Source organism: Bartonella sp. SD1336NMGDW, assembly GCF_042193565.1.
In the GTDB taxonomy this organism is placed as follows: Bacteria; Pseudomonadota; Alphaproteobacteria; order Rhizobiales; family Rhizobiaceae; genus Bartonella; species Bartonella grahamii.
On the sequence record NZ_JBHILW010000004.1, the window covers coordinates 1 to 115,343 of the forward strand.

The window sequence follows — 115,343 nt, forward strand, 5'->3', positions numbered from 1 at the left end:
AGAGAATATGAATTCATTTATGACGCAGAAGTCACAAGATGCGGGTTTATCCCACACCCAAAAATGAAAATGGCGGGTGCAAGTCCTGATGGGTTCATTGGAGAGGACGGTTTAATCGAAGTCAAATGTCCACAATCAACAACTCATCTTCGTTTTTTTATGTATGACGAAATCAAACCAGAATATCACGCACAAATGCAATTCCAAATGGCATGCACAGGACGCAAATGGTGTGATTTCATTAGCTATAATCCAAACTTTGTAGGCAAATCTACTGGTTTGAGAATGAAAATCAAACGCGTCCTCCGTGATGAGAAACACATTGAAGAGATTAATAAAGCGGTCGAAATCTTTTTAGGGGAAATAGAACAAGAGATGCAAAAGATTTTGGCAAAAGCTGCTTAAACCTATGGGGGTGCTCTCTCCTTCTCCTCTTGCTTAAGCACCCCCACCCATTTAATTAACATAAAAAAGAGAAAGGTAATGAGATGATATTTGATGATGGAGATAGATATGTAACGACACGTGAGTGTGCACAGCTTTTTAGTGTATCCACAACAACGATTCGCAATTGGGTGCTTCAGGGGTTGTTTCCGGAGCCATATAAGCTAGGGAGAGCAGTGAGATGGAGAAAAAAGGAGATCTTAGCCTTCACTCCAAAGAAAAATAAGGAGCAAATAAGAACAAATTAGGTAAAATTATATAAACTGTAGAAGGTGGTCTAAAAGGTGGTCTGAAAATGGCTATTTAAAGAAAAAAGCTATATATTTCAATATGTTAAACACAAAAAGTGGTGCCCAGACGCGGATTCGAACCACGGACACGCGGATTTTCAGTCCGCTGCTCTACCAACTGAGCTATCTGGGCATGCTTCATAAAAAATATAAAGCGTTTGCGGTTATAACATTAAAATTTTCTCTGTCCAGTCATCAAAAGAAAAATAATTGATTTTTTAATAAGTTTATCTCCCTATTCTAGAGAGTTATCAATGAATCTTTATCATAAAATAAATTTGATAGGCATATTGGACGCGTTAGTGTATTGTTAGTAGAATGCTGTCTTATCGTGGTGATGATACAAAAAAATAAAAGAATCAATCGAGAAGCATGATTAAGAAAGATTTTTTTATAAAGTTTCCGTGAATTTTAAGCATACGAAATAATAGAAAATATTTTTGACTTTTTTCTAAAAAGATTATTGATTAGTCTTTATAATAATTTGTTTTTCTTTATAAAGAAAGAAAAACATCTAAAAGGGGAGAAATAATGATAATGTTACAAAAACCAAGCAGTCGTCCCAATAATACTAATTTTTCTTCAGGTCCTTGTAGCAAACGGCCTGGTTGGACTCTTGATGTTCTTAAAAATGCATTAGTTGGGCGTTCGCATAGATCTAGAGAAGCAGAATTAAAACTTGCTGAAGTTATTAATTTAACCCGTGAGATTCTTGAGGTTCCTTCTGATCATCGTATAGGAATTATGCCTGGTTCAGATACCGGTGCTGTTGAGGCTGCTCTATGGTCTCTATTAGGTGAGCGTGGCATTGATATGGCGGCGTGGGAAAGTTTTGGATTTGGGTGGAATAAAGATGTTGTCGAGCAATTAAAGCTTTCTGATGTACGTCGTTTTGAAGCTCCTTATGGTGAAATACCAGATTTAACACAACTTGACTTTGATCGTGATGTTGTTTTTACATGGAATGGGACAACTTCTGGTGTGCGTATTCCTAATGCAGATTTCATTCCCCATAAGCGGGCTGGATTGACCATTTGTGATGCAACATCTGCAGCTTTTGCGCAATATCTTGATTTTTCAAAATTAGATGTTGTTACTTTTTCATGGCAGAAAGTTTTGGGAGGTGAGGCTGCGCATGGTATGGTGATTTTAAGTCCTCGTGCTGTTGAGAGGCTTGAGAATCATGTTCCAGCTTGGCCTATCCCTCAACTTTTCTATATGACAAAAAATGGAAAATTGAACGAAGATATTTTTAAAGGAAAGATAATCAATACACCTTCTATGCTTTGTGTTGAGGATTTTCTTGATGGGTTGAAGTGGGCAAAATCTCTAGGAGGTTCAGCGGCATTAAGAGCACGGGTGGAGAAAAACTTTTCTGTACTTGATGCTTTTGTTCGCAAAACACCATGGCTAGAATATTTGGCAAAAGATCCTGAAGTGCGTTCTAACACCGCTATTTGTTTAGATATTGTGGATCCAGTGATTACTGCTTTGGATACGGAAAAGCGAGTATCTTTCATAAAAGCGGTTGTGAAACGTCTTGATGAGGAAGGAGTTGCTTATGATATTGGTTCGTATCGCGATGCTCCTCCGGGGCTTCGAATTTGGGCGGGTATAACAATTGAGGCTTCCGATCTTGAAATTTTAACACAATGGCTTGAGTGGGCGTTCCAAGTTGAAAAAGCACAGCTTTAAATAATTACTGGTGATTTTCACAACGTGTTTTTAAACAGAAAAAGAATACGAGAGATCATGATAATCTTTCGTATTCTTGTATCAGACAAACAGCCTCTAAATATTACATGAATTGTAAAAGATTAAGAGGAGGAATGAATGCTCTGTCAGGTGTTGGATACGCACAAATTAAAATCTCTAATTTTTTACTTTTTGTAGCAAAAATGACAGATTTAAAATATTTTGGTATTTCCTTATCTTTATTATCATAAATTTGAAAATTTAATCACTTGAAGATTGAGAAAAATCTGAAATGAGGAGTCGCACTTGCTCTAAGGTTTCGTTATAAAGAAGTATTTGTTTTTGAATGCTGGTTTTTTGACCAAACACGACGGAGAAAGTTATGGCCAATGTAGTTGTTGTCGGTACACAATGGGGTGATGAAGGCAAAGGTAAAATTGTAGATTGGTTGTCTGAGAGAGCAGATATCGTGGTGAGATATCAGGGGGGGCATAATGCTGGCCACACATTGGTTATTGATGGAGTTAGTTATAAATTATCACTTTTACCGTCTGGTTTAGTGCGTGGCAAATTATCAATTATTGGGAATGGTGTTGTAGTTGATCCCCATCATTTTGTAGCAGAGTTGAAAAAGCTACGTGATCAGGGCGTGGAAATTACACCGGAAATTTTACGTATTGCTGAAAATGCTCCTTTGATTCTTTCTTTGCATCGTGATCTTGATGCAATTCGAGAAAGCGGTTTATCTGGTTTAAAGATTGGTACAACAAAGCGTGGTATTGGACCGGCTTATGAAGATAAGGTGGGACGTCGTGCTATCCGAGTGATGGATTTAGCAGAAAAAGATACACTTATGGCTAAGATTGAGCGGCTTTTGAGGCATCATAATGCTTTGCGTCGTGGGATGGGGGGGGAAGAGATTGATTCTCAAGCGCTTTATGATGAATTGATGCAAGTTGCGGATAAAGTTTTGCCCTTTATGGATTGTACGTGGCGTCTTTTAGATGAAGGTTATAGAGGAGGGAAACACATTCTTTTTGAAGGTGCGCAAGGTGCTTTACTCGATAATGATTTTGGAACTTATCCTTACGTAACATCATCGAATACAGTTTCTGGGCAGGCATGTACAGGTTCAGGGATGGGACCTAGTGCAATTCATTATGTTTTGGGTATTGCAAAAGCGTATACCACACGTGTTGGAGAAGGGCCTTTTCCTACAGAGCAGATAAATGATATTGGTGAATTTCTGGGAGTGCGTGGGCATGAATTTGGTGTTGTAACGGGTCGAAAGCGTCGATGTGGTTGGTTTGATGCTGTCTTAGTCCGTCAGATGGTAGTAGTTTGCGGTGTTCAAGGTATAGCATTGACAAAACTTGATGTTTTGGATGGTTTGGATGAAATAAAAGTTTGTATTGGTTACGAGCTTGATGGTAGAAGGATTGATTATTTACCTTCTTCCATGGGAGCCCAAGCCCGTGTGAAGCCTGTTTATGAAACATTAGAAGGTTGGAAGGAAAAAACAGCCCATGCATTGAGGTGGGAAGATTTACCAATGCAGGCTGTTAAATATATACGCTATATTGAAGAACTGATTAACACAAAAGTGGCTTTATTATCTACGAGTCCAGAACGTGAAGATACTATTCTTATTACAGATCCTTTTGCAAATTGATTATTATTTTTAGGTTTCCATATAGATCTTTTGTTCACTTCTATATCTTTTAACAAAAAGAGTTTTTAAGAGTGCGTGAAAGAAAGGTGTAAAATGACATTGTTTATTTTTCATATTCATTTTACACTATGACAATAGTTGTACCAATATAAATGACAATAAACTTATGAGCCTAAAATAAAGCTGTTTTAGCCTGAGTGCTAGGGTTTCTTTGCTTAGTTTAAGAGAGATTATAGAGGAAATGGTAGATTTCGTTGGAATCTTAAAAAAGGCAATTAATGCACAAAATAATGTTACACCACAAGTGCGTAAGCGGATTTATAAACGGGCTATCGAAACACTAGAATATCAATTTGTAACAGCAAAAATACCACAAGCAATAGCAGATGAACAAAGAAAGATTCTTCATAGTGCTATTGCAACTGTTGAAGAAGAATATTTAGCAGTTGAAAAGAAGTTGCTTTCTTCAGTTATTGGGTGGAATCCCACAAATATAAATGAAGATAAGAAATATACAAAAACAACTATATTACCAAAGAATAATGAATTTTCAGTGGTAGACATAAAAAGAAAGCAGGATTTTGTTACACATCCAAAGGATAGAAAGTTATTTGATGAGCCTTTGGTATCAGATATACCAGATGCAGAGCCTGTTAATATGGAGGCTGACGTGCCTTCTCAGCATGTTAATAACTGTGCGTTAAAGATTTCTTCGTCGCAAGAAGATAATCCTCATATTGTTTCGCATATTTTTTCTCAGGCTTTACGTCGTGCCAATAAATCATTGGTGCAAAGGCGTATTGTGATAAGTGCTGTTTCTGTTGTTAGTTTTGCTGTTTTAACTATTGGTATTTTTTTTATTGGTGGGCGTGTATTTGTATCAAATGATTATCAGGTATTAGGAGAAAATCTTCAAGTTTCTCACGAAGTACCAAAGGCACTTTCGGTTAAGAGAAAGTTAACACAACGTTTATTAGAGGATGGGAGTGAAATTGATGTCGGTTTAAAACAAGCGACAGATTCTTCGGATGAAGAAGGAATCTCAACCGTTGTTTCCAGCAATTTGCAATCGCTTGATAAATTAGGTGAAGCTGTTTTTTATCAAGCACGTACAAATTATGATGCAGAAAAGATAGCAACCGGAAGTGTTCGCTGGACGCTTATAAAGGAGTCTTATGTGAAAGGGGCTCCAGAAGAAACAGCCATACAAGGTGATATAACAATTCCTGATGAAGGGCTATCATTACGGTTAATTTTACGTCGCAATACCGATCGGTCATTTCCTGCTGCATATATTATGGATCTTATTTTTATTCTTTCTGATAAATTCTCAGGTAAAGCTATAAGCAGTGTTCAAGCATTAACCTTTAAAGCAAGCGAACAATCTATTGGGCAGCCTTTAGTAAGAACTATTTCTACAAAAATTAACGATGATTTTTTTCTTGTTGCATTGAGTGGTAATCATCCATTTCTTGATCGAAATTTGCAATTGATGCGAGAATTAGATTGGGTGCGTTTAGTGTTAACGGATAAAAAGGGACGTATAAATGAATTAACTTTTGCAAAAGGACCAACAGGTGAGTCTATTTTCAATAAAGTTATTGGACAATGGCTTGCACAACAAGATAAGCTAACAGTTCTTGATCAGAAAAATAGAACATAGATGCAAATAAAATAAAAGGTTATTTCTCGATATTGATTTTTATTAGTTATATCAAACACGCTCAATAAAATTGTATACTATAACTCAAAGGATTCTACAGACTAATTTACAAGTACAAAGCCAATGTACGCTTTTCTCATTTCTACTTTAAAAATGCGCAAACAATTGGCTTCATACCTAATTCTAGAGTCTTATACTTGACTTTGAGACAAAGCAGAATCTCTGATAGAATTTTGCACTTTTTCAAATGCACGCATTTCAATTTGTCTTACTCGTTCTCGACTAATGTTAAATTCACCAGAGAGTTCTTCTAGAGTTAATGGTATATCGTTTAAACGACGTGCTTTGAATATACGTCTTTCGCGTTCATTGAGATTGTCCATGGCATTTATAAGCATGGAACGACGATTTTCCAATTCACTTTTTTGAATTAAAATTTGTTCTTGATCGTTAGATTCATCCACCAACCAATCTTGCAACTCGCTGTTTTCCCCTTCTTTTGTACGAAGGGGTGCGTTGAGTGAAGTGTCACCACCAAGTCGGCGGTTCATTGATATAACTTCATCTTCTGAGACATGCAACTGAGTTGCAATTTCTTTTACTTGTTCTGCATTGAGATCACCGTTATCAAGTGCTTGAAGTTTACTTTTTAATTTACGAAGGTTAAAAAACAAGCGCTTTTGATTAGCTGTTGTCCCCATCTTCACCAAACTCCAAGATCGCAATACATATTCTTGAATTGATGCTTTAATCCACCATATTGCATAGGTTGCAAGACGAAAACCACGTTCTGGCTCAAAACGCTTAACAGCTTGCATGAGTCCAACATTGCCTTCTGAAATGACTTCCCCAATGGGAAGTCCATAGCCGCGATACCCCATCGCGATTTTAGCTACAAGACGCAAATGACTGGTTACCAGCCTATGCGCTGCTTTTAAATCATTATGCTCACGATAACGTTGAGCTAACATATATTCTTCTTTTGGATCAAGCATTGGAAAACGACGCACCTCTTCCAAATAACGGTTTAATCCACCATCGCCTGTGGTTACTGATAACAAATTCATATGGGCCATAATAGCACCCTCCTTTTGTCTGAATTCCCTGATAAGGCAAATTCGATGTTTCAGATAGTAATACCTGCGTGCATTCACTTTAGCATATTTTTCAATTTTGTTCAAAAAAAGATATTTTATTGTGAAATCTTGAGAAGGAGAAAAGTTTCAATTCATTTTTTTAAAATGCTTAATAAGTTTAGCCATATCTTGAGGTAGTGGTGTGGAAAACGACATAACTTTACCGGTAGAAGGGTGTTCAAAAGTGAGACTTGCGGCATGAAGTGCCTGTCTGTTGAATTGATCGATTGCATTTCTAATAGTGGGGTTGAATGCGTTTGATTTTGTTTTAAAAGCGTTGCCATAAACTGTATCGCCTATGAGTGGATGCCCAATATGAGCCATATGAACGCGGATTTGATGGGTGCGTCCAGTTTCCAAGCGACATTCCAGAAGGCTAGCAAAAGATGTTGAGTCTGCATGAGAGCCATATTTTTCTAGCAAAGAAAAATGTGTAACAGCATGACGAGCATAAGGGTTTTGGTTATGGATAACAGCTTGCTTTGTTCGGTTATGGGGCGAACGGCCAAGTGATGCATCAATTGTCCAAACATTGCGGTGAGGTGTCCCCCAAATCAAGGCATGATAGCGTCGGTCTAATGCACAGGTACGTCCATGATCAGAAAATTGAGCACTGAGACTTTTATGAGCCAGATCATTTTTTGCAACCACCATAACACCACTTGTGTTTTTATCGAGACGATGGACAATGCCAGGGCGTTTAACACCACCTATACCAGATAAACTATTACCGCAGTGATAGATAAGGGCATTAACCAACGTACCGGTCCAATTTCCATTGCCAGGATGAACAACAAGACCTGCTGGTTTGTTAATAACAATGATATGATCATCTTCAAAAAGGATGTCCAATGCAATAGCTTCAGCACTAGGTTCTGCATCACGAAGGTCAGGCATTGCCAATTCAATTATTTGCTTAGGTCTTAATTTTGTTTTTGGTTCCTTTATGAATTGACCATCAATTTTAAGATAGCCTTCACGGATGAGGGTTTGCAAACGCGAACGTGAGAACACATTATGATATTGTTTTGCGAGCCACTGATCAAGACGTTGCCCAAGAGCACCTTCATCCGTTATTTTTTGTATTACCATACGATTCCTATTAAGTTTTTAATAAGATTTTACCAGTACGAAATTGCTTTACTATCGAGAAATTCTTTAATTCCCCAATGTCCCCCTTCACGGGCGCGTCCAGAAAATTTTACACCTCCAAAATAGCTTCCACTAGGTAATCCATGTCCGTTAACTTCTACCATACCAGAGCGTACTTGTGCCGCAATACGACGACATTTGTTGCGATCTTGTGATTGAATATAGTTTGTAAGACCATACTCAGTGTCATTCGTTAAAGCGACAGCTTCTTCTTCTGTATTAAAAGCAAGAATCGAGAGAACTGGACCAAAGATTTCTTCTTTGAAAATACGCATATGAGGTTTTACATCAGCAAAGACTGTTGGACGGACATAATAACCGCGTTCAATTCCTCTTGGTAAACCAGTTCCGCCTGCAACAAGAGTTGCACCATCATCAATTCCCGATTGGATAAGATCTTGAATTTTGTCATATTGTTTTTTTGAAACGACGGGACCAATATGATTTCCTTCTTGGAAATTTGGTCCTACTTTTGTTGTTTCTGCAATATCTTTAGCTATTTTTATGGCTTTGTCATAGATGCTTTGTTCCACAAGCATACGAGTCGGTGCATTACAGCTTTGTCCACTATTATAAAAGCAATGTCGCGCACCACGTTGAATAGCATCTGAGTCGGCATCAGCAAAGATAATATTCGCTCCTTTTCCCCCAAGTTCCAGACAGACTCTTTTTAAAGTAGCGCTAGCATTTTTAGAAATATCTTTTCCTGCTCTAGTTGAACCAGTAAAGCTAATCATTTCTAGATCTGGATGTGCTGAGAGGTAAGAGCCGACAGTTGCACCATCACCATTGATTAAATTAAAAACACCTGCAGGGAGCGCGGCTTCATCTAAAAATTCAGCAAAAAGCATAGCAGAAAGAGGCGCAATTTCAGAGGGCTTTAATACCATGGTACAGCCAGCCAAGAGAGCAGGGATAACTTTAAGAGTTACTTGATTCATGGGCCAATTCCATGGTGTAATTAATCCTACGACGCCGATAGGGTCGTAGTGAAGAATTGCTTGCTCATTTCCCTTTATTAAAGTTTCTTGGAACGAAAACTCTTTATAAGCTTCGATAAAATTGCGAATGTGGGAACTGCCAGTTGCAGTTTGCGCATTAAGAGCCATATCAATCGGTGCTCCCATTTCCATTGAAATGGTTTTTGCCATGTCTTTAGAACGTTTTTCATAGATATTTAGAATTTTTTCAACGAACCTAAGACGCTCACTTGGTGACGTTGTTTTCCATTTTTGAAACGCTTCTTTGGCTGCGTTAATTGCTTTATCGGCATCCTCTGTACTTCCAAGGCTAATGACAGCACAAGCCTCTTCTGTTGATGGATTAATGACGTCAAAATCGTGAGGAGTTCTTGGGTCATCCCATAGACCATTGATATAAAATTTCCGTTTATTAAACATAATTCACTCCCTTTTTTCTATTTGTGTTTATTTAATTATGATTATCTTAGTCTAAGCCGTTTTAAACGAGGATAACAAGGGTAATCTCATAAAAACGCGAGAAATTAGATTGTATCATGATAATTGAGCATGGAGAATTCAATAGAGCAATGCTTATATACCCATTTGTATTATTGGGACTAATTGCTTTTATGAAATAGGAGAGAAAGAGGGCTATAGACAATTTTCCTGAAGTTTTCTTCAAAACAAATGAAATACGAGCTCTATGACATCATAAACGAGACAATTTATATCGTAAATATTTATATCGTAAATATGCAGAAGGGGGATTATGAATATGCATTATGGCATTATTTTTTTCATTAAAAAGTGACCATCAGCAAAAGGTTATTAACCTTCGTATGATAGTTTCTACGAATTCTTTTTGAAAAGGTTATTTTTCTCATTGCTATAAATTTGTTGGGTGCCATGCATAATTCGAAAACAAAATCTATTTCTACGCCTTCTTTTTCTGATGATGGTACGAAAGGTGCATCAAGAGAAGATTTATCTGTTAAGATTACGGAGATATTTCCTTATCCGGAAGTATGGAAAAAGGCATTTACCCTCGGAAAAAATGTCCGTTTCACGCGAACCCCAGAAGTTGAGATTTTGCGTCGTCGTATAGAAACAGATCCAGTTTTTGCAAAGCAGTTTAAAATTTTTACGAAGCAAGATCAAAAAAAAATTACAGATACAGATATTGCACGTTGTAACAAGAAAACAACAAGCGTTTCATCGACAAAAAAAGTCATTAATCCTCAATCAATAGAAAATAAAACGTCGGTTTGTCATTCAACAGTTTTGAAGCAGTTGTCACGACAAGTTACTCGTATACCATCAGAAAATATCCCACTTGAGGAGGGTAAACAAGAGCATAAATTACCAGTAGAAAATATGCTACAAAAAATGAATCCTGCTTGGCATCTTTCCGATGATGCATTTTTTGAATGCGTATCTTTGATATTTGAACATATGGATACTCAAACTTCAAAAGAGGATCAAACATCGATTGACACGACAAATGAAATTACATCCGATATTCCTTCTATCTTTGATGAGTCAATAACTGCTCTTTACCGTGTTCTCGAATACCGCTTTCCGCAACTCTATGATTCAATTACATCAGAATCTCCAGCGGAAAGGATGCGAGGCGTTGAGCAAATTTCTGATTTAATGCATACGAATAATGATATTACTAAAGAATGTCATTCTAAGCTTTCTGTTGAAGATTCCGCTCATACGTTAAGTAATGCAAGGGCGTTAAACGATACTGTGGCACTAAGCGACGCTGAGTCTAATATAGAGACGAAAAAAACCAATAATAATATTGTCGACTGCATAACAAAGAATGTCACACCAAATTTAAAAGATTTGTCTGTGATGCAAACAAACGGTAAAACGAAAATATTGCAATCTGCCCGCGTGCCATTAAGCAATTATGATTCTGCTTTTATGCAAAATATTCAATCTATTGACAGTGATGCTTATGAGTTTCCTCCGATCAATTTATTACAGGAACCTGTTTTTCATGAAGGTACGATGATTCCTCAGGAAACATTGGAACGCGGTGCTGGGTTTTTGGAAAGTGTTTTGGAAGATTTTGGCATTAAGGGTGAAGTTATCCATGTACATCCAGGGCCAGTGGTTACAATGTATGAATTTGAGCCTGCTGCGGGTGTAAAGTCATCGCGCGTTATTAATCTTTCTGATGATATTGCGCGTTCTATGTCTGCTATTTCTACACGCGTTGCTGTCATTCCTGGACGGAATGTTATTGGGATTGAGTTACCCAATGCGGTTCGTGAAACCGTTTATCTACGGGAATTAATTCAAACACGTTCTTTTCGTGAAAGTGAATTTAAACTTGCTCTTGCTTTGGGGAAAGGGATTAGTGGTGAGCCGGTCATTGTAGAATTAGCAAAAATGCCTCATTTATTGGTTGCAGGAACAACAGGATCAGGCAAGTCTGTAGCAATTAATACAATGATTTTGTCGATTCTTTATCGTATGACACCAAAACAGTGTCGTTTGATCATGGTTGATCCTAAAATGCTAGAGCTCTCTGTTTATGATGGCATTCCACATCTTTTAACACCTGTTGTAACAGATCCTAAAAAAGCGGTAACAGCTTTAAAATGGGCGGTTCGTGAAATGGAAGAGCGTTATCGCAAAATGGCTAAGTTAGGTGTACGTAATATTGATGGTTTTAATGCACGTGTTGCACTTGCGGCTCAAAAAGGTGAAACGATCATGTGTACTGTACAGTCGGGTTTTGATAAGGAAACAGGGGAAATGCTTTATCATGAAGAAGCCATGGATCTTACGCAGCTTCCTTATATTGTTGTGATTGTTGATGAGATGGCTGATCTCATGATGGTGGCAGGGAAAGAAATAGAGAATGCCATTCAGCGCCTAGCACAAATGGCGCGTGCGGCTGGTATTCATCTTATTATGGCAACGCAGCGCCCTTCTGTTGATGTTATCACAGGGACAATTAAAGCGAACTTTCCTACCCGCATTTCTTTTCAAGTGACATCAAAAATTGACAGTCGTACGATCCTAGGTGAACAAGGTGCTGAAACGCTTTTAGGTCAAGGAGATATGCTTCATATGGCGGGTGGGGGGCGTATTGTACGCGTTCATGGACCTTTTGTCTCTGATGAAGAAGTTGAATCCATTGTTGCACATCTTAAACTGCAAGGAAAACCTGATTATTTAGCAACCGTCACAGATAACGAAGATGATAACAAAGAGGATGCTTCTGCCGATTCAACGGTTGAAGTTTCTGAGGAAGAAAATTTTGATGAAGAGGGAGAGGAGCTTTATAATCAAGCTGTAAAGATTGTTATGCGTGATAAAAAATGTTCAACATCTTATATTCAGCGCCGACTTTCAATCGGCTATAATAAAGCAGCTTCTCTTGTTGAGAGGATGGAAGAAAACGGCATTGTTGGAGCCGCTAATCATGTGGGAAAACGTGAAATTTTACTCAATACAGGGAAATAAAAAAGCACATTAAAATGTGGGATTTTTAAAATGTTTGACAGACATTATTTAAATAGCGAATGCTTGTTTTATTTTTTAAAGCAGATGTGACCATGTATTTATAATAATATTAAAAAATTGAATGAAGAGTAATAAAACAAAAGTGATCTTTTGACTGCTGATACCAAAAGGGGAGGTATTTTTAACATTTCTAGATGATCTGGGATGTAAAGAAATTAAACAAATCTTTATATGAGAACAGATGATTTTTGTTCTCTTTTCTGATTGCAGAAAAATTCTTTGGTTAAATAATGCAGTGGTATATTTTTTTGTTTTCTCTTCTATAGCGGTTCTGATGAAAGAAAGGTCTTTTGGGGATTATGGAGAGCATCATAAGAAGAGTATCTAATATGCAAGTTTTGTTGCATTGGGTGTTTTAAAGCACTATGCTAAATTTGTTATTATTTGATATTATTGGTACAAGAAAGGTGTTCTTACGAGAAACTTTATTTGAAAAAGAAATTTTAATTTCTATTTTTATAATGCAATTTATTGATTTATAATAATAATTTATCATTATAAATATTGAATGAAAGTTTCAAATATCGTAAGATTTTTTTATTTCAAATCTGTTTCTGTTGAAACAAATAAAACGATTTTCTTGCGTATCGTAATGAATGTAGGGGTAAAAAGTTAAAAAAAAGAAATAAAAATGCCGCTTATGAACGCCTTCAAATGCCAAGAACTATTGGTGACATTAGGGGTTAAAATTAGTATAATGATGGTCCTAACCAGCTCTTTTATAAGCATAAAAATGTAATGTACAATGCCTTGCTATCTGTTATGCGGGCCTTTACATTCTACCATTTACGGATGCCGTCGTAAAATAAGCTTGGGGAGCTTGGGGGATATCTTTTTAAAACAGGCACATGAATGCGTAAAATAAGTGTATTCTTTTTGAGTACTATTTATGCGAGGGAGATGTTACCATTATTGTAACAAGTTTGTTACAATAATGGGTGAATAAGCAACAGGAGTTGGAGGATTCTTTTATTCTTGTTTTGTTGATGAAACAGTCAAAATTTTGCTACAGACAATTGATATGAGATATCAAGTTATTTTAACCAGAACAGGTAATTGTAAACAAATTAGCATTATTTATTTGAGAGTAAATCCAACACTTTTTAGTTTTAGTTATGCCATTAAAAGCAGATGAATTGAAGTTAAATACAAATGAATTAAAATGTCAGCAAGGAGCTTTTCGTTTTACACCAGAGCTTTTGCCTCGGCCTTTTACGTGGGAAATCGATCATAATGGTTTATTTTGTGAAGTCTCAAAAGAGCTAGCTGAAGTTGTTGGTCCTCTCTCTTCCTCTATTTTAGGATGTAGCTTTCATGAGCTTGCTCATCAATTTAATGATGATCGATATCTGGTTCTCAGTCATTTTATTGAAGCTGCTATGCCTTGGAGTAAAGAGATTGTTCAATGGCCTGTTGATGGTTGCTTACAATGGCTTGATGTTGAGTTGTCGGCTTTGCCAATTTTTGATGTTAAAAAGCAGCTTAAGGGGTTTCGTGGCTTTGGTGTTTTAAAAATACGAAAAGAAGTCCAAGAAAAAATAGATGAAAAGCTGGAAACAGAAATGCCATGTCTTACGGAGATAGAACGTTCAGCTTTTCATGAAATTGCAGAGAAATTACGTGATGAATTGAATTCATCGGTAAAAGAAAAAAAATTAGTTGAAGAAACAGCTATTCAGTTACCATATACACAAACATTGCCGGTAAATGCTATAGAACAAGCTCTCGTAAAAGAGCCCGCAGCAGTTTTATCATTGTTGGATACAGCAACAGATGGTGTTTTATGGTTGGATGAAGAGGGCTTTATTCAATCAGCAAGTAGGGCAGCCTTAGCATTAATGGGTTATGAAATAAATGAACTACGAGGACAGCCACTCTCTTCATTATTTACTTTGCAAAGCCGATTTTTTGTTGAAAAATATTTTAAATCAATCCGTGTGGAGGGGAAAAATCAGGTTTTAAATCGCAGAGAAACAGCTGATTTAATGACGAAAAATCATAAAAATATAACCGTTTTGATAACGATTGTATTTTTGGCACAGCAAGGCAATTATGCTGTTATGTTGCGTGATAGGGCACAAATAGTTCCATCAGGAGGAAAAAAAGCAGAAGAGGATAAAATTGTTGGGGTTGTTCATGAAATACGAACACCTTTGAATGCTCTTATTGGTTTTGCAGAAATTATGAGAGAAGGCCGTTTTGGTTCGATAGAAAATGAGCGCTATCGTGGATATTTACGCGATATTATTTCCTCTGGAAAACATATATTATTGCTGATTAATCAATTACTAGAGTGCTCGAAGATAAATTATTCTGTTTCCAATAACCAGATTGATTCTTCCATTATTTCTGAAACATTTGATGTGATATCTTGTTTACGTGCGACGATAGCTTTTCTTGAAACTCAAGCCAATCAGAACGGCATTATCATGCGTATTGTTGCTCCACCTCATGTTCCATTTATTCCTGTATCACAACAAGTGTTTCGCCAGATTATATGGAATCTTCTTTCCAATGCTATTCGTTTTACACCTTTGGGTGGACAGATCATTGTTCACGTTTCTTATAGAAAAGAACGTGTAAAAATTTCAGTGAGTGATAATGGTATAGGGATGAACGAAGAAGAGATTATAAAGGCACTGCAGCCTTATGGTCAAGTAGAGCGCAAAGATGGCCGATCTGGTGATAGCGCTTTTATAGGAACAGGTTTAGGCCTCCCAATGTGTAAAGCAATGGTGGAAGAAAGAGGGGGACAATTTTTATTGTTCTCAAAACCCAATCATGGAACAACTGTGGAAATGTTTTTTCCTCGTGTTCCATGATGTAAATCTTGCATAAAATTATTTTTTCTTAGCCAAAAGATCTCTAATTTCTATTAAAAGTTGTTCTTCTGAAGACGTTTTTTTTGGGCTTTCTTCTTCTTTTCTACGGATTTTATTCATAGCTTTAACGAATAAAAAAAGAACCCAAGCGATAATGAGAAAATTGATAAGTAAAGTAATAAAGTGTCCATAGCTAATGGTTGCTCCAGTTGCTTTGGCGGCACTCAATGTTGCTTGTTTTTCGCCAGCAAGTTGAATAAACATATTAGAAAAATCAATTCCACCTGTAATCAGCCCAATGATTGGCATAAAAATATCATTGACAATTGAGTTAACCAAGTTACCAAAAGCACCTCCTATAATCACACCGATAGCAAGATCAATCATATTACCTTTTAGGGCAAATTCTTTGAATTCTTTAAGCATTGCGTTTTCCCCTTTATGTAAGCGATATACGGTAATTTACTTACCGCTTTTGATGAAAAAGGAAAGGGCAGATTTTATTTTTAGGATTATATTACAATATTAATGTTATTTTCAAAGAACTTTATAAGGTTTAATAACGAGCATTAGGGCTCTATTTGAATGTACATAGAACCTTTCTGAGAGAAAAGCTTTTTTGATAAAAACTATATCTGCTTTTTTCAACAGAAAGTAGAAAACCGTAACTTAATTTATATAATTGCCTCAAGATTTTTATGATAACATTAAAAAAAAGATTTTCACAGAATACCACAAAATGAGCAGCGTTGAAAGTTGAGCTATCAGGACACTTCTCAGATGAAGTGCATATATTGGTATAACATATTGTTATAAAAAGATAATTTTTAAATAAAAAATATATTTCAGTATTGATGGAAGAAATGGATAGATGAGGCAGGAGAAAACTTATAATTTAGTTCCTCTTAATTTAGTAAGCGATAATGGCAATTAGGAGGGCATTATGGCTTATCTAAAAGCTATTTTTACTGGGGTGCATGAGCTAAAATGGCGATAATTCTGATGGAAGAAACACATTTCATCTACTGGAAGATTGTATTAGTTTATAAATAGCAGAGCTCTAGGGTTTGCAAGATCATTTTGGTTTGGAAATCGTTGGTATGATAGGTGGGAGTTCAATGATCAACTGTCATTACTTAAAATATATGTTAGACAGAGCACTTATAGATGCAGAATTATATTTAGCGCATCAGAAATGGCAAAGCAAACAATGCAGTTTCTTTAAAATTTTATCAATAGAGTACAAATGATTGAATACCCTGTTGCTAATAAATAGCGCAACAATAGTATGAATTTAGATAATTTTATGAACTATGTATTCTATAAATGCTAGGAAAAATAGCTTTATAGAGCAAGCTCTGTTTCTATTGGCAACAATATCACACAAAGGAACTGTGGGAATAGGGATAATTTGCGTGCATTTTTAAGAGAATTATGAGCTTTACTGCATGAGATGTCACAAAACCATGGCTATGGTGAAGAGCCATTGATGTTTCAATCCATGCTGCATTCTATAAGATTAGGATTCACATTTTAATCTTTAAAAAATGTCGAAAAAGAGAAACGTTTTTTAAGAATAAAAATTTTTTATACAGTATACATCAAATAAACATGTATGGCTATTGTGTAATGAATTTTCTTCTAGAAGGGAAATGTTATTTGGATAATATGCTCTCTTTGATTGGTGATCTTTTGTGTTAAAAGATATAGGTGAGGTGCGATAGATCATTTTTATGTTGTGGAGAAGGATTGATGAGTTTTTTTCGTTGTATTGGCCGTTCTGCCTTATTTATGTTGGATCCAGAGCAAGCACACAGTTTAGCGATTCTCGGGCTGAAAAGTGGATTAAATGGCTGTCAAAAGGTTATCGATAAACGTTTGTGTGTAACTGTTTCTGGTCTTGAGTTTGAAAATTTTATTGGTTTAGCAGCGGGATTTGATAAAAATGCAGAGGTTGTGGATGGTATTTTTCGTTTAGGATTTGGTTTTACTGAAATTGGGACAGTGACACCAAAGCCTCAGATTGGAAATCCTAAACCACGGCTTTTTCGTTTAAAAGAAGATGAAGCGATTATTAATAGAATGGGCTTTAATAATGATGGACATCAAGTTGTTTACAACAGATTGCGTGCGCGTAAAAAAACTGGTGTTGTAGGAGTCAACATTGGAGCCAATAAGGATACGGTCGATAAGATTGATGATTATACTGTTGGTATTGCTCATTTTTATGATGTTGCTGATTATTTTACGGTTAATATTTCTTCTCCCAATACACCAGGTTTACGTGATTTACAGGCCCGTGACAGTTTGCATCTTTTGTTGAGTGCAGTTTCGCAAGCGCGAAATGAGCAAGAGAACAAGCATGGATTCTCCATTCCTATTTTTTTAAAAATTGCACCCGATTTATCAGAGAAAGAATTAGATGATGTTGCTGAAGAAATAAAACTTTCTGATTTTAATGGACTGATTGTTTCTAATACAACTCTTGCACGCCAAGGTCTTAGCAATAGTCACCTCAGTAATGAAGAGGGGGGGCTTTCTGGACGTCCACTTTTTGAGCGTTCTACTATTGTGCTTGCAAAAATGCGTAAAAAATTAGGGAAGGACATTGCAATTATTGGTGTTGGCGGTGTAAAGGATGCACAAACCGCTTTGGAAAAAGTAAAAGCTGGTGCAGATTTAATTCAATTATATAGTGGGATGGTTTATGAAGGTCCAAATCTTGCTATAACTATTCTGCAAGAGATTTTGCAGATGATGCAACAAGACGGTGTTGATAACATAAAAGACTATCGTGATCATAGTCTTGAGCATTGGGCAAAATGTTCTTTGTAAAAAAACGCTTTTTTCTTCACAAAAAATTGCGAGATTTTTTTAAAGGGGCTTGCAAACTTTGTTGATCTTCCTTATGTCACATAAGCGAAGAATAAATGTTTACGAAATCGTGAACAGTTATGATACATTTGCTTTTTATGCGGTTGTAGCTCAGTTGGTTAGAGCGCTGGTTTGTGGCACCAGAGGTCGTAGGTTCAAATCCCACCAACCGTACCATTTGTCTTGTTACAACTTTTCTAATTCTTATTTTTGGCGTTTTGTGAGGCGGTTAAAAGCCGTGCTTGGCGGGCTTTTTTGCGTGTGAGCTGTCACGGAGCAGAGACCTTGCGCGGATGATTTTTCTCAAATTTTGTCCAAAACGGAATGATACGATCAATAATCGCTTGAAATATAAACGGGTTAACTAAATCTATAATTCTGATTGCAATTGCAACAATAAATATCTCTATCAGTATATTTACATACTTTTAGTATATTTTGTAAACCAAGAGAATCTTATTTAACTTTCATTATTATTGCTCATAATATAAACTATTAAGTTTAAACACATAAAATAAGTAAGCATAAATTTACTAAAATACGCCATATTTTTGACACAATATCCTTGATTTTGTCAACTATATATTATAAATGCGAACTTGCATGAAAGTGCATTCATATCTCTAGGGGGTGTTTCGGTGGTTGATTATGGTAAGCCATTCTGGCGCGGGGACATAAGTAACCTTGGGGGATTTATTTATGCACTAAATTGGAGAAAATAAATAGGAAGTTCAAATCGTTCGCACGATTATTGCAGTGCCGATAATTTTAGTAGCAAATATAACTCTGGTACTGCGTTTGGTAGCAAGTATGGTGGTAAGGTTGGCCTTGCGGGTGGTTTTTTCGCAGGATGGGCAGGGGGGCGTAATCCTATGGCTACCATGACCTCAGCAGGCTTTGGGCAAATTGTAGGCAATGAATTCGGAGACACCATAGGCGGTTATGCTGGTTATGGTGTGGCTGCTGCCCAGTGTGGCACACAGTTTTTGGGTCAATCTTTTGCTAATTCAGGTGGTGGGATGTTGATGCACTTTTGATGTAGTTCTTTGGGTTATCCTAAAGCCTAGAATGGTGGTACTGTAAAAGGTGCCACCTTTATGTTTGAAATATTGTACAGGAGGAGCTATGGGCGCGTTTGGTTTAGTGCTCGCTTATTTTTGTTTGTGTTTTGGCATGTATCTATTCTTAAAAACTATTGCTATTAATGGAAAAAGCATGTTAGGCAGGGAGAACATAGTTGCATTCATAGTGGTGGCATTGGTTGCTCCTCCCCTCATGTATGCCTTTGAGTATATAGTTGGTGTGCCCATAACATCTCCTCCTGTTATTATAATTATGTTCTTTCTTTCTTTTTGCATTGAATTTATACCCAATATAGTAAACAATATAAAATGCTTTAGTTTGGCCATTATCGCAAGTTGCCCCATTTTTTTCATCGCAGCTGGTTTTATTGTTATGAGTGATGACCTTCTGTTAGATTTTTTTGATCTGCAGCTTTCGGGCTATATTTATCTGCTTTTCATTATTCCGTTGATGATAGGGGGGGCTCGCTATGTCCTAATTGCTAAAGCTTTGAAGGAAAAATCTATGTCAGTGCTAGATTTAAGCATTTGCATTGGCTGTGGGTTTGCCATAGGTGTCTTTTTTGTGTCATCACTGCTTTTATCAGACCTTCGAGAAATCTATCAACAGATAGGTTTTGCAAACAGGGAGGCAGTGAAAAAAATGTTTGATTATGCAGTGTTTGGTTTTGCTATTCTAACGGGCCAAGTTTTTTTGACATTTTTGATGGTTCTCTTTGTTACTACAAAGAAATATTATTGGTTGGTCCTTGATGTTCTTGCAGAGCTGTTTTTTAGCCTCTTTGTTTCTTATTATGTAGCGTTTGTTCATACAGATGATGACTATGGAATGGTTAGAAGTTGGATTTGTTTGCTGTTTGTTGTTTATGTGTGCGCGCGTTACATTAAATCAAAGAATGTGAAGCTTAGCGTGATTAACCCGTTTAAAAAGAAAACTGAGTGAGAAGATAGGAGACTATAGTTCTTTGGGTTATCCTAAAGCCTAGAGCAGCCAACCCAGGAGAGGCAGTTTCTGGAGCAATAGTAGGCGGGGTCCCGTGGCGCAGCCGCGGGTATTGCTAAAGCTAGTTAGGATTGTGTTCGCTCTAAGTGGTGAAATTGTTGTTTGACCTGGCTTTTTTAACAAGGTAAAGGACCCTGCTAAGGGGTACGCTATCAGCCTCTTAGCAGGGAGTTTTTCTCCCGCAATAATATCTTGGTATGCTTGGGAGGGCAAGGCGCTTTAAGGAAATTATATGTCTGACTTAATTTTTGGAATGCTGCTTAGTTTTGGGATAAGTTCCAGCCCTCGTCTCCTTAAAAACAATGGCTTGTTGGGCGAGCACGTCATTTTGGGGGGGCTAGCTGGCCTTTCCTGCGCTATCATCTTCGCTTATCCACATAGTGAAAGTGGGCTTCCAGACTTATCTTTGCTTTTGGTATGTTATCTTGGCATTCTTTTAATTCTGCACGAGCACTACTTATATAAATATTTAGTTCTTGGGTTCTGTGGTGCAGTTGCTACCTTGTGTATTGGGGCAGGTTTTATATATTTGAGTTCTTTGTTGCCATTGCCTGCTTTGTCTGCTGCTAATAATAGCCAGCAGCAGGTGGTGCATTACATGAGTTTGGTTGCTGCAAACTATCCCTTTTTTATCCTTTTGATATCAGTTTTAACTGCAGAGCTTTTGCGTTTGTGGTTGCTTCGCGTATATAAGCCAGAATTAGCTGCGCGTGAGGTCCTTTATTTCGGGCTAGGCTGTGGGGGTGTTCTAGACTTATGCTATAAGACCCTCCCAGCTCTTTTTCTTTACTTGAATTACCGTGTTGATAGGGCGCCACAAATGGTGGGCTATGTCGCATTTGAATCTTGTCCACAAGCGATCAGCTATCTTATTGCCGCGGGCATGATTGTATTGATGCATGTTGTAAATACGCGTTTTATGTATCTTGGTTTCCAAGATAAGCGCAAGGTCTATTTCTATCTGCCTTTTGTAATTCATTTTGCGGTTGGTCTTTTGTTTATGTTTGACATTTCTTCAGGCTATGCAATATTAATAAATTCTATTTTTGAGGTTTGCAATAATGCTTGACAAATTGACATTATCTGTTATCGGCGCCGTTTTTTGTCTGGTGCTGATTATTTTTCCTTTGATGAAGAAAAAAACATTGGTTGAACATTTGGTTTTCTTGCTCGTTGTTTTGTGTCTTGTTTTTCTTTATGTTTATGGCGCTACGAGTTATTTTCCTTATTATGTTTTGGCGCTTTCGCTTATATTGGGGTACCGCTGGTTACTCTCTTTGGTTAAAACGTTTAAAGGCACGAAGGCGATTATTGGGTCAAGCGCTGGTTGTTATGTGCTTTTGATTTTTTTTCTATACGGCTTTATGCTTATGATAGGCAGTTTGATTTTAGATTTTTCTGCTTATAGTACGCCTAATATTGTTTTTGCTGTTGGTCTATTCCCTATAGGCATGGCGATTATGCAGTTTTTTTTGCTCTCTCATTGGGTGGCAGAAGATAATGGCAATGGTGTAGAGGCAGGACTGGGCGTGGGAATGGGGATTTGGGGGGCTGCTATAGGGCTTGTACTGCTTACATCTCTACCAGAAGCTGTGAAAATCCTAAAAGGGGCCTTTAGTCTTGATAGGGACGCCTTACTTTCTTTACTTGAGACGGTAATATATTATGCGTTTATTATAGGTCTGAATCTTTTATCAACTTTCTTAATGCTTGTGGTTTGCCTTGACAAGAAATGGCGTTTTTTTGTTCTTATCCTGCTTTTACAATGCTTGGCGGCTTGGGCGCGCTTTTCATGGCAGGCCGCTGAGCCAGAACTTCTTGCAATTGGGCATTATACAATCGCTACTATTCTTATGTTTGCTCTTATGCGGCAAATTTATGATTTTGTGCAAGACAGATTATCCATGAAGAAAAATAGCAGTTACGTTGTAGTAAATGAGGGGGCATAATAATGTTGGTTTTATTTATTACTTCGCTTCTCGCAGGCCTTATTTATGGCGCTGTCATTTATAATTTTTTTCGCTCTACGTTTAGTTGGATAAATGTGCTGTTGAGCGGCATAGTTTTTGGGGTGATTGTTCTGTTAGTATGGCGTTACTCGGAAACAGAACATAAACTTGATGCCTTACGTTTACTGCAAGTGCTTGGCGTTGTTTTTCTTCTATGTGTGTTTCATCATTTTCTGAAGTTCAAATTGGTTGTCGCTGGTGCTGTGGGATGGTTTGTTGCTAGCTGCATTGCTGGCGGGCTTATTGCTTTTTGGGAGCAATCTGTAATAAAAACGCTTTATATGATGAGTATTGTTGAAACCAAGAGTCGTGCAGAGCAGGGGCTGGCGCTTGTTTTTTTATTTTTAACATTTACGGTTTTTTTTGTTGTAGCAGAAGAAGCTATGCGTCGTTGGTTAGTTACTAAGTTTTATCGGTGCTCGCCTAGTTTTTTGTGGCGTTTGCCGCTGAATATTGGCATAGGCTGGGGGTTATGCGAATTAGTTTATAAGGCGCTAGGGCCTTTCCTTGTTTATAATGGCTGGCCTATTCGATCTAGGTTATTAGCCGGTGAATATGTAATTTTTTATTCCTGGACGCAAGCGAGTATTTTTTTGTGTGCTTTAATGAGCGTCATACTTATGCATATTTTCAATACATGCTTGGCGTATCGTGGTGTTGTTACGCGCTCTAAATTTTATGCGTGTGCGCCTTTTTTTGTCCACGCTATTGTTAACTGTTTCGGTGCAACAGTGATGGTTACAGAGAAGGTTTGGTTTAATGTTGGGGGCAGCTTGTTTATTCTACTTTGTGTGATATTGTTCGTATATTTTGAAAGCAAAAATCCTTTAATACAAAACATAAAATTGCGCGCTTAAAGTGTTGTAGAGTGATGAATAACTTTGCGTACTCTAAGTATGGCTAGAGAGCCTGATACGCGCTTTCTGTTCTGCAAAAAATAGAGAAGGTTAGCACCGACGTAACGCGTCCAGTACCAAGAGCGACGTCATTTCTGCACTAATTGGGGGGAGGGTGTGCTACTGGCCACGCGCATATGGGAGCCTAAAAATATGCTATCATGCGACTTTCTAGTGTCCTCCATGAGATTGAAGCTGGGAATCTTGAGGCGGTGGTAACGCATTATTGCAAAAACAAACCCTGGCTAGGGTTTGGTCATTCGATTATGCAACGGGATGTCCGGGTTGATTTCTTTTTTTTCACGCTTTCAGGCGCCTATGCGCCCCTTCAGTTCGCTTGCGCGATCTATTTTGGACAATACAGGACTGCAACCCAATGTCGATTTTCTAATTGCAAGCATCATGAGCAAACATGGGGCTGCTTCTGAGCTGGGATTGTTGGCTTTTTTCGTTTGTCGTATGCCGATACTTCTCGCGCACTATCAAGCGCGGTTTAGTGCTCATTCCTTCGGTTTATCATCAAAGGATTTAAGAAAAAAATATAAAAAGGTCCCCAAATTATGGCTATAAAGCATCGCACCGAGCCAAATTTCTTGGGGATATGTCAGAGTATCACCTTAACCGCACCGATGCGTGCTTGCGGGCAAATCGATATTTCTCACTGGAATTTAGCCCATAACTATTTGAAACAGGGCTTGTTACTCGAAGCCTTGCATCAGTTTTCAGTTCGATTCGCCACCGTGGTGACTAAAAACTCGGATCTTACTTATCGCTATCTCCCTGTTATGGTTGAACAGTTTTTCTCTACCACCCATTTTGATAGCGATCGGTTATGCGTTGAAGGACATATTGAACGCATTAATGAGGCCTATCGTATTCACTGTAAGGCTAGCACATATGACAATGGAAAGGCCGTTATTGCGCAGGCAATCATCATGGTCAGTAAGGTCTACTTCCTTGGCTCGTGTTCTGAGAAAGCCGCTCTTCCATTACTAGGCGATTTATGTAAGATTTCCTCCGTAACCGGAGATTCTTGTACTTTTTCATTTAATGCGCATCACCCGCTTTTTGAGGAACATTTCCCCTCCCGCGCCGTATGTCCTGGTTCACTATTGATTGAGATGGTTCTGGCTTTGGCCACGCAGGGTAGGGCGACAAATATCGCATCTGTTGCGCTGAAAAAAGTAAAGTTCATTGAAGCAGTTTATCCGGGAGATACCTATCAGTTGACCATTAAACAGGATACAGAGGGTGAACCGGGTGGCGTTTTTTATATTCATACGGAAACTAAAAAACGAAGCACTTGCGGTAAGTTTTCTATCAAATATAAAAAGGAGGATGCGCCATGTTTAACATAATAATCTCTTTTATTCCGTGGAGTATTTACTCCTGGGTTATCAATGGAAACTTTTTAACTCTGGTCGAATGCTCTCTCATCTTGACTGTGCTTTTATTATTAATTATTGCTCTGAATATTAAATTTATCCGACAGGGAGAATCCGTGATGATTACGAACATTCTGGCATTTATTGTCCTGTTTGTTAATTATTTCGCTGGATGGTCTACACTTTTACTGAACTACCCCACAGTTTTTTGCTATCTGTCACTTGCTCTGGTTTCATTGATGAGCTTGCTGGTAAAGAAACCCTTTACCATTTTTTATGCTCCTGCTGGTGTTTCTGAAGAAAAACGCAAACATATCCTCTTTTATCTCATCAATAAATATATTACATGGATTTGGGTAATCATCTTTTTTGCCAATGGTCTTCTAGGGGCTTTTTTTACATGCTCCCCCCAGATTTGGTTAATCACTATGGGTTTAATTTGGGTTGGTATTCTTTTTTCTAAATATCTTCCTAACATCATATAATATTTTTGTCGCATCAAACATCATGGAGCATAATATGTCATTGTTTAACATTCTGACTGGAACCCCTTTATGGGCCTGGATTTTGCTTATTTTTCTCATTGCGAGGGGAATAATCGCATTGAAAGATAGGGAAACGAAGGTTTACCGCCTTTTTCTCTTGCCGTTAGTCTTTCTTTTTTTGGGCGCAAGCGATGTGATTAACCAGCTGGCGTTCCCGCGCTGGGGAGCAATCTCAATGTTGGCAGGGCTGATGATCGGCGTTGGCGTTGGCTGGTTGCTCTGGCGTGCCACTCCGCGTTTAAAAATCAAAGAGGGAACGGATTTAATTATTCGGCATGGTACGCCGTTGACGCTGATATTTATTCTTATCGCTTTTGTCATCAAATTCACATTGATTGTTTTTCTCAAGGTTGTACCTGATTTGAAATATGCATTTGATTTTAACCTTCTTTTTGGTCTTTTAAGTGGGTTCACTGATGGTGTGTTTTGGGGCGGCACATTAAATTTATATATAGCATTTCGAAAGAATCCAAATTAATCCCTATACCATTAGCTGTGGGTGCTTCCCATTAGAACTATCTCAATAGAAGCTTATTCCTAACAACAACGCTGCATACAAATGCAGCGTTGCCTCGTAGTTTCAGATTTTTTTATCCCAGCGCGTGAAGAGGTGAGGGAAGTGATATATCTGACTATGCCCCCTTGGGGGAAGAGCGAGCCTAAAGGTTTAGAATGCTATGAGTTTGAGCTAGCTGGACTTTGAGCAGATGGTTTATCGCTCATGGGAAATCATTTTGTTTTACGATTCAAAAAGAGGATAGTGATGGTCTCATTGGCGTAGGTGGGCAAGAAAACTGTTAGCTTGGCAATGCGTCAACAATTTGTAGAACTATGTTGTGGAACCCATATGCAAAGCGGTTGCTATGATGGCACGATGCTTTTATCAAGCATTATGATATGGTAGGAACTGGTGTTTAAGGGTGCAACTGCGGTCACTGTACGATCCAATAGCATTACGTCTGAGTATTTAGGAGCGGTAGACTCTGTACAGGCTATGCGTACAATATGTGAAGCACGCTTGCGGGAATCAGTGTGTCATTATTGTGTTGTGCACGCAACCCTCTAGCGAGTACTTCATTGGTAAGGCTGTTTTTTGAAGCTAGTTGTAATTATCTGTGTGTTTTTAAAGAGAACGTTAGCACCGATGTATCGCGTTCAGTACCATTTTCCTTTATAAAACTATTCTCATTTCTTTTGTTTCTTTAAGAAATCTGCACTTCTCAGCCTTTTTTGCATATGATCGATAACGTAGCTCAAGTTCCTTGAGACAGTGAATTTTTCTCTCTTTTTGCTAAAAATGCCCAAACCATCTTATTTAGTCGAGACTTAGTTTAAGAAGGGATCTTCTAAATTTATTATTTTTTTCAATAGGATATAAATTTCTCGTTTTGGGTGCGCGGTAGACTTATAGCAGTAACAAGCTTAGGCGTATAGTTAGCAGATACCGTCATTATTGAGGAGTTTATTTAAATTGTGTTTGATCGATTGAGGTATACAGAAAAACGTGATCAATAAGCTTAGGTTTATTGGTTCTAAGCGTGGAGGGGGGTGAGCTATCCAATGCAAAAGAATAAATTGTTTTTTTGCGCTGAGCGTTGGTTATTTTTCGACATAATTGCATTTTGGTCTAACTTTGTGAACACACACTATTTCTGACTAATCGAGGAAATAGAACATTCATGTGTTGAGAGGATTAGACAATGAGTTGTAAACAATTAGAGCAAGAAATAGCCACTGTAAAGTATACGTCAATGTAGGAGTCCAAAGCCTTATGACACACTTATTTCAGTGACGATTATTTAGGACAAACGCATCATGTGCTTGTGGTGCCAAAAGGCTATCAATATGAGGGAAAGATTTACAAAAGCTTGAAAGCTATTGCCAAGCATATTACCGACATCAATTGGAATGGCCATTTATTTTTTGTCCTTTTAAGGCGTGGATGAGAGGGTGACAGGGGACAAGAAAGGTGCTTAAACAAGCGATAAAACCAATACGCGGCGCTATATATAGACGTAAATTCACCGAAGAAGGCTTAGGAGTTTAACTCACTGGATGACAAAAAGAAGCAGGCGAAAGCTTTGTTAAAGCTTATTGTCATGAAGGTTGGCAATGAATACCAACGTTGTTGATAATGTAAAAATCATGCCGCAATATATTTAAGGAGTGAGTGCAAGAGATTAATACATTCCTATGGCAGATTGTAGAAGCATGGTTTGCGATCCTAATTATATGATTGGTAAGGCCAAATCATTCAGGGACAAAATGATAAGAGCTATATTTTATTATGAATCTGACGCACAGTATAAAACCTATAAAGGTAAAGCGTTTTATAGCATGGGGAAGATTTTCAACATGTTGTCGGACGTTTGAGGGTGTTTTTACCCTCCGTAAAAGGTATTTTAGCAAATCTTGCTTGCACGGACAAGGGAGAACTAGAAGTGGATGCCGACATAATCCCTTGAGAAATTGGTTTTTATTGCATCGAAATAAATGATGAAGAAATTTATGTTTTAGTTGACAGTGATAGTACTTGTATGTGCTTGACTAAGCCACATGTGACGCAATTTTAAAATTACCTATGGTGGCATGTCGTCAAATTGACGATACAGCTCTTCGATTTGTCAGAAATAGGACAAGGCTAAAAGATAGACATATTTTGGATGTGCTTGTGCCAATTGATAAGCTTACTGATAATGTTTGTAAGTGCCATAATAGCACACAAGAAAAAATATAAAATCGCCGCATGTGGTAATGCGAATTGATCTAGCTGACTTGCGTAAGTAAAAAGAAATAAAACAAGCACAAGAAACTTTAAAAAATAAAGAGAACAGCTTATACGACACTTTTCATGAAAGTAAATTTGCAGAGGATACAGAAATAAATAGGATAAAAGGAATTGCGACGTACAAAAGAAATATTCATAGACATATTTTATACTAAGCGTAACGGAGAAGCGCAAAGATGAGTATAATAGCAGGTGAAGATAAAATAGAGGGCATGAGTCAAAGTCCAGTTAATCCAGACATAGAAAAGTTAAAAGCAGCCTTTCCGCAATGTTTTGCTGAGGGAAAGCTCAATATAGATCAGCTTCTTAATCTATGCGGCGAATATATTGATAATGATTTTGAGAAGTTCAAATTTGAATGGAAGGGCAAAGGAGCAAGTTTAAAGCTTGCTCAAAAGCCTTCATTTGCGACATTGCGCCCGAAGCGCGAGGAGAGCGTAAACTTTGATAATACACATAATCTTTATATTAAGGGCGATAATCTTGAAGTGTTAAAACTTATCCAGCGGGCTTATTTTGGCCAAGTGAAGATGATCTATATAGACCCGCCCTATAATACGGGTAATGATTTTATCTATGGTGATGATTTTAAAGACCCGCTTGCGCGCTATAAAGAAGTGACGAGCCAAACGACAAAATCGAACCCTGAGACAATGGGGCGGTTTCACACGGCTTGGCTCAATATGATCTATCCGCGCTTGCGTTTGGCACAGACCTTATTGCGTGACGATGGGGTAATATTTATCTCAATAGATGATCACGAGGTGCATAATTTGCGCAAAGTGTGCGACGAGGTTTTTGGCGAAGAGAATTTTGTTGCTCAATTGGTGTGGAATTTGTCTAGCGGAACGCAAGCAGGGCATTTCACGCGGTCGCATGAATATATTCTTGTTTACGCAAGATATAAGACAGCCTTAAATTATTTTAAAGATTTAGACGGTGGAGTTATCAGTGATAGGGCAGTAAAAAAAATCTCGGCTGCAAATCCAGCGAGTGAAGTATTGTTTCCTAAAGGAAGCATTCAATTTGAAGGAACAGATGCAGAGTTTCCTGATGAGTTGGGGGGCTCAGAGAAGCAATATGTTGTTGCAGGTAAATTGCGCTTTGAGAATGGCTTATTAGCGGAAGATGTAACGATTAAAGCAGGGTGGGCTATGAAGAACCAGCTTATGTCATGGCTGGGCGGAAAAGAAACTTTTGATAGTAAGGGACAAAGAGTCACTCGATTTTATTTTAATGCGCAAGGTCGTGTTTGCTATGAAAAAGAAAGAGATACGGTTCATCCGAAAACAGTGCTGCCTCTGGAGATTGGGAGTACCAAAAAAGGCTCTTCGGAATTGATTCAATTGCTGGGTGCGAAATTATTGGAGTATCCAAAGCCTACTGCGCTGCTTGAGTATTTAATAAAGCACATTTGCACCAGTGACAACGACATCATTCTCGATTTTTTCGCTGGCTCTAGTACAACAGCGCATGCAGTGATGGCTTTGAATGCCGAAGATGGTGGTAATCGCAAATTCATCATGGTGCAATTGCCTGAATTATGTGATGAAAAGAGCGAAGCCTATAAAGCTGGTTATAAAACTATCTGCGATATAGGTAGCGAACGTATTCGCCGCGCTGGTACACAAATCAAGCAAAAGCATGAAGCAGAACTCACAAGCGAGCAGCCTCTAGACACCGGATTTCGCGTTCTAGAGCTCGATAGTTCCAACTTTTCCATATGGGACGATAGCCCGATTGATCCGAATGCACTTGATGTTAAAGAAAAATTGCAAATGCGCTTGGATCATATTTTGCAGGGGGTGAATCCCGAGCGCTCTCATCAAGATATTATCTTCGAAATCATACTTAAATATGGTTGGCCACTGGATTTAAAAATTTATCCTTTACCAATCAATGGCAAAAAATTCTATTATATAGGCGAGAGCGAAGGCGATGTCTTGGTAATTATAGCTATAGACCCGCCCTTTGAACCCGAAGATGCGGAAGAGATGATAAAGTATTTGCCCGTAAAAATCGTAGCGCTTGATGCGGCCTTTAAAAGTGATGAGGCGCTTATTAATTGCGATTTTATCTTTAAAGACAATGAAGTAAGTTTTGATAAAATTTAAACTATAGAGAGACGATTGGGGCGGCGATATGAAACTTAAATTTAAACAACAAGAATTTCAAAATGATGCGGTTAAAAGCGTCATTGATTTATTTAAAGGCCAACCACGACGGAATTCTTCTATTTTCTTGCATTTAGAACAAGGACAATTAGCGTTAAATGAATTTGGTTGTGGTAATCAATTATTAATTAGTGATGAAAGCATATTAGCAAATCTACAAGAGGTGCAACAGAACAATAAACTCTTGGCGAGTGAGACGCTAGAGCAAAAGCAGTTTTCTATTGAGATGGAAACGGGAACAGGCAAAACTTATGTTTATAGCAAGACGATTTTTGAGTTAAATCAACGCTATGGCTTTACCAAATTTATTATTGTCGTACCAAGTGTTGCTATTCGCGAAGGGGTATATAAATCACTTCAGGTAACAAGAGAGCATTTTCAAGCAGAGTTTGATAATCTGCCCTATCGTTATTTTATTTATAATTCAAAAGATCTTTCGCAAATTCGTCAATTTGCAAGCTCTACCAATATTGAAATTATGATTATCAATATTGATGCATTTAAAAAAGCAGAAAATATTATCAACCTTCCGCAAGATAGACTGAATGGCGAAAGTGCTATGCGTTATATCCAAGATACAAAACCGATTGTGATCATAGATGAACCGCAATCGGTGGATAATACAGCAAAAGCGAAGGAGGCTATTGCGAGCCTTAACCCGCTTTGTGTTTTCCGCTATAGTGCCACGCATAAAGATGAGATTAATCTTTTATATCGTTTAACACCTGTTGATGCTTATCAAAAAGGACTGGTAAAGCAAATTTGTGTTTCTTCTAATCAGATAGAGCAAGATTTTAACCGTCCCTATATTGCCTTGAAATCCGTATCACACAAACATGGCTTTAAGGCGCGCTTAGAGTTGGATATTGCGGGAAAGAATGGCACTGTGAGCCGCAAAACAGTTACAGTGAGACAAGGCGATGATCTGTATCGCGTTACGGGCGGGCGTGAGCTTTATAGGGGGTATATTGTTTCGGGTATCAATTGCATGGCGGGGGATGAAGCCGTTGAGTTTTCTGATACTGAAATTGTCAAGTTTGGCCACGCGCTTGGTGATGTGAATATAGTAGAGCTTAAACGCGCGCAAATTTATCGCACTATAGAAACACATTTAGATAAAGAATTGCGGCTTGCGCCTTTAGGTATTAAAGTTTTATCACTTTTTTTTATTGATGAGGTGGCTAAATATCGTAGCAATGATGAAGAGCCAGCACTTTATGAGCGTATGTTTGAAGAATGTTATGAAGAGCTGTGGGCGAAAAAGAAATATGCCTCCTTGCGAACTAAGTTTGCGCAAAATGTTCGAAACGTACACGGCGGTTATTTCTCGCAAGACAAGAAAGGCGTGTATAAGGATACAAAGGGCGACAGCCAAGCTGATGATGACACTTATAACACGATTATGCGCGATAAGGAGTGGTTATTATCTTTTGCATGCCCCTTGCGTTTTATCTTTTCGCATTCGGCATTAAGAGAAGGCTGGGATAATCCGAATGTGTTTCAAGTGTGTATGTTGATTGAGCAAAAATCGAATTTTACCGCGCGGCAAAAGATTGGTCGCGGTTTGCGTTTGTGTGTAAACCAACAAGGTGAGCGGGTGGAAGATAAAGATATAAATGTGCTGCATGTCATGGTGAATGAAAGCTTTGCTGAGTTTGTGAGTACATTGCAAAAAGAATTAGAGGCGGATATTGGTTATAAATTTGGTACATTGCAGATGGAGGAGTTGGTTGGCTGTGTTTATGAAGATGTAAAATATATAGCCGCTAAAGTGGAAGTGTCACAAGCACAAAAAATTATTAAAACGCTTGTTGCAAAAGATTTGATTGACGAGGCGGGTATGGTTAAAGCAAATCAAGATTTGGTAGCGAATGAATTTGAAGTTATAGGGGCGGAGGAAATGCCACGCGAATTGCGTCAAGAAATTGTGAAAAAAATTGATGCGGGCGCACTTATTAATGTTGAGACGCTGCAAGATCTGACGTATGTGACAGCTGTGACGGAAACAAAGTTTATGTCTTCGCAAGAGGCTGCTGATGTATTGGCTGAGTTGCGTGAAAAAGCCTTGCTTACATCAGAAGGAAAAATTACAGATACATTAAAAGCGCAATGGGCAGCGGGGACATTGGATTTAAGTGAACGTTTTAGTAAAGGGCAAAAGCGGGCTGTGATGCAGGCGCTAGAGGCGATCCAAGCCATGCCGATTATTCGTAATGCTACGCGCGAGGTGCGGGTTAAGCTTAAAAAGCAAACAGTGGCTTCGCCCGAGTTTTTGTCCTTGTGGGAGAAGATCAATAAAAAGACCACTTATCGTGCAAAGCTTGATCGCACAGAGTTTATTGCCAAAGCAGTGGATGCAGTGGAAAAAATGGCGCCAGTTGCGCCCGCGCATTTGGTTTATCAGACAGCAGAAATAGAACTGGATAGTGCTGGTGTGACCTATGAAGAGAAGTTATTAAAGCAGAGTGCGCTTAATTATATCTCGTGTGCACTGCCGGATATTGTACATTATTTGACCTTAAAGCTGAAATTAACCGCAAAGACAATTATTGGTATTTTGACAAAGAGTGGGCGTGAGCATGAGTTTGTGAAAAATCCACAAGCTTTTTTAGAGCGCATAGAAGAGATACTCAATAAAACCCATGTTAATCTTACAATTGATGGCATTAAATATTTAAAGTTGGTAGGGCAAGAATATAGTGTGCAAGAGCTTTTTACCAGTGAAGAACTTGTGGCAAATTTAGAGCGTACAGCTGTTGTGAGTGAGAAGAGTGTGTATGATCATGTGGTTTATGAAAGCAGTGTGGAGAAAGAGTTTGCACAAAGTCTTGAAAATGATCCTGAAGTCAGGTTGTTTTTTAAATTGCCAAGAAGTTTTAAAATAGCCACACCCATTGGTTCTTATACACCTGATTGGGCGGTCTTTTTAGAGCGTGATGGCGAACAAAAGCTTTACTTTGTGCTGGAAACAAAAGGGGCAAACAGCGAGTTTGATTTGCGTCTTAAAGAAATGCTGAAAATTAAATGCGGCAAAGCGCATTTTGCTGCACTGCAAACGAGCGTTGCATTTAATGACCAGCCGGTGACAAATTGGCGTGAATATAAGCGTGGGGTGTCGGCGACGGACGGGGGTGGCAGGGGCGCCAAAAGTACTGAACTCGTTGCCGCGGAATGAAGTGGGGAGAATAAGTGGCCTGTGGCTAATGCGTTATATTTTTTTGAAATAAATTTTACGAATTTAAAAGTGTGAAGGTCTTGATAGGATCTATTTTTAAAGCAACAATAAGATAGATTAATATTCGTGGAGAGTGTTTATGGAAGTTGCAATTACCTAAGCTTTGTTGTTTGACGCGTCGGAAATCAGCCCTCTTCTGGTTGAGACTTGGCATGATATTTATGATGCTGTGCTTGGGGGCATAATGTTGTACAAAACATGCATGGCATGAAGTCCAAAAAACGAACAAAGGTGCATTGGCTTCTCCTTTAAGAACTGGGCATCTCCTCTTAGCTTAATGAGTTCTCATTATGCATCCTTTACACAAGATTTGCGGTGGAAAGACTTGACGGAAAAAATCAATCAGTTTTGTTTAAAAGATCTAGGCTTAATACCCCCTTCAATATGGAAGGGTATTTCACAATGTTTGTTGTGATGAAGCAATTGCTCTCTCTTGGCATGCCACTGGCTGTTGGGTTTATCTCTCAAATGATGATTTCCTTCACAGATGCAGCGCTTGTAGCACATTTAGGCGTTCAAGCCTTGAGTGGTACAATGTTGGCTCTGAGTATGTTTAGTTTTGTTATGTTGTTGGGACTAGGGATTATTACTGCGGTTACACCAAAACTTGCGGAAAGCTTTCGCAAACAAGATAAATATGCATTGAAGGCATGGTTTGATCAAGGAATATGGCTTTCCCTTTTGATTGGAATGGTGAGTGCTATTATTTTACTCAATACGAGGAATATTTTGTGTCTTCTTGGTCAAGATGAGGCAATTGCTCATATAGCGCAGGAATATAACAGGGGCGCTGCGATAGGAGTGGTGTTTTTTTATCTTTATGTGAATAGCCGCGGATTACTGTCCGCAATTGGTAATCCCAAGCCCTTAACTTGGATTATGCTTACCGCTATCCTCGTGAATTTTCTTATCTCTTGGCTGCTTATTTTTGGTATAGGTCCTGCAAGCGGCTTCGGTGTCTTTGGTGCTGGAATTGCGAGTAGTTTGATCCGTATTTTGATTGTTATTGCAGTGGCAATAATTCTATCTCGCAATTCTACTTTTCATTCCTTCCACTTTAATTATTTGAGACCAAAGTTAGAGATTTCACGAATAATACAATTGCTGCGCGTAGGGCTCCCCATTGGTGTACGTATTTTTATTGCGGAAGGCTTTCCTTCGGTCATTGCCTTCATGATTACGGCTTATGGGGTTCAAGCTTTGGCTGCTCATACGATAGGAATGCGTCTCGATATGCTTATTTCTGTGGTAGCTTTGGGAATTTCCAGCGCAGCCGCAACAATAGCAGCGTGGTATAGAGCAGATGGGAATCATATGGCTCTAAAACAGTTGCGTATGAGTGTTACAGTTTTTGCTGTCGCTTATGTTTTGTTTTTATCAGGGGTTGTTTATTTCTCTTATGAATTTATTCTTACAACCATCTTTGATATTTCTTCAGTCCGCGTTATTGTTTTTTCTTGGGAGTTGCTTCCGTTTGTTTTATTGTCTTTTGCTTTTGGCACTTTAGGAGCTATGCTCAATGGCATACTTGTGGGCTTGCTTGATACGTTTTGGTCAACCATTGTTGTAACAATAAGTTATTGGGGGATAGGCTTATTTGGGGGCGCGCTCATGGCACATTTTTTTAAAATATGGCTTTATTGGCTATTGGTTTGGCATGATTAGTGCCAGCTTAATTGTTTCTATCTTTAATTATATGCGTGTGGGTTATTTAATAAAACGCAACCCTATGTTTGAGGCGGAGTGAGTGTTATAAAAGCACCGCAATGTCAAGTTGCTTCGGCTAAAGATGATTTTGAGGATGAAGTCCATACATGGAGACTTAACAGCAAAGATGTACAGGCTCGTTGTTAATGTCTTGCTGATGGAATGTATAGATTTTTAAATAATAAGGGTGTAGAATATGATCAAAGATGATAGGAAATACCGTTTCGTGTAGGTTGAGTGAGCGGCTGGATTTATTACCGAAACTGCCGCGTATTGTTCGTGTTTTTGACTCTAATGCAGAGGATAAAATAATCGCTGAATGTGCGCATCGTAATAAGATTGATCCCACATCTGTAAAATTAGATCGTAAAAGGCAATCAATGGCTGGCGGTGGTCAACGAGAAAAGTGTTTATGATCATGTGATTTGTGAGAGCCGTATTGAGAAAGAGTTTGCGCAAAATCTCGATAATGATCCTGATGTAAGATTATTTTTTAATTGCCAAGGAGTTTTAAAATTGCAACGCTAATTGGCTCCTATACACCAGATTGGTCGGTATTAGAGCATGAGGGCGCACAAAAGCTTTATTTTGCGCATTTTGCAGCGCTTGAGATGGGTTTCAAGTGTGGTGCACAGCCGGTGACAAATTGGCGTGAATATAAGCGTACTTTGCCCGAAGCGGCGCATGAGTTTCCAAGTGCTGCGGTGGTTGTTGCAGAATGATTGGTGAATGAAATACTTAAACCTTGGCGCGGGGAGTACAGCAAAACTTTTGATATCAAAATAATAAATTGACAAAAGGTAGCTATAATCCACACTTCTAATACAGGAGGTAAAGTTATGAAAACTAAAAATATGTATAAACCACTGAAAAAAATCAAATTAAGCGGGGTGATGTTACTGCGCTCAAAGCCCGAGCAAATGAGCAGAAAATAGCTGCTCGAAGCTCCCTTCTGAATTGAGGTTTTAAAATATATAAAGCTGCCAGCTTTAGAGCTTTTGGATATATTAATGACAATAGATTATGAAGTTAAAAAATTGCTCTATGGCTGTGCGGCAATGAGCGGGGTTCGGCTGATTACAGGTTCCTTCCATGCTTTTTTTTTCTTGTCTATGGGCGTTAGTATAACACAGTTAGCTTTATTGCAAATTGTATTTAGCGTCGCTATTTGTATTTTTGAAGTGCCTTGTGGGATTTTAGGAGATAAAATCGGCGTTAAACAAAATGTTATCCTATCATGTTTCTTTTTTTCGCTCTTCTTCTTTTTATGTATCTACGCGCCTAATCTTTCTGTCTTAATTCCGGCAGAAATTATTTATGCTTTAGGCTTTGCTTTATGTTCTGGCGCTGATAGCACATGGATTAAAGGCTTAATCGACGGCGGTGGTTACAAGGGTAGTTTGATCTACCACCAAGTAAATGCCTATAAGCGGGAACTAACGGCATTCATGAATACGGTTGCTGGTGCGCTAGGTGTTCTTATTGTTTTGTGTATGGATAATTATCAGTCAGCATATTATTTTTGTTCTTTCGGGTTTCTCGTACTTGTATTCTTGTTTAGTCGGGTGACGGGGATAGCTATTGCATCCGTTTCGAGTAGTCAGTCAATAGACTCAGGTTCTTTGTTGCATGCAACAGAAGCTTTTGCTTATTTAGTTACCTCAAAAATCGGGTTATATTATATATTGATATGTGGTTTTATTGTTGCTGCATTGCAGCCAATATTTCATTTTTGGCAACCTTTTATTTTGGGACAAACAGGAGTATTAGACAATGCAACAGGAAAGACTAAAATTCTTATTCTTGGCCTGTGCTTTGTGTCTTATACTCTCGTAAAATACTTATTTAATCGCTTTGTAATTAAATATCTTATGCAAAAATATGCTCCTATGGCGATAACTTTGTGCTCACTCGTCCTGAGTGCTGTTGTGATGCTTGCTCTGCTTCTCATTGCAAACAGCTGGGCCCCCATTATTTTATTCACCATATTTCACAGTTTTTTTTCTGTCCCCGTAACGCAGTTTGAAGCAGAATTTTTTAAACATATTCAACAAAAGAATGCAAATACGGTTTTATCCATTGTTAGTTTTCTTGCACGTATTTTTGGTATTTTAGCGCTTGTGCTGATTGGTTGGTTGGCAAACAATGTTTGTATAGAAGCAGCTTTTTGTTTCACCTTGCTTTGTATATGTTTAATTATTCCGCTTAATTTGGCCTGGCTTTATACTGATAAAAAGTTAATAAAAGACGAGGAGGTTTGAAAGTGAAAATACAGTTGAATAGGGACTTGCCTATGACTTACATAAAGACACAAGAAAAAATAGTGTGTGGGTCATCTTATATGGATTGAGTTGAAATTAATAGCTGTCCATCGTTTTTAGTAGAGATGCTTATGATATTGATGTTTTGCTAAATAGTAGGCGCGTATTAGATTTTGCAAAAAAAACGCAAGCTTTTTTAGAGTGCGCGGAGGAAATCCTCGATAAAGCGTATGTCAATCTTACTATTGCTGGTATTAAATATTTAAAACTAGCTGGCCAAGACTATAGTGTGCAAGAATGTTTTGCAAGTAGCTAAATTTCGGCGAATTTAGAGCGTACAGTTCTGGTGAGTGAGAAGAGTGTATATGATCATGTGGTTTATAAGAGTAATATTGAGAAAGAATTTGCGCAAAATTAATGATAATGCCTCCGAAATAAAATTATTTTTTAAATTGCCAAGGAGCTTTAAAATCGTGGTGCTCATAGGCTCTTACACGCCGGATTTTTGGGTGTTTTAGAGTGAGATGGCGTGCAAAAGCTTTATTTTGTACTGGAATCAAAAGGAACGAATAGCGAGTTTGATTTGCGCCTTAAAGAAATGCTGAAGATTAAATGCGGCAAGGCGCATTTTACCGCCCTTGAGACTGGTGTGGTGTTTAACGAGGCACCGGTGATGAGTTGGCGCGATTCTAAGCGGGGGATGGTGGTAGAGAGAGTGGGGGGGCTGTGGTAGGAATGGGCGGCACGAATGACGCTGTCTTTAGTTGCGTACCGCCAAGCTAATTTTGTGCTTTGCGAAATTCACCAAGGCTTTTGGACGTACCGCGTTTACCGCGTAATAAAATCTTATGAATATCATGCAGAAGGCACGCAGAAATGGGTGATTGCGTGTCTAGCTTCCCAATGCCGTAATTAAGTACAGCCACATAATGAGATAGCTCTTCAATATCATCAGTCGCACTGATACTTTTTCTTTATTTTCAAACAATAATAGGCCAGATGGTAACGGTTATGTCCTTTCTATTTGAGAAAAGAGTAGCACCGCTTGCGTATATGCACGAGTAAAAGTCAATCAACATTGGTCTGAGGGAAAAACCGCCAATTATTTCTAATACACCTAAGGATTTCATAGCTTGCTCTAACGGTTTATATAAAGTCGCCCTTTTAAAAGGTGGATTGGGTGGAAAATTTATTGGGATATAGGCTTTATGAATCTCTCGAACTAAGCTTTCTACTATGCAGATCCTAAGGCGTGATTGCATATATGGTCGCATCTGTTGCTGCGTTGTGTAGGCAGAGATTCTAAATTAGGAAAAGAGGGCTGCTCTTTTAATTCCAAAGGAAGAATACGGCGCGTAAGTGCAGCAAAATGTATTTTGAGGAGCAGTAAAGGGGTGAGGCATTTGATATTCAGCGGGTGACGGATTAACTGGAGTATAAGTGGGCATTGCTAGGGCGGAGTTTTTAGTTAAGAATTGCGCTCCGTACGCTATAAGCTCTCTACATCCTTCATATAGGCGTTGAGATCATCGCCCAATGCAACGTAAAGGGGCTATTTTGCCTTTAACGCTTGTTTGGCTGCTTCCATTAGTGTCGCTGGCTCTATCAGCCATTACGGTTATAATTTCCTCGTCCAAAGAACAGGTCAATCGATTGCGTAATAGGGTATGTGTGCCTTTTTTGACCGTGTCTTTTTTAAAAGGCAGCTGTTACCTCGTGGCAGGGTTGGGTGTGTCTATATGATCAGCCTGCCAAAGAAATGGAAGCGTTATCGCGATAGCCACCAATAGTAGTCCAGCGATAAAGGCGGCAGCAAACTGCAATGATATAAAAGAACCAAGGACGCCGACCAAAAAGCTTCCGACCGGCATTCCAGCATAGCCGATCACCCGAAAAGCAGAATTAGCTCGCCCGAGAAGTTGCTTTGGTGTGAGGCGCTGCCTGAAGGCGGTAACACCAATAAACCATAAGCTTGCTCCAACGCCAGCGATAAAGGTGACGCCCCATACGACGACAGCACTTTTTGAAAAGGCTGGAACCAGCAGCAAGATAACCGTTCCTAACCCGTCAGTGAGAACAGCTAGGCGCACCGGTGCATAGCGTATATGTGGTGCAAATAGGGCACCTGCCATTGTACCAAGCGCGTAGGCTGCAAACATCACGCCATATTGGCTGCTATGTAGACCCAGATACCGACCGTCGGTAACGAAGAAGATGAACGAGGTTAGGAATGCTCCAAATACCACCGATAGAAAGAATGTGAGTAATGTAAGGGAGGTAAGATGCCGATTTGAAAAAATGAAACGAAAGCCGGCAATGATATAACGAAAAGTGATGTTTTCTTTATCAGGTGTTGGCGATGTCGGAACAGCACGGCGAGCGGTAAAAATCAATGTGATAAAAAGCACGATTAACAGGCCAAGAAATAGCAGTGTGCTATGCGCTAAAATGCTGCTTGTTATGACAGGGGCAAGAAAATAGGAGACCCCGAAATCTAAAAACAAGACAATTGAGTAGAAGGTCATCAATCGCTCTCCCTCCATGATAAGTGGTGGAATCGTCATTATATAAGCTTCGGCAGAAACGACGATGAATCCAGCAATGGTTGCATAGAAGAAAATTTGTTCGGCTGGAGCAATCTGTATCATGAGCAGTACGAACAGTACAATATGCAGTAGCATGAAGATGAGGAGAGCCGAGGTGGCAAGTTTTATTTTGTCGCAGCGATCAAGTAAAGCGCCTGCAAGGATGCCGAAAATTGGCCACGCTAATGAGAAGAGACCTTGCGCCCAACTTACTCCGACTACGCCATATCCAGATTGTCTTGCTAATAGCGGGATGGCAGTGCGCAAAGCACCGCTGAGTAAGGCGAGCAGACTAACGGTTAGGCAAAAATAGCGTATGTTCTTATTGGCAAAAAGCGTGAACATTCTTTTCTCCTTAAGATGCCACACAGGTTTCCGCTGGTCCATCAAGTACGGCGGTTGTATTAAGCATGTTTGCGACATAGCCGTCCAAGATATTCCTATTTTCCTGAGGTAGAAGAAAATATATAAGGTTGGAATACCATTGCCAACCACGCTGAGTCAGCTGGAGATCGTTATCACTTTCTGCGACGAGACCTGCGCCTATAAGCTGTTGTAGGTTATTGTATACAAAAGAGGGAAGTGCGGTCCAGTCAATTCTTTCTTTTTTGGCATAGCCGTTATAAGGTAGCCGCATACACAAAGCCTTGGAGGCTTGTTGCTCCGCTGATACCCAATTGTAGTATACTTTGGATTTGCCTTTAAGTTGTATGTCGGTAATGTATCCGCTTCGACTGGGATTGGCTCGTGTGACGAGTGAGCCGAGAATCGACATTGCTGACGCCCCGAAGCCAACCACATAATCGTCATGATAACCATGCAAATATTTGTGATAGCGGAAATAATTAGCTGAACTCGTTTTAGCGAGCGTTAGAGGAGTGTTATTGGCAATTTTGATATAGGAATGCCCATTACACGGCGCATAGCCGCAGCTGCGCATAACGATGTCGCTAAATAAGCGAAGCATCTGTCGATGCTGTAGGCTGGATGGCTTTAGCCCTTTTTGTGCGTAAGACTTATGCAGTTGCGACGTGATAGCCAGATTGTTGATTGCATAGAGGTTGATGGTTTCAGGATGAAGCTCGCTGGCTTGCTTCAAATCGTATAATAGTTCTTCAGTTTGCTGGCTGTGCATGCCATATAGTAGGTCGAAACCGACATGTCCAATGATCTCTTGTGACCAAGCCACGGTATTGTTGATTTGTTCACGTGTTGAGGTGAGGTTAAACAATGATCGGAAACGCTCAATGAAACTCTGTATACCGAAGCTGATCCGGTTAACGCCGATCTCACGGGCAGCATAAAGTTTATCACGTGTGACGCTCTTCGGTTCGCTTTCCAGTGTAAACTCGGTTAAGGAAGAGAGCTCAAATTCGGCATGCAATACTTTTCCGATGTGTCGGATATTATCTGTGGACAAAAGCGACGGTGTGCCGCCCCCTATATAGATGCTGCGGATGGTCCCTCTAAGCGAGCGAATGAAATTTCCTTTGGTTCTGTTCTCTGTGGTAAGCGCTGACATATAAGATTCGATTTGCTTAACGTGCTTGTAGGCCCCTTTCTGAAAGGGACAGAAGGAACAGATGGTTTCGCAAAAGGGAATATGCAAATAAAGAGAAATGGTACGCGCTTGTGGAATCTGCTTACTTTGCGCTAGTTTATTAAAGTCTAGGTAATCGTAAAATTCATTTGAAATAGTGCGAAATAACGGATATGTGAAGTTGTAAATCGGCTTGAGTTGATCGAATTTTACAAAAGGATGATCCACGAGTTGCACAGATTACCTCCCCCAATTTCTTAACTTGCACTGTACTATTGACGGGCGACTGGTGACCCAATCACCCGAGTGTATTACCAAAGATTTTCACGGAACATAATGAATCCTCCTTTTTTAATAAGTTATATGTATTATACATATAACTTATTATATGAACAGGCGAGCTTGTTTAAGAGGCAATATAAAGATAAAAATATAAAAGAACTTTCTCTTGCAGCCTTATGGTCTGATATTGTAATTGGTATCCTGTTTTACGTGGTCGGGCTATGAATGCCTAGAGCGAGAAAAAGCAAGGTGTTTTAATGGACGTGCGGGGCATCATTGTTATGTTGCTGGGACTTGGAATTTGCGTCTGGTTATGAAATATCATTAGCGCAAAAAGATGGTTTTAAAGGTAGAGATATATTTTTTAATATCCCTGTAAAACTTCGAGAAGAGATAGAATTATCTATTAGAAAACATATAAATGTCCAGTGTGATAATATTATCGAATTACATGACATCATCGCTCTTGCCCGCCATTTTGACATATTGCCTAAAATCTCATTGAGATTGTGCCATGTACTGGCAAACGGGGATAGATCGCGTTTTGATATGACTGCGGCGGAGTTACGTGCCGCATTATCTTTGCTAGAATCCAATAGGATTAGGCTTAATGTGGTGCCTTTGCATATGGGCTCTAATTTGAATTCGACTGAGTTAATAGTATCCACCTTAACTAAGGTTGGAAAGGATATTTACGCATTGAAGGATCAAAAAAGTTTTATCAGTCTAGGCGGGGGATATCCGACTTCCACAGCGTTCTGCTATGCCGTGACGATCAATGACGAATACCCTCGTAAAATTTATGAGGCATTATCACAATTGGGTTATGATTTACATAAGCTTACGGTAATTATTGAATCTAGGCGTATTATATCTGAAGATTATGGTTATTTATTTTATAAAAGAGCAGAGTGGTACGAACTTAATTACAATCTAGGCTTTGGGGATGTGTACTCAATCTGCACAGTATCACTAGGTCATAAGTCAAAGTATGTGAAAGCAACTGATACAAAAAAGATTTTATGACGGTGGAAGATCGACGATGAAGGACGTTAGTTCAAAGGAAATTGATATTATTGTGTTCTCATATCCTGATTTTTGGGGCTTTTTAGATATAAATAACACATCTCCTAGTGGGCTGGAGACTATCAAATATTGGATCACGCATGGCGCAATTAGCAAAAAATCCTATCTATTGGATTTGGTATGCTCTACTGTATTTTCAGCTCTAAATATTGTGTGCGAAGTGCAATGTCAAGCGGTGGGAATTTATATAAGTGCAGAGTCTATAGGTATCCGCTCAGAACAAGGTTGATAGCTCTATTATGCAGGGGATGGTTAAGTTTCATGTCGGAAATGCTGAGCGTATGTCTTATCCTGAAAATACATTTACGCATATTACGGCGTGGTGAGTGTTTGTAAGCATTAGTTGTAAAGGCATAGCTACTCACTATCCTAGGCTGTTTTCTTCTATGTGAATAACAATAGAGTTACAAAACTTGCTTCATATTAAAAGAAAAGTTTCTTTTCTTTTAATTAAGCATTGCTACGGCCAAAAGAAAATTAAATATCTCGCCTTTATTATTCTCGCCAATGTTTTCTTATATATGATTATTTGAATCGGAATTAGGTTACGTCCACCATGGTATTTCTCGCTGTTTTATATTAAGGAGAAGGTTCGCACCGATGTATCGCGTGCAATATCAACTTTTTCACTATGGTGATAGGATAGCTTGTTGAGCGTAAAGTTCTTTTACCTTGATAGATCTTATAGTATTCTTCAAAAATATCAGTTGATAATTTTTTTTCGTGTCGTTTATGCAGAGGCTGATACTATAAGAATAGAACTTGATTGTTTGTAAAGTTGGTATGTTATGGCTGTAAAAAATGGTAAACAAACGAAAAGTAAAAATTTTAAACCTGTCTCTCGTTTTCTCAAAAGTTTACGTGGTGTGCACAATTGGGAACAAGTTTCACAATGGCTTGCTTTCCGTAAGGTAGAGGATATTGAATGTATTACGCCTGATCAAGCAGGGGTACCACGGGGCAAGATGATGCTTTCTAAAAAATTTACATCGGAAACATCATTGGCATTGCCTTCAGCCGTTTTTATGGCAACAATTTCAGGGGATTATCCTGAAGATGGTCATGGTTTTGAATATCCTAAAGCAGATGGTGATTTACGCCTTGAACCTGATCTTTCTACGTTAAGCATTGTTCCATGGGAAGATGCTCCCACAGCACAGGTGATTTGTGATCTTGTGTATCAAAATGGTCAGATTGTGGATTACACACCACGCAATGTTTTACGAACGGTGGTTCATTTTTATACAAAAATGGGTTTAAGCCCTGTTGTTTCACCAGAAATTGAGTTTTATTTAGTACAGAAAAATCCCGATCCTGATTATCCGTTAGTTCCACCGGTTGGTCGTTCTGGGCGTTCAATTGGTGGTGGACAGGGGTATTCCATTGCTGGTGTTAATGAGTTTGATGATTTGATTGATGATATTTATCAATTTTCAGAGGCACAAGGATTGGAAATTGATACTCTCATTCATGAAGAAGGAGCAGGTCAGTTTGAAATTAACTTACGTCATGGTGATCCTATTGAATTAGCGGATCAAGTTTTTATGTTCAAACGAACAATTCGTGAAGCAGCTCTAAAACATAATATGTATGCAACTTTTATGGCAAAACCCATTCAAGGGCAGCCGAGTTCTGCTATGCATATTCACCAATCGGTTGTTGATAAGAAAACCGGTATGAATATTTTTACACAGGAAAATGGTGAAGAAAGTATCTGTTTTCGCCATTTTATTGGTGGATTGCAAAAACATATGCCAGGGGTACTTGTGATGCTTGCGCCTTATGTGAATTCTTATCGACGTCTTGTCCCTGATAATTCGGCTCCTGTTAATTTGCGATGGGGATATGATAATCGTACTACAGCTTTTCGAGTTCCCCGTTCTGCTCCTCAAGCGCGGCGTGTTGAGAATAGACTTCCTTCATCAGATGCGAATCCTTATTTAGCCCTTGCAGCTTCTTTAGCGTGTGGTCTTATTGGTTTGCAACAAAAAATTGAGCCGGATGAGCCAGCGACAAATAATGTAAACGCTGATAATATTGAGTTACCGCGTGGACTCATTGAGGCAGTCAATTTGTTTGAACAAGATACAGCAATACGTGCTATTTTAGGGGATGTGTTTGTCAGTACTTATGCTGCAATCAAACGACAAGAGTTTGAAACTTTTATGGAAGTAATTAGTCCGTGGGAGCGTGAATATCTTCTGCTGAATGTTTAAATTTTATGACGATGATTGATTATAATTCAATTTCTCCAGGAATTTCTTGGTATGAAGATACTTTAAAAGAACGTCCCTCTTATCCTTCTTTTTGTGAAAACAGACAGTGTGATGTGGTCATTATTGGAGGCGGATTTACGGGTCTGTCGGCTGCTTATCATTTAGTCAAGGCTGGAGTAGATGTTGTTTTATTTGAAGCATCACGTTTTGGTGATGGTGCTTCAGGGCGCAATGGTGGACAGCTGGGAACAGGGCAACGGCAATGGGTAGAAACATTAGAAAAAAAGTATGGTTTTGAGCGAAGTAAGGCTCTGTTTGATTTAGCAGAAGAAGCTAAAAGAGATATTTTATCTTTATGCGCGATGCCTAATTGTTCGTGTGATTTGATAGGAGGACAGCTTTCTGTGACACATAAAAGGCGTGAGCTTCTTTCTTATCAACGGCATATTGAGGTGATGCAGCGTTATGGCTATCATGCGCTTACTTTTATGGATAGGGCAGAAACATCTAGGCGACTTGGATCGTCTTTTTATTGTGGTGGTATTTATGATGCGGATACCGGCCATATAAATCCCTTAAAATTGATTGTTGGATTGGCAAAAAAAGCTAAAGATGCTGGTGCTAAGCTTTATGAGAAGTCACAAGTAACGACAGTAAAGCGCAAGGGAGCCCATTGGAAAGTGATAACAGAAAAAGGCAGTGTAACAGCAGAGCATGTTTTACTTGCAACAAATGGGTATAAACTTGGTCTGGAGCGTTTTATTGAAAAAAATATTGTTTCTATTCGTTCTTATATTGGAGCAACGGACCCATTACCAAAGCACAGTTCAATTCTCGCAGGCGGGGAATCGGTTGATGATTCCCGTTTTATGGTTCGCTATTTTCGCAAAAGCATTGATAATCGTCTCTTATTTGGTGGCGTAGAAAGTTATGATAATAAACATCCTTTGAATTTAGATGAACGTATAAAACGGCAAATTGCTGAAATTTATCCTCAATTACATTCTATCAATTTAAGCCATTGTTGGGGAGCAACGGTTGCCATCACAGTTGAGCGCATGCCCTATGTTCGACAACTTTTCTCAAGGATGACTTATTGTGGTGGTTATTCAGGGCATGGCGTTATGCTGGCTCCTTTCATAGGAAAATTATACGCAGAATGGTTGACTGGAAAATATGAACGTTTTTCCTATTTCCAAGACTTAAAGATTTCATCTTTTCCGGGGGGAGGAGTTTTGCGTTATCCACTTATATTTTTAGCAATGCGTTGGTTTTCTTTAATGGATCGCCTTTAATGGAAACATTGCTTGAAATGAAGAAAATTAATGGCTTATTTAGTATCTGTCTGCTTTAATAATGGAAGCTTTTATAAGTGATATGGGATTTCATAATCGAATAGAAAAATAAACAAGTTCATGGTGCGTAAAATTATTCCAGTTTCTTCCTTTGATTGTATTGTTTTTGGTGGCAATGGTGATTTGGCGTCGCGCAAGCTTTTGCCGGCCTTGTATCATTGTCAGTGTGTTGGTCAATTCAGTGAGCCAACACGTATTATTGGGGCTTCCCGCACTTCCTTAAGTCATGAAGAATATCAAAATTTTGTCCGCACTTCTTTAGAAAAACATATCCATCCAAAAGATCTCAATTCAACAGAACTCAATCGTTTTCTTGCACGTTTAACTTACGTTTCTGTTGATGTTTCCTCAAATCGAGGGTGGGAGGATTTAGCTCTCCTTCTGTCACAAGGTTCAGCGAATATTCGAGCTTTTTATTTGGCTGTTAGTTCGTCACTTTTTGCTGATATTGCGATGAAGTTGGGAAAAAATGATTTGGTGACACCACAAACACGGATTATCATTGAAAAACCAATTGGTCGCGATGTAAAAACAGCTGTTTCACTTAATGATGCATTTGCAAGCGCCTTTAATGAAGAGCAGATCTTTCGTATTGATCATTATCTTGGGAAGGAAACTGTTCAAAATTTAATGGCATTGCGGTTTGTTAATACACTTTATGAACCGCTATGGAACTCCAACTATATTGATCATGTTCAAATAACCGTTGCTGAATCTTTAGGGTTAGAGGGGCGTACAGAATATTATGAAAGCACTGGTGCTCTACGCGATATGGTGCAAAACCATATGCTACAATTACTTTGTTTAGTTGCTATGGAAATACCATTTACCAACAGTGCTAATGCTGTACGTGATGAAAAACTTAAAATTTTACATTCTTTAACACCGCTTGATGTACATAATGTAGGGCAGCATACTGTACGTGGGCAGTATCTTTCTGGTCTATCAAATGGTATATCTGCAGAGTCTTATTTCGATGATCTGGGAAGAGTGAGTAAGACTGAAACATTTGTAGCGCTTAAGGTTAAGATTGATAACTGGCGTTGGGCTAATACGCCTTTTTATTTACGAACAGGTAAGCGCATGTTCACGCGAATGTCTGAAGTTGTTGTGGTTTTTAAACCTATTCCTTATAATATTTTTAATGTGGATTTAGATGAAATTTTTTCTAATCGGCTTGTGATTCGTCTCCAACCTGATGAGGGTGTAAAACAATGGTTGATGATTAAGGATCCAAGTTACGGCGGTATGCGGTTTCGTCACATTCCATTAGATATGAGTTTTGCTTCCGCATTTTCTGAACGTAATCCTGATGCTTATGAACGTTTATTAATGGATGTTATTCGTGGAGATCAAACGCTGTTTATGCGCCGTGATGAAGTTGAGGCTGCTTGGCGTTGGATTGATCCAATCATTGAGGGGTGGGAAGAAATAAAACAGCCTTTTCACAGTTATAACGCTGGTTCGTGGGGGCCATCTGCTTCGGCGATTCTCATGGAACGTGATGGGCGTATATGGAACAATTTAGTTTAGAGCAATAAGTATGTATAGAATGAATATTGACCGTTTAGATTTTGAAACCCCTCAGACTTTAGCCTTGGCATTAGCAGATCGAGTAGCCGCAGAGCTTAGTGTATCTGTTCTTGAGCGTAAGAGAGCAGTTTTAGCGGTGTCTGGTGGTAAAACACCAGAATTGTTTTTTCATTATTTGTCAAAAGCGGATATTGATTGGAAAAATATCATTATTACTTTGGTCGATGAACGTTTCGTTCCTACACACGATGAACGTTCAAATGAGCATATGGTACGGTGTCATTTGTTACAAAATTTTGCCGAAAAAGCGCGTTTTGTAGGGCTTTATCATAAAGCGATTACTGCTGAACTTTCAGCTTTTTCAGCGGCGAGTCGTATTAATACTTTGCCTAAACCCTTTGATGTTGTTGTTTTAGGAATGGGGGGTGATGGACATACGGCTTCTTTTTTTCCTGATGCTGATCGTTTAAAGCAAGCGCTTGATCTGCGAACACAAGCACTTGTTTTGCCCCTTCATGCTAAGAGTGCTGTTGAGCCAAGACTCTCACTAACTTTGCCAGTTATTATGCAGTCTCGTTGTATTATTCTCCATATCGAAGGTTTTCAGAAACGCGATTGTTTTGAAAAAGCTTGTCAAGATGGATCTGAAATAGAAATGCCTGTTCGGGCAGTTTTGCGTAATTCCCCTCATCTTGTGCAGGTTTATTGGTCGCCTGCAGATAATGAAATAAGTGAATTAGAATATGAGAGACAAGGTGAATAAAAACGTACTCTCTCTCAATGAATGAGGGGAAGCAACAATGAAAGAGGGAGGGGAATATGGCACTTTCCAAGACAATTGCCACAGTTACACGAAGGATTTATGAACGTTCTCGATCAACACGAGAAACTTACTTAGATCGTATTGCGAAAGCACAAGTTCATCGCCCCAAACGAAGTTTTTTAGGATGTGCCAATCAGGCTCATGGTTTTGCTGCTTGTGGTGCAATAGATAAAGAGCGTTTGAAGGGAAATATCGTTGGGAATATTGGCATTATCACGGCATATAACGATTTACTTTCAGCTCATCAACCTTTTGAAAAATTTCCTCACTTAATTAAAGAGTCGGCCCGTATGGTTGGTGGTGTTGCACAGGTTGCAGGTGGTGTTCCCGCGATGTGCGATGGTGTTACGCAGGGAAATGCGGGGATGGAGCTTTCCCTTTTTTCGCGTGAAGTAATTGCAATGGCGACAGCTATAAGCTTATCACACGATGTCTTTGATGCAGCATTATATCTTGGGGTGTGTGATAAAATTGTACCAGGTTTATTGATTGGTGCACTAACATTTGGTCATTTACCAGGAATTTTTATACCAGCTGGTCCTATGACAAGTGGTCAAGGTAATGATGAAAAAGCGAAGATACGTCAACTTTACGCGGAAAATAAAATAGATCGCCAAACACTTCTAGCATCAGAAGCTCGTTCTTATCATGGACCAGGAACATGTACATTTTATGGAACCGCTAACTCTAATCAGGTGATACTGGAGATGATGGGGCTTCATATGCCGGGAGCTTCTTTTGTTAATGCGAATACACCGTTGCGTGATGCTTTAACAAAAGAAGCTACGAAACGTGTACTTGAAATGACAGATCTTGGTGATCATTATAGTCCACTTGGTATGATCATTGATGAGCGTTCTTTCGTGAATGCCATTGTAGGATTAAATGCAACAGGAGGTTCTACCAATCATACGATTCATTTGATTGCTATGGCTGCTGTTTGCGGTATTAAATTGACATGGCATGATATTGCAGAAATTTCTTGCCATGTGCCTCTTTTAGCGCGCATTTATCCTAATGGTTTAGCGGATATCAATCATTTTTATGCTGCTGGGGGGATGGGATTTATTATTCGCGAGCTTATCGATGCAGGTTTAGTACATGAAGATGTTTCAACGGTTTTTGGTAAAGATCTCAATGCTTATGCAATTGAAGCAAAGCTTTCTGCTGATGGTCATGTGGTGCGTGAAGCGGCTCTCAAGGAAAGTGGTGATCATAAGGTGTTAGCAGGGTGGAGAAAGCCATTTCAGCCTGACGGTGGTCTTCGTGTTTTATCGGGAGATTTGGGAACAGCTATTATAAAAGTTTCCTCTGTTAAACCAGAGTATTGGCAGATTAAAGCACCAGTCTTTGTTTTTAATGATCAAGAAGAACTACAAAAATCTTTTAAATCTGGAGTGTTGTATGATAAAGATTTTATCGCTGTCATTCGCTATCAAGGACCAAAAGCCAATGGTATGCCAGAGCTTCATAAATTAACGACCATTTTAGGCGTTTTACAAGATCGCGGTCAAAAGGTAGCATTGATAACCGATGGGCGTATGTCAGGGGCGTCAGGAAAAATTCCTGCTGCCATTCATGTGACACCGGAAGCAGTGGATAATGGTCCCATTGCACGTTTGCAAGATGGTGATATTGTTTTTCTTGATGCTCATGAGGGTAAATTAACTCTTTTGGAGGATTTAGCAAAATTTAACGTACGAAAAATCATACCTCCTGATCTTTCAAAAAACGAACACGGTTTTGGACGCGAACTTTTTCATGTTTTTCGTCAATCCGTTAATCGTGCAGATCAAGGAGCATCTGTTTTTATGACATGAAAAATGCAAAAATAAACAAGCTTAATCATGTACAATAAAACCATATACAAGGAATTGTTATAATTCTTAGAATTTTGGCATAGGCAGATTGTGTGATCGCGCGGCGGCTTTGAGTGTATTAACCATAAGCATGGCAATTGTCATTGGTCCAACGCCTCCTGGAACAGGGGTGATCGCGGCAGCTTTTTCTTTTACGTTTTCAAAATCGACATCACCAACAAGACGTGTTTTCCCTACACCTTTTTCTGGTGCAGCAACGCGGTTAATACCGACATCAATAACAATTGCACCATTTTTGATCCAGTCTTTTTTAATCATTTGTGGGCGGCCTACAGCTGCGACTAAAATATCAGCGCTTCGACAAACATCATCAAGGTCACGGGTACGACTATGGGCAATTGTCACAGTGGCATTGGCTGCTGTTAAAAGGGCAGCCATAGGTTTTCCAACAATATTAGAGCGTCCAACAACGACAGCATCAAGTCCAGATAAATCTTGCCCACAGTGTTGTTCGATCATCATCATGGCACCAGCTGGTGTGCAGGGAATAATCGCATCTTCAAGTGCATTTGCCGCGAGTTTTCCTACATTAATATAATGAAAACCATCAACATCTTTTTGGAAAGCAACGGCTTGTGTTATGCGATTTGTATTCATATGAGCAGGGAGAGGCAGCTGTACCAAAATACCATGAATTTTTGGATCAGAATTTAATGTTGCAATAAGTTGAAGGAGTTCTTGTTCTTGTGTTTCTTTGGAAATGACATGTTTGATTGAAAGAAACCCACATTCTTCGGCTTTTTTATTTTTTGAGGTGACATATACTTGACTTGCGGGATCATCTCCAACAATAATAACAGCGATACTAGGTTGTATATTATAGTGATGGCGGAGCTTTGTTGTTTCGGCCTTAACTTTCGCAATAATCTCTTCAGCAAGTTTTTTTCCATCGATAATATTATTCATTCAGAGATCCTTTCGGTAAGGCTGTTTGTTTTTTTGTAAAGCATTTTCTAATAATACGATAGAGTTTTATAGCAATATTCATATGAGAACAGTAAGAATGGTTTTATAATGTTGTGGATTTATAGTTTTGAAGATTTTTAAATAATTGCTTTATAAAGAAGCAGCAACATTGCTGTTTGAATAAATTTTGGATAAAGAACAAAAATAATTAAGATACAAAGTGGATATAGTGAATTATAGGGTTATAAAAACTTTTTTTGATCATTTAAGTTTGTTTTTAATCTGTTATAGGGGGATAAATATAGAGGGATATTGTGCGCATCAGAATAATAAAATTTTTGAGCGGAATTTTTATTACAATTATCTTTTTATTTGGAGTGGGGATTCTCGTTTTACCTTATCTTATCTCTACAGATGCGATTCGCATTCGTTTAGCGCAGGATTTGAGTGCATGGACCGGTTACAATGTGCAATTGCGTGATCCACCGCGGTTACATCTTTTTCCTTATCCTAAAGCATTTCTTTCTGGTGTTACTTTAACATCTAAAATGGATGATGTTGGGCCATTAATGGAAGCTGAATCAATAGAAGTTGATCTTTCTGTCGTCGATCTTCTTTGGGGACATGTTTCTTTTTCAGAGACGCGGATTATGCGTCCTCAATTTGTTATGGAAAAGCCTGTTAAAACAATAGCAGATTTTTTTGATCGGTTTTCTCGCTCACAAGGTGCATTAGGGTTGGCAATACGCAATACGCGTGAAATATTAAAACATAATCCTGAACATCCAGAAATAGAGCACCTTTTAAAACAACCTTTTGGGCGGATTGTCATTAAAAATGGTGTTCTTGTGTATCACGATAGTTTTTCAGGATTAGCAGAAAAAATAACAGGATTAAATGCGACTTTAGATTGGCCGGAATCGACTCGGGAAGTACGGTTACGTGCAGATGCGCGTTGGCGCGGAGAATTTACAAAGTTATCAATTGATGCTTCTCAAGCATTGCTGCTTCTTGCAGGAGGAAAAAGTCATATTAGGGCAAGTCTCAATTCTGTACGTGGGGGAATAACTTTTACAGGAAAGGCTCGGTTATCTGAATATTATATTTTTGACGGAAAAGTATCGATGCGTTCTCCGGGATGGAATCAGACATTATCTTGGGTTGGTGGAAATCAGTTTTGGGGACATAAATTTAAAATACCCATTGTATGGGAATCTCATTTTTTAGCGCAGCCAATGCATATTCAAATGAACAATGTTACATTTACGATGGGGAAAGCAAATGCGCGAGGAGCTTTAAAACTCGATTTTCAAGATTATGTACCAAATGTTATGGGTTCGTTAGCCTTTGATAACCTAGATCTTAGCCTCTTGGGTTCAATGTTTTTTTCAGGTAAAAAGAAAAATTCCTTCTTTGATATGACAATTTTTCATCGTATTGGCGTGGATATACGACTTTCTGCGCCACAAGCTAAAATAGGAAATATTTCACTCACAAATTTAGCTGCTGCAATACAAATAAGAAATGGGCATGGTATTTTTGATCTTGGACATGCGAATATTTTTGGTGGATCCGTGCAAAGTAATATTGAAGTTACGCCAGCTGGACAGAAAGTGCGTATTGGAGGAAATATTTCAGGTGCTTCTATTGATATGCAGGAGACTTTAGAAACCTTGGGATTTATTCCATTTATACAAAGCAAAACGAATTTTACTGCAACGGTACGAACACTTGCTGATTCTTGGCGAGAAATTTTTACAAAAATGCAGGGTGAATTAACACTGAAAATGTCTTCTGGTCGGCTCTTAGGGTATGATTTGAATGAATTACAAACAAGACTTTTAAATAAACAACAATTTCTTTTAATGACTAATGATACTTTTTCAACAACATTTGATCACTGGGATATTCAGACAAGCTTTTCAGAAGGTATGATGAAGGTGACAGAGTCATTAATGCGTACAGCAGACTTGAGCTTATCCATTCAAGGAAGCGTTGCAACTGCTATCGCGCAAGGGAAGCAGAATGAATTGATATTACAGGCACAACTACGCAAAAATTATAGATCAGAAACTTTATGTAAAGATGTCCAATGTCTCGCTAATAGCCTTGCATGGCCTTTTACATTTTCTCTAAGCTCTAAAGGGCAAAACCATGGTAATTTTTTGGTTACAAAAGACATTGACGCAGATTAAGAATTGTTTTTTATCTATATAGCATCCTATCTTATAATAGTAATTCGTCTTTTTGCAACTTAAAATTGTCTTTTAATTTAAATCAGAGGTCCCACTATCGGAAGATTTTCTCATTTTAAATCCGTTCGTGGTGAAGCAGTAAAAATCGTTCTCTCCGTCATAAGTGTGGTTGATATAGATAAATGATTAAAGAGAGGAATAAAAATCCTTCTTATGGAATCTTTCAAATACAAGAAATTCATAATATTGATGTAAATCTTATAAAAGTTTTTAAAAAACATTAAATTTTTAAGGGGGATGTCGGCCAGTGCTTACTGAATCCCAGAAGAAATACCATAACCATCTTTGGTAATTGTATGCTTCCCATCTGCTCCAACAGAACCAATTCCCACTGTAATCAAAATAAAGGCTAAGAGGGTTGTAATCGTAATAATTGTAGCTTTTTTAGCAGACATATTTTTCCTCCACGGATGCATCAATGACTGAATGCAAAGATGAATGGTGCATTATTTAAACTTTTATGAAAGTAGAATCACTTAAGGATCTATAAGTTCCTATTATTATCTCATAAAGCTAAAAAAACTCTATAATTCTTTAATATATTATAGTTCTATAGATATAATTTTTTCTTTTTGCTATATATTTTTCTTTATTTTCTCGATGACGATAGTGAGCATTGGCAAAATTTTTATGCGCATAAATTATAAACTTAAAAGATTATTTATACGGCAGACATTGGCTTTGAATGAAGAAATAAAGATAGAGGGGGCACAAGCTTCTTATCTTGTGCATGTTTTGCGTATGAAAGAAGGAGCAGAAATTTTACTTTTTAATGGACAGGATGGTGAGTGGCTTGCTAAACTTATCATTGTTAAGAAAAAATTTGTTGTGGTTCAGCTTATCCATCAAGAAAGATTACAAACGACGCATTCCAGTCTTATCTATTGTTTTGCTCCACTCAAAAACGCGCGGTTGGATTATATGGTGCAGAAAGCTGTTGAAATGGGGGTATCGGTTTTGCAGCCTGTTATAACGCATCATACGCAGGTTACGCGTATCAATATGGCGCGTATGGAAGCCAATGTTATTGAAGCTTCTGAACAGTGTGGTATTTTATCTCTCCCTGAATGCGTATCTGCTCTATCATTAGCAGAACTTTTAGCACGATGGGATGAGACACAGCCTTTATTCTTTTGTGATGAAGAGCATAAATCGCATAATCCATTACCTTCTTTTAAAAAGCGTGACGTTACAACACCCGGTATTCTTATTGGACCGGAAGGTGGCTTTAGTGAAGAAGAGCGGAGCTTTTTAAAAAAACATCCTTTTGTGGTTCCAATATCATTAGGTCCGCGTATTTTACGCGCTGACACTGCCGCTGTTGCTGCTTTGGCTCTTCTTAATGCTACCGTGGGGGATTGGGCAATGGATTGAGAAATCTGTAAAATCATTCTAAACAATTCATTTAAGATGATGATACCAATGATAGGATACGATAAGTTATGGCGCTTGATATAACTGATGAAAGTGAAATTTATAACTTAGATTCCTTGGTTAGTTATTTCCAAGGGGGGTATAAAGCAGAAGATGATTGGCGTATTGGTACAGAACATGAAAAATTTCCGTTTTATAAAGATGGTTTTCACCCTGTTCCATATGAAGGAGAGAGGGGAATCCGAGCGCTTTTAGAGAGGATGCAAAGTGCCTTAGGATGGAAACCTATTTTAGATGACGAGAATATTATTGGGCTCGTAGGATCAGTTAATCAGGGAGCCATTTCTTTGGAACCTGGAGGACAATTTGAATTATCTGGTGCACCATTAAAATCAGTAGGACATACATATCACGAGTTGATGGAGCATTTAACTCTTCTCAAAAAAATTGCAGAACCATTGGGTATAGGTTTTCTAGGTCTTGGAGCTAGTCCAAAGTGGACTTTAGCTGAAACGCCACGAATGCCTAAATCACGTTACCAGATTATGACTGATTATATGCCTAAAGTGGGATATAATGGTCTTAATATGATGTATCGCACATCAACAGTTCAGGTTAATCTTGATTTTTCATCTGAAAGTGATATGCGGCGAAAAATGCAAGTATCCATGAAGTTACAGTCCATTGCAACAGCATTATTTGCAAGTTCACCTTTTACAGAAGGACGCCCAAATGGCTTTTTGTCGTGGCGTTCTGAAATTTGGCGTAATACGGATAATCAGAGGACAGGCGTTCTTCCCTTTATATTTTCTGAGCGTTTTGGTTTTGCTGATTATGTTGAATGGGCTCTTGATGTTCCAATGTATTTTGTTGTGCGTGATGGTCGTTATTATGATTGTACACATATAACGTTTCGTCAGTTTATGAATGGAGCATTAAAAGGACACGTTGCAAATTCAATTCCAAACATGGGAGATTGGATTAATCACTTATCGACGTTATTTCCTGAAGTCCGCTTAAAAAGATTTTTAGAAATGAGAGGAGCTGATTGCGGTTCTTGGAAGCGCATTTGTGCGTTGTCGGCTTTTTGGGTCGGGCTTCTTTATGATAGGGAAGCACTTAATGAGGCAGAAGCTTTGACAAAAGATTGGTGTTTTGAAGAAGTTTTAGATGTGCGCCAACGCGTTCCTAAAGAAGGGTTAAGAACTCCTTTTCGTCAAACTATTCTTTTAGAGTTAGCACGACAAGCTCTTGCTATTGCCCGCAAAGGCTTAAAAAATCGCAAACAGTATGATACCAATGGTTTTGATGAAACAAGTTTTCTTAATCCTTTAGAAGAGGTTGTTGCAATGGGACAAACAGATGCTGAAAAATTTTTGTCTCATTACTATTCTATTTGGAATGAATCTGTAGAACCGTTATTTTTAGAATGTGCCTATTAAATTTGAAGAAAAGAGACTTCCTACTTTTTAAAAAATGCATATCATCGTGGTGGCTCATTCACTCATTTGCTCTGGAGAGCATATCCTGCCTTGCTTTTAACATTTCTCATAAAGGGTACAATACAAAAATCTCTTAGGCAGTGTGATTTTTATACCCAATTATATCACGATATTTCCGTAATCTTAATGCTGTACCTTTGTGCTAAAGATAGCTCATAAAAGATATACTTAAGCTTATTATAAAACATTTTTATTCACGTGGCTCATCCCACTTATGAATAGGTTTGAAAATAATATTTTTCACTTTTAAAAGGGATAAAAAAATATAATTTGCGTTTAAAGGAGGAAATATACCAAAAATCATTTTTAATGGATAATTTCTTGAAATTATGTTGCTAATATGAATATTTCTTTATGTCTTATTATTCTCACTCCATGTATTTGATTATATTATAGCAATATGTGTTATTCTTTTGTTACAAGAGTAAAGTATGGAATAAAAATAAAAAATTTCAGTTTTTGCAGAGACGGGCAACGAAAACTTTTTTGTTAGCTAAACATATCTAGTGCGTTTAAATTTTTCTTCTTCCGTTTTTTAGTAGCCAGATCTCCTGAGGCTTCTTATACCTTTTGTACCATTATACGATATAGTTATACAGTCATCATGAAGGCAATAGATGTATTTTTAAAACAGATAGGAAAATTACAGGGGATCATTCACTTTAGTATATCCAAGTGATATTAATACAGCGAACAAAACGATCAATAGAGAAGATAAAACAATAAATGTTACGGTACGTTTCATGAGTGATTTAACTCCTTATCTTCGATAAATAGGTCGGTATTGAATACGGGGCTATTACGACGGTTGATATCATTTAATTTGGTTATATCAATGGTATATGTGATATTTTTGTTGGTATTGTGTTTCAAATTATATTGAATGATATGTAGATTACGAGTGGCGTTGCATTTCCCATAAAAGGGTATTGTATGGCATAGCTACATCCGACAAAGTACTCATATACTAACAAAAACATAAAAGACAGTCAGTATTTTAAAGGTATGGAAAATGCTTTTTCGTAACATATAAACTAATATATCTAGAATTTATGTAACACGATACGTATTTATTGTAAATAAATATTTTACAATTTTATATTTTTTAAATATATTATGTGTAAATATTGTTTATGTGCTTATTACTTGATTATTTTTTATTATGTCTTTTAAAGATATATTGTGTAATTTATTAAACAATTGCGTTATTTATTATCTATAACATTAATAATATTTATAAACGCTCTCATCATGCGTATTTTTAGCTTTATAACGTATCAGTTTTTTACTAAATGATTTTAATGATTTTTGTAGATTTTGTTTATAAGGGGCTCTAATTTGAACAACTTTAATAGGCACCGCGTTCTTTATAACCAACGCGTTCATTTGCATTGTGATTATGAAAACCTGTTTTTTCACGCATGCTCTATAGCTATTATATTTTTTATAGTCGTGGCATCATTTTTCATTTTCATAATATAAATAATAAAGATGATAATGCGCTTTATTGCCTGTTATAAAGACATCTAAAGAGAGACTGATAATTATAGAGGTCAGAAAACTCCCTTTTAATAGACTTTTGTCATTTTTCTGTCAGTAAATTGAACCGACAAAATAGATCATTTTAGTGAGTGATTAAATATATCTTATGATAAGCATGTGATCCTTTAAAGCCATTTCAAAAGATAGGTTCTAGTCATAAAAAATGCTATTAAGACCATTATGGTTATTAGTTTTGAGGTTCTTGAAGATTTTGAGGATTTTAGACACCTTCAAAATCTATAAGTAAAATGAATACATATAGCTCTTTTTCAACAGAGCTTTTGAAAACAATAAAGCTATCATTTTAGATTATGATATAATCTTTTAAAAGCAATCCAAATAACAGTGTCTAAAAGTGCAAAGCCTTGTCTTTAGAATAACACATATAAACTATCCTTTTAAGATTGTAGGTAATAAACTTAATAAGATGGTTAAAGTTATAGACTGCCGTTTTAAAGCAATACACAAGAGATCTTTATGAGGTGTGTTAACCTCATAAGTCTATTCGGTTTCTCACACTTCTAATTTTGGTAGTTTTTTAACAATTTTCATTGTTTCTAAACTTATAGTATGATCCTTTGAAACAACTCTAATGGATAAGCAGGGTTACCAATGGTTCCAATAGCATAGCGATTGGCATCATTAACGATGCCACTCTTTTTATCTATCTTTACACATTGACGCTCCATAACCCATTCAAGAGTGGGGTTGCCATTAACGATATACTCATAAGCTTCAAGAGGGATGTTTTTCATGATGATATTGCTGTTGTAAATAACAGTAGATTTATCCTTTTTAAAGGTCACAAGATAAGGCTCCACACTTTCATAATTTATGTGCAAGTGATCAAACTCACACTCTGTTGTCCACAATATCCTGAAATCTTCAGCGCTTTTTACACAGGGGATACGAGGCAATTCTTTGCATAAATTATGAGCATAGCGAGTACGGTAATCTTTTGAATGCAATAATCCGTAAGCTTAATAGAATAGATCATCTTTAGTTATGGTCTCACTAGGATAAGCAGCTTAAAATGCGTTAATCCTTTATCAGTGATGGCATCACGCCTCTGTAAACCAGATGTTTTTCTTTCCTTTATTGAATTTGTAAACAAATGGGATTGTTTCTCATCATGATCAGTTATAGAAGATTCAACATTTTTATAAAGATACTGTGGAAAGCATTGGCCTGTATCTATTGCATCTAGATTAGGTAAATTCTTAGCTATCAACACAGAAAAACAGCTTCGTGCTCCTATGCTTGTAATTTCTATGACTCTATTTTCTACTGCTTGCCCCATAGGGAATACATGTGGTATCTGATCAACTCCGTCATTGAAGATACGATTATAATAAAGCCATAGTCGTGTAAAAGGACGATACGAACTTTGCGTGAGACATGTCTCTTCAAATTCAAAAACCCTTCCTCTGATTAGTTCTTGCTTAACATTATAACTACAACTTATCTTTTTTACATCTAAAGTGATAAAATTATCTACGGTACGTGCACGTGTTGTTCGATCAGCATATAGATAGGTATCATTAAAACATTTTACTGCACTATTATAAAAAGCAATCATATTATTTATATTTTCTGCCCAAGCTCCGCCCTCCAATGTTGTGATAGCTCTTGAATTAAGACGTTTCATAAGAAGTATTTCTACTCCTTTCTTATACATTTTTTATTTACACGCCAGCCCTGCTTGTGACGTGCAAGCAAGTGATTTTGATTGATTCAAGATAAACAGGTTTGAAATAAGAGAATCTTACGTTATTCGGGACTCTCATTTAATATGCAAAACAGTAAATTATTTTTATAAATCAATATTTTGTCATTCAATAGGTATTGTGGCGTTCAAAGTCTTTTTTATGACTATAAAAAGAATTTCGAAAAATAAAAAAGCTTTCATTGAGAGCAAAGAAAGAATGTATGAAAGGTCTTTTCAATAAAATAATTATATTTGAAATGCTGGTCAAAGCTGTTGAGAGTACAGTCCATAAAATTAGCAAAAGTAGCTTGTTGGTGTATTTTCTAGAAAAGTCATGAATGTTCGATTGTTAATTCATCCTTTCTTGGAAAGCTCGCTTCAGTTCAAATAGAAAAAGAGAGAGGTAAGGATATTGATAGGATAAGATATGCTGGAATTATTCAGTATTAAGACGCAATGAATGTTGTTTATATTTCTCTTTTTTAACTATTTTATGAGAGCGTAAATTTAAAGAATAGGAAAATAATTTTATTTATTTTATTTAAACAGTTATTAGTAGATAAAAAGTTCTCTTTTAATCGATAAATTAAAAAAATAATGATTTTGTAAAATCCTGGTAAGCTTTATGTTAATTTTAAATATCATGCATTGATTTTGAATTATGCAGATTATTGACGTCAATCATAACAATAGTAAGTGAGCATAGACAATGACATTTAATTTTTTCGTCAATTTATTTCTATTTGTTATTTTTTTATTGTTGGTTTCTCAAAGTAAGAGAATGCAATGGAGTCTTTCACTACGTGTTATGCTAGGGCTTATCCTTGGCTTGATTTTTGGAAGTGTTTTGCAGTTTGTTTATGGAGAGGGTGAAAGCACTTTATTGAAATCCGTTGAATGGTTTAACATTGTTGGTGAGGGCTATATCTTATTGTTGCAAATGATTGTTATGCCACTGGTTTTTATCTCTATTGTTTCAGCAGTTGCTCATTTACATTCTGTTTATGCTGTTGGAAAGATGAGTATAATAACAATTTCAATATTGCTTTTTACAACGGCTCTTTCAGCATTGGTTGGTGTGCTTGTGGTTAATTTTTTTGGATTAACAACTGATGGTTTGGTGCATGAAGGGCAAAATGTTTCTGCTCTTCTTGAAGGTCATATTTCTAAACTTGGAGATATGAATATACCAAAGATGATTTTGTCTATGATTCCTAAAAATCCATTTGCTGAGTTGAGTGGAGCCAAACGTACGTCAATTATCAGTGTTGTTATTTTTGCGTCATTTTTAGGTGCAGCGGTTCTTCTTTTAAAGAAAGATGAGCCAGAAAAAGGAGAAAAAGCGCTTTTATTTATTCAAGTGGGACAAGCTTGGATTATGCGGTTAGTCCGTATTGTGATTGCTTTGACGCCTTATGGTATTTTTGCACTTATGACGAAAGTAGGAGGAACATCGCGTATTGCAGATATTTTAAATTTACTGGTTTTTATCATTGCATCTTATGTCGGTATTATTTTAATTTTTGGAATTCATGGTGTATTGCTTGGTATTTCTGGGGTTAATCCCTTTCGTTTTTTCAAAAAGGTTTTACCGGTTTTAACATTTGCTTTTAGCAGTCGTTCAAGTGCTGCAAGTATTCCTTTAAATATTGAAGCGCAAACACAGTGGATAGGTGTACCACAATCCATTGCGAGTTTTGCAGCTTCTTTTGGGGCAACAATTGGACAAAATGGTTGTGCTGGTCTTTATCCAGCGATGCTTGCGACCATGATTGCACCGTCTATGGGTATTAATCCTCTTGATCCTACTTGGATTGCTACGCTTATTGGGGTCGTGACGTTGAGTTCTATTGGTGTTGCTGGTGTGGGGGGAGGCGCTATTTTCGCTGCATTGATTGTGTTACCAATTATGGGGCTTCCTGTTACTTTGGTTGCTGTACTTATCTCTATCGAACCGCTAATTGATATGGGACGTACTGCTCTAAACGTGAGCGATTCAATGATAGCTGGAACGGTTACCAGTCAAATATTACGGACAACAGATAAAAGTATTTTTAAAAAATAATTTTAGATTATATTTTTTTGGGCTGTAAAACATCTGTAAGAGATATTTGCGCTGAACCAGGTTGTAGGGGTTTTTGTTGATGGGGATGAGGAGCCCAACCAGAGAGCCAGATGAAAGAAAAATGTGCACGAATACGTCCATCAGGATCACTAAATCGTTGTGCATAGATTTCAGCTGCGCGGAGAAAAAAACGTTTAGATACAGGGCGTCGTGAACGATTGATGAGTGCATTTTGCATTCCCATAGCTTTAAGATCGTGCATAAGGTCAAACATTGTATTATAACGTATTGTGATATCTTCAACGTCTGCTACAGGCAGAGCAAAGCCAACACGCTGTAAAAGAGCGCCTGCATCACGAATGTCGGCAAAAGGATAGATCCTAGGGCTTGCTCCACCATAAATTTCACTTTCAGCTTGCAGCAGGCTTTCGCGCAATTCTCTTAATGTACCAGCTCCTGCCATAACAGCAAGAAATAAGCCATCTGGTTTAAGGGTGTTTTTTATCTGGCTTAGAACACCAGGGGTATCATTGGTCAATTGTAATGAAAGAAGTGAAACAATAAGGTCACAGTAACTTTGAGGTAAATCAAGAAATTCTCGATGACGTAAATGAAATTTTTTATCATGGCTTTGGTAAAGCGTATCGGTCTCAATACGTTCTATAGAACAAACTTTTCCAGATTTCATTAAAGCTTGCGCAGCAAGGTCTGTATGGCTGTGTAAATCGAGAGCTAATGTAAAGAGGCGATCAACAGTGCTAAGACGTTTATAGAGATCTTCTGCCATGTGAGAGAGTAAAAAGTCGTATCCTTTTTTTGCTTTTTGAAAGGCACGTTTTCGGAATTGTTCAATGCGGTTATGATCAAAAATTAAAGGATGCGACATATTGTGGAACACTTTCGCTCTATGGAAGAATATATTTTGAAAAGGTTCATTATTTGTGCAAGCTCTGTCAAGTTTATAATATAAAAGAAAAATAAATTTATAGAAGGTAAGAGTTTTTAAAGGAATTAAAATTATAAATTGAGGAAATACAAAGGAACTTTTGTTCTGAGGGAAACTTGTAAAAGCCTAAATTTATAATGTTGTATTTTCGAGAAGCGGCGTTAAGTAGTGGGGATATACTAAGTAAGTTCATTGAACGCTTGAAAACTGTGCTTTATCCACCAATTTGTCCTGGATGTAAGCAAAATGTTTCTACTTATGGCACGATTTGCTCCGAATGTTGGAAAGACCTTCAATTTATCACAAAACCTTATTGTCCTGTTATGGGGACTCCCTTTGTTTGTGATATGGGGGATGGTTTTCTTAGTGGTGAAGCACTCCGTAATACTCATCCTTTTTCACGTGTTCGCTCAGTCATTGTTCATAAAGGGCTTGCACGAACTTTAGTAACGCGCTTAAAATATGGTGATCATATAGAATTGGCATCATTTATGGCCAATTGGATGATGTTTGCTGGACGCGAGGTTATTGATGATTGTGATGTTATTATTCCCATTCCATTGCATTTTCGTCGTTTTTGGGAGAGGCGTTATAATCAATCTGCTGAGCTTGCACGTTATATTGCGGCATCACAAAAAAAGCTTTTAAAACCGAGTTGGCTTGTTCGTTGCCGGCATACCCGTCCGCAGGTTAGTCTTTCTTCAAGAGAGAGAAAACTTAACGTAAAAAATGCTTTTAAGGTTTCGCATAAGGTTAAAAAATATCTCAAAGGATGTTCTGTTTTGCTGATTGATGATGTATTTACAACGGGTGCAACAGTTACAGCAGCAGCTGCTGCATTAAAATATGCAGGTGCACGGCAGGTTGATGTGCTAACATTTTCGCGTGTTCTCAAAGAAGATTCTATTTTTCCCTCCTCGTAAGAGGAATTTAAAGTGAATATTATTAAAAAATATTGGAGGATAATACTATGAAAGAGATAATAATTTATACACGCCCTAACTGCCCTTATTGCACAAAAGCACGTGATTTGCTTAATAAAAAAGGCGTAAAGTATACAGATATTGATGCTTCCACATCCCTTCGCCAAGAAATGGTACAGCGTGCAAATGGACGTAATACATTTCCACAAATTTTTATAGGTGATTATCACGTTGGCGGTTGTGATGATCTTTATGCTTTAGAGGCTGAGGGAAAGCTCAATTCTTTATTACAAGGCGTATAATATTTGTAAATTACATATCCTTAAGACCGTTTTGCGAGAAGGAGATAGTTAACGCTCATGTCTTTTGAGCGATTCCAGCTGTCATTTAATGGGTTATAAGTAATACCTATCTCATCAATGACAGTCAGAGCGTTTTTTGATAAGAAATTTTTAAGTTCTAGAGGTTTTAGGAATTTTTTATAATCATGTGTTCCTTTAGGAAGCCAACGTAGAATATATTCAGCACCTACAATAGCAAGCCCCCATGATTTCCACGTGCGGTTGAGTGTTGAGACAAACATTAACCCTTGTGGTTTCAACATTTTTGCTGTAGCTGCTATGAAGAGATTAACATCAGCGACATGTTCAACAACTTCCATATTAAGGATAATATCAAACTTTTCTCCTTCATTGGCAAGAGCTTCTGCTGTCATCGTGCGGTAATCAATGGAAAGATCATTTTGAGCTGCATGGGTTTTTGCGACTTCAATATTTGTTTGTGCAGCATCAACGCCTACAACCATAGCACCAAGACGTGCCATTGGTTCAGATAACAAGCCTCCTCCACAGCCAATATCAAGAATTTTCAAATTGTCAAAGGGCGTAAATGAACAAGGGTCACGATTAAACTCTAAACAAATTTTTTCTCTGATGTAAGCAAGGCGCGTTGGGTTAAATTGGTGAAGAGGTCGAAATTTTCCTTGTGGATTCCACCATTCTGTAGCAATACGTGAAAAATGATCAATTTCACTTTGATCAATAGTTGTTTGTGTTTCATCTATCATGTTGCCTGCCTTTTATTTTTAATGATCAAGTCCAGTAGATTTTATACAAAGTCAAGAGAAATTAATATAATCATAATGAAACTTGCACAAATGATAGATATTCGCTATGTCGAGAAAATGGTTAGTTGATACAGCATCTAATTCTCATTACCGTTTGAGATAAGAGATGTAAAGGTAAGAGTGTTATTAATGGCGCGCATTGTCATGAAATTCGGTGGAACATCTGTAGCAAATATTGAATGTATTCATAATGTTGCACGGCATGTCAAAAGAGAGATTGATGCAGGCAATGAGGTTGCAGTTGTCGTATCTGCGATGGCTGGTAAAACCAATGAGCTTGTTCAGTGGACGTGTGATGCTTCCTCCAAGCATAGAGATGCTCGTGAATATGATGTTGTGGTTGCTTCTGGTGAACAGGTTACTTCAGGTTTGTTGGCTTTGACACTTCAAGAAATGGGTGTGAATGCACGTTCATGGCTTGGTTGGCAAATTCCCATTCATACAGACAATGCGCATGGACGTGCACGTATTACTGATATTGATGGATCTTTTTTAATCGAGTGTTTTCAGGAAGGTCAGGTTGCTGTTATTGCTGGTTTTCAAGGGTTAGCTCCAGATAACCGGATTTCTACCTTAGGGCGTGGGGGATCAGATACAAGTGCTGTTGCTATAGCCGCGGCTGTACAAGCTGATCGCTGTGATATTTATACGGATGTAGATGGTGTTTATACAACGGATCCACGTATAGAACCGAAAGCGCGTCGTTTACCAAAAGTAGCTTTTGAAGAAATGCTGGAAATGGCTTCTCTTGGTGCAAAGGTTTTACAGGTTCGTTCTGTTGAATTGGCAATGGTTCATAAGGTTCGTACCTTTGTGCGTTCAAGTTTTGAGGATCCTGATGCGTTAGGCATGGAGGATCCAAAGAGTTCTTCTGGAACACTTATTTGCGATGAGGATGAAATCGTGGAACAACAAAATGTTACTGGTATTGCTTTTGCTAAGGATGAAGCGCAAATTTCCCTTCGTCGGCTTGCCGATCGTCCAGGGATTTCGGCAGCAATTTTTGGTCCCTTGGCTGAAGAGCGCATTAATGTTGATATGATTGTGCAAAATATTTCTGAAGATGGCTCAAAAACGGATATGACTTTTACTGTACCATCATCAGATGTAGAAAAAGCTGTTGCACTTCTTGAGAAGAATCGCAAAGAAATTGGATTTGATGTTCTCCAATTTGAAAGTGATCTTGCCAAGGTATCTGTGATTGGTATTGGAATGCGTAGCCATGCAGGTGTTGCCGCTACAGCATTTAAGGCTTTGGCTGAAAAGGGTATTAACATTCAAGCAATTACGACCTCAGAAATTAAAATTTCTATTTTGATTGATAGTGCTTACACTGAACTTGCGGTTAGAACATTACATGCTGTTTATGCACTTGATAAGGGATAAGCATTTTTTAGTTTCAATAACATAAAGCTTTAATATATATTAATAATTTTTGTTAAGGATAATTTATATTTTTAACTTAAATAGAATATTTAATACAGCAAAACTCTCTTATTTTAAACTTGTTCATGATGAATTTAAAAATGGTTGCTTATACATTACAAGAGAAAGATGTTTGGATAAAACTGTTTAAGAATGGATATAAAATATGCCGTTTATAAACGTTTTAGAGCCTATAGATAGGGATGGAGAAGTCTTTACAATAAGCTTTAATAGAAGAAGGAATAATGCACTGCGTTTATTCAAAGGATGCATGTTGCATGAGGGACAGCCTCGTGAATACAGATTTAATGTTATAAATCTTAGAGAAATTTGAGCTTATTGGATTAGTGACGGCATTACTAAAAATAGAATTGAAGATGTATTTTCTAGAGATATTTAGCTTGTCTCAAATGGTTGTTTATGGCTTTATATATATCTTGTAAATTTAATTTTTTCTGTATTATGAGGCAATAAAAAATATATCTCTATAGACAATATTTATGTTGCGCTATAAGTTATAAAATTACTATATCTTATGCGTTTGTGGCTTATAGAGCTCTTCAGAAGCACTTTTCATAAAATCATGTAACGATAGATCAAAATTAAATGATAATGTTATAGCGTGTTGCTTTCATTACTTAAATTTTTTCTTATGTCTATTTGTCTTTTTTTGAATTATGATTAAGATTTTTAGAGTTTTCGATACCTCCGTATATTCTTTAGGTTAACTTTCTTCTCTTAACTACTCTATTACAAGTATTTTCTTTGTCATACTGCCAATTACGCATGAAATACATTCTTTCATTTATGCCGTATATCGTGCTAGTTTCTTATCATGTTTACATATTTTTCAAATGGTTGTTTTTGTAAGTGAAACTCTTCTTGTAAGAAATATAGCCATTTTTATTATTCTTATTTTGTTAAATATTTTTCCCACAATTTGTTTTTATTCAGTATATGAATGCGAAACGTATTCTCTTGTTTTGTAATTACTTTTTAATAGCATAATGCATTCGAATGGGGATATCCATTTGAAGTGAATATAAGATATGTTATCAAAGTGCAGTAATTAATACGTTTATTCCCAATAAAGATATTTTTATAAATATTATTTTACTCTTATTATATTTAATGTAGCGTTGTATAATTCGAAAGTCTCGGAAATATTGTTTTTTAAATTATCTGTAAAGAGTATTTTATGGTATCAAGAAATATAGAGCTAACTCCGTAAACAAAAAGAAAATAAATATCAACTAAGAGCGGGAAAAGGGGAGAGCAGCGGTATATACGCTCTATTTTTCTCCTGATCGTATGTTTTAGAATAGTCTAAATGACTAATTTTTTCCCGCGAGTTAATTACGTAAACGAGAGTGCTCCCTATGGAAGCATGCTTCAAGTTTAATTTTTTCATGGAGTGAGACAAGCGATGTGTTTATGATAAAAAACGAGGATATTTTTCCACTCCATTGTCAATCGAGTAGTGATTTTATAACGTTGTTATTCCAAATAAATCTTTTGTTTTTTGTTACCTGTATCAATATCTAATGTCAGCGTAGATGCATGTTGGACGATATATATTGAGACGAATAAGGGGACTACGAGCAACTCCTGTTTTTGTATGCCAGATAGGAACAAGGATGTTGCGTATACTTGTTGGGGGAATCTCTGAAATGGAGATAAAAGCTAATTGGGGGAGAATATAAAGCCATAAAAGTGAAAACCAGTTTCCATTTTACAATTTCCTTTTAATTCTGCTTTACAACTTTCAAAGGTATTGACAGAAATATCTTTTAAATAATGGATATTACATATTGGTTCACGTTTTTGTTTATTACGTTAAATAAATCGTATATGCCTTTCACGTAAAACAAAAACGCTATTATATTGCCAATTTACGCGCTTGTTTTAAAGAAATATTTTTACCAAAAATAATGTGCCTTTTAAGAAGATAAAAATTAAAGTTGTTTAAAATACCAGCAATAAAATCAGTAACGAGAAGGGTGGTTTATTGGGAAAAATAAGCCATGGAATTACTTAACTGATTACGGAATTTTGTTTATTCTTATCTGTTTCTTATAATTTAACATAAGATATTGATTTATAACAATTAAATTTTTATTTATAGTGAATAATTTTTCCGACGAAAGGCAGCTTCTCTGAAACCACGAAGCCTTTTATATTGAAACAATTAAAATCATTCCTGTGTATATCACGAGTGGAGTTGGTGTATGAATAAAAGATTATTGAAGAAAGGAATAAAAATATTTCTTATGAATCTTCTTAAGTGTCAAAGGTATTGCGACATTAGAGGTTAGTAAATAGTATGATGATGTTAAATTTCTCCTTCATAAGTGTAAAGATGAGGTGAGACAACGGATTTCACATTAAATATTGTCCGAATCCAACAAATGAGCAAAATTACTTTTTAAAAGTTTTGCATAAAAATGTATTTTCAATTAGCTCGTCAGGAGCTACGGGAAATTCCTTTATTGCGCTTAATATAAATAAATCCATATCCCAGACCGATAAGAGCAGATAAACCAGAGCCACAAAGGACCCCAATTTTTGCAGCATCAAGCAGAACAATATCTTTAAAAGCGAGCATTGAAACAAAGATAGACATTGTAAAGCCAATTCCTGCTAAAAAACCAATGAGTAAAACGCCTGTCCATGTCATATGAGGGGGTAGGCGGCATAGCCCTGATTTTACGGCTATATAACTGGCTGTGATAATACCAAGAGGCTTACCAACGAAAAGACCAATGACAACACCCAAAACAATCAAGAATGATTTGTCAGAAGAAAGATCAAAGTTTGCAAAACTTACTCCTGCATTTGCGAAGGCAAAGATTGGCATGATACCGTATGCAACCCATGGATGCAACGCTTTTTGAACGCGTGTTACTGGAGCAATCATGGCCCGTTGTCCTTTGCGCATTTTTTTCAATGCGGTTGAAATATGATGCAGATCTGTTTTTGTATTTTTTTCTTGAAGAATTTGCATAGCGTTACTGAGCATGGTGAGTGGCGCTACAAGAGTACGGGTAGGAAGAACGGGAGTCATCATCCCTAAGATTACACCAGCAAGTGATGGGTGAACACCTGTTACCATTAAACCCCACCAAATGATTGCACCAGGTAAAATGTAAAGCCATGCTGATGCAAGCCCGATCCACTGAAAAAATAGCACTAAAGTAATACCTGCTCCTGCAATCATTAAACCGCTAGGATCAATGTTTGTTGAGTAGAAAAAAGCAATAATAAGAACAGCGATAATATCATCAATAATCGCTAATGATAGAAGAATAATATGAAGATTAGAAGGAATTTTTTTTCCAAGAAGAGCAAGAATACCTAGAGCAAAGGCAATATCTGTTGCTGTTGGCACAGCCCAACCGCGTATATGCCCCTCGTTAAAGTTGAAGATAAAGTAAATAATTGCGGGAACACAAACGCCTCCTATTGCGGCAACAATTGGTAAGATTGCCTGTTTAAAATCGGCAAGAGCACCTTCATGAATTTCGCGTCGAATTTCCATTCCTGCGACGAGAAAGAAAATAGTCATAAGAGCATCATTAACCCAGAAATGTAAATCCCATGAAAGAGTGAAATGACCCAAATTAAAGCCAAGAGGTGTATGCCAAAAAGATTCATAGAAAGCAGCATATTTAGAATTGGCAAAAATAAGTGCAGCAGCAGCAGCTAATAAAAGAACAATACCACTAAGAGCTTCAATATGGAGAAAACGCTCGATCGCAGAAAGCGCTTGATTGGTGACACGAGAAGCGCGATTAGGCAGGCGATTTGAAGATAAATCAGACATGAACAACTCCAAGCATCGACAATTTTAGGATTCTATATTCTCTGTGTAAATGACTTTATATGATACCTTCTGTATCATATAAAAGCAAAAAGAGGAATAAAGTTCTTAATTTATAGACAAGATCATCATATTTAAAGCACAAAATGTTTAAGGTGATGCTTCATTTTTAATAGTGAGATGTACTTTGTTTAAAGCCTTGGATAGATCATTTTGTAGAGCTGATTCGAGATCAACCATTGTGAGCCCTTTATTATCTTTTGCTTTAATTTTAACAATCAATGTTTGTGGATTTTTAGCAAATTCCCCTAAGGATTTTGAAATTTTTTCTGCTTCGTCATGATTTTTTAGCAGCATTTTTGGGGTCTGCGTCATCATTAGATAGAAATCGTCATAGAGTTCCTTTTTAAGATCATGTTGGCTGTCATTAAGATTTTGCGCAAGATAAGAAAAAAGCTTATCAATGAAACCTGCATCCCTATATTGCACATCAATTTCATTGATGCCAAAGTCTTGAGAAGCAGCAATCATTACATTTTGCTGACCAGAAAAAAGCTTTTCATCAACATCAATAACCTTAGCCGATATGTTACCAGATCCAACGTCTTTCATATTGAAAGACATTGCATCAAGAAGGAGCATACGTTTTTTTTCATCGTAAGAAATATCAATTTTTCCTGAAATGTCAAAGCGCTCAAAGTTCAGATTTTTGAAGAACTCTAAGTCTTTTTCATTCATTTTTTTAGGTAGAACGGAAAGGTTATTGAGAGAAAGAAAAAGCTTTTTTGGGATAGGTTGTTTCCACAAGGTTGGTTTAAATTGGAGTGATTCGAGTGTTGCTTTCAACTGCGGTATATCAACGGTGACATTATCAACTTTGGCATCCGCTGAGGTAATGGCGAGCAGTATGTTTAGAAGAAGACCTTTTTGTGCTATTTTTTCAGCGATTTTATTATTCTCTTTTCTTGCATTAAGATAAGCTTTGATTAATTTTTCAGGAGTTTGTTCAAGCGGCTTCATTTTTAAACCAGATGTTTTAAACTGTCCGAGGAAGAAAGAACTACTTTTTCCCGCTTCTTCAAACACATCGATACTCACATTATTCAGAGAAATGGGGCCAGTAACGGCTTTATCTTGGTTAAGAGCGTTGTTTTTTCCAAAAATGATAGAATAGGCATAGTTGATGTCGATATCATGAGCTTTTATTGTATCACTTTTAGCCATAAGCTGCATCTGTTTGGCACCATTTACTGCAACTGTTTTAAGATCCATATTTTTAATACTAACTGAACGGATATGGCCATTTTTAAAATCAGAAAGCTGGAAATTCTTGACTTCAACCGTTTCTATTCGGTTATTTTTATTTTCTATAGAAAGTTGTATATTGGGAGCAATAATTGAGGAAAGCTCAATACGCATCATTGATTGTAAAAGCCGTGATGTTATCGTTCTATCTTTTTCTTTTAAGGATACACTCCGAAGAGAAATTTGGGGAATTTGCACATGAATATTATTATGCTTTAAATCAACATTATAAAATGTAAAAGTTCCGGGAATAAAGGAAAGGGGAGGACGGGCAGAAATGGCACCAATTCTAAGTGATGTACCAGCTGGGACGGGTAATGTCACATTCTTCAAATTGACTCTACCTAGAATGCTTACTTCAGATGTTAGGGCTTTTATACCACGACGGGCTATTTCTTGTTTTACAAAACTGTCAAGATAGGGTTTTGCGATATAAAATCCACCAACAATTATAATTGCCAAGATAGCAACAAATCCAATAATACAAGTGAGCCAATATCTGAGGTTACTTTGATACCCACTATTAAGATTGACCATTCTTTCTTCTTTCATTTTTATCACTCTTTGAATTGAGAGTGAAGATAAATTCTTTTAAGCAACGACAAAGGTTTAAATATAGCGTGTACCAGTTTCAACAATTATCTACTCTCTATATTAGAGTTATTCTCATCTTTTTTGCAATATAGCTTGATCAACTTTTATCAATTTTCTTTGAGTTTAGCACTTTATAGAAAAGAACGCATAATAAGGAGAGGTAAGTTTATGCGCATCATAATTTTTTATCACTTTAAGATTATCCTAAAATATTCCGATGTCTGCTTTTATCTTGCTGCTGTTTATAGGAATATTTAAAACATAAAAGATATGTTTTTGTACATTATAATTTAATGGGGAGAGGTGAGTGTTATGACAGAAAATCAAATAATGGCTTTTTCGATCATTGGTCTCATGATGGTTGTTTTTATTTGGGATCGATTTCGTTATGATCTTGTTGCTATTTGTACGTTATTAATAGCTTGTGCTCTTGGTCTTGTCAGTCCGAAGGAAGCTTTTGGCGGTTTTAGTAATGATATTGTTATTATCGTGGGGAGTGTGTTTGTTGTCAGTACGGCCGTATCGCGCTCTGGTATAATGGAATTTATTATTCAACGGATATGGCCAGACGTGAAATCTGTGCGTCTTCAATTAGCTTTTTTAGTTCTTTCTGTTGTCGTATTATCAATGTTTGTTAAAAACATTGGTGCTTTGGCGATTATGCTTCCGATAGCTTTTCAGTTTGCACGTCGTTCTCAGGTTTCTCCTTCTGTCTTTTTGATGCCCATGGCCTTTGGTTCTTTGTTGGGGGGGCTTATGACACAGATAGGAACATCTCCCAATGTTGTTATTTCAGCGATGCAAGAACGTTTAGCAGGAACACCTTTTACTATGTTTGATTTTACACCAGTTGGTGCGGTTATTGCGACGGCTGGTGTTGTATATTTGGTCTGTTTTTATTGGCTTTTGCCTGTGCGTGTGCGTTCAGGTGCATCATTTGATGATGCCATTGATATTCGTAATTATGTTGCAGAAGTGCATATTCCAATAAATTCACCGATTATAGGGAAAAATATTGTTGATTTGGTTAAGCCATCAAGTGGTGACGTTATGGTGATTCAAATCATCCGAAACAAAGTATCTATTTCGCCATTACCAGATTTTGTTTTGTCTGAAAATGATATTATTTTGCTGGAAGGGTCGCATACAGGGTTAGATAGCGTGATGAACTCTGCTCGTTTAGAGTTTTCTAAAGGGCGAACTATCGCTGCAGGTGATAAGGACAGTGACATTGATATTATTGAAGCAGTCATTACCCATAATTCACCTCTTATTGGTATTAGTGCGAAAGAGTTTTCTCTATTTGATCGCTATAATGTAAATTTGCTTGCGTTAAGTCGTCAACATGAAAGGGTGCGGGGAAGACTCGATGATATTATTTTTCATCTTGGCGATGTGATTGTTTTGCAAGGACAGGATGCAGTTATTCCAAATTTATTAAGAGAATTGAAATGCTTGCCCCTAGCAAAACGAAATATTGTGTTTGGAAATTTACGACATGGTTTCATCTCTTTAGCTGTTTTATTTATAGCCATTATTTTTACAGCTTTTCATATTGTTCCAGTTGCTTTTTCTTTCTTTTCTGCTGCTGCTGCAATGGTTATCTTTCGCGTTTTGCCTGCGCGTGATCTGTATCAGGCATTAGATGGCCCAATATTGGTACTATTAGCGGCTCTTATTCCAGTGAGTGAAGCGTTAGAGAAAACAGGATGTACAGATCTCATTGGTCAATGGCTGAGCCAATTGGCAATATTTTTTCCGCCATCTGGTGCCTTAGCACTTATGTTGGTGACAGCTATGTTGGTCACGCCATTTTTGAATAATGCAGCAACAGTGATGATGGTAGCACCAATTGCGTCAAGTTTTGCTCATTCCCTTCATTATAAGCCTGAAGCTTTTTTGATGGCTGTTGCAATTGGTGCAGGCTGTGAGTTTCTTACACCTATTGGACATCAAAGTAATATGCTCGTGATGGCACCAGGAGGATATCGTTTTAGTGATTATCCACGTTTGGGTGCTCCATTGGCGGTGTTGATCGTTATTATTGCTGTTCCAATGCTTATGTGGGTTTGGCCCTTACAATAGGATATTTTTAGAAACTTTAAGGATCAATTACAAAAGGTTGTTAATCGTATGAAGATAAGTTGAAGGGATACATTTTGTATAAAGAGCTTTAACTGAAGATTTGAAATTATACCACACTTTATTATGGCACTTCGGTATTTTTGATACAGATAAGATTTATCTATTTGGTTTTAGTAGGTATTCGTGGAAATTTATTTTTTGTTCAAGTTTTTAAAAGAATTGTCTTTTCTATTATAATTCTATAATCCAATACTATCAACGATTGCGTTGAAGACTTTAAAAGATTATCTCTCTATATAATGTGGAGAAAATCCGCTTGAGATGATAGGCAATCATGATAAATATTAAAACAGTGAATTTTTTATAAGACTCAAGACAATATATGTAAAAGCTGTAATGTGAACAAACAGGGCGTTTACATCATTTTCGATTAAGACTGTTGCAAAAATCCGATTTATTTGGCTACATGTTGATTTAAAATAAATAAACGAGCAATTTAAATATTTTTAGTTAATTAGGACTACCATCTTGGTCCATTTATGCGTAAAAGCACAGATAAAGTAACTTTTTTCAAGGTATGATATATGTCGTATGATAGTTTTATTGCTGAAGTGAATGCAGAATTTCGTCAGGAAAAGGCGCTTGCTTTTTGGAGACGGTATGGTTTTTCAATTATTGGAGCAGCTATTCTTTTTATACTCATGATAGTTGCTTATCAAATTTACCATTATCAGCAAATAAAGAAAGCCGGTTATATTGGTGATGCATTTGTAAAAAGTCTTGATTTTGCGGATACACGTCATTTTGATAAAGCGATAAAGCAATTAGAAACTGTTAAAACCTCTCATTTTGGAGGGTATCCTTTTCTTGCTCGTTTACGTGAGGCTTCTTTACTCATGGAGAAGGGTGACATTATTAAGTCAGTGGAGATCTTTGATTCTGTTGCAGCGGATGAGAAAGCACCAGAGATTTTGCAGAAAGTTGCAAAAATTCGGGCGGCTTATATCCTAGTTGATACAGGGACGTTAGCTGATGTTGAAAAGCGTATCAAAGATATGACAAGTGATACCGATCCTATGCATATGTCTGCAAGAGAGGCTTTAGGTTTAGCTGCTTATAAGGCGGATAAAATGGATGAGGCGGTTTATTATTTTAAGAAAATTTCTGAAAAAGGTGCTTCGGGTTCAAAAATAACAGATCGGGCTCGAATAATGCTTGAGCTGATACAAGCTGAGGGCAAGGCAAATAAGGAATAAATCGATGAGCCTTACCATTGCTATCGTTGGTCGTCCTAATGTTGGGAAGTCAACACTATTTAATCGTTTGGTTGGGCAAAAATTGGCTTTGGTTGATGATAAGCCTGGTGTAACACGTGATCGACGTATTCATGCGGCAAAACTTCAAGATCTACGTTTTGATGTGATTGATACAGCTGGGCTGGAAGAAGCAGGTGATCATACACTTGAGGGGCGAATGCGTTCTCATACAAAAGCTGCGATTGATGAAGCGGATCTTATTTTATTTGTATTTGATGCAAAGAGCGGGATAACACCAAGTGATTTAAATTTTGCTTCATTGGTTCGCAAATCAGGAAAGCCAATTGTGCTTGTTGCTAATAAGTCTGAGTCAAGAGCGGCAACAGGAGGAGAGTATGAGGCGTGGTCATTAGGTTTGGGGGAGCCGTGCCCAATATCGGCTGAACATGGTTTGGGACTTAGTGATCTGCGTGATGCAATTATAGATGCTGTGGGGTCAGAGCATGCTTTTGGCAACAACAAAGAAGAAGATATTACGATACAGCCTGCATCTGTTGGTGATGATGTAAACGATTTGGAAGAAGAGGAGCTTATTTACGATGAAAGTAAGCCCATTAGGATTGCAATTGCGGGGCGTCCAAATACAGGAAAATCGACTCTTATCAATAGTATGTTGAAACAAGAGCGCTTGTTAACAGGACCAGAAGCAGGACTTACGCGTGATTCTATTTCTGTAGATTGGGAATGGCGTGGTCGTCATATTAAACTTTTTGATACTGCAGGTTTACGTCGAAAATCGAAAATTCAGGAAAAATTAGAAAAATTATCTGTTGCAGATACTTTGCGTGCTATTCGTTTTGCAGAAGTGGTGGTCATTGTTTTTGATGCAACGATACCTTTTGAAAAGCAGGATTTACAAATTGCTGATCTTGTGATTCGTGAAGGGCGTGTTCCAGTTATTGCTTTCAATAAGTGGGACCTTATTGAAAATAGTCAGACCACATTGATTGATTTGCATGAAAAATGTGCGCGATTTCTTCCTCAAGTTCGTGGTTTGAGAGCTGTTCCTTTATCAGGACAATATGGTCAAGGGATCGATAAACTGATGGAAAATGTCATGATGATGCACCGTGTATGGAATCGTCGCATTTCGACGGCTAAATTGAACCAATGGCTTGGAACTGTTGTGGCTCATCATCCACCTCCTGCGGTTTCTGGACGTCGACTTAAGGTTAAATACATCACACAGGTTAAGACACGTCCTCCTGGATTTATGATTTCTTGCTCGCGCCCCCAAAGTATGCCCCAGTCCTATTTGCGCTATCTTGTCAATGGGTTACGTGAAACATTTGATATGTCTGGTATACCCGTTCGCATATCATTACGAGCCTCTGATAATCCTTTTGCGACACGTTCCAAAAAGAAATGATAACTCTTTAATTTTTTAAGTGAATGAAATCTATACTTAAGAATCTTAAAAATAAGTTTTTTCAATGATCTTTCTTTTCATAAAAGAAAAAATTTTTATTTGCTAAAGTTTTAATTTTATTGATAATCATTTACCATGAGCGCTATTGAATAGAGTTCTCTCATCTTGATAAAGATCATTTATTTGTATGTTATGAGAAGAGTGTGATAGGGAGTATTTAAGAAAGAGTACATCATCCTCTTAATGGGTTATTTAAATGCAAGAATAGATGCAATATGAGGGTAGGGGAATATAGTTATGATGCTCGTTTGAAAAGAAGCATTAAATTATCGCTTCATAAAAATAAAGGCTATGAATAAGCGCTTTTGCTCACAATAGTTTGTTTAAATAAAAAGAAAAAATATTTGCTGAATCTACCGATATTCAATCATAAAGGGCAAAATTCAAAAAAGTGGATTAAAATTGTATAAAGTGGTATGGTGATCTTATTTAAATTTTATTGTGTTCTATTGGCTTGATCTATTTAAAATTTTAGATTTATTAATATCTCGTATTTAAAGAAACCTCTCTTAATACCCTCAAGCTCATTGAGTGATGGGTTCTGTGATGGCATATGTAAAATACTTTGCGAATAGGATCATATAAAAACCATTGATTATTATCATTTTCATAAAATAAAAAGTGCAAGTTTATTTGAATAAAAGGAGCAAAACAACGCTCTCATAATGTTTTTTAGTTTTTTATGTTCTCTTTCAAAACTAGGATTGATATAAAATTTGGAGCCAGAAAATAAGATGGTGTCAGTTTACGCCTTTTGTTAAGTGTAAAAAAGGCTATTCTATGAGTTTTATATTATTCATGGGAGCTGTCGTGAAGTCGGTTTAGGTGCTCAGAATATCTTTTTAAGAAAGCATGTAAATTGAAAAATACGTTATTTATACAATAAAATTTATACGATAATTTGTGATAGATTTTTTTTAGTATCTTGACGAATAAATTCGGGAACAATATGATGCACACGGTTTTATGAAATGCATTCTTACTTTGCTTTTAATTAAGGAGCCAATGATGGCGGTGGGCGAGAGACCCGTTATAAGCCGTAAGGAGGCTGAAGAGGAAAAGCAAGGAGAATGTCTTCATTCAGAGGATTTGGAATGTCGTAGTAGGAACTTAAGCGTAGCTTTAGTGCGCAAGCAGGCATTAAAGAAGCGGGAGCATAAGAATAAGCGGGAAAAATCACAAGGAGGGATGGCAGATGCAATTAAGCTTTCCAGTGAGTTTCTGGCGAGTGTTATAGTTGGTGTTGTTTTGGGGTTGGGGTTTGACAAGTTAGCAGGTTCGTATCCTTGGGGATTGGTATTTTTCCTCTTCTTTGGATTTGCTGCTGGTATAGTGAGTATTCTTCGGTCTGTGGGGTATGTTTCCTCCAGTCAATTGGGAAAAAAAGGCGTATCGCGCCAAGATAAACAAGATAAAGGGGCCAATGAGAGGTCCGATAAATGAGGTTGAAGTGACAGCGCACGCTCCAGATCCTATTCATCAGTTTGAGATTTCAAGGCTGATTAAGATTTCCATAGGAAATATGGATTTATCGTTTACAAATGTATCATTGTTTACAGTCCTCACGGTTGTTATAACTTCTATTTTTCTCTTTATTTCATCATCGAGTCGTGGATTGGTTCCAACGCGGATGCAGTCTCTTTCGGAAATGGCATATGAATTTGTAGCATCGACTCTGCGGGAATCATCTGGTGTGCAGGGAATGCAGTTTTTTCCTTTAGTTTTTTCTCTGTTTACTTTTATTTTGGTTGCTAACTTTATTGGTCTCTTTCCTTATTTTTATACGGTTACGTCTCAAATCATGATCACGTTTTCGTTAGCAATGGTGGTAATTTTGACGGTGATTGGTTATGGCTTTTATAAGCATGGGGTCAGTTTTTTGAAACTGTTCGTTCCCAGTGGAGTTCCTGTTGTGGTTTTGCCTTTGGTGACAATGATTGAGGTTATTTCTTTTCTCTCCCGTCCAATTAGTCTTTCTCTTCGTCTTTTTGCGAATATGCTTGCTGGTCATATTACGCTTAAAGTGTTTTCTGGGTTTGTTGTTTCAATGATTGGGGTAGGACTCGTAGGTGTGGGTGGTTCGATTTTACCGCTTATTATGACTGTAGCAATTACTGCTCTTGAGTTTTTGGTCGCATTTCTTCAGGCTTACGTCTTTACGGTTTTAACTTGTATGTATCTTAATGATGCAATTCATCCAGGACATTAATAGAATTGGCGGTTTTCCGTCGAATAATGCAATTTCGCTTTAAAGGAGAATAACATGGAAATGGTGCTTGCAGCAAAATATATTGGCGCTGGTCTTGCTTGCTTTGGTATGGCTGGAACAGCTTTAGGACTTGGTAATATTTTTGGTAGCTATCTTTCTGGTGCATTACGAAATCCATCAGCGGCAGATAGTCAGTTTGGACGTCTCGTCTTTGGTTTTGCTGTAACAGAAGCTTTGGGAATTTTTTCACTGCTCATTGCTTTACTACTTCTTTTTGGGGTTTAATCATCATCAAAAGGGTATATCTGTTCTTGCACGAGGAAAGGTTTACCCTTTTAGCTCTTAACCAGAGAGAGATGCCAGTCAGTTATCATCGGTTATAGAGGGCTTTAATAAGCTATTTAAAGGGTGAAAGAAGATGTTTGTTTCAAGCGCTTATGCACAGAACACTGAAACGTCGATAGAACATGTTAAAAAGGTGGCAGAGCATGCAAATCGTGTGTTTCCACCTTTTGATTTTGTACATTTTGGTTCGCATTTTTTCTGGTTGGCAATTTCTTTCGGACTTTTTTATCTTTTTATCTCTCGTGTAATTGTACCACGTATTGGTGGTGTTATTGAAACACGGCGAGATCGAATCGCATCTGATTTAGATCAGGCAATGCGCATGAAGCAGGAAGCAGACATTGTTGTTGAAACTTATGAGCGGAAATTAGCAGAAGCGCGTTTGAAAGCGCATGCTATAGCGCAGGTGGCTAGTGAAGAATTAAAAGAAAAAGCAGAGCTTGAACGAAAAGAAATTGAAGAGAGTTTAGAAAAAAAACTCGCAGATGCTGAAAAACAGATAGCAAAAATTCGGGATAAAGCGATGCAAAATGTTGGTTCTATTGCTGAAGAAGTAGCTCTTGAAATTGTGAAAAAATTGATTGACGTTGATATTAGCAAAGAGGCTGTTCGTTCAGTTGTTAAAGCTGCGGATTATTGAGGAAGAGAAAAATGACTGATACTTTTTGGGCATTTGTTGGGTTAGTTCTTTTTTTAGCTCTTTTAGTCTATTTCCAAATTCCACAGAAGCTTATACACCATCTTGATGCACGCGCGAAGCGTATCAAAGATGAGCTGGATGAGGCTCTGCGTCTTCGTGAAGAAGCACAGGAAATATTGGCTGAATATCAACGCAAACATGCAGAAGCAGAAAAAGACGCGCAAGAAATTATTGCAGCAGCAAAACATGAAGTTGAATCTGTTATTGCTGAGGCTCGTACAAAAGCAGAAGAATATGTAAAAAACCGCAATAAATTGGCAGAGCAAAAAATCGCTCAAGCAGAAGCGGATGCGATACGCATGGTTTCTTCATCGGCTATTGATTTGGCAATTTCTACAGCACGTATCCTTATTGCAAAGGAATTAGATTCTAACAAGGCAGATGAACTTATTAAAGAGTCTCTTGAGAAAGAATCATTTATCAAAATGAAAACATATCTTAATTAATGATATTTGAGAGATAAAAATGGCCTCTTTGGTTGCATAATTTTCTCAAGATTAATTAATAAAAGTCATAAAAAAGAAAAATTTATCTTCATTATTTTTACCAGTTAATAGGACATTTTGATTCTAAATGACAAGTTTTGAAAAATCCGCAACCGATTGTGTAACAATGTGAGTACGTTTGAGAAGAGCAAGACGGTTAGCACGAACATCAGGTTTTTTATCATTCACCAATACCTTTTCAAAAAATATATCAATCAATTTCCCAAGTGGCGCTAGCACACTGAGTGCAAATGATAAATTTGTCGCATTGATGGGAGCAAGAGCTTGTTTTTCTACTTCACAGATTGCATGATAGAGCTGCTTTTCTTCTTTCTCGACAAAGAGCTCAGGATTAATTTCATTCGCTATTGCCGTGCTTTTTTGAAATTCATTTTCAAGAATATTGGCAGTACGTTTTACAGAGGCTACAAAGTTCATTCCATCATGGGTATTGATAAAAGCGATAAGCGATTCGACACGACGTGCAACCAATAAAAAATCATCAGAATCTTTATTTAAAATCGCTTCAAGAGCGTCATAACGAGCACCTTCCTCTTTTAGATAGATTTTTAAACGGTCATGAAAAAAGAATAACAGGTCTGATAAAATATATTTTGTTTTTTCTGGAAGTAGATTCTGTAATTGTGAATTTTCTCTTTGAGAAATCTCATATTTATTTTTTTGTTGTAAGAAAAGATTCATTGCGAACTGAAACAGTGGCATAAGATTGATTTTCCAATCTCGCGAAAGTACAAGCCTAATAACTCCCAATGCTGCTCGTCTTAACGCATAGGGATCTTTTGAGCCCGTTGGTTTTTCATTAATGAGCCAAAAGCCAACGAGCATGTCAATTTTGTCGGCGAGCATAACGGTTATAGCAAGCGGTTCTTGTGGAAGACGATCTGTTGGTCCTTGAGGTTTATAATGGTCCTCGATTGCTACAGCTACGCGAGGATCTTCCCCTTGAAGAAGGGCATATTTTTGCCCCATAACCCCTTGTAGTTCAGGAAACTCTCCGACAATTTCTGTTTGCAAATCAGCTTTTGCAAGGATTGCTGCACGTTTTGCTAAAAGAGGATCTGTCTGTATTAAAGGTGCAATTTCTTGTGCGAGTGTAGCAATGCGTTCTACTCTTGCACCTTGCGTACCTAATTTAGCATGAAAAGTTACATTCAAATGATCAAGTCGCGCCATTCTTTGATCGAGAGGTTTTTTTATATCAAGATCAAATTTTTTTATAGAAGATTCTAATTGTTGAATATCAGGCAAATCACGCTGATCGGTTTGCCAAAAATAAAGTGCATCAGAAAGACGGGCACGGACAACCTTACTATTTCCTTTTGAAATTTCTTTGCCTTCATCATTTGAAAGAATATTAGAAACGAGAATAAAATGATGAGAAAGTTTTACTTTTTCTCCTTGTTTACGGGTAACAAAACATTTTTGATTAGCTCGAATGGTCAAGCGAATAATTTCTGGAGGAATATCAAGGAATGATTGGTCAAAATCACCCATCAGGATAACAGGCCATTCAACAAGACCAGCAACTTCTTCTAGGAGGGGATTGTCTTGAACTAGTTCTAAACCGTTGGCAAAGCAGAGATTTTGGGCATCAGCTAAAATAATATTCTTTCGTCTCTCGGCATCCAGAATGACTTTATGGGTTTCAAGTTGAGTAACATAATCATCAAAGCGGCGCACTTGAAATGGCTTTCCATCACTTAAGAAACGATGACCATAAGTTAAATTATTGCTTTTAAGAGAACCAATTGTAAACGGAATAACATGTGTTTCACCAATTTCTGGTCCGAAGACGCAAAGAATGTTTTGTAAAGGTCGAATCCACTTCAGAGCACCATTTTGTGCTGAATCTTTTCCCCAACGCATAGATTTCGGCCACGGAAAGTTGCGGATAATATTCGGTAAAATATCGGCAATAATTTCTTCTGCAGCTCGACCTTTTTTAACAATTTTAGCAATATAAAAATGACCTTTTTTATCATCATGTCCAATATGTGCTTCAGAAATATCGTTTAATCCTGTTGCACGTAGAAAACCATCAATTACATGCTGTGGTGATTTTATACTAGGACCTCTTCGTTCTTCATGGATATCTTTTGAGCGTATTGAAAGTCCGCGTATGTCCAATGTTAGCCGACGAGGTGTCCAATATTCACGAGCAGCTTCATAGATCAATCCAGCATTCACAAGTTGATCTGTAACAGATTTTTTGAGATCAGCAGCAGCTTTTCGTTGCATACGTGCGGGTATTTCTTCACTGAAAAGTTCAAGAAGAAGATCAGACATTAGGCTTCTCCAGTATATATTTGTCCAGCTTCTGTGAGTAAGAAGGCTTCCCCACAACGGCGCGCGAGATCACGAACGCGAAGAATGTAGTTTTGTCGTTCGGTTACAGAAATAACGCCACGTGCTTGCAAAAGATTAAAGATATGGCTCGCTTTAATACATTGATCATAGGCAGGAAAAACACAGCGATGTAATATATTTTCTTTATTTGGTTTTCCAGCATCAAGAAGTGCGCTGCATTCGCGTTCTGCATCGATAAAGTGCTGATGTAGCAGTTTTGTATCAGCAAATTCGAAGTTGTAATATGAGTATTCCTGTTCTGCCTGTAAAAAAATATCTCTATAACTTATTTTGTTTTCTCCCTCCAAACCATTAAAGTTAAGGTCATAGACGTTATCAACCCCTTGGATATACATCGCTAGACGCTCAAGACCGTATGTGAGTTCCCCTGAAACTGGAGCGCATTCAATGCCACAAACTTGTTGAAAATAAGTAAATTGAGAGACTTCCATTCCATCGCACCAGCATTCCCATCCAAGTCCCCAAGCACCAAGGGTGGGACTTTCCCAATCATCTTCAACAAAGCGAATATCATGCAGTTTTGTATCAAGCCCGATAGCTTGTAGCGACTTTATATAAAGTTCTTGTAGATTGAGCGGAGAGGGTTTGAGAAGCACTTGGAATTGATAATAGTGTTGTAAACGATTTGGATTCTTACCATATCGGCCATCTGTTGGACGTCGAGAGGGTTGGACATAAGCAACTTGCCAAGGACGTGGACCTAGAGAGCGTAATGTTGTTGCGGGATGAAAAGTCCCAGCTCCGACTTCCATATCGTAAGGTTGCAAAATTGCACATCCATAGTGTGCCCAATAATTTTGCAAAGTTAAGATTAGTCCCTGAAAAGAACGTTTGGGGTTAAGATGTTCAGGCAGTTTCACGCTTTATACTCTTTATATTGGACTAAACAAAAAACCAAAATAATTTTAGTTTCTCTGTTTATTATTTCATGTGGTTTATGGTTAAGCGTCGTTTATTGCAAACCAAATTTCAACTTTTCTTGAATTTGTTCAGAATTTTCTGGTTTTCCATCAATTGCGTGGTTCCATTGAAAGATTGCTTCACGTTTACGCCCAACTTTCCAATAGGCATCCCCTAAATGATCATTCAGTGTTGGGTCCTCTGGTTGTAATCTGACAGCATTTTCTAATATTTGCACTGCTTTATTATATTCTTTTAGTTTATAATAAGCCCATCCTAAAGAATCGAGAATATGACTGTTGTGAGCTTGCAAAGCAGAAGCTTTTTGCAGCATACGGAGCGATTCTTCAAGCTTTTCACCACGTTCTACAAGGGAATAGGCTAAATAATTAAGAACCTGCGGTTGGTTTGGAAAAAAATCAAGTGATTTTCTCAAGTCAATTTCTGCTTTTGGCCATTGCTTTAAACGTTCAAAAGCAATACCACGCTGATAAAAGAGTTTCCAATCGTCCTGCTGAAAGTTTTTTATCTGGGCAATAGCGGTGTCTAGAGTTTTAATGGCCTCAAGAAATTTATTGTCCTGCATATAAAAAGCAACGAGCGTTATCAAAATATTACGATCATTGGGAAATTTTTCATTTAACAATGTGAGTAATTTTATTGCTTCTTTGTAATTGTTGTTATTGGCAAGAAGGAATGCAAGATGAAGTTGTCCATCTTTATAATAAGCAGATTTAGGGGATAATGCGCGATAAAGTTTAATTGCTTGATGAGGATCACTCAATTTAGCAGAGATGTGTGCGAGCTGAAACAGTGTTGCGTCATTTTGAGGGTATAAGGCGAAAGATAATTGCTTAAAAATACGCGCGATTCGTCCTGAGTTTTTGTGGTTGAGGGCAGTTCCAAAATTATATAATACCTCGGCTGCTCCTTGTTGAGGTGTTTTAATAACTCTCTCTAAGAAAGAATTTTTTTCAATTTTTTCTCGAAAGTTTTTAAGGACTTCTCGACCTGACAACATTTGTTCGCCATGTTGGATTGTTTGAAGAGCTTGGTTACGCATATTATGGCGCAATTGGAATGAGGCATAGGCTATGATAATACGTTCATAGGTATTGGGAGCGATAAGAGTCCCCTGTTTGTTACTAAGTGCTTTAATGAAATATTTTTTTGCATCCTTTGGCTGTTCTGCGAGATCGCTCATAAGTGCTAGATGATAAGATATAAAAAGGTCATACCAGACGGGACCTTTGAGTTTCTTAAGATCAGCGATTGCCTGAGATTTTTGTCCAGATCCAAATTTAATCCAAGCACCGATGAGTTCAGGTATTGGATTATTGGATTTCGGAGGTTCTTTTGATTGCAGAAGAAAATTGGCATTCTTATAGTCTTTTTTGATGAGACTTTCTACTGACAAAGTTAAGGAAACAAAGGGAGTTATAACATCTTGCTCTTTGAGTTTTTGGGCTTGTTGGACAGCTTCTTTAAAGTTTCCGACCGAGAGCATAGCTTCAAGGAGCTCTTTTTGTGTTTCAATGTTATCAGGTTGATAAACGAGTGCTTGTTTAAAGTAATTGATAGCAAGTTCTGTTTTATTTTCATGATTTGCAACCCTTCCAGCTAAATAAGCACCTGTAAATGAGCTTGTATGAATTGCGGTGCTTATTTTACTGTAGGTGGGGAATGGCATCAGCATGATACCCACGATAAAGAGGGTAAAAAGTCGGGATACCGTTGCAGAGCACATGGAGCTAATCCTTTTCAAGATAATTAATCGATGGTGTTGTTTATAGGTCATATCTCATTACTTTATTGAGAAATACTGTGATTCTTGCAAAGAATTCAGTTTACGCGCGCAATACAAAATTCAACAGTTTCAACGAGAGCATTGTAAGCAAGATTTTCGTTCATGGGAACAAGAGCATCAATTGCATGTTTTCCGTAGATGCGTGCTTGTTCTATTGTATCTGTGATACTATCATACTTTTCTATTAAGTGTTGCGCGTGTGCGAAGGCTTCATTATTGTTATTGCCATCTTCAAGTGCTTGTTTCCAGAAATTTTTTTCTACTATATTTCCACGTTCATATGCGATAATAACAGGCATTGTTATTTTTCCTTCTCTAAAATCATCCCCTATATTTTTTCCTAAGTTTTGAGCACTACCGCTATAGTCAAGTGCATCATCAATCAATTGGAAAGCTAAACCTAAAGATGTTCCATATTCACGTAATGAAGAACGCTCTTTATGTCCATAGCCAGCAACAATCGGTCCTACTTCAGCGGCTGCTGAAAAAAGGGCGGCTGTTTTGGCATTGATGATTTTGAGATAGTCTGAAGGGCTGGTTTTGATATTTTTTGCAGCAGAAAGTTGCATAACTTCTCCTTCAGCAATAATTGCAGCAGCATTCGCTAGGACAGAGAGCGCTTCTATGGAACCGACATCGACCATCATTTTAAAAGCCTGACCCAACAGGAAATCACCAACAAGTACACTTGCTTGATTTCCCCAAATCATCCGTGCCGTGGATTTTCCACGTCGCAAATTACTTTCATCAATCACATCATCGTGTAGTAATGTGGCTGTATGCATAAATTCAACAGCTGTTGCGAGTTTTATATGCCCGTCACTTTGATAACCGAACATATGAGCAGAAGCGAGCGTAATCATTGGACGTAATCGCTTTCCACCTGATAAAATAAGATGGTTAGAAATTTCAGGGATCATCTCAACCTCTGATTTTGCCATAGAGAGAATAAATTGATTTACGCGCTCCATATCTTTTTGAGTAAGGTTGACAAGAGATTGAAGAGAAATTTGATTATTTCTTATTTGTTCTGGTTTGATAGCTGCGCTCAATGTGTTTACTCCTAGAGTATTGCAATGGACATATATAAAATTTACTTTATTTACTAGCATAAAGGGGGTTTGGTTTTGACTCAAGCTTTTGATGTCATTTAAAAGTGTTAGCTTGGAATGTTGTTGGCAAGAAATGTTCTTTAGCGAGTGTAATCTTATTGTTATGAAATAATAAAAAATTTAAAATAGCAGCTGAATGGCAAAAATGCAGTTTATAAAGGTGAGCATTAGGCTTTTAAATGGATAAAACAACGAATCAGAGTGGTGAAACAATTGACAGTTTTCACCGCGGGAAATTTTATTTGGTTCAACCCCATAAATATGGTCATCGTTCTGGAATGGATGCGATGTTGTTAGCTGGTTTGGTTCCAAGTAATTTAAAGGGCAAGGTTGTTGATTTAGGTGCAGGCGCTGGAGCTGCAGGGTTGGCTGTTGCTTCGCGTTGTCTGAAAGTTCATGTTACCTTAGTTGAACGTTCAGCTTTTATGGTATCTTACGCTCAAAAAACGCTTATGCTAAAACAAAATAAACAATTTTCTAGCCGAGTTTGTTTGCTAGAAGCAGATGTTACCTTCAAAGGGAATGCCCGTATAAAAGCAGGTTTGATAGATAATAGCTTTGATTTTGCGATTATGAATCCACCTTTTAATAATCCTACTGATCGCAAGACACCTGATAAACAAAAATCTGAAGCACATGTTATGTCTGAAGCGATGTTTGATAACTGGTTGCGGAGTGCAGCAGCCATTGTTAAGCCAGGTGGATACTTAGGGCTTATTGCACGTCCACAATCGCTGACAGATATTTTGCGTGCTTTAGAAGGGCGTTTTGGTGGTATTTGTATAATTCCTGTGCATGCACGTGCGAAAACAGCAGCAATTCGTCTTTTATTTTACGCAAAACGAGGAAGCCGAGCAGCTTTATCTATTTTACCGGCATTGATTATACATGAAGGTAATGACCATACTTTTTCACCCCGAGTTGATGCAATTAATAATGGATATATAAGCTTGTGGGAACTTTTCTAATAGTATCTTGTGTTTTTTAGTTTATTATTTAAAGTCTACACTTTGTCATTAGGGAGGTTTAGCTTTTGGGTGAAGTTATATTTCTGGTTGTAATGTGGGGATTGATTGGCGCTTTTGGATGGTATCACGTTGTTCCTTTTTGTTGTCCTTGCCTATTTAATTGTTCTTAATTTATAAGGAGATTTTGTTTTGATGGATTTTATTAAAAGTTTTATTCCACGCCGTTTTTCTTCCGATAAACTTGAAATTCCTGTGGTGCGCCTTCAAGGAGCAATTATGGATTCATCAGCATCTATATCCCGGACCCTTTCCCTCAGTAGGTGTGCAAATCTTTTAGAGAAGGCTTTCGCACACAAAAAGTCACCGGCTGTTGCACTTATTATTAATTCTCCTGGTGGTTCACCTGTACAATCGCGTTTTATCTTCAAGCGTATTCGTGACTTGGCAGAAGAAAAAAATAAAAAGGTTCTTGTGTTTATTGAAGATATTGCAGCATCCGGTGGTTATATGATTGCTTGTGCGGGGGATGAAATTTTTGCAGATCCTTCTTCAATTGTTGGTTCCATTGGAGTGGTTTCAGCTTCTTTTGGTTTTCCGGAGCTTTTGAAGAAAATTGGTATCGAACGGCGTGTATACACGGCAGGAAAGAACAAAGTTACATTAGATCCATTTCAGCCAGAAAAAAAGGCGGATATCGAGCATTTGAAATCTCTCCAACTTGAAGTGCATCAAACTTTTATCGATTTGGTTAAAGAACGGCGTGCTGAAAAATTATCAGATGATTCGAATCTCTTTACAGGAATGTTTTGGAGTGGAAAACAAAGCGTTGAGCTTGGTCTGGTTGATGGATTAAATGATGTACGTTCTGTTATTAAGGAGCGCTTTGGTAATGATGCAAAACTTCGACTTATTATGCCTCCAAAAAGTTTCTTAGGACCTAAAACGCCTTCAGGAGTGACGGCACATACGGTTTATACAGTCGTTGACAGTGCATTGATGGCAGCAGAAGAGCGAGCACTTTGGCAGCGTTATGGTTTGTAATGGAAAGGATCATTCAAGCCAGAGGGATTTTTATCTAAAAACAGATTTTAGAAGAAAAAAGGCTTGAAATGATACGAATGAGAACATGTCGTTTATTTTGTATGAGTGCTCTTCATATTTATTGTTTGTTTAGAAAACGATTAAGAATATTCCAAACTGTTTATAGTGCTTGTGCTAATAAAAAATATGGATAAAAGGGAGGAGTTTGTAAAAGAACCCTGTGTAGGTGGATATTACGTCATATGATATCAAATGTACAAGCTTCGTCCAAAAGACATTCCTATTTATTTACACCTATTAAATTGAATTTAGCTCTACATGTTGTGGGGCAACGTGCTGATGGGTATCATTTAATAGAAAGCTTGGTTTATTTTAGTCTTAGCGGTGATTGTTTACACTATGCACCTTGCGAAAATAATCAGTTTGTTTTGACGGGACCGTTTGCAAAAGGCCTTGTGTCTCATTTAGATAATTTGGTTATTCGCGCACGGGATTTTATGCATAATACTTTTTCTGAATGTGCTCAACCTGCTTTTTTTCGGCTTGTAAAAACATTACCTGTTGCTTCAGGCATTGGTGGTGGTTCAGGTGATGCAGCTGGGGTTATAAGCATGTTGCGTCAACAGTGGAATCTTGATTGCTCTTACCAAGAATTAGCAAAAATGAGCTTAGTTCTTGGTGCTGATGTTCCCATGTGTCTTTATGCATTAGAATATCAGCAGCCGCTTTTGGTCAAAGGAATTGGTCAAGAGATGATACAACTAAAGGGAGCCTGTTCTCTTGCAATAGTATTGGTTAATCATGGACAAGAGATTTCAACACAAACTGTTTTTAAAGCGTTAGAGAAGCGTCATAATCCTTCTTTAAAAATTAATACAGACGCTTTAAAGAGTGTTGATTCATTGGTTGAAGCTTTACAAGAAACGCGTAATGATCTTTTTTCTTCTGCATTAAAAATAGCACCTCAGTTAGCTGAAGTGTTATCTGTATTAGATGAATGTGGCGCTCTTTTTTCCCGCATGTCTGGAACGGGAGCAACTTGCTTTGGCATTTTTAAAAATAAACAAACAGCGCAACAAGCAGCTCTTTTTATCAAATCAATGCACCCAAATTGGTTTGTAAAACCGATCATGACTTTAGGAAATATCTGATAAATAAATATAAAAGCGTTTATTTCGTCATGATTTTATTATACACAATGAAAAAGGGTAACCAAAGAAATGTGTTTTTTATCTTTTGTGCAAGAATTTGCAGAATGTTTGGAGAGCCATTTAAAACTGTAATGCTTGCAAAAAATGATTAGGCTACAGAAATAGATGTATGTTTGTTGTATTTGTGATTTATCAAAGATGTTTAATGTTCCGCTTCAACCAAATTTTTCGTGCGAATTGGATTTGCAAAAACAGGGTTTTTTTCATATAGCAGGTGTTGATGAAGTAGGACGGGGGCCTCTCGCTGGACCTGTGGTAACGGCAGCAGTTATCTTGGATAAAGACCATATTCCTAATGGGTTAAATGATTCAAAAAAACTTTCTTTTCTCCAACGAAATAGACTTTATCATGAAATTTTGCAAAGTGCATTAGCGGTTTCAATCGCTAGTCTTTGTGCTCGTACAATTGATCAATCTAATATTAGAAAAGCAACTTTAGAGGCAATGCGTCGCTGTATTATGGGGTTAGCCATTCCAGCCCACTATGTCCTTGTTGATGGACGTGATATTCCTTCTGAGTTGTCCTGTCCTGCAATGGCATTGATTAAGGGCGATCAGCGTTCGGTTTCAATTGCAGCCGCATCTATTATTGCGAAAGTAACGCGTGATCGGATGATGGAGTGTGCAGGACAAGTTTATAAAGGGTATGGTTTAGAGAAGCATGTAGGTTATGCAACACTAGCGCATCGTACAGCTCTTGATAAATATGGACCAATTATAGGATTACATCGTTATAGTTTTGCACCACTAAAAGAGTGTTATAGAAATGGTGTGTCATGACGATTCTACCACTTAATAGTGCTTCGATAAGAGAGGCAATAGCGCTTCTTGAACAAGGGAAGTTAGTAGCATTACCAACGGAAACTGTTTATGGATTAGCGGGCGATGCAACCAATGGGAGGGCAATTTATTCTATTTTTTCTACAAAGAGTCGTCCGCAAATTAATCCTCTTATTGCGCATGTCAGCGGCATCGAAATGGCGGAACGTTATGTTAAAATTGACTTTCTTTCACGCCAATTAATGGAGGAATTTTGGCCAGGGCCTTTGACATTGGTTTTGCCTTTAAAGGAACAGCATAATATCCATCCTTTAACAACCTCTGGTTTGAATACCTTGGCTGTTCGTTTTCCAGACAGTCGTTTTGCGGAAGTAGTACAACATTTTGGCCGACCACTTGCTGCTCCTAGTGCGAATCAGTCGGGGCGTCTTAGCCCTACTTCAGCTGAGGCTGTTTTTGCATCTTTGGGGGAATCTGTTCCTTTGATATTGGACGGAGGACCTGCTAAAATAGGGCTTGAATCAACGATTATTAAGATTTGTGATGAAAATATTTATCTTTTGCGTCCAGGGGGGCTTGCGGCTGATAAAATTGAAGAAATTGTGGGGAAGTCTTTAAAACGGATAGATCAAAGGGCGGCAATTGAAGCTCCAGGGATGTTAAAGTCGCATTATGCTCCCAATGCCACGATTCGTTTGAATGTAGAAAAGGTGGAAAATGGTGAAGCGCTTTTAGCATTTGGTTCAAAGCGCGTTATGGGGGCTGAAAATGCCGTTTCTATTTTAAATCTTAGCGAAGATGGAAAGTTGGAAGAGGCAGCCTTTCATTTATTTCAATATATGAAGGAATTAGATTCATTTAAAGTGAGATGTATCGCAGTAGAACCTATTCCATCATACGGATTAGGGGAGGCGATCAATGATCGTCTTATACGGGCTGCGGCTCCAAAGGAGAAACAAACATGGAGCAGAAATTAATTGAGGGTTTTAGAGAAATTGTTGGTGCTAAGCATGCTATAACAGATCAAGCGTTGATTGCACCATATTTGCTTGAAGAGCGTGGGCTTTTTCATGGAAAAACACCTTTACTTTTACGTCCATCTTCTTGCGCACAGGTCTCATTGATTATGCAGCTAGCGAGCAAAACACGCACACCGATTGTGCCACAGGGTGGAAATACAGGGCTTGTGGGGGGACAACAACCAGATGAAAGAGGAGGGAGCGTTCTTTTATCCATGGAACGATTAAATAAGATTAGAACTATAAATATTGAGGGAAATTTTGTTGTTGTAGAGGCTGGTGTTATTTTACAGGATTTACAGAAAAAAGTGGATGAATCAGGTCGTTTTTTCCCTCTTTCTTTGGCATCTGAAGGTTCTTGTCAAGTAGGAGGAAATCTTTCGTCGAATGCTGGAGGGACAGCTGTTTTAGCCTATGGCAATATGCGTGATCTTTGTCTTGGTTTGGAAGTTGTTTTACCAGATGGCCGTATTTTAGATGATTTGCGTTTTGTTAAAAAAGACAATAGTGGTTACGATTTGAAAAATCTTTTTATTGGTGCAGAAGGCACATTGGGTGTTATAACCGCAGCCGTTTTGAAGATGTTTCCAAAAATAAAAGGAAAAGCTGTTGCTTTGGTGGGATTATATAGTCCGGCGAAGGCTTTAGAGTTTTTATCTCTGGCTCAAGAATATGGAGGAGGGATGTTGACAGGTTTTGAGCTCATGGGAAATCTCAGTTTGCAAATGGCTTTAGATTATAAGATGTGTGAGAAGCCTCCTCTTCAGCGGGAGCATGAATGGTATGTATTAATGAACATTTCATCATTGCAAGGCGATGATGAGGCGTTATCAGTACTGAGTATTATTTTAGAAGAAGCTTTAAAGAGTGCGGTGATAGAAGATGCAATTGTTGCACAATCTTTAAAACAGCAAGATTTTTTTTGGCAGTTGCGGGAAAGTATATCCTATGCACAAAAGTTAGCAGGAGGGTCCATTAAGCATGATATTGCGGTTCCACTTGCTTCTATTCCTGATTTTATTGCTGAGGCAGCGCTTATTGTTGAAGATATTTCTCCAGGAGCACGGGTGATTTGTTTTGGACACATGGGCGATGGAAATTTACATTATAATATTACACAACCTGTAGGAGCTGATACAACGGTGTTCTTGCAGTTATGGTCAAAAATGAATCATCGCATTCATAGTTTAGTAATGGACTATAGAGGTGCATTTTCTGCTGAGCATGGAATTGGTCAGCTTAAGCGCGAAGAACTTCGTTCTTTTAAATCGCCTGTTGCATTGGATATTATGCAAGGGATTAAAAAAACGCTCGATCCTTTAGGGATAATGAATCCCGGAAAAGTATTATAATTCAAGAATAGTGATCATGTATTTTTGTTTAGATTTTAATAACCAAAAAAGAAACCAGTTGTTTTTTATTCAAACTTTTAATAATCCAATGAGAAAAAGCTGCTAAAGGGTGTATGTTATTTAAGATAAATTGGGATAATGTATATGGCTAATCAATGCTTTAATCAGGCAAAAGCGGTGCTTGAATTTCGGTTAGATCCGTGCCATTTGCCACAAACGACGACATATTTTTCATCCAAAACGGGTAATCAGGTTATTTGTTCGTTAAATGAGCGTGGTGTTTCTTTTAAAACGGATATGCCTTCAAGCTTATCGCATTTAATACCCCCTTATCATTTCCAAGGAATTGCAGCACGTACCGTAAAAACGCGTTCAGGAGAAAGAGCTGTTGCATTAGAATTACTTCATGCTGATGAGGAAGCTTGTATACCGCTTTTGGTTTCCAGAGATTTGAATAATGTTCTTCTGGATTGGCGATTATGGGCGGATACTTATGGCCTCCCCATGCTTATGATCAATGAAGATAATCGCATTCTGGTTGTAAAAGATCGTTCTGATTTACATCGTTTTTTTGGTACAACAGCACATTCTAAACAAAAGCGTTTCTTACTTCGTTATAGCAATCCGTTAGGCTTGCGTTTGGTGATTGCGAATCGAGTTGCACTCCAGTAATATTAATATACATTCATTTTTGTACTACCGTAAGCATTTATCTTGTTGTGCCGTAAAACATCGTTGTTTGGGCGGTAATATAAGGCATGTAAACTTCATACATGAAGTATTTTTAGAGGACATGGCGAATATTCTTAAATGTCGGTCTTTGTGTAAGTGAAGCATATGAGTGGGAACCAAGAGGAACCTGCTCAATGAGAATCCAGATGTTTCCAGATGGGATTTGGTGTGACTTTTGGTTCTTTAAGGCAAAGAGGAAGTCAATGATTGTAAATGAGAATTTTTTGACACCATATATTTGCAGCAGGAATCGGTTATGTTAAACGCTTTTCTCGGAGAGGTAAAATGACTTTCATAACAATAGAAACCGTTTTTTTGGCGGTGTAATTTTTGGTTTTTGCCACATCATTAAAACACCAGAAGATTGCTGGAAGTGTTTTTGATTTTTTTATAAATCATTTCTCCATGTTGAATGAGAGCTTTAAATATTACAAAATATTCTTATTTCATCTCTCTCTCTTATAATCAAAAGCATTTAGATAGAAAGGGTTATCGTAATATTGAGAGTTGGAAAATACAATGATGGTATCGGTTTTTATCTTTATTCAAGAAAGATGGCAGTATGGATTTATACTATTTGCAGGTAGTATCGTAAAATGGGAGTGACGAGCATGAGGGGTATTGTTTAAGAATCTGTACGTGAATAACATCAGTATCTTTTTTTTGGCATTTTATTTTTCGTAAAAGCGGAATTTCATTAAAAAACGCGATAAATAAAAGAAATGATAGTATATATGTTTTTCGTCAAGATTTTATAATAAAGAAAGTATTTATAAAAGTGATGAGAAAATGCGTTTAAAGTAAATACAACAGTAAAATGATCAGTTTATATGACAGTGTCATATTCAGAGAAATTTCCTATTTTATCATGAGTAGATATCCTATTTACAATATTTGATTGTTCAAACGAAAGCACACTCATTTTTTCAAAATTATAGTCAACGTAAAACAGTAAGAAAATTTGTGTATCATGCTCTTATATAAAATAATCAAATCGTAAAAAAGAATATTCAAATAATTTAGTTTTCTCGTGCAATGGCTCTCCATCCGATATCACGACGAACAAAACCTTCTGGCCAATCAATACAATCAACAGCTTCATAAGCACGTTTTTGTGCATGCGTAATCGTTTTTCCTGTTGCTGTTATATTGAGAACACGTCCACCATTTGCAATGAGTTCTCCATCACGCAATACTGTACCAGCTTGAAAAACTTTCACATCGGGAAGAGTGTTTACTTTATCAACGTTACGGATGACAGTACCTTTTTGGGGAGAGTCTGGATAACCATTGGCAGCCATAACAACGGTGAGAGCAGTTTTTTCAGACCACCGAAGAGGCTTATGTTCAAGTTTTCCTTGAGCTGCAGCAAGAAAAATTGGCAAAATGTCATCTTTGAGACGCATCATTAAAACTTGACATTCAGGATCACCGAATCGTACGTTAAATTCAATTAATTCGGGTCCTTTTTGCGTTATCATTAATCCGACGAAGAGAATACCTTTAAAGGGGGCGCCCATTTCTTTCATGCTTTTTAAAGCTGGTTCAACAATTTCTTTGAGGGTACGATTCACTATTTCTTGGGTCATGATGGGCGCTGGTGAATAAGCACCCATACCACCGGTGTTTGCTCCAATATCCCCATCACCTACACGTTTATGATCTTGGGCAGATCCAAAAGGAAGAGCAATTTTACCATCACAAAGGCAGAAGAAGCTTGCTTCTTCACCTTCAAGAAAAGATTCTACAACAATTTTGTTTCCTGCATCTCCAAATGCACTTTTGAAGCAGGCATCGACTGCGTTAAATGCTTCTTCCATAGTTGTTGCAACCACGACACCTTTGCCAGCTGCTAAGCCATCAGCTTTAATAACAATGGGAACACCTTGTTGATGAATGTAAGCTTTAGCTTTAGAAGCATCATTAAAGCATTGGTAACTTCCTGTAGGAATGTTATTCTTACGACATAAATCTTTTGTAAAAGCTTTTGAACCTTCTAGTTGAGCAGCTTTTTGAGTAGGACCAAATACACAGATGTTAGCGCTATTAAGAGAGTCTGTTATACCCGCAACCAATGGTGCTTCTGGTCCTACAATCACAAGATCAATAGAATGTTTTTTACAAAAATCAATAACAAGGGGATGGTCATCAATGTTTAAATTAATATTTTCACCAAATTCTGTTGTTGCAGGGTTTCCAGGAGCACAATATAACTTTGTTAGCAGTGGTGATGCTGCTATTTTCCATGCTAAAGCATGTTCTCGTCCACCTGAGCCAATAAGAAGAATATTCATTGCTTGCTCCTCTCATAAAAGATGATTAATCTCATCTCTTTCTCATAAGAATGAAATGTCTCTATCGCAAGACCAAAGGTAAATCATTTGATGAAAAAAAATAAAAATATCGCGCATGTTCAATCCTGTGAGAGTCAGGGACGGGTTATGGACGCATCTTCCAAACAATGGGTCTACAATTTCCTTCCCTGTTCTTTATGGTTTTATGCGCAATTGGCGCGTTGGGATCGGCCTATCGGATGGCAATTGTTGATGTGGCCTTGTTTTTGGTCAACAACAATGGCTTTTTTCTCTTATAACATGCATTACGATACTCTTTTATCAATGTTTCTTCATTGGGTTTGGTATCTTTTTCTTTTTTTTCTGGGATCTATTGCTATGCGAGGGGCAGGATGTACTTGGAATGATCTTATTGACCATAAAATTGATGCTCAGGTAGAAAGGACACGTTCTCGTCCATTGCCGACAGGTCATGTGAGTCGGTTTCAAGCCAGAGTTTTTATACTTATGCAATGTTTGGTTGGTTTAGTCGTTTTATCACAATTTAATAGGTTTAGTTTTTTTCTAGGTATTTCGTCATTGATAGCTGTTGCGTTTTATCCTTTTATGAAACGCGTAACATATTGGCCGCAGTTTTTTTTAGGCGTTGCGTTTAATTGGGGGGCATTAATGGGGTGGGCTGTTGTCTTTGGAAGTTTAAGTTGGGCCCCAATCTTGCTTTATGTGGGATCAATCTTGTGGACCATAGGATACGATACAATCTACGCACATCAAGATAAAGAAGATGATGCTACTGTTGGTGTCCGTTCTACGGCTCTTCTCTTTGGTAAAGGAACCAAGCGTGCTTTAGTATTTTTGTATGGTGGTTTTGTGGTGTTCGTTAGTCTAGCATTTTATTTATCTGGAGTCCCTGTTCTTAGTTTTTTGGGGATTTTTGCGGCAAGCATCCATATGTTTATTCAAATTAAAGTCATTGATATAGATGACAGTTCACAATGCCTCAGGCTTTTCAAATCTAATTCGCTTATTGGTTTTGTGATTTTTGCTGGTTTGGTATTTGGGGGTATATGGACGATATTTTATCCTGCGATCTAAAAATAAGTTAGCTAAAATCATAGTTTCTGCTGAATACAGTATTTTCTTTTAAATAAGTTTGTTGCTAATCTGTTTTAAGCGATACAGTAGAAAATATTACCAATCAACTTTTACAGTGAAAATGAAATTCTTCTATTTAAATAAACTAAATCATCTTCTTTTAGAATTTTTCAAATAAAAAATATTTTTTTAACTGTCGGGAAGAAAAAATCTTTATAACGATGAAGTTTGAAGGATTAGGGATAAAGTTTTTGTCTTTTCCAATCGCTGTGTTCAACACAATCGCGTGTAAAAAGCAGACGATCATGTAAACGAAATGGGCGATCGCACCAGAACTCTATAGAAAGGGGTTTAACACGAAACCCAGACCAATAAGGTGGTCGTGGAATATTGCCTAGAGCATAACGTGCAGTATATTGAGCAATTGCTTTTTCGAGCACAAAACGATTGTCTAAAGGTTGAGATTGTTTAGATGCCCATGCACCAATTCGACTACCACGTGGTCGCGATTGGAAATAGGCATCGGCTTCCTGTTGACTTACTTTTTCAACAATTCCTCTAATTCTGACCTGACGACGGAGCGATTTCCAATGAAAACCTAAAGATGCTTTCATTGATTTTAAAATTTCTTGTCCTTTACAGCTTTCATAATTGGTATAGAAGACGAAGCCTTGGGGACTGTAGTCTTTGAGGAGAACCATACGAACATTAGGGAGTCCTGTTTCGTCAACTGTTGCTAATGCCATAGCATTTGGATCATTTATTTCACTTATCGTTGCTTCTTCAAGCCACTTTGCGAAAAGTTCAAAAGGTTTTTGCATTTTCATAAAATGATCATCTGTTGGTATTTTGTTGCTCATAGTTTCTCCAAATATCAGTGAGCATGGGTAAGGCATTTTCTCATTTACTTTATCATCAAAAAGTTACAGTACTATTTTTTCTTATTTTCAAAAAGCCAATGCTATTGTGTATTTCTATGGTAGTTTAATTATTTTTACTTTAGCATAGACTACAATGAGCTATATTAAATAAATGTCTCATTTTATCTGGTATTTTAGTTTATTGATAGACATATAAAGAGGAAAGAAGAAATTATTCTCTAGAATAGACTGATGAAGATATAAGGGATATTGAACAACGGATCAGTTGATATTTTGAAACCGAAAAAATTGAAAAGAGGGCAATATGCGTGATCCCTACACGATTCTGGGTGTGGCACGTACCGCAAAATCACAAGAGATTAAATCGGCATTTAGAAGATTAGCAAAGAAGTATCATCCAGACCATAATAAAGATGATACAAAGGCTAAAGAAAAATTTGCTGAAATTAATCAAGCTTATGAAATTATAGGTGATAAGGATAAAAAGGCACAATTTGACCGCGGTGAAATTGATATGGAAGGAAAACCGCTTTATCAAGCCTATGGTACTGGTGAAAATTTTAGCAATAAACAAAATCCCTTTTCAGGAAGAGCAAAGGGATTTGATTTTTCCTCTTCAGGTGGTGCAGGTTTTGATGCGAGTGATATTTTTCGGGATCTGTTTGGAGGAGGTGGTAGCTTTTCGAATTCCACACACTATAACCGTCCCCAACAAGGAGCACATGTTCGTGCTAATCTTGCTATAACATTAGAGCAGATGGTTGGCGCAGAAAAGGTGGAAGCTGTTTTTCCAAATGGAAAAAAGTTAAAAATTAAACTTCCAGATTATATTGAAGACGGACAGACTATTCGATTAAAAGGTCAGGGAGAAGAGGTACCTCTTGGGAAAGCAGGAGATGCGTTGATAACCATTCAGATTCAAAAACATCCTCGTTTTCGGGTTGAAGGAAGAGCACTCCATCTTGATTTACCAGTTTCTCTTAAACATGCTGTTTTGGGAGCAAAAGAAGAAGTTGAGACATTGGAGGGACGTGTGGTTTTAACGATTCCTGCTTGGTCAAGTTCTGATCGCGTTTTACGGTTGAAAGGGAAAGGGCTTCGTTTAAAAAATGGTACAAGAGATGATCTTTATGTGCATGTTCGCATTATGTTGCCAGAAGGTAAAAATGCCGCGCTAGAACAGTTTTTGCAAATGCAACAAGATTAATTTTAAAATTTTTTATATATAAAAGCGTAGTTTTTGTTTGATTTTAAACCAATTACTTGAAGAAAAAGTTGACCTGTGTCATAGGCAGATGAATAATATTAATTTTAAGTAACAATGGGGCAGTGCTGATGGCTAAGGGTAATGGTTTATTGTACGGTAAGCGTGGTTTAATTTTGGGGTTGGCCAATAATCGCTCCATCGCTTGGGGAATCGCTAAAGCGGCAAGTAGCGCAGGGGCAGAGCTTGCTTTTACCTATCAGGGTGAAGCAATGAAAAAGCGTGTTGAGCCTTTGGCTGAAGAATTAAAGGGATTTGTTTGTGGACATTGTGATGTTTCTGACAGTGTCTCTATTGATACGGTCTTTAGAGAAATAGAGAAGAAATGGGGAAAGCTCGATTTTTTAGTTCATGCTATTGGTTTTTCTGATAAAGATGAGTTAAGTGGTCGTTATATTGATATCAGCGAATCAAATTTTATGATGACCATGAATATTTCGGTTTATTCCCTAACAGCTCTAACGAAGCGTGCAGAGAAATTGATGTCAGATGGTGGTTCAATCTTGACACTGACCTATTATGGTGCAGAAAAGGTTGTTCCCAATTATAATGTAATGGGGGTTGCCAAAGCAGCTCTTGAAGCGAGCGTGAAATATTTAGCGGTAGATTTAGGTCCTCAAAATATTCGTGTTAATGCTATATCTGCTGGACCAATTAAAACGTTAGCGGCTTCAGGTATTGGTGATTTTCGTTATATTTTAAAATGGAATGAATATAATGCTCCATTACGTCGTACGGTAACAATTGAAGAGGTTGGTGATTCTGCGCTTTATTTTCTTTCAGATTTGTCTCGTTCTGTTACCGGTGAAGTCCATCATGTCGATTCGGGTTATAATATCATAGGTATGAAAGCAGTTGATGCACCAGACATTTCTGTCGTTAAAGAATAAAGTTTGGTTTATAGGATTTTATTGGACAGCAGTAATTTGACCAAATTTAAAGTGGCTGAGAGTATTTGGGAGCAAAGAGCTACCTTGTGTATGGCACACAACATACGTTGTCGTTGTAATATTTGACAGAGAAACGGATATTTTTTCATGTCGCATAATACATTTGGTCATTTGTTTCGTGTAACAACATGGGGTGAAAGTCATGGTGCTGCTCTTGGTTGTGTCATTGATGGTTGTCCACCTGGAATTATTTTTACTCTTGCAGAAGTTCAAGCTTATCTTGATAAACGCAAACCAGGACAATCAAAGTATACAACGCAGCGCCGAGAACCAGATGAAGTAGAGATCCTTTCAGGAGTTGTTGTTCAAGACGATGGGACGACATTGGTGACAACAGGTACACCAATTTCTCTGTTGATTCGAAACACAGATCAGCGTTCGAAGGATTATAGCTCGATTGCCCATCAGTATCGTCCAGGACATGCGGATTATACTTATGATATTAAATATGGCATTCGTGATTTTCGAGGTGGGGGACGTGCTTCAGCACGGGAGACGGCCGCACGTGTTGCAGCTGGTGCATTTGCTCGTAAAATCGTTCCTGGTTTGATTGTACGAGGAGCAGTGATAGCAATTGGTCCTCATAATATTAATCGTGATCGTTGGGATTGGTCAGAGGTTGATAATAATCCTTTTTTTACAGCTGATGCAGAGATGGTTCCCATTTTTAGTGATTATATCAGTAAACTCCGTAAAGAGGGAACATCTGTTGGTGCGGTTGTTGAGATCGTTGCAGAAAATGTTCCGGCAGGTTTAGGAGCCCCTATTTACGCAAAGCTTGATCAAGATATTACATCATTACTTATGTCGATTAATGCGGTAAAAGGAGTGGAAATTGGTGATGGTTTTGCGGCAGCCCGCTTGAGGGGAGAAGAAAATGCCGATGAAATGCGAATGGGAAATGATGGAAAACCGCTTTTTTTATCCAATCATGCTGGTGGTATTTTAGGGGGAATATCGAGTGGACAGCCAATTGTTGCACGTTTTGCTGTAAAGCCTACTTCATCAATTTTAACGCCTCGTCGCTCCATTGATGTTGATGGTCATGATATAGATGTTATAACGAAGGGACGTCATGATCCATGTGTTGGGATTCGTGCCGTTCCTGTTGGTGAAGCGATGGTTGCTTGTGCTATTGCTGACCATTATCTAAGACATCGCGGTCAAATTGGGTGATTGAGAAGGTGAACAATGGCGTATGATGAAAAAAAAATTGTTTCTGCACTTAAAGCTTTTGAACGCGGTGAAATTGTTGTGGTGACAGATGATGATGACCGTGAAAATGAGGGTGATTTAACTCTTGCTGCAGTGCATTGTACAGAAGAAAAGATGGCGTTTATTCTTCGTCACACAACAGGTATTGTGTGTACACCTATGCCAAAAAAAGAAGCACAACGGTTTAATCTTGCTCCTATGGTACCAGATAATAAATCTGCACATGGGACGCAATTTACTGTTACTGTGGATTTTAAACATGGGATAACGACGGGTATTTCCGCACATGACCGCACATTGGCAGTTCGTAATCTTTCTAATCCAAATGCTGGTGCTCACGATTTTGTCCGTCCAGGACATATTTTTCCTTTGATTGCGCATGAAGGGGGGGTGCTCATGCGTTCAGGTCACACGGAGGCCGCTGTTGATTTATGTAAATTAGCTGGTTTGCCACCAGTTGGTGTTATTGGTGAGTTGGTCAATGATGATGGCAGCGTTAAACATGGCGATCAGATCATGCAATTTGCGCAAGAACACCGGTTGCATATGATAACGGTTGCAGATTTAATTGCTTACCGCCAACGTAAGGAAATATTGATCAAGCATGTTGGAGAAATGCCTATTGAAACATCTGTAGGTCCCGCTATTGTTCATAGTTATCAACTCCCTTGGGAAGCCGTTCAGCATATTGCAATTGTTTTTGGTGATGTCCGTGAGGGTGGTGATATTCCTGTGTATTTACATCATGAAAACATTATAAATGACGTTTTTTGTCAAGCTTCAGATATTATGGTGATGATGCGGCGTATGATGGAAAAAGAAAAACGTGGCGTATTTATTTATTTGCGTAAAGGCTCTGTTATGCAATCAACTATTGATATTCAAAATATGGCAAGAGACAGTTCAGAAAACCATGTGCAGGCGATTGAACGCGAAGAAGAATGGCGCAAAATTGGTTTAGGATCACAAATTTTAAAATATCTAGGAATAGGCTCTGTTATTGTTTATGCAGCTAAAGAACATCATTATGTAGGTTTAGAAGGTTTTGGAATTCGTATATCCAGAACAGATATTTTTTGAGGTTCATATGAAAAAAGAGATACAAGAGGGGGATATTACGACTTTAAGCTTTGAGCAAGCGCTTCAGCAACTTGAAGTTATTGTCGAAAATTTGGAACGTGGCGATGTGCCTTTGGAACAATCCATTGATATTTATGAACGCGGTGAAGCGCTTAAAAAGCATTGTGAAAAACTCTTAAGAGTTGCTGAAGCTAAAATTGAAAAAATACAACTTTCAGAAGAAGGTTCTCCAGAAGGAGTAGAACCACTTGATGCTAAATAATATTAAATATTTTGGATATTTATTGTGAAACGAGGAGATATAATAACCTTTTTTATAGAAAATTAAATCGATTGATTTCTTTTTTATAAAATAAGTTAAAAATGAGGAAGTTATAGCTCATCTCAAATAGAAAAGAACATTTTTGAGTAAAAAAGATGCAAAACTATAAATAAGAGTAGAGAAGATACATTTTTATCGTTGCGTTTTCTTGAGTTAAGATAATAGGAAGGTTTTTTTGTCTCAGGTTTTAACACCATTGCTTGACCGTATTTGTTTTCCGCAAGATTTGCGGGCATTGCCTGAGTCTGATTTGGTACAGTTGGCTGATGAGTTGCGGACCGCAACAATTGATGCGGTTTCTGTAACAGGTGGTCATCTTGGGGCAGGACTTGGTGTTGTTGAGCTCACTGTTGCATTACATTATATTTTTAATACACCAGAGGATAGGATTATTTGGGATGTTGGTCATCAAACCTATCCACACAAGATTTTAACGGGGCGTAGAGAAAAAATTCGCACATTACGTCAAGAGGGCGGATTATCAGGTTTTACAAAACGTTCAGAAAGTGTGTATGATTCATTTGGAGCGGGTCATTCGTCTACTTCTATTTCAGCGGGGCTTGGCATGGCGGTGGCAAGTGCTTTGAAAGCAGAGACAAGACGCAATATCATAGCTGTCATCGGTGATGGTGCAATGTCTGCGGGCATGGCTTATGAAGCAATGAATAATGCTGGCGCTTTGGATGCACGCTTGATTGTTGTTCTTAATGATAACGACATGTCTATCGCACCACCTACAGGTGCTATGAGTGCACATCTTGCACGATTAGTATCTCGTCCTTCTTATCGTCATTTGCGTGAACGCGTAAAGATGTTGAGCGAAAAATTGCCAAAGTTTTTTTTGGATAAGGCGCGTCGTTCAGAGGAGTTTGCGCGTGGACTTTTGGTTGGGGGAACTTTATTTGATGAGCTTGGCTTTTATTACCTTGGACCCATAGATGGGCACAATTTGGGGCATTTATTGCCTGTTTTAAAAAATGTTCGTGAATATCCTAGTGGTCCTGTTTTGGTGCATGTTGTCACACATAAGGGAAAGGGATATCCACCTGCAGAAGCATCACCTGATAAATATCATGGTGTTAATCGTTTTGATGTCACGACAGGAAAACAGGTTAAAGCATCAAGTAATATTCTACCCTATACCAAGGTATTTTCTAAAGCTTTAATAGAAGAAGCTCGCCATGATGATAAGATTGTTGGTATAACAGCAGCGATGCCAACAGGGACAGGTCTTGATTCTTTTGCAAAAAAATTTCCTGAAAAAATGTTTGATGTTGGTATCGCTGAGCAACATGCCGTAACTTTTGCGGCAGGACTTGCTTGTGAAGGGTACAAGCCTTTTGTTGCAATTTATTCTACTTTTTTACAGCGTGCTTATGATCAAATTATTCATGATGTATCAATTCAAAAATTACCGGTACGTTTTGCTATTGACCGCGCAGGTTTTGTGGGGGCAGATGGTGCAACACATGCTGGAAGTTTTGATATTGTTTTTTTGTCCACTCTTCCTGGGTTTGTTGTTATGGCACCTTCTGATGAGCTTGAACTGATGCATATGGTGCGTACAGCTGCAGCTTATGATCAGGGACCAATTTCTTTTCGTTATCCACGTGGTGAGGGTATTGGTATAGATTTACCGCAACGTGGTGAGTTATTAGAAATTGGAAAGGGGCGTGTTCTGCGTGAAGGAAATAGGATCGCTTTGGTTTGTTTTGGAACGCGGATGTCAGAAGTGTTGCAAGCTGCTGATGCGTTAGAGGCTGAAGGATTATCTACAACGGTTGCAGATGCACGGTTTGCGAAACCTTTAGATAAGGATTTGATGTGTCGTTTGGCACGTGAGCATGAAGTATTGGTGACAATTGAAGAAGGGGCAATCGGTGGTTTTGGAGCGCACATATTACAATTTTTAGCGCAAGAAGGGCTCTTAGAGCATGGTTTGAAAGTTCGTACACTAAAACTTCCTGATGAGTATTTGAATCATGGTGCACCAGAAAAAGTTCTCTCAACTATCGGGCTTGATGCTATGGGTATTGTCAACACGGTTTTTGCTGCTTTAGGCCGCGAGATTCGAACAGGATAAAAAATTCGAGTATGATATGGCTGCCAGAAAAAGGCTCGATATTCTCTTAGTTGAAAAAAACTTTTTTACGACACGTTCACGCGCACGTGATGCTGTCATGCGTCAAACTGTTAAAGTTAACGGCGAAATCGTTTTTAAAGCTGGGCAAATTGTTTTTGGTGATGCAGAGATTGCTGTTTGTGATCCAGCGCAGAATTATGTTTCTCGGGCAGCGTTAAAATTGATTGCTGCACTTGATGCATTTCCGATTATAACAGATAAAGTGACGGCCATTGATGTTGGTGCATCAACAGGTGGTTTTACACAAGTTCTCTTAGAACGTGGATCGGCTCATGTAATTGCCGTTGATGTTGGGCATCATCAATTTGATAAACGTTTATTGGGCAACAGTGCTATAACGTTATTAGAAGGCTTGAATGTTAGAGATTTTCAACATAACCATTTAGGTGGGCGAGAAATTGATCTTATCGTTTCAGATGTTAGCTTTATTTCTCTCAAACTTGCATTGCCTCCCGTTTTGTCTTTAGCCAAGAAGGGCGCTCAAGCTGTTTTACTGGTAAAGCCTCAGTTTGAGGTTGGTCGTAAACACTTTAGTAAGAGGGGAATATTAAATCCATCAATAGCTAAAGAAACTGCTGAGGCGCTTTTTGTTTGGTTAAATACACAAACAGGGTGGAGCGCAAGAGGTTTAATTCCTTCCCCTATTACAGGTGGTGATGGCAACGTGGAATATTTACTATTCGGAGAAAAACAAGAGTGAGTGACAATGTCATAATCGACCATATCGGAGCAAATGGGTATGGTACTTCTAGGACGTCTCGCGGCTTCGTTTATGTTCCTTTTACTTTACCAGGAGAGTGTGCTGAAATTACTGTTCATGGAAAATATGCAACATGTATAGCATTAAAAGAAAAATCATTAGAACGCATTGATACTCTTTGTCAGCATTTTGGAGAATGTGGAGGGTGTACTCTTCAGCATTGGCATATGGATGCTTATCGCGTATGGAAACAACAATTGGTTGTTGATGCGCTTAAAAAGTATGGACTTAATAATGTTGTTGCGCCTTTAATAGAATGTAAACCTTATAGCCGACGGCGGATTACTCTAACAGCATCTATGACCCCACAGGGGCAAAAAGTTGGTTTTAACCGTTATCTCTCTCATGAGATTGTAGCTCTTGAGGAATGTCCAGTAAGCTGTCCAGAGCTTATTTCTCAGTTGCATAATATCAGAGAGCTCTGTGCTTTTCTAAGCAGCTCTGCCAAACGGTTTCATGTTACAATAACACGTGTTGAAAATGGTTTAGATGTTGCTTTAAGCGGTTGCATTGTACACCATGAATCACTTCGTCAGAAAATGATCAGTGCTGCTCTTTCATATGGGATTATACGTTTATCTGTTGATGGTGAAGTTTTGGTTGAACGAGAAAAACCAGAGATTTACTTTGGAGATGTCCGTGTTGAATTTCCTTCTGGTGGTTTTCTTCAAGCAACCTGCGAAGCTGAAAATATAATGGGCAATATTATTTTGACTCATTTAAAAAAAGCAAAGAATGCTGTTGATTTGTTTTCAGGGATAGGAACATTTACTTTGCGTATGGCAAAAAAGATGAATGTTCATGCAGTAGAAAATAATGAAGATGCATTAAGAAATCTAAATACAGCAGCACGTTTTGCGACTGGTTTAAAAACGGTCACTTGTGAAAAACGTGATCTTTTCCGACATCCCCTTTCTGTAAAGGAACTTGAGTGTTTTGAGAGTGTTGTTTTTGATCCTCCCCGTGCTGGTGCAGAGCAACAAGTACGTGAATTAGCTAAGACGACAGTATCACGTGTTGTGGCAATTTCCTGTAATCCTACTACATTTGCTCGTGATTTATCTCTTCTTGTTGCAGGGGGGTATACAGTAGAAAAAATCATACCGATTGATCAATTTTTATGGTCACCACATGTCGAAATTGTTGCTGTTTTGAGCAAAAAGAAAAAAAAGAAAGGTTGGAAGCTTTAGCTTAAAAATTTTTTAATGCCATGAAGATTTTTTTTAAAGTTTACTTGAGTATTATTATAAAATCTCTCCAAAAATTATCTATAATAATAACCTTTTTCTCGTTGAATTAAGAGCACTGAATGTAGAAAGTGTTTTTTATTTTGAACTTTTTATTATGAAATATAAAAGGCAAATTATCCCACACAAAAGACTAATGTATTAAGAAGAAGATGTGTCTGAACAAGCCGGTGCCAGTGTTATATTTGTCATCTTCCAATGTGGCTATAACTCTTGTTACTTGAGACGGTCCATAAGAGGAATCTTTGGTCCTTTCTTGTACAGGTTTTATTCATATGACTCTCCCCATCTGTAACGTACAAACGAATGATTTTGATTGATTCAATATGGAACAGATTTGAAATGAGAGAATCTTATGGTATTCAAGGTTCTAATTTAATATGAACAACGATAGATTATCTTTATAAATCAATGTATTGTAACCTCCTCACAAAATGGTCGTGATAGATGATAAGGAGGCAATATTGGGAAGGAATGAGAAAGCTTATTCTTTTATAAGCGCAGTTCCACCGATTGTCATATTATTGATTCGAAGATGAGGTTGACCAACACCAACAGGGACATTTTGGCCAGCTTTTCCACACATACCGATACCATTATCAAGTTTACTATCATTACCAATCATTGTAATACGTTTCATAGCATCCGGTCCATTTCCAATAAGAGTTGCGCCTCTGATTGGTGCTACAATTTTACCATTTTCTACTCGGTATGCTTCAGTACATTCAAAGACGAATTTTCCAGAAGTAATATCAACTTGTCCTCCACCAAATGAAACAGCATAGATACCATGTTTGAGTGAAGAAAGGATTTCTTCAGGTGTTTTATCTCCTCCTAGCATGATTGTATTGGTCATTCGTGGCATTGGTGCATAAGCATAAGATTCACGCCGTCCATTTCCAGTTGATTTACCTCCCATAAGCCGTGCATTAAGCCTGTCTTGCATAAAACCAACGAGCTTTCCATCTTCAATGAGAACGTTATATCCTGAAGGGGTCCCCTCATCATCGACAGTGAGAGAGCCACGGCATTGTGGAATTGTTCCATCATCAACAACTGTAACACCTTTTGCCGCAACTTGTTGTCCTAAAAGTCCAGCAAAAGCGGATGTTTTTTTACGGTTAAAGTCACCTTCTAAACCATGACCTACGGCTTCATGGAGCATAACGCCAGGCCATCCATTGGCTAAGACAACATCAAAAGATCCTGCAGGTGCTGCTTCTGCTTCTAAATTTGTTAAAGCCATACGTAAGGCTTCATCCGCAGCTTTTTTCCAATTGTCTTCATGAATAAATTGGTCAAATGCTTGTCGCCCTCCACATCCATAAAAACCATTTTCACGTCGATTGCCTTCAGCTGCGACCACAGATATAGAAAGTCGCACAAGGGGACGAATATCACGAACCAAATAACCATCTGCACGTAAAATTTCAACATGTTGTAGCGAGCCGGAAAGAGAAGCAGTCACTTGATGCAATTTATCATTTTTAGCACGTAAATAGGCATCAATTTTTTGCAAAAGAGCACTTTTTTCCTCAAATGATGGAGCATCAAGGGGATTATGCGGTTGATAAAGTTTTTTGTTTGTTTGTTGAGGTGCTATGCTATAAGTTCCCGCATGATTATTATAGGTAATAGCTTTAGCTGCTTCACTAGCACGTTTGAGTGCAGCAGCTGATAATTCACTAGAATATGCATATCCGGTAGCTTCTCCAGCAACGACACGCAGCCCAAACCCCATATCTTGATGGAAAGAGCCGTTTTTAAGCTGTCCATTATCAAATAAAAGAGCTTCGCTTTCTGTATACTCAAGGTAAAGCTCACCATCATCAGCATGATGAAGCGTTTCTTGTACAAGTGATTGCACTTTAGAGGAAGTAATATCAAAATGATCTATCAGCGATTTCATAAGAATTATCCTATTTTTATGGGAACTTAGAAGATTTTTATTAATCTAATTTAAGAAGCTTTCAAAATATACGATGAGATTTTAATCGTCTAAAGTGTATCGATTTCATTCATGTAGGTAAGGTTGCATAGGCGTCGGCAAGACCATGAAGGTCAACAAAACCTCCAATCCCTTGTTCAGGAGTTGTAAAGATAAAATAGGTTGCCATTTTTCCTTTTAAAAAGAGCTGCAATATGTCTTCTTTAAGAAAGGCTTCAGCAACACAATTATCACCAAGACAACGACGATATTCCATTCTGCCCATATTTTTATCGTCAATTTTAATTCCAACGCCAGGACGTAATTCAACGCGAATCGGAACAAAAACACGCATCAAAGCACCTTGCTTTTGAGGAAGTTTATAAAATGTAACACGCAAAGTAATATCATGACGACCTTGTGTATGAACGTTTTGTACAATTTCACACTGCATGTTAGGTGTACCTGGCGGTAGAGCACAAACTTTTGTCCATGCACCATAGGTTTGTGGAGCAGGGACATTTTGCGCATAAGGTGTTTGTGCAAATGCATGATTGATAAAACTACTATAAAGTGTGTAAAGAACAGCACCAATAAAAAAAGTTTTTTTGAGTAATTTATAAAGTATCACAGAAAATCCTACCCGACTCAACACACATACAACCATACATAGATTTACATAAAAAAATGAATTCCCCACATAAAAACTATAACACAAAATCAGTATTTACCCAAATATATTAATCCATAGGATATATTTTTATGATACATTTGTAATGTAGGAGAGAATGTTGATTGAAAAAATGTATTTTTGTTGCCAATATTCCATCTATTTTTAGGGGATACGTGCGAACGAGGTATTTCATATTTTCTCAAAAATACGATTGGTCTTAATTGATCATTTCCATACGCTAGATAATATTGGTTTGTGAATGACAGAAATGGAAAAGGGCTTTGAGCGGAATGTCAGTTTCAGGAGAGTTATCGGTTGTGAATGGTAAAGCAACACCACCAAGATCCGGTATTGGTGATTATATCACGTTATTAAAGCCACGTGTTATGTCTCTTGTGGTCTTTACGGCTCTGGTTGGTTTGCTTGTATCGCCTGTTCCTATCAATCCGTTGTATGGTTTTTTAGCGATTTTATGTATTGCCATTGGTGGTGGCGGTGCGGGAGCACTGAATATGTGGTATGATGCTGACATTGATGCCGTGATGGAACGGACCAAAAAGCGTCCTATTCCTATGGGTAAAATCAGTTCCCGAAAAGCATTTATTTTTGGCATAGTTCTTTCTATGCTTTCGGTATTGGTTATGGGGAGCTTCATTAATTGGTTTGCAGCATTTTTTCTTGCGTTTACGATTTTCTTTTATGTCGTTATTTATACAATTTGGTTAAAACGTATCACACCACAAAATATTGTTATTGGTGGTGCTTCTGGGGCTTTCCCACCAATGATTGGATGGTCCGTGACAACAGGGACAGTGAGTATTGATAGCTTTTTATTATTTTTAATCATTTTTATGTGGACCCCCCCTCATTTTTGGGCTCTTTCTTTATTTTCATCCCTTGATTATGAGGCTGCAGGTATTCCTATGATGCCTAATGTTCGAGGTGAACATTCAACAAAAAAGCAGATTTTATTTTATACTATTTTGATGGCATTGTGCGCTGCTGCTCCTTGCTTTACTGGTCTTGGCGGAATTTTTTATGGTATTTTTTCAACAATTTTAAGCATTATCTTTGTTTATTTTGCCTATCGTTTGTGGAAAGCTGATACACATAATGAAACTATTTTGATGGCAAAAAAACTGTTTTTCTTTTCGTTACTTTATTTGGCAGCTATCTTTGGAGTTCTTTTGATTGAATCTCTTGTTTGGTATTTTATCGCTCTTTAGGCAAATAAAATGAAAAAGCAAATTTAAAAAGAGCTTTGCTGCAAGAAAATCTCGTAAGAAAACACGATAGAGTGTGTTCTTATGCAAAAGATGCTATTGCCAGTTTTTTTACATTGCTTATTCGTGTATAATGATAAGTTGTTTGAATATATAGCTAAAACTATAGAGATTAAGGATGATTTATGTCTGGACTTCCCCCTTTAACGATACGTCTTTGTGGTCCACGTGGATTTTGTGCAGGGGTTGATCGTGCTATCCAGATTGTTCTCCTTGCATTAAAAAAATATGGTGTTCCAGTATATGTTCGTCATGAAATTGTACACAACCGCTACGTGGTTGAGGGATTACAGCAACGGGGAGCTATTTTTGTTGAAGAACTTGATGAGATTCCAGAAGAACATCGCAATCAACCGGTTGTTTTTTCTGCTCATGGTGTACCAAAATCTGTTTCAGAAGAAGCACGATGCTATAATTTGTTTTATCTCGATGCAACATGTCCGTTGGTCTCGAAAGTTCATAAACAAGCGATACGACATCAACGTCATGGTCGTCATGTTATATTGATTGGTCATGCTGGTCATCCTGAGGTGATAGGGACAATGGGACAGCTTGAAGAAGGGGCTGTGACGCTTATTGAAACGATAGAAGATGCTTTGCATTATCTCCCCAATGATCCAGATAAATTAGGATTTGTTACACAAACAACGCTTTCTGTTGAAGATACGGCAGGAATTCTCGATATATTACAACAACGTTTCCCTACATTAGCAGCCCCAGCGGCTGAGTCAATTTGCTATGCTACAACGAATCGACAAGATGCGGTTAAGGCAGCAGCAAAGGGGAGTGATTTGTTTTTGATTGTTGGAGCGCCAAATTCTTCTAATTCACGACGTTTAGTAGAGGTTGCCGAAAAGTCTGGTGCGCGGCAAGCTATTTTAGTTCAGCGCGCTGATGAAATTAATTTTGAAAACCTAAAAGCTCTTTCTATTGTCAGTCTTTCAGCAGGGGCTTCGGCTCCTGAAATTATTATTGATGAAATTATTTCAGCGTTTCGTGAGCGTTATAATGTCACAATAGAATTAGCTGAAACAGCAGTAGAAACGGAAAAATTTTTAGTGAGTCGCGAATTACGTGACGTCATTTTAACGTCGCAAGATATGGCTTTCGTCAATGGTCAAGCAAATAATGCAAAAAATGAAAATCAGAATACAGACATGTCTACAACGAAAGCAGAATAATGGCCGTTTATACAGATATTCATTCAAATGATTTAAAAGTGTTTTTAACACGTTATGCAATAGGGTCACTTTTGTCTTATCAAGGTATAGAGGAGGGGATTGAAAATTCTAATTTTCTGTTAGAGACAACACAAGGGCGATTTATTTTAACACTTTATGAAAAGCGTATTTCAAAAGATGATTTACCTTTTTTTTGTCGCTTGATGCAGCATTTAGGACAGCGTGGAATGCCTTGCCCTCAACCTGTTATTCAAAATGATGGAATGATGATCTGTGAATTAGCAGGACGCCCTGCTGCTATTATTACTTTTCTGGAAGGAGAGTGGGTCCGCCAGCCCACTATAGATCATTGTGGCGAAGTGGGGATGGGGTTAGCACAATTACATTTAGCAGGACAGGATTTTACACTTAGTCGTAAAAATACTCTTTCTGTTATGGATTGGCAGGTATTGTGGCAACGTTGTCAAACAAAAGAAGATGCATTATTAAAAGAATTTGGGCAAAAAATTGAGTTAGAATTAGCTTTTTTACAGGAAAATTGGCCGCTCAATTTACCAATAGGCATTATTCATGCAGATTTATTTAATGATAACGTCTTTTTTGTGAATCATCGTCTTTCTGGGATAATAGATTTCTATTTTGCTTGTAATGACTTTTTTGCTTATGATTTAGCGATCTGTTTAAATGCTTGGTGCTTTGAGCTTGATCATTCTTATAATCTGGCCAAAGCACGTAAGTTATTGGAAAATTATCAAAAAATAAGACCATTGATCCCTTTAGAATTGGACAAGATTGTTTTGTTAGCTCGTGGTGCGTCTTTACGTTTCTTACTCACACGTCTTTATGATTGGTTTAATACACCGCCTAATAGCTTTGTTATTAAGAAAGATCCATGGGAGTATTGGCACAAGCTTTGTTTTTTCAGTAATGTAAATTCGCTAAGTGAATTAGGTTTTTAAATTTTATGGCAACTCAACAAAAAGTCGTTGAAATTTATACAGATGGTGCTTGCTCAGGGAATCCTGGAATTGGAGGATGGGGAGCAATTTTACGCTGGAATGGTCATGAACGTGAGCTTTATGGCGGTAAGGTCCATACGACAAACAATCAAATGGAACTCATGGCGGCAATTTGTGCATTAAAGGCACTTAAAGAGCCCTGTTTGGTCGACCTTTATACAGACTCAGTTTATGTGCGTAACGGTATATCTAAGTGGATTGAAGATTGGAAAAAGAATAATTGGCGCACTGCATCAAAAAATCCTGTTAAAAATATGGAGCTATGGCAAGCTCTTGAGGATGCTTGTTCTTGTCATACAGTCAGATGGCACTGGGTAAAAGGACATGCGGGACATCCAGAAAATGAACGCGCAGATGCCCTTGCTCGCAAAGCAATTTCTCAATATCGCGAAAATGGATGTTTTCCAGCATAATTACTGTTTGAGAGTTTTTTTCTTTTATCGCGGAGTCGCAAGAGGGGTTGGCTGCGTATGGAATATGAATGTTCCACTTAAGGCGTAATCTTTAAAAGAAACTGTATAAAAAATTTTTTGGTTTATTTCTTCTGGTGCGAAATAGAGTGGAGCACTGAAGAGTGTATATTCTGCGTTATCACTGACTTTTTTTGCTGCTCCAATTTGCATTTCTCCTCCATCTAAAAAGAGAGAGGAAGGAGTGGTCTTGTTGTTATTTTGTATTTTTATAAGAAGGGTACTGTTATTTTTTTCGGCACTTATTTTTAGTGCATTCTGCATCATGCGGGGCAAAGAATCTTGGGCATTTTTTAAGAAGGAAGCAGGAAGATGTTTATTTTTAAGAGCAGATGGGGAAAAATCAAAGTTAACAGTAAATGGAAGACAGATTTTATTACATAATCCAAGGGTGAAAGCACCACTTAAATTTTTGCTTGAACCAGAAAGATTGAAGGGCAATATTACTTTATCTTTATAGCCTAATGACCAATCATTTTCTGTTTCAAAAAGCTGTGGGGTAGGATAAAAGATTTCATAAGAAACCTGTTGGTTGAAATTAAAAAACGGTGCCATGCCAGAATTACCTGGATTACGCCAGTAAGTTTTCCATCCTGGTTTAAGCACAATCTCAATAATGCCTTCTCTTATTCCAGAAAGAGAAGGTTCGGTGATTGCTAATCGGATACGACCACCATCTGATTCATACCAAGATGTTGCGAAAAGCTGGAGTTTTTGTTCTTTTTGAGCATTTACAGGAATGTTAAGTAATTCTAAAACTATAAATGTTAAGCTTAAAGTAACTAAAAGATTTTTATAAAAGAAAGTTGCGATATTTTGTAAATTTGTAAATATATGACTTTTTTTCATTGGATTTTTATTTTCCTAGTGTACTAAATGAACAAACTTTTATCATGTAAATTATGGAGAATAACAAATTAATGAAGCGGTGTAATGGCTTTTTAGGTGGACAATTACTCATAGCAATGCCTGGGATGAATGACAAACGCTTTATTCGTTCTGTTATTTACATTTGCGCGCATTCTGATGCTGGTGCGATGGGCATTATTCTCAATCAATTGCATCATATTGATTTTCCAGATCTTTTGCTTCACTTGGGAGTCATAGACAGGGGCCAAAAAAAAAGTCTTTCTGAACCAATAAAACAGTTTCCAGTTCGCTATGGTGGTCCTGTTGACCCTTCGCGTGGTTTTGTCCTTCATTCAGATGATTATGCTTGTGAAGAAACTGTTTTTATTGCAGATAAGGTCTGTTTTACTGCGACTATTGATATATTAAAAGCGATCAGTTGCGAACAAGGTCCGCAACATGCACTGGTAGCGTTAGGTTATGCTGGATGGAAAGCGGGGCAACTTGAGGCAGAAATTTCTACAAATGGTTGGCTAATCAGTTCTACATCACCTAGTTTTCTTTTTGAAAGTGATTTAAGCTGCAAGTATGATAAAAGTTTAACACGCATGGGTATCGATCCAACTTATCTTGCTTCTGAAATGGGACACGCGTAGAGTTTTTTCTAAGCTTTTTAACT

General features: G+C 37.7%; 91 protein-coding genes, 2 tRNA genes and 2 pseudogenes. 71 read left to right on the forward strand and 24 right to left on the reverse strand.

Features of this window, described 5'->3' with window-relative positions:
• On the forward strand, positions 1-405 hold a 405-nt coding region (locus tag ACFIKH_RS03480; RefSeq protein WP_375671005.1), incomplete at its 5' end, for a lambda exonuclease family protein.
• A gap of 83 nt (positions 406-488) precedes the next feature.
• Positions 489-692, forward strand: coding sequence for an AlpA family transcriptional regulator (locus ACFIKH_RS03485; RefSeq protein ID WP_005865986.1), 204 nt, complete (start codon positions 489-491; stop codon positions 690-692).
• A 99-nt stretch (positions 693-791) separates the two neighbouring features.
• Here the strand turns inward: ACFIKH_RS03485 and ACFIKH_RS03490 are convergent.
• Positions 792-867, reverse strand: a tRNA-Phe gene (locus ACFIKH_RS03490).
• 398 nt (positions 868-1,265) lie between these two features.
• On the opposite strand from ACFIKH_RS03490, the gene ACFIKH_RS03495 reads away from it, so the two are divergent.
• The 3 genes from ACFIKH_RS03495 to ACFIKH_RS03505 all read left to right on the forward strand — a co-directional run bounded on the left by ACFIKH_RS03495 (position 1,266) and on the right by ACFIKH_RS03505 (position 5,764).
• Positions 1,266-2,429, forward strand: a complete 1,164-nt coding sequence (locus ACFIKH_RS03495; protein ID WP_375653152.1) for a phosphoserine transaminase — start codon at positions 1,266-1,268, stop codon at positions 2,427-2,429.
• 382 nt (positions 2,430-2,811) lie between these two features.
• Positions 2,812-4,101, forward strand: a complete 1,290-nt coding sequence (locus ACFIKH_RS03500; protein ID WP_375649042.1) for an adenylosuccinate synthase — start codon at positions 2,812-2,814, stop codon at positions 4,099-4,101.
• A gap of 241 nt (positions 4,102-4,342) precedes the next feature.
• Positions 4,343-5,764, forward strand: a complete 1,422-nt coding sequence (locus ACFIKH_RS03505) for a hypothetical protein (protein ID WP_375670407.1) — start codon at positions 4,343-4,345, stop codon at positions 5,762-5,764.
• A 191-nt stretch (positions 5,765-5,955) separates the two neighbouring features.
• Here ACFIKH_RS03505 and rpoH read toward each other — a convergent pair whose 3' ends face one another.
• The 3 genes from rpoH to ACFIKH_RS03520 all read right to left on the reverse strand — a co-directional run bounded on the left by rpoH (position 5,956) and on the right by ACFIKH_RS03520 (position 9,452).
• The gene (gene rpoH / locus ACFIKH_RS03510) at positions 5,956-6,840 is read right to left on the reverse strand and encodes an RNA polymerase sigma factor RpoH (RefSeq protein ID WP_375671007.1); all 885 of its coding nucleotides are present in this window, start codon (positions 6,838-6,840) and stop codon (positions 5,956-5,958) included.
• Positions 6,841-6,987: 147 nt separating this feature from the next.
• Entirely contained in the window at positions 6,988-7,992 is a 1,005-nt protein-coding gene (locus ACFIKH_RS03515) for an RluA family pseudouridine synthase (RefSeq protein ID WP_375653159.1), read from the reverse strand.
• A 29-nt stretch (positions 7,993-8,021) separates the two neighbouring features.
• A complete protein-coding gene (locus ACFIKH_RS03520) occupies positions 8,022-9,452 on the reverse strand; it encodes an aldehyde dehydrogenase family protein (protein ID WP_375671009.1) in 1,431 nt (476 codons plus the stop codon).
• Between the two features lie 468 nt (positions 9,453-9,920).
• Here ACFIKH_RS03520 and ACFIKH_RS03525 point away from each other — a divergent pair, with 468 nt between their 5' ends.
• Together ACFIKH_RS03525 and ACFIKH_RS03530 are read left to right on the forward strand one after the other, a co-directional pair.
• Positions 9,921-12,500: a DNA translocase FtsK gene (locus ACFIKH_RS03525; protein ID WP_375670408.1), complete on the forward strand. Its 2,580-nt coding sequence runs from the start codon at positions 9,921-9,923 to the stop codon at positions 12,498-12,500.
• A 1,175-nt stretch (positions 12,501-13,675) separates the two neighbouring features.
• Entirely contained in the window at positions 13,676-15,382 is a 1,707-nt protein-coding gene (locus ACFIKH_RS03530; RefSeq protein ID WP_375625610.1) for an ATP-binding protein, read from the forward strand.
• An 18-nt stretch (positions 15,383-15,400) separates the two neighbouring features.
• Here ACFIKH_RS03530 and mscL read toward each other — a convergent pair whose 3' ends face one another.
• The gene (mscL, locus tag ACFIKH_RS03535) at positions 15,401-15,808 is read right to left on the reverse strand and encodes a large conductance mechanosensitive channel protein MscL (RefSeq protein WP_375625612.1); all 408 of its coding nucleotides are present in this window, start codon (positions 15,806-15,808) and stop codon (positions 15,401-15,403) included.
• A 1,326-nt stretch (positions 15,809-17,134) separates the two neighbouring features.
• On the opposite strand from mscL, the gene ACFIKH_RS03540 reads away from it, so the two are divergent.
• The 21 genes and pseudogenes from ACFIKH_RS03540 (at position 17,135) to ACFIKH_RS03640 (ending at position 38,074) form a co-directional block, all read left to right on the forward strand.
• Positions 17,135-18,217 (forward strand): quinone-dependent dihydroorotate dehydrogenase, encoded by a 1,083-nt coding sequence (locus ACFIKH_RS03540; protein ID WP_375671011.1) that lies wholly within the window; start codon positions 17,135-17,137, stop codon positions 18,215-18,217.
• 139 nt (positions 18,218-18,356) lie between these two features.
• Positions 18,357-18,433: transfer RNA gene (locus ACFIKH_RS03545), tRNA-His, on the forward strand.
• A gap of 695 nt (positions 18,434-19,128) precedes the next feature.
• Positions 19,129-19,293, forward strand: a complete 165-nt coding sequence (locus ACFIKH_RS03550) for a hypothetical protein (protein ID WP_375671013.1) — start codon at positions 19,129-19,131, stop codon at positions 19,291-19,293.
• 64 nt (positions 19,294-19,357) lie between these two features.
• Positions 19,358-20,281, forward strand: a complete 924-nt coding sequence (locus ACFIKH_RS03555; protein WP_375671015.1) for a hypothetical protein — start codon at positions 19,358-19,360, stop codon at positions 20,279-20,281.
• Between the two features lie 292 nt (positions 20,282-20,573).
• Positions 20,574-21,410 carry a hypothetical protein gene (locus ACFIKH_RS03560; protein ID WP_375671017.1) on the forward strand — a complete coding sequence of 279 codons (837 nt, stop codon included), beginning with the start codon at positions 20,574-20,576 and terminating at the stop codon, positions 21,408-21,410.
• On the forward strand, positions 21,403-22,290 hold the full coding sequence (locus tag ACFIKH_RS03565) for a hypothetical protein (protein WP_375651603.1): 888 nt from the start codon (positions 21,403-21,405) through the stop codon (positions 22,288-22,290). The genes ACFIKH_RS03560 and ACFIKH_RS03565 overlap by 8 nt, the downstream gene beginning before the upstream one ends.
• 2 nt (positions 22,291-22,292) lie before the next feature.
• Complete coding sequence (locus ACFIKH_RS03570) at positions 22,293-23,207, forward strand: hypothetical protein (protein ID WP_375671019.1); 915 nt, start codon at positions 22,293-22,295, stop codon at positions 23,205-23,207.
• Positions 23,208-23,522: 315 nt separating this feature from the next.
• On the forward strand, positions 23,523-23,816 hold the full coding sequence (locus ACFIKH_RS03575) for a hypothetical protein (protein ID WP_375671021.1): 294 nt from the start codon (positions 23,523-23,525) through the stop codon (positions 23,814-23,816).
• Entirely contained in the window at positions 23,807-24,604 is a 798-nt protein-coding gene (locus ACFIKH_RS03580) for a beta-hydroxyacyl-ACP dehydratase (RefSeq protein ID WP_375671023.1), read from the forward strand. The genes ACFIKH_RS03575 and ACFIKH_RS03580 overlap by 10 nt, the downstream gene beginning before the upstream one ends.
• Positions 24,592-25,116 (forward strand): hypothetical protein, encoded by a 525-nt coding sequence (locus tag ACFIKH_RS03585; RefSeq protein WP_375671025.1) that lies wholly within the window; start codon positions 24,592-24,594, stop codon positions 25,114-25,116. Before ACFIKH_RS03580 ends, ACFIKH_RS03585 begins: the two co-directional genes overlap by 13 nt.
• 34 nt (positions 25,117-25,150) lie before the next feature.
• Positions 25,151-25,654 carry a hypothetical protein gene (locus ACFIKH_RS03590; RefSeq protein WP_375671027.1) on the forward strand — a complete coding sequence of 168 codons (504 nt, stop codon included), beginning with the start codon at positions 25,151-25,153 and terminating at the stop codon, positions 25,652-25,654.
• A gap of 1,324 nt (positions 25,655-26,978) precedes the next feature.
• Positions 26,979-27,122, forward strand: a pseudogene (locus tag ACFIKH_RS03595) (DUF2924 domain-containing protein); the annotation flags it as partial.
• A 1,018-nt stretch (positions 27,123-28,140) separates the two neighbouring features.
• The gene (locus ACFIKH_RS03600) at positions 28,141-30,078 is read left to right on the forward strand and encodes a site-specific DNA-methyltransferase (RefSeq protein WP_375671029.1); all 1,938 of its coding nucleotides are present in this window, start codon (positions 28,141-28,143) and stop codon (positions 30,076-30,078) included.
• A 28-nt stretch (positions 30,079-30,106) separates the two neighbouring features.
• Positions 30,107-33,313, forward strand: a complete 3,207-nt coding sequence (locus ACFIKH_RS03605) for a DEAD/DEAH box helicase family protein (protein ID WP_375653184.1) — start codon at positions 30,107-30,109, stop codon at positions 33,311-33,313.
• 462 nt (positions 33,314-33,775) lie between these two features.
• Positions 33,776-35,038, forward strand: a complete 1,263-nt coding sequence (locus ACFIKH_RS03610; RefSeq protein WP_375671031.1) for an MATE family efflux transporter — start codon at positions 33,776-33,778, stop codon at positions 35,036-35,038.
• Between the two features lie 248 nt (positions 35,039-35,286).
• Complete coding sequence (locus ACFIKH_RS03615) at positions 35,287-35,496, forward strand: hypothetical protein (RefSeq protein WP_375653188.1); 210 nt, start codon at positions 35,287-35,289, stop codon at positions 35,494-35,496.
• A 4-nt stretch (positions 35,497-35,500) separates the two neighbouring features.
• Positions 35,501-35,608: a hypothetical protein gene (locus tag ACFIKH_RS03620; RefSeq protein ID WP_375653190.1), complete on the forward strand. Its 108-nt coding sequence runs from the start codon at positions 35,501-35,503 to the stop codon at positions 35,606-35,608.
• The gene (locus ACFIKH_RS03625; RefSeq protein WP_375653192.1) at positions 35,578-35,802 is read left to right on the forward strand and encodes a hypothetical protein; all 225 of its coding nucleotides are present in this window, start codon (positions 35,578-35,580) and stop codon (positions 35,800-35,802) included. The genes ACFIKH_RS03620 and ACFIKH_RS03625 overlap by 31 nt, the downstream gene beginning before the upstream one ends.
• A 288-nt stretch (positions 35,803-36,090) precedes the next feature.
• Positions 36,091-37,341, forward strand: coding sequence for an MFS transporter (locus ACFIKH_RS03630; RefSeq protein WP_375653195.1), 1,251 nt, complete (start codon positions 36,091-36,093; stop codon positions 37,339-37,341).
• A 371-nt stretch (positions 37,342-37,712) separates the two neighbouring features.
• Positions 37,713-37,859 (forward strand): hypothetical protein, encoded by a 147-nt coding sequence (locus ACFIKH_RS03635; RefSeq protein ID WP_375625967.1) that lies wholly within the window; start codon positions 37,713-37,715, stop codon positions 37,857-37,859.
• 11 nt (positions 37,860-37,870) lie between these two features.
• A complete protein-coding gene (locus ACFIKH_RS03640) occupies positions 37,871-38,074 on the forward strand; it encodes a hypothetical protein (protein ID WP_375625170.1) in 204 nt (67 codons plus the stop codon).
• 46 nt (positions 38,075-38,120) lie between these two features.
• Here the strand turns inward: ACFIKH_RS03640 and ACFIKH_RS03645 are convergent, their stop codons facing one another.
• The 3 genes from ACFIKH_RS03645 to ACFIKH_RS03655 all read right to left on the reverse strand — a co-directional run bounded on the left by ACFIKH_RS03645 (position 38,121) and on the right by ACFIKH_RS03655 (position 41,703).
• Positions 38,121-38,267, reverse strand: coding sequence for a hypothetical protein (locus ACFIKH_RS03645; RefSeq protein WP_375625169.1), 147 nt, complete (start codon positions 38,265-38,267; stop codon positions 38,121-38,123).
• Positions 38,268-39,050: 783 nt separating this feature from the next.
• Positions 39,051-40,271 (reverse strand): MFS transporter, encoded by a 1,221-nt coding sequence (locus tag ACFIKH_RS03650; RefSeq protein ID WP_273787871.1) that lies wholly within the window; start codon positions 40,269-40,271, stop codon positions 39,051-39,053.
• A 10-nt stretch (positions 40,272-40,281) separates the two neighbouring features.
• Complete coding sequence (locus ACFIKH_RS03655) at positions 40,282-41,703, reverse strand: coproporphyrinogen-III oxidase family protein (RefSeq protein WP_375625168.1); 1,422 nt, start codon at positions 41,701-41,703, stop codon at positions 40,282-40,284.
• Between the two features lie 339 nt (positions 41,704-42,042).
• Here ACFIKH_RS03655 and ACFIKH_RS03660 point away from each other — a divergent pair, with 339 nt between their 5' ends.
• The 7 genes from ACFIKH_RS03660 (at position 42,043) to edd (ending at position 50,581) form a co-directional block, all read left to right on the forward strand.
• On the forward strand, positions 42,043-42,774 hold the full coding sequence (locus tag ACFIKH_RS03660) for a hypothetical protein (protein WP_375625646.1): 732 nt from the start codon (positions 42,043-42,045) through the stop codon (positions 42,772-42,774).
• A 16-nt stretch (positions 42,775-42,790) separates the two neighbouring features.
• A complete protein-coding gene (locus ACFIKH_RS03665; RefSeq protein ID WP_375625166.1) occupies positions 42,791-43,063 on the forward strand; it encodes a hypothetical protein in 273 nt (90 codons plus the stop codon).
• A gap of 559 nt (positions 43,064-43,622) precedes the next feature.
• Entirely contained in the window at positions 43,623-45,050 is a 1,428-nt protein-coding gene (locus tag ACFIKH_RS03670) for a glutamine synthetase family protein (protein ID WP_375625165.1), read from the forward strand.
• An 11-nt stretch (positions 45,051-45,061) separates the two neighbouring features.
• Entirely contained in the window at positions 45,062-46,345 is a 1,284-nt protein-coding gene (locus ACFIKH_RS03675; protein WP_375625193.1) for an NAD(P)/FAD-dependent oxidoreductase, read from the forward strand.
• Between the two features lie 120 nt (positions 46,346-46,465).
• Positions 46,466-47,938: a glucose-6-phosphate dehydrogenase gene (zwf, locus tag ACFIKH_RS03680; protein ID WP_375671033.1), complete on the forward strand. Its 1,473-nt coding sequence runs from the start codon at positions 46,466-46,468 to the stop codon at positions 47,936-47,938.
• Positions 47,939-47,948: 10 nt separating this feature from the next.
• The gene (gene pgl, locus ACFIKH_RS03685; RefSeq protein ID WP_375625163.1) at positions 47,949-48,701 is read left to right on the forward strand and encodes a 6-phosphogluconolactonase; all 753 of its coding nucleotides are present in this window, start codon (positions 47,949-47,951) and stop codon (positions 48,699-48,701) included.
• A 56-nt stretch (positions 48,702-48,757) separates the two neighbouring features.
• On the forward strand, positions 48,758-50,581 hold the full coding sequence (edd, locus tag ACFIKH_RS03690; RefSeq protein ID WP_375625162.1) for a phosphogluconate dehydratase: 1,824 nt from the start codon (positions 48,758-48,760) through the stop codon (positions 50,579-50,581).
• 66 nt (positions 50,582-50,647) lie between these two features.
• On the opposite strand, the gene folD is transcribed toward edd, so the two are convergent.
• A complete protein-coding gene (folD, locus tag ACFIKH_RS03695) occupies positions 50,648-51,547 on the reverse strand; it encodes a bifunctional methylenetetrahydrofolate dehydrogenase/methenyltetrahydrofolate cyclohydrolase FolD (RefSeq protein WP_375625161.1) in 900 nt (299 codons plus the stop codon).
• Between the two features lie 314 nt (positions 51,548-51,861).
• Between folD and ACFIKH_RS03700 the strand changes: the two genes are divergently transcribed.
• Entirely contained in the window at positions 51,862-53,742 is a 1,881-nt protein-coding gene (locus ACFIKH_RS03700; protein WP_375671036.1) for an AsmA family protein, read from the forward strand.
• Between the two features lie 311 nt (positions 53,743-54,053).
• Here the strand turns inward: ACFIKH_RS03700 and ACFIKH_RS03705 are convergent, their stop codons facing one another.
• Positions 54,054-54,197 carry a hypothetical protein gene (locus ACFIKH_RS03705; RefSeq protein ID WP_012754785.1) on the reverse strand — a complete coding sequence of 48 codons (144 nt, stop codon included), beginning with the start codon at positions 54,195-54,197 and terminating at the stop codon, positions 54,054-54,056.
• Positions 54,198-54,432: 235 nt separating this feature from the next.
• On the opposite strand from ACFIKH_RS03705, the gene ACFIKH_RS03710 reads away from it, so the two are divergent.
• Positions 54,433-55,176 (forward strand): 16S rRNA (uracil(1498)-N(3))-methyltransferase, encoded by a 744-nt coding sequence (locus ACFIKH_RS03710; RefSeq protein WP_375625159.1) that lies wholly within the window; start codon positions 54,433-54,435, stop codon positions 55,174-55,176.
• 68 nt (positions 55,177-55,244) lie between these two features.
• The gene (locus ACFIKH_RS03715) at positions 55,245-56,618 is read left to right on the forward strand and encodes a glutamate--cysteine ligase (protein WP_375651590.1); all 1,374 of its coding nucleotides are present in this window, start codon (positions 55,245-55,247) and stop codon (positions 56,616-56,618) included.
• 2,115 nt (positions 56,619-58,733) lie between these two features.
• Here the strand turns inward: ACFIKH_RS03715 and ACFIKH_RS03720 are convergent.
• Positions 58,734-59,817: pseudogene (locus ACFIKH_RS03720) on the reverse strand (type ISP restriction/modification enzyme); the annotation flags it as partial.
• 820 nt (positions 59,818-60,637) lie between these two features.
• On the opposite strand from ACFIKH_RS03720, the gene ACFIKH_RS03725 reads away from it, so the two are divergent.
• Positions 60,638-61,993, forward strand: coding sequence for an L-cystine transporter (locus ACFIKH_RS03725; protein ID WP_375625157.1), 1,356 nt, complete (start codon positions 60,638-60,640; stop codon positions 61,991-61,993).
• Between the two features lie 7 nt (positions 61,994-62,000).
• On the opposite strand, the gene ACFIKH_RS03730 is transcribed toward ACFIKH_RS03725, so the two are convergent.
• On the reverse strand, positions 62,001-62,879 hold the full coding sequence (locus tag ACFIKH_RS03730) for a methyltransferase (RefSeq protein WP_375625156.1): 879 nt from the start codon (positions 62,877-62,879) through the stop codon (positions 62,001-62,003).
• A 197-nt stretch (positions 62,880-63,076) separates the two neighbouring features.
• Between ACFIKH_RS03730 and ACFIKH_RS03735 the strand changes: the two genes are divergently transcribed.
• Together ACFIKH_RS03735 and grxC are read left to right on the forward strand one after the other, a co-directional pair.
• Entirely contained in the window at positions 63,077-63,862 is a 786-nt protein-coding gene (locus ACFIKH_RS03735) for a ComF family protein (RefSeq protein ID WP_375625155.1), read from the forward strand.
• A gap of 47 nt (positions 63,863-63,909) precedes the next feature.
• Positions 63,910-64,164 carry a glutaredoxin 3 gene (grxC, locus tag ACFIKH_RS03740; protein ID WP_273787883.1) on the forward strand — a complete coding sequence of 85 codons (255 nt, stop codon included), beginning with the start codon at positions 63,910-63,912 and terminating at the stop codon, positions 64,162-64,164.
• A 20-nt stretch (positions 64,165-64,184) separates the two neighbouring features.
• Here grxC and ubiG read toward each other — a convergent pair whose 3' ends face one another.
• Positions 64,185-64,928, reverse strand: a complete 744-nt coding sequence (ubiG, locus tag ACFIKH_RS03745; protein ID WP_375625154.1) for a bifunctional 2-polyprenyl-6-hydroxyphenol methylase/3-demethylubiquinol 3-O-methyltransferase UbiG — start codon at positions 64,926-64,928, stop codon at positions 64,185-64,187.
• A gap of 189 nt (positions 64,929-65,117) precedes the next feature.
• On the opposite strand from ubiG, the gene ACFIKH_RS03750 reads away from it, so the two are divergent.
• Positions 65,118-66,374 carry an aspartate kinase gene (locus ACFIKH_RS03750; RefSeq protein ID WP_375625153.1) on the forward strand — a complete coding sequence of 419 codons (1,257 nt, stop codon included), beginning with the start codon at positions 65,118-65,120 and terminating at the stop codon, positions 66,372-66,374.
• Positions 66,375-68,877: 2,503 nt separating this feature from the next.
• Here ACFIKH_RS03750 and nhaA read toward each other — a convergent pair.
• Positions 68,878-70,236 (reverse strand): Na+/H+ antiporter NhaA, encoded by a 1,359-nt coding sequence (gene nhaA / locus ACFIKH_RS03755; RefSeq protein WP_375625667.1) that lies wholly within the window; start codon positions 70,234-70,236, stop codon positions 68,878-68,880.
• Between the two features lie 147 nt (positions 70,237-70,383).
• Positions 70,384-72,090 (reverse strand): hypothetical protein, encoded by a 1,707-nt coding sequence (locus ACFIKH_RS03760; RefSeq protein WP_375671040.1) that lies wholly within the window; start codon positions 72,088-72,090, stop codon positions 70,384-70,386.
• A 354-nt stretch (positions 72,091-72,444) separates the two neighbouring features.
• Between ACFIKH_RS03760 and ACFIKH_RS03765 the strand changes: the two genes are divergently transcribed.
• The 8 genes from ACFIKH_RS03765 (at position 72,445) to ACFIKH_RS03800 (ending at position 80,662) form a co-directional block, all read left to right on the forward strand.
• Positions 72,445-74,217 carry an SLC13 family permease gene (locus ACFIKH_RS03765; protein ID WP_375625671.1) on the forward strand — a complete coding sequence of 591 codons (1,773 nt, stop codon included), beginning with the start codon at positions 72,445-72,447 and terminating at the stop codon, positions 74,215-74,217.
• A 584-nt stretch (positions 74,218-74,801) separates the two neighbouring features.
• The gene (locus ACFIKH_RS03770) at positions 74,802-75,473 is read left to right on the forward strand and encodes a tetratricopeptide repeat protein (RefSeq protein WP_375625149.1); all 672 of its coding nucleotides are present in this window, start codon (positions 74,802-74,804) and stop codon (positions 75,471-75,473) included.
• A gap of 4 nt (positions 75,474-75,477) precedes the next feature.
• Positions 75,478-76,902, forward strand: a complete 1,425-nt coding sequence (gene der, locus ACFIKH_RS03775) for a ribosome biogenesis GTPase Der (RefSeq protein WP_375651589.1) — start codon at positions 75,478-75,480, stop codon at positions 76,900-76,902.
• Positions 76,903-77,970: 1,068 nt separating this feature from the next.
• Complete coding sequence (locus ACFIKH_RS03780) at positions 77,971-78,405, forward strand: AtpZ/AtpI family protein (protein ID WP_375625147.1); 435 nt, start codon at positions 77,971-77,973, stop codon at positions 78,403-78,405.
• A gap of 7 nt (positions 78,406-78,412) precedes the next feature.
• On the forward strand, positions 78,413-79,171 hold the full coding sequence (locus ACFIKH_RS03785) for a F0F1 ATP synthase subunit A (RefSeq protein ID WP_375625192.1): 759 nt from the start codon (positions 78,413-78,415) through the stop codon (positions 79,169-79,171).
• Between the two features lie 54 nt (positions 79,172-79,225).
• Positions 79,226-79,456, forward strand: a complete 231-nt coding sequence (locus ACFIKH_RS03790; RefSeq protein WP_005773968.1) for a F0F1 ATP synthase subunit C — start codon at positions 79,226-79,228, stop codon at positions 79,454-79,456.
• Positions 79,457-79,589: 133 nt separating this feature from the next.
• On the forward strand, positions 79,590-80,156 hold the full coding sequence (locus ACFIKH_RS03795; RefSeq protein ID WP_375625674.1) for a F0F1 ATP synthase subunit B: 567 nt from the start codon (positions 79,590-79,592) through the stop codon (positions 80,154-80,156).
• An 11-nt stretch (positions 80,157-80,167) separates the two neighbouring features.
• Complete coding sequence (locus ACFIKH_RS03800; RefSeq protein WP_375625676.1) at positions 80,168-80,662, forward strand: F0F1 ATP synthase subunit B; 495 nt, start codon at positions 80,168-80,170, stop codon at positions 80,660-80,662.
• A 123-nt stretch (positions 80,663-80,785) separates the two neighbouring features.
• On the opposite strand, the gene glyS is transcribed toward ACFIKH_RS03800, so the two are convergent.
• From glyS to ACFIKH_RS03820, 4 genes are all read right to left on the reverse strand, one after another.
• Complete coding sequence (glyS, locus tag ACFIKH_RS03805; protein ID WP_375648116.1) at positions 80,786-83,008, reverse strand: glycine--tRNA ligase subunit beta; 2,223 nt, start codon at positions 83,006-83,008, stop codon at positions 80,786-80,788.
• Positions 83,008-83,949, reverse strand: coding sequence for a glycine--tRNA ligase subunit alpha (locus ACFIKH_RS03810; RefSeq protein ID WP_375625678.1), 942 nt, complete (start codon positions 83,947-83,949; stop codon positions 83,008-83,010). The genes glyS and ACFIKH_RS03810 overlap by 1 nt, the downstream gene beginning before the upstream one ends.
• Before the next feature lie 92 nt (positions 83,950-84,041).
• Positions 84,042-85,736, reverse strand: a complete 1,695-nt coding sequence (locus ACFIKH_RS03815) for a tetratricopeptide repeat protein (protein ID WP_375625142.1) — start codon at positions 85,734-85,736, stop codon at positions 84,042-84,044.
• 95 nt (positions 85,737-85,831) lie between these two features.
• The gene (locus ACFIKH_RS03820) at positions 85,832-86,908 is read right to left on the reverse strand and encodes a polyprenyl synthetase family protein (RefSeq protein ID WP_375625680.1); all 1,077 of its coding nucleotides are present in this window, start codon (positions 86,906-86,908) and stop codon (positions 85,832-85,834) included.
• Positions 86,909-87,087: 179 nt separating this feature from the next.
• Here ACFIKH_RS03820 and ACFIKH_RS03825 point away from each other — a divergent pair, with 179 nt between their 5' ends.
• The 7 genes from ACFIKH_RS03825 to ACFIKH_RS03855 all read left to right on the forward strand — a co-directional run bounded on the left by ACFIKH_RS03825 (position 87,088) and on the right by ACFIKH_RS03855 (position 93,951).
• Positions 87,088-87,876, forward strand: a complete 789-nt coding sequence (locus ACFIKH_RS03825) for a tRNA1(Val) (adenine(37)-N6)-methyltransferase (RefSeq protein WP_375648114.1) — start codon at positions 87,088-87,090, stop codon at positions 87,874-87,876.
• A gap of 192 nt (positions 87,877-88,068) precedes the next feature.
• Positions 88,069-88,917 (forward strand): S49 family peptidase, encoded by an 849-nt coding sequence (locus ACFIKH_RS03830; protein WP_012754808.1) that lies wholly within the window; start codon positions 88,069-88,071, stop codon positions 88,915-88,917.
• Between the two features lie 242 nt (positions 88,918-89,159).
• Positions 89,160-90,068, forward strand: coding sequence for a 4-(cytidine 5'-diphospho)-2-C-methyl-D-erythritol kinase (locus ACFIKH_RS03835; protein ID WP_375625139.1), 909 nt, complete (start codon positions 89,160-89,162; stop codon positions 90,066-90,068).
• 165 nt (positions 90,069-90,233) lie between these two features.
• Positions 90,234-90,908, forward strand: a complete 675-nt coding sequence (locus ACFIKH_RS03840) for a ribonuclease HII (RefSeq protein WP_375651587.1) — start codon at positions 90,234-90,236, stop codon at positions 90,906-90,908.
• Complete coding sequence (locus ACFIKH_RS03845) at positions 90,905-91,885, forward strand: L-threonylcarbamoyladenylate synthase (RefSeq protein ID WP_375625137.1); 981 nt, start codon at positions 90,905-90,907, stop codon at positions 91,883-91,885. The genes ACFIKH_RS03840 and ACFIKH_RS03845 overlap by 4 nt, the downstream gene beginning before the upstream one ends.
• Positions 91,870-93,279 (forward strand): FAD-binding oxidoreductase, encoded by a 1,410-nt coding sequence (locus tag ACFIKH_RS03850; RefSeq protein WP_375625136.1) that lies wholly within the window; start codon positions 91,870-91,872, stop codon positions 93,277-93,279. The genes ACFIKH_RS03845 and ACFIKH_RS03850 overlap by 16 nt, the downstream gene beginning before the upstream one ends.
• Positions 93,280-93,423: 144 nt before the next feature.
• Positions 93,424-93,951, forward strand: a complete 528-nt coding sequence (locus ACFIKH_RS03855; RefSeq protein ID WP_273787899.1) for a DUF6101 family protein — start codon at positions 93,424-93,426, stop codon at positions 93,949-93,951.
• 1,079 nt (positions 93,952-95,030) lie between these two features.
• Here the strand turns inward: ACFIKH_RS03855 and purD are convergent.
• Positions 95,031-96,305, reverse strand: coding sequence for a phosphoribosylamine--glycine ligase (purD, locus tag ACFIKH_RS03860; protein ID WP_375625135.1), 1,275 nt, complete (start codon positions 96,303-96,305; stop codon positions 95,031-95,033).
• Positions 96,306-96,395: 90 nt separating this feature from the next.
• Here purD and ubiA point away from each other — a divergent pair, with 90 nt between their 5' ends.
• Complete coding sequence (gene ubiA, locus ACFIKH_RS03865; protein ID WP_375648110.1) at positions 96,396-97,400, forward strand: 4-hydroxybenzoate octaprenyltransferase; 1,005 nt, start codon at positions 96,396-96,398, stop codon at positions 97,398-97,400.
• A gap of 236 nt (positions 97,401-97,636) precedes the next feature.
• Here ubiA and pdxH read toward each other — a convergent pair whose 3' ends face one another.
• Positions 97,637-98,260 carry a pyridoxamine 5'-phosphate oxidase gene (gene pdxH, locus ACFIKH_RS03870; RefSeq protein ID WP_273787902.1) on the reverse strand — a complete coding sequence of 208 codons (624 nt, stop codon included), beginning with the start codon at positions 98,258-98,260 and terminating at the stop codon, positions 97,637-97,639.
• Between the two features lie 325 nt (positions 98,261-98,585).
• On the opposite strand from pdxH, the gene ACFIKH_RS03875 reads away from it, so the two are divergent.
• The 8 genes from ACFIKH_RS03875 (at position 98,586) to ACFIKH_RS03910 (ending at position 107,205) form a co-directional block, all read left to right on the forward strand.
• Positions 98,586-99,488 (forward strand): DnaJ C-terminal domain-containing protein, encoded by a 903-nt coding sequence (locus ACFIKH_RS03875; RefSeq protein ID WP_375671043.1) that lies wholly within the window; start codon positions 98,586-98,588, stop codon positions 99,486-99,488.
• Positions 99,489-99,616: 128 nt separating this feature from the next.
• Positions 99,617-100,435 (forward strand): enoyl-ACP reductase FabI, encoded by an 819-nt coding sequence (gene fabI / locus ACFIKH_RS03880; RefSeq protein WP_375625132.1) that lies wholly within the window; start codon positions 99,617-99,619, stop codon positions 100,433-100,435.
• Positions 100,436-100,582: 147 nt separating this feature from the next.
• Positions 100,583-101,671: a chorismate synthase gene (gene aroC / locus ACFIKH_RS03885; protein WP_375651584.1), complete on the forward strand. Its 1,089-nt coding sequence runs from the start codon at positions 100,583-100,585 to the stop codon at positions 101,669-101,671.
• Positions 101,672-101,686: 15 nt separating this feature from the next.
• Complete coding sequence (ribB, locus tag ACFIKH_RS03890) at positions 101,687-102,790, forward strand: 3,4-dihydroxy-2-butanone-4-phosphate synthase (protein WP_375625130.1); 1,104 nt, start codon at positions 101,687-101,689, stop codon at positions 102,788-102,790.
• A gap of 7 nt (positions 102,791-102,797) precedes the next feature.
• Positions 102,798-103,052 (forward strand): exodeoxyribonuclease VII small subunit, encoded by a 255-nt coding sequence (locus ACFIKH_RS03895; RefSeq protein ID WP_375625129.1) that lies wholly within the window; start codon positions 102,798-102,800, stop codon positions 103,050-103,052.
• 235 nt (positions 103,053-103,287) lie between these two features.
• On the forward strand, positions 103,288-105,195 hold the full coding sequence (gene dxs / locus ACFIKH_RS03900; protein ID WP_375625698.1) for a 1-deoxy-D-xylulose-5-phosphate synthase: 1,908 nt from the start codon (positions 103,288-103,290) through the stop codon (positions 105,193-105,195).
• 16 nt (positions 105,196-105,211) lie between these two features.
• Positions 105,212-105,955: a TlyA family RNA methyltransferase gene (locus ACFIKH_RS03905; protein WP_375625127.1), complete on the forward strand. Its 744-nt coding sequence runs from the start codon at positions 105,212-105,214 to the stop codon at positions 105,953-105,955.
• Positions 105,952-107,205 carry a class I SAM-dependent RNA methyltransferase gene (locus ACFIKH_RS03910; RefSeq protein ID WP_375625700.1) on the forward strand — a complete coding sequence of 418 codons (1,254 nt, stop codon included), beginning with the start codon at positions 105,952-105,954 and terminating at the stop codon, positions 107,203-107,205. The genes ACFIKH_RS03905 and ACFIKH_RS03910 overlap by 4 nt, the downstream gene beginning before the upstream one ends.
• Before the next feature lie 541 nt (positions 107,206-107,746).
• Here the strand turns inward: ACFIKH_RS03910 and tldD are convergent.
• The gene (tldD, locus tag ACFIKH_RS03915) at positions 107,747-109,171 is read right to left on the reverse strand and encodes a metalloprotease TldD (RefSeq protein WP_375625125.1); all 1,425 of its coding nucleotides are present in this window, start codon (positions 109,169-109,171) and stop codon (positions 107,747-107,749) included.
• 109 nt (positions 109,172-109,280) lie between these two features.
• Complete coding sequence (locus ACFIKH_RS03920) at positions 109,281-109,856, reverse strand: invasion associated locus B family protein (RefSeq protein WP_375625124.1); 576 nt, start codon at positions 109,854-109,856, stop codon at positions 109,281-109,283.
• Positions 109,857-110,152: 296 nt separating this feature from the next.
• Here ACFIKH_RS03920 and cyoE point away from each other — a divergent pair, with 296 nt between their 5' ends.
• From cyoE to rnhA, 4 genes are all read left to right on the forward strand, one after another.
• Positions 110,153-111,088, forward strand: a complete 936-nt coding sequence (gene cyoE / locus ACFIKH_RS03925) for a heme o synthase (protein WP_375625123.1) — start codon at positions 110,153-110,155, stop codon at positions 111,086-111,088.
• A gap of 182 nt (positions 111,089-111,270) precedes the next feature.
• The gene (gene ispH / locus ACFIKH_RS03930) at positions 111,271-112,326 is read left to right on the forward strand and encodes a 4-hydroxy-3-methylbut-2-enyl diphosphate reductase (RefSeq protein WP_375625122.1); all 1,056 of its coding nucleotides are present in this window, start codon (positions 111,271-111,273) and stop codon (positions 112,324-112,326) included.
• The gene (locus ACFIKH_RS03935) at positions 112,326-113,285 is read left to right on the forward strand and encodes a homoserine kinase (RefSeq protein ID WP_375653207.1); all 960 of its coding nucleotides are present in this window, start codon (positions 112,326-112,328) and stop codon (positions 113,283-113,285) included. Before ispH ends, ACFIKH_RS03935 begins: the two co-directional genes overlap by 1 nt.
• Before the next feature lie 5 nt (positions 113,286-113,290).
• Positions 113,291-113,758 carry a ribonuclease HI gene (gene rnhA, locus ACFIKH_RS03940; protein ID WP_375625120.1) on the forward strand — a complete coding sequence of 156 codons (468 nt, stop codon included), beginning with the start codon at positions 113,291-113,293 and terminating at the stop codon, positions 113,756-113,758.
• Between the two features lie 24 nt (positions 113,759-113,782).
• Here rnhA and ACFIKH_RS03945 read toward each other — a convergent pair whose 3' ends face one another.
• Positions 113,783-114,664 carry a protein-disulfide reductase DsbD domain-containing protein gene (locus tag ACFIKH_RS03945; RefSeq protein ID WP_375648100.1) on the reverse strand — a complete coding sequence of 294 codons (882 nt, stop codon included), beginning with the start codon at positions 114,662-114,664 and terminating at the stop codon, positions 113,783-113,785.
• A gap of 71 nt (positions 114,665-114,735) precedes the next feature.
• Here ACFIKH_RS03945 and ACFIKH_RS03950 point away from each other — a divergent pair, with 71 nt between their 5' ends.
• Positions 114,736-115,320 (forward strand): YqgE/AlgH family protein, encoded by a 585-nt coding sequence (locus tag ACFIKH_RS03950; RefSeq protein WP_375625118.1) that lies wholly within the window; start codon positions 114,736-114,738, stop codon positions 115,318-115,320.
• The last annotated feature ends 23 nt before the right edge of the window (positions 115,321-115,343 follow it).

Bases quoted from the DNA above. Each gene is read 5' to 3' on its own strand.
- ACFIKH_RS03485 (WP_005865986.1), top strand. From the start codon at position 489: ATGATATTTGATGATGGAGATAGATATGTAACGACACGTGAGTGTGCA.
- ACFIKH_RS03495 (WP_375653152.1), top strand. From the start codon at position 1,266: ATGATAATGTTACAAAAACCAAGCAGTCGTCCCAATAATACTAATTTT.
- ACFIKH_RS03500 (WP_375649042.1), top strand. From the start codon at position 2,812: ATGGCCAATGTAGTTGTTGTCGGTACACAATGGGGTGATGAAGGCAAA.
- ACFIKH_RS03505 (WP_375670407.1), top strand. From the start codon at position 4,343: ATGGTAGATTTCGTTGGAATCTTAAAAAAGGCAATTAATGCACAAAAT.
- rpoH (WP_375671007.1), bottom strand. From the start codon at position 6,840: ATGGCCCATATGAATTTGTTATCAGTAACCACAGGCGATGGTGGATTA.
- ACFIKH_RS03515 (WP_375653159.1), bottom strand. From the start codon at position 7,992: ATGGTAATACAAAAAATAACGGATGAAGGTGCTCTTGGGCAACGTCTT.
- ACFIKH_RS03520 (WP_375671009.1), bottom strand. From the start codon at position 9,452: ATGTTTAATAAACGGAAATTTTATATCAATGGTCTATGGGATGACCCA.
- ACFIKH_RS03525 (WP_375670408.1), top strand. From the start codon at position 9,921: ATGCATAATTCGAAAACAAAATCTATTTCTACGCCTTCTTTTTCTGAT.
- ACFIKH_RS03530 (WP_375625610.1), top strand. From the start codon at position 13,676: ATGCCATTAAAAGCAGATGAATTGAAGTTAAATACAAATGAATTAAAA.
- mscL (WP_375625612.1), bottom strand. From the start codon at position 15,808: ATGCTTAAAGAATTCAAAGAATTTGCCCTAAAAGGTAATATGATTGAT.
- ACFIKH_RS03540 (WP_375671011.1), top strand. From the start codon at position 17,135: ATGAGTTTTTTTCGTTGTATTGGCCGTTCTGCCTTATTTATGTTGGAT.
- ACFIKH_RS03550 (WP_375671013.1), top strand. From the start codon at position 19,129: ATGGCTACCATGACCTCAGCAGGCTTTGGGCAAATTGTAGGCAATGAA.
- ACFIKH_RS03560 (WP_375671017.1), top strand. From the start codon at position 20,574: ATGTCTGACTTAATTTTTGGAATGCTGCTTAGTTTTGGGATAAGTTCC.
- ACFIKH_RS03565 (WP_375651603.1), top strand. From the start codon at position 21,403: ATGCTTGACAAATTGACATTATCTGTTATCGGCGCCGTTTTTTGTCTG.
- ACFIKH_RS03570 (WP_375671019.1), top strand. From the start codon at position 22,293: ATGTTGGTTTTATTTATTACTTCGCTTCTCGCAGGCCTTATTTATGGC.
- ACFIKH_RS03575 (WP_375671021.1), top strand. From the start codon at position 23,523: ATGTCCGGGTTGATTTCTTTTTTTTCACGCTTTCAGGCGCCTATGCGC.
- ACFIKH_RS03580 (WP_375671023.1), top strand. From the start codon at position 23,807: ATGGCTATAAAGCATCGCACCGAGCCAAATTTCTTGGGGATATGTCAG.
- ACFIKH_RS03585 (WP_375671025.1), top strand. From the start codon at position 24,592: ATGTTTAACATAATAATCTCTTTTATTCCGTGGAGTATTTACTCCTGG.
- ACFIKH_RS03590 (WP_375671027.1), top strand. From the start codon at position 25,151: ATGTCATTGTTTAACATTCTGACTGGAACCCCTTTATGGGCCTGGATT.
- ACFIKH_RS03600 (WP_375671029.1), top strand. From the start codon at position 28,141: ATGAGTATAATAGCAGGTGAAGATAAAATAGAGGGCATGAGTCAAAGT.
- ACFIKH_RS03605 (WP_375653184.1), top strand. From the start codon at position 30,107: ATGAAACTTAAATTTAAACAACAAGAATTTCAAAATGATGCGGTTAAA.
- ACFIKH_RS03610 (WP_375671031.1), top strand. From the start codon at position 33,776: ATGTTTGTTGTGATGAAGCAATTGCTCTCTCTTGGCATGCCACTGGCT.
- ACFIKH_RS03615 (WP_375653188.1), top strand. From the start codon at position 35,287: ATGATAGGAAATACCGTTTCGTGTAGGTTGAGTGAGCGGCTGGATTTA.
- ACFIKH_RS03630 (WP_375653195.1), top strand. From the start codon at position 36,091: ATGACAATAGATTATGAAGTTAAAAAATTGCTCTATGGCTGTGCGGCA.
- ACFIKH_RS03635 (WP_375625967.1), top strand. From the start codon at position 37,713: ATGTGGTTTATAAGAGTAATATTGAGAAAGAATTTGCGCAAAATTAAT.
- ACFIKH_RS03650 (WP_273787871.1), bottom strand. From the start codon at position 40,271: ATGTTCACGCTTTTTGCCAATAAGAACATACGCTATTTTTGCCTAACC.
- ACFIKH_RS03665 (WP_375625166.1), top strand. From the start codon at position 42,791: ATGAAGGACGTTAGTTCAAAGGAAATTGATATTATTGTGTTCTCATAT.
- ACFIKH_RS03670 (WP_375625165.1), top strand. From the start codon at position 43,623: ATGGCTGTAAAAAATGGTAAACAAACGAAAAGTAAAAATTTTAAACCT.
- ACFIKH_RS03675 (WP_375625193.1), top strand. From the start codon at position 45,062: ATGATTGATTATAATTCAATTTCTCCAGGAATTTCTTGGTATGAAGAT.
- zwf (WP_375671033.1), top strand. From the start codon at position 46,466: ATGGTGCGTAAAATTATTCCAGTTTCTTCCTTTGATTGTATTGTTTTT.
- pgl (WP_375625163.1), top strand. From the start codon at position 47,949: ATGTATAGAATGAATATTGACCGTTTAGATTTTGAAACCCCTCAGACT.
- edd (WP_375625162.1), top strand. From the start codon at position 48,758: ATGGCACTTTCCAAGACAATTGCCACAGTTACACGAAGGATTTATGAA.
- folD (WP_375625161.1), bottom strand. From the start codon at position 51,547: ATGAATAATATTATCGATGGAAAAAAACTTGCTGAAGAGATTATTGCG.
- ACFIKH_RS03705 (WP_012754785.1), bottom strand. From the start codon at position 54,197: ATGTCTGCTAAAAAAGCTACAATTATTACGATTACAACCCTCTTAGCC.
- ACFIKH_RS03710 (WP_375625159.1), top strand. From the start codon at position 54,433: ATGCGCATAAATTATAAACTTAAAAGATTATTTATACGGCAGACATTG.
- ACFIKH_RS03715 (WP_375651590.1), top strand. From the start codon at position 55,245: ATGGCGCTTGATATAACTGATGAAAGTGAAATTTATAACTTAGATTCC.
- ACFIKH_RS03725 (WP_375625157.1), top strand. From the start codon at position 60,638: ATGACATTTAATTTTTTCGTCAATTTATTTCTATTTGTTATTTTTTTA.
- ACFIKH_RS03730 (WP_375625156.1), bottom strand. From the start codon at position 62,879: ATGTCGCATCCTTTAATTTTTGATCATAACCGCATTGAACAATTCCGA.
- ACFIKH_RS03735 (WP_375625155.1), top strand. From the start codon at position 63,077: ATGTTGTATTTTCGAGAAGCGGCGTTAAGTAGTGGGGATATACTAAGT.
- grxC (WP_273787883.1), top strand. From the start codon at position 63,910: ATGAAAGAGATAATAATTTATACACGCCCTAACTGCCCTTATTGCACA.
- ubiG (WP_375625154.1), bottom strand. From the start codon at position 64,928: ATGATAGATGAAACACAAACAACTATTGATCAAAGTGAAATTGATCAT.
- ACFIKH_RS03750 (WP_375625153.1), top strand. From the start codon at position 65,118: ATGGCGCGCATTGTCATGAAATTCGGTGGAACATCTGTAGCAAATATT.
- nhaA (WP_375625667.1), bottom strand. From the start codon at position 70,236: ATGTCTGATTTATCTTCAAATCGCCTGCCTAATCGCGCTTCTCGTGTC.
- ACFIKH_RS03760 (WP_375671040.1), bottom strand. From the start codon at position 72,090: ATGAAAGAAGAAAGAATGGTCAATCTTAATAGTGGGTATCAAAGTAAC.
- ACFIKH_RS03765 (WP_375625671.1), top strand. From the start codon at position 72,445: ATGACAGAAAATCAAATAATGGCTTTTTCGATCATTGGTCTCATGATG.
- ACFIKH_RS03770 (WP_375625149.1), top strand. From the start codon at position 74,802: ATGTCGTATGATAGTTTTATTGCTGAAGTGAATGCAGAATTTCGTCAG.
- der (WP_375651589.1), top strand. From the start codon at position 75,478: ATGAGCCTTACCATTGCTATCGTTGGTCGTCCTAATGTTGGGAAGTCA.
- ACFIKH_RS03780 (WP_375625147.1), top strand. From the start codon at position 77,971: ATGGCGGTGGGCGAGAGACCCGTTATAAGCCGTAAGGAGGCTGAAGAG.
- ACFIKH_RS03790 (WP_005773968.1), top strand. From the start codon at position 79,226: ATGGAAATGGTGCTTGCAGCAAAATATATTGGCGCTGGTCTTGCTTGC.
- ACFIKH_RS03795 (WP_375625674.1), top strand. From the start codon at position 79,590: ATGTTTGTTTCAAGCGCTTATGCACAGAACACTGAAACGTCGATAGAA.
- ACFIKH_RS03800 (WP_375625676.1), top strand. From the start codon at position 80,168: ATGACTGATACTTTTTGGGCATTTGTTGGGTTAGTTCTTTTTTTAGCT.
- glyS (WP_375648116.1), bottom strand. From the start codon at position 83,008: ATGTCTGATCTTCTTCTTGAACTTTTCAGTGAAGAAATACCCGCACGT.
- ACFIKH_RS03815 (WP_375625142.1), bottom strand. From the start codon at position 85,736: ATGTGCTCTGCAACGGTATCCCGACTTTTTACCCTCTTTATCGTGGGT.
- ACFIKH_RS03820 (WP_375625680.1), bottom strand. From the start codon at position 86,908: ATGCTAGTAAATAAAGTAAATTTTATATATGTCCATTGCAATACTCTA.
- ACFIKH_RS03825 (WP_375648114.1), top strand. From the start codon at position 87,088: ATGGATAAAACAACGAATCAGAGTGGTGAAACAATTGACAGTTTTCAC.
- ACFIKH_RS03830 (WP_012754808.1), top strand. From the start codon at position 88,069: ATGGATTTTATTAAAAGTTTTATTCCACGCCGTTTTTCTTCCGATAAA.
- ACFIKH_RS03835 (WP_375625139.1), top strand. From the start codon at position 89,160: ATGATATCAAATGTACAAGCTTCGTCCAAAAGACATTCCTATTTATTT.
- ACFIKH_RS03840 (WP_375651587.1), top strand. From the start codon at position 90,234: ATGTATGTTTGTTGTATTTGTGATTTATCAAAGATGTTTAATGTTCCG.
- ACFIKH_RS03845 (WP_375625137.1), top strand. From the start codon at position 90,905: ATGACGATTCTACCACTTAATAGTGCTTCGATAAGAGAGGCAATAGCG.
- ACFIKH_RS03850 (WP_375625136.1), top strand. From the start codon at position 91,870: ATGGAGCAGAAATTAATTGAGGGTTTTAGAGAAATTGTTGGTGCTAAG.
- ACFIKH_RS03855 (WP_273787899.1), top strand. From the start codon at position 93,424: ATGGCTAATCAATGCTTTAATCAGGCAAAAGCGGTGCTTGAATTTCGG.
- purD (WP_375625135.1), bottom strand. From the start codon at position 96,305: ATGAATATTCTTCTTATTGGCTCAGGTGGACGAGAACATGCTTTAGCA.
- ubiA (WP_375648110.1), top strand. From the start codon at position 96,396: ATGAAAAAAAATAAAAATATCGCGCATGTTCAATCCTGTGAGAGTCAG.
- pdxH (WP_273787902.1), bottom strand. From the start codon at position 98,260: ATGAGCAACAAAATACCAACAGATGATCATTTTATGAAAATGCAAAAA.
- ACFIKH_RS03875 (WP_375671043.1), top strand. From the start codon at position 98,586: ATGCGTGATCCCTACACGATTCTGGGTGTGGCACGTACCGCAAAATCA.
- fabI (WP_375625132.1), top strand. From the start codon at position 99,617: ATGGCTAAGGGTAATGGTTTATTGTACGGTAAGCGTGGTTTAATTTTG.
- aroC (WP_375651584.1), top strand. From the start codon at position 100,583: ATGTCGCATAATACATTTGGTCATTTGTTTCGTGTAACAACATGGGGT.
- ribB (WP_375625130.1), top strand. From the start codon at position 101,687: ATGGCGTATGATGAAAAAAAAATTGTTTCTGCACTTAAAGCTTTTGAA.
- ACFIKH_RS03895 (WP_375625129.1), top strand. From the start codon at position 102,798: ATGAAAAAAGAGATACAAGAGGGGGATATTACGACTTTAAGCTTTGAG.
- ACFIKH_RS03905 (WP_375625127.1), top strand. From the start codon at position 105,212: ATGGCTGCCAGAAAAAGGCTCGATATTCTCTTAGTTGAAAAAAACTTT.
- tldD (WP_375625125.1), bottom strand. From the start codon at position 109,171: ATGAAATCGCTGATAGATCATTTTGATATTACTTCCTCTAAAGTGCAA.
- ACFIKH_RS03920 (WP_375625124.1), bottom strand. From the start codon at position 109,856: ATGGTTGTATGTGTGTTGAGTCGGGTAGGATTTTCTGTGATACTTTAT.
- cyoE (WP_375625123.1), top strand. From the start codon at position 110,153: ATGTCAGTTTCAGGAGAGTTATCGGTTGTGAATGGTAAAGCAACACCA.
- ispH (WP_375625122.1), top strand. From the start codon at position 111,271: ATGTCTGGACTTCCCCCTTTAACGATACGTCTTTGTGGTCCACGTGGA.
- ACFIKH_RS03935 (WP_375653207.1), top strand. From the start codon at position 112,326: ATGGCCGTTTATACAGATATTCATTCAAATGATTTAAAAGTGTTTTTA.
- rnhA (WP_375625120.1), top strand. From the start codon at position 113,291: ATGGCAACTCAACAAAAAGTCGTTGAAATTTATACAGATGGTGCTTGC.
- ACFIKH_RS03945 (WP_375648100.1), bottom strand. From the start codon at position 114,664: ATGAAAAAAAGTCATATATTTACAAATTTACAAAATATCGCAACTTTC.
- ACFIKH_RS03950 (WP_375625118.1), top strand. From the start codon at position 114,736: ATGAAGCGGTGTAATGGCTTTTTAGGTGGACAATTACTCATAGCAATG.